Source organism: Enterococcus hulanensis (assembly GCF_005405485.1).
In the GTDB taxonomy this organism is placed as follows: Bacteria; Bacillota; Bacilli; order Lactobacillales; family Enterococcaceae; genus Enterococcus_A; species Enterococcus_A hulanensis.
In genome coordinates this window covers 115,344-230,686 of the sequence record NZ_BJED01000002.1, presented here as the reverse complement: position 1 = coordinate 230,686, position 115,343 = coordinate 115,344, and the positions used below count along the sequence as shown (strand labels likewise).

At 40.5% G+C, this 115,343-nt stretch carries 105 protein-coding genes, 1 pseudogene and 1 riboswitch (1 of these 107 only partly in view); of the genes and pseudogenes, 32 read left to right on the top strand and 74 right to left on the bottom strand.

Features of this window, described 5'->3' with window-relative positions; translation table 11 throughout:
* Positions 1 to 142 precede the first annotated feature (142 nt).
* The 7 genes from FFR60_RS03700 to FFR60_RS03670 form a co-directional block, all read right to left on the bottom strand.
* Positions 143 to 787, bottom strand: coding sequence for a DUF4097 family beta strand repeat-containing protein (locus FFR60_RS03700; RefSeq protein WP_137663071.1), 645 nt, complete (start codon positions 785 to 787; stop codon positions 143 to 145).
* Between the two features lie 15 nt (positions 788 to 802).
* On the bottom strand, positions 803 to 1,504 hold the full coding sequence (locus tag FFR60_RS03695; RefSeq protein WP_249354941.1) for an ABC transporter permease: 702 nt from the start codon (positions 1,502 to 1,504) through the stop codon (positions 803 to 805).
* A complete protein-coding gene (locus FFR60_RS03690) occupies positions 1,504 to 2,421 on the bottom strand; it encodes an ATP-binding cassette domain-containing protein (protein ID WP_137663069.1) in 918 nt (305 codons plus the stop codon). The genes FFR60_RS03695 and FFR60_RS03690 overlap by 1 nt, the downstream gene beginning before the upstream one ends.
* 292 nt (positions 2,422 to 2,713) lie before the next feature.
* Complete coding sequence (locus tag FFR60_RS03685) at positions 2,714 to 3,445, bottom strand: response regulator transcription factor (protein WP_137663068.1); 732 nt, start codon at positions 3,443 to 3,445, stop codon at positions 2,714 to 2,716.
* Positions 3,442 to 4,794, bottom strand: coding sequence for a sensor histidine kinase (locus FFR60_RS03680; RefSeq protein ID WP_137663067.1), 1,353 nt, complete (start codon positions 4,792 to 4,794; stop codon positions 3,442 to 3,444). Before FFR60_RS03680 ends, FFR60_RS03685 begins: the two co-directional genes overlap by 4 nt.
* 579 nt (positions 4,795 to 5,373) lie before the next feature.
* On the bottom strand, positions 5,374 to 7,143 hold the full coding sequence (locus FFR60_RS03675) for a hypothetical protein (RefSeq protein ID WP_249354940.1): 1,770 nt from the start codon (positions 7,141 to 7,143) through the stop codon (positions 5,374 to 5,376).
* 32 nt (positions 7,144 to 7,175) lie between these two features.
* The gene (locus FFR60_RS03670) at positions 7,176 to 7,712 is read right to left on the bottom strand and encodes a GNAT family N-acetyltransferase (protein ID WP_137663065.1); all 537 of its coding nucleotides are present in this window, start codon (positions 7,710 to 7,712) and stop codon (positions 7,176 to 7,178) included.
* Positions 7,713 to 8,139: 427 nt separating this feature from the next.
* Between FFR60_RS03670 and FFR60_RS03665 the strand changes: the two genes are divergently transcribed.
* A complete protein-coding gene (locus tag FFR60_RS03665; RefSeq protein WP_137663064.1) occupies positions 8,140 to 9,570 on the top strand; it encodes a basic amino acid/polyamine antiporter in 1,431 nt (476 codons plus the stop codon).
* A gap of 38 nt (positions 9,571 to 9,608) precedes the next feature.
* Here the strand turns inward: FFR60_RS03665 and menA (FFR60_RS03660) are convergent, their stop codons facing one another.
* From menA (FFR60_RS03660) to pplA, 4 genes are all read right to left on the bottom strand, one after another.
* The gene (gene menA, locus FFR60_RS03660) at positions 9,609 to 10,595 is read right to left on the bottom strand and encodes a 1,4-dihydroxy-2-naphthoate polyprenyltransferase (RefSeq protein ID WP_137663063.1); all 987 of its coding nucleotides are present in this window, start codon (positions 10,593 to 10,595) and stop codon (positions 9,609 to 9,611) included.
* Between the two features lie 77 nt (positions 10,596 to 10,672).
* Positions 10,673 to 11,623 carry a 1,4-dihydroxy-2-naphthoate polyprenyltransferase gene (gene menA, locus FFR60_RS03655; protein WP_137663062.1) on the bottom strand — a complete coding sequence of 317 codons (951 nt, stop codon included), beginning with the start codon at positions 11,621 to 11,623 and terminating at the stop codon, positions 10,673 to 10,675.
* Entirely contained in the window at positions 11,624 to 12,688 is a 1,065-nt protein-coding gene (locus FFR60_RS03650; protein WP_137663061.1) for an FAD:protein FMN transferase, read from the bottom strand.
* A gap of 168 nt (positions 12,689 to 12,856) precedes the next feature.
* Positions 12,857 to 13,756 (bottom strand): extracellular electron transfer flavoprotein PplA, encoded by a 900-nt coding sequence (gene pplA / locus FFR60_RS03645; protein ID WP_137663060.1) that lies wholly within the window; start codon positions 13,754 to 13,756, stop codon positions 12,857 to 12,859.
* Positions 13,757 to 14,011: 255 nt separating this feature from the next.
* Here pplA and FFR60_RS03640 point away from each other — a divergent pair, with 255 nt between their 5' ends.
* From FFR60_RS03640 to FFR60_RS03625, 4 genes are all read left to right on the top strand, one after another.
* The gene (locus tag FFR60_RS03640; RefSeq protein ID WP_137663059.1) at positions 14,012 to 15,967 is read left to right on the top strand and encodes an FAD-dependent oxidoreductase; all 1,956 of its coding nucleotides are present in this window, start codon (positions 14,012 to 14,014) and stop codon (positions 15,965 to 15,967) included.
* A 97-nt stretch (positions 15,968 to 16,064) separates the two neighbouring features.
* Positions 16,065 to 16,478, top strand: a complete 414-nt coding sequence (locus FFR60_RS03635) for a NusG domain II-containing protein (RefSeq protein ID WP_137663133.1) — start codon at positions 16,065 to 16,067, stop codon at positions 16,476 to 16,478.
* 11 nt (positions 16,479 to 16,489) lie between these two features.
* Positions 16,490 to 17,032 (top strand): Gx transporter family protein, encoded by a 543-nt coding sequence (locus FFR60_RS03630; RefSeq protein ID WP_137663058.1) that lies wholly within the window; start codon positions 16,490 to 16,492, stop codon positions 17,030 to 17,032.
* Positions 17,033 to 17,052: 20 nt separating this feature from the next.
* Positions 17,053 to 18,039 (top strand): polyprenyl synthetase family protein, encoded by a 987-nt coding sequence (locus tag FFR60_RS03625; protein ID WP_137663057.1) that lies wholly within the window; start codon positions 17,053 to 17,055, stop codon positions 18,037 to 18,039.
* Between the two features lie 44 nt (positions 18,040 to 18,083).
* On the opposite strand, the gene FFR60_RS03620 is transcribed toward FFR60_RS03625, so the two are convergent.
* The 5 genes from FFR60_RS03620 to FFR60_RS03600 all read right to left on the bottom strand — a co-directional run bounded on the left by FFR60_RS03620 (position 18,084) and on the right by FFR60_RS03600 (position 23,273).
* Positions 18,084 to 18,437, bottom strand: coding sequence for a DUF1634 domain-containing protein (locus FFR60_RS03620; protein WP_137663056.1), 354 nt, complete (start codon positions 18,435 to 18,437; stop codon positions 18,084 to 18,086).
* Positions 18,437 to 19,285 carry a sulfite exporter TauE/SafE family protein gene (locus FFR60_RS03615; RefSeq protein WP_137663055.1) on the bottom strand — a complete coding sequence of 283 codons (849 nt, stop codon included), beginning with the start codon at positions 19,283 to 19,285 and terminating at the stop codon, positions 18,437 to 18,439. Before FFR60_RS03615 ends, FFR60_RS03620 begins: the two co-directional genes overlap by 1 nt.
* Before the next feature lie 130 nt (positions 19,286 to 19,415).
* Entirely contained in the window at positions 19,416 to 20,990 is a 1,575-nt protein-coding gene (locus FFR60_RS03610; RefSeq protein ID WP_171004858.1) for a phosphatase PAP2/LCP family protein, read from the bottom strand.
* Between the two features lie 20 nt (positions 20,991 to 21,010).
* Positions 21,011 to 22,153, bottom strand: coding sequence for an FtsW/RodA/SpoVE family cell cycle protein (locus FFR60_RS03605; RefSeq protein ID WP_137663054.1), 1,143 nt, complete (start codon positions 22,151 to 22,153; stop codon positions 21,011 to 21,013).
* On the bottom strand, positions 22,125 to 23,273 hold the full coding sequence (locus FFR60_RS03600) for an FtsW/RodA/SpoVE family cell cycle protein (protein WP_137663053.1): 1,149 nt from the start codon (positions 23,271 to 23,273) through the stop codon (positions 22,125 to 22,127). The genes FFR60_RS03605 and FFR60_RS03600 overlap by 29 nt, the downstream gene beginning before the upstream one ends.
* 114 nt (positions 23,274 to 23,387) lie before the next feature.
* A riboswitch (M-box (ykoK) riboswitch) is annotated at positions 23,388 to 23,555 on the bottom strand.
* A 316-nt stretch (positions 23,556 to 23,871) separates the two neighbouring features.
* On the opposite strand from FFR60_RS03600, the gene FFR60_RS03595 reads away from it, so the two are divergent.
* The gene (locus tag FFR60_RS03595) at positions 23,872 to 26,064 is read left to right on the top strand and encodes a MucBP domain-containing protein (RefSeq protein WP_137663052.1); all 2,193 of its coding nucleotides are present in this window, start codon (positions 23,872 to 23,874) and stop codon (positions 26,062 to 26,064) included.
* 84 nt (positions 26,065 to 26,148) lie between these two features.
* Here FFR60_RS03595 and FFR60_RS03590 read toward each other — a convergent pair whose 3' ends face one another.
* Both FFR60_RS03590 and FFR60_RS03585 read right to left on the bottom strand, forming a co-directional pair.
* On the bottom strand, positions 26,149 to 26,844 hold the full coding sequence (locus FFR60_RS03590) for an alpha/beta hydrolase (RefSeq protein WP_137663051.1): 696 nt from the start codon (positions 26,842 to 26,844) through the stop codon (positions 26,149 to 26,151).
* Complete coding sequence (locus FFR60_RS03585) at positions 26,845 to 27,480, bottom strand: pentapeptide repeat-containing protein (RefSeq protein WP_137663050.1); 636 nt, start codon at positions 27,478 to 27,480, stop codon at positions 26,845 to 26,847.
* A gap of 149 nt (positions 27,481 to 27,629) precedes the next feature.
* Here FFR60_RS03585 and lepB point away from each other — a divergent pair, with 149 nt between their 5' ends.
* Positions 27,630 to 28,199, top strand: a complete 570-nt coding sequence (gene lepB / locus FFR60_RS03580; protein WP_137663049.1) for a signal peptidase I — start codon at positions 27,630 to 27,632, stop codon at positions 28,197 to 28,199.
* 60 nt (positions 28,200 to 28,259) lie between these two features.
* On the opposite strand, the gene FFR60_RS03575 is transcribed toward lepB, so the two are convergent.
* The 4 genes from FFR60_RS03575 to FFR60_RS03560 form a co-directional block, all read right to left on the bottom strand.
* Positions 28,260 to 28,679 carry a hypothetical protein gene (locus FFR60_RS03575; protein ID WP_088935242.1) on the bottom strand — a complete coding sequence of 140 codons (420 nt, stop codon included), beginning with the start codon at positions 28,677 to 28,679 and terminating at the stop codon, positions 28,260 to 28,262.
* 2 nt (positions 28,680 to 28,681) lie between these two features.
* The gene (locus FFR60_RS03570) at positions 28,682 to 29,980 is read right to left on the bottom strand and encodes a Y-family DNA polymerase (RefSeq protein ID WP_137663048.1); all 1,299 of its coding nucleotides are present in this window, start codon (positions 29,978 to 29,980) and stop codon (positions 28,682 to 28,684) included.
* 169 nt (positions 29,981 to 30,149) lie between these two features.
* Positions 30,150 to 31,094, bottom strand: coding sequence for a permease prefix domain 1-containing protein (locus FFR60_RS03565; protein WP_137663047.1), 945 nt, complete (start codon positions 31,092 to 31,094; stop codon positions 30,150 to 30,152).
* 3 nt (positions 31,095 to 31,097) lie between these two features.
* Entirely contained in the window at positions 31,098 to 31,424 is a 327-nt protein-coding gene (locus FFR60_RS03560) for a PadR family transcriptional regulator (protein ID WP_137663046.1), read from the bottom strand.
* A gap of 193 nt (positions 31,425 to 31,617) precedes the next feature.
* Between FFR60_RS03560 and FFR60_RS03555 the strand changes: the two genes are divergently transcribed.
* Positions 31,618 to 32,724, top strand: a complete 1,107-nt coding sequence (locus FFR60_RS03555; RefSeq protein ID WP_137663045.1) for an NAD(P)/FAD-dependent oxidoreductase — start codon at positions 31,618 to 31,620, stop codon at positions 32,722 to 32,724.
* Between the two features lie 18 nt (positions 32,725 to 32,742).
* On the opposite strand, the gene FFR60_RS03550 is transcribed toward FFR60_RS03555, so the two are convergent.
* The 3 genes from FFR60_RS03550 to FFR60_RS03540 all read right to left on the bottom strand — a co-directional run bounded on the left by FFR60_RS03550 (position 32,743) and on the right by FFR60_RS03540 (position 35,082).
* Positions 32,743 to 33,306, bottom strand: coding sequence for a YdeI/OmpD-associated family protein (locus tag FFR60_RS03550; RefSeq protein WP_137663044.1), 564 nt, complete (start codon positions 33,304 to 33,306; stop codon positions 32,743 to 32,745).
* A gap of 1 nt (position 33,307) precedes the next feature.
* Complete coding sequence (deoC, locus tag FFR60_RS03545) at positions 33,308 to 34,009, bottom strand: deoxyribose-phosphate aldolase (RefSeq protein WP_088935248.1); 702 nt, start codon at positions 34,007 to 34,009, stop codon at positions 33,308 to 33,310.
* A gap of 167 nt (positions 34,010 to 34,176) precedes the next feature.
* On the bottom strand, positions 34,177 to 35,082 hold the full coding sequence (locus FFR60_RS03540) for an AraC family transcriptional regulator (RefSeq protein ID WP_137663043.1): 906 nt from the start codon (positions 35,080 to 35,082) through the stop codon (positions 34,177 to 34,179).
* Between the two features lie 176 nt (positions 35,083 to 35,258).
* Between FFR60_RS03540 and FFR60_RS03535 the strand changes: the two genes are divergently transcribed.
* The 9 genes from FFR60_RS03535 (at position 35,259) to rarD (ending at position 41,613) form a co-directional block, all read left to right on the top strand.
* Positions 35,259 to 35,468, top strand: coding sequence for a hypothetical protein (locus FFR60_RS03535; RefSeq protein ID WP_137663042.1), 210 nt, complete (start codon positions 35,259 to 35,261; stop codon positions 35,466 to 35,468).
* A gap of 126 nt (positions 35,469 to 35,594) precedes the next feature.
* The gene (locus FFR60_RS03530; RefSeq protein ID WP_137663041.1) at positions 35,595 to 35,963 is read left to right on the top strand and encodes an iron chaperone; all 369 of its coding nucleotides are present in this window, start codon (positions 35,595 to 35,597) and stop codon (positions 35,961 to 35,963) included.
* Positions 35,964 to 36,211: 248 nt separating this feature from the next.
* Positions 36,212 to 37,255 carry an aldose epimerase family protein gene (locus tag FFR60_RS03525; RefSeq protein ID WP_137663040.1) on the top strand — a complete coding sequence of 348 codons (1,044 nt, stop codon included), beginning with the start codon at positions 36,212 to 36,214 and terminating at the stop codon, positions 37,253 to 37,255.
* The gene (locus FFR60_RS03520) at positions 37,245 to 38,414 is read left to right on the top strand and encodes a galactokinase (protein WP_137663039.1); all 1,170 of its coding nucleotides are present in this window, start codon (positions 37,245 to 37,247) and stop codon (positions 38,412 to 38,414) included. Before FFR60_RS03525 ends, FFR60_RS03520 begins: the two co-directional genes overlap by 11 nt.
* A 213-nt stretch (positions 38,415 to 38,627) precedes the next feature.
* Positions 38,628 to 39,035, top strand: a complete 408-nt coding sequence (locus FFR60_RS03515) for a hypothetical protein (RefSeq protein ID WP_137663038.1) — start codon at positions 38,628 to 38,630, stop codon at positions 39,033 to 39,035.
* A gap of 16 nt (positions 39,036 to 39,051) precedes the next feature.
* A complete protein-coding gene (locus FFR60_RS03510) occupies positions 39,052 to 39,234 on the top strand; it encodes a hypothetical protein (protein WP_137663037.1) in 183 nt (60 codons plus the stop codon).
* Positions 39,227 to 39,658, top strand: a complete 432-nt coding sequence (locus FFR60_RS03505; protein WP_137663036.1) for a GNAT family N-acetyltransferase — start codon at positions 39,227 to 39,229, stop codon at positions 39,656 to 39,658. The genes FFR60_RS03510 and FFR60_RS03505 overlap by 8 nt, the downstream gene beginning before the upstream one ends.
* 407 nt (positions 39,659 to 40,065) lie before the next feature.
* On the top strand, positions 40,066 to 40,584 hold the full coding sequence (locus FFR60_RS03500; RefSeq protein WP_088935258.1) for an HdeD family acid-resistance protein: 519 nt from the start codon (positions 40,066 to 40,068) through the stop codon (positions 40,582 to 40,584).
* A 138-nt stretch (positions 40,585 to 40,722) separates the two neighbouring features.
* Positions 40,723 to 41,613 (top strand): EamA family transporter RarD, encoded by an 891-nt coding sequence (rarD, locus tag FFR60_RS03495; RefSeq protein WP_137663035.1) that lies wholly within the window; start codon positions 40,723 to 40,725, stop codon positions 41,611 to 41,613.
* A gap of 62 nt (positions 41,614 to 41,675) precedes the next feature.
* Here rarD and FFR60_RS03490 read toward each other — a convergent pair whose 3' ends face one another.
* The 6 genes from FFR60_RS03490 to FFR60_RS03465 form a co-directional block, all read right to left on the bottom strand.
* Positions 41,676 to 42,575 (bottom strand): NAD(P)-dependent oxidoreductase, encoded by a 900-nt coding sequence (locus tag FFR60_RS03490; RefSeq protein WP_137663034.1) that lies wholly within the window; start codon positions 42,573 to 42,575, stop codon positions 41,676 to 41,678.
* 121 nt (positions 42,576 to 42,696) lie between these two features.
* On the bottom strand, positions 42,697 to 44,142 hold the full coding sequence (locus FFR60_RS03485) for a PTS mannitol transporter subunit IIBC (protein ID WP_137663033.1): 1,446 nt from the start codon (positions 44,140 to 44,142) through the stop codon (positions 42,697 to 42,699).
* Positions 44,143 to 44,155: 13 nt separating this feature from the next.
* Positions 44,156 to 44,587 carry a PTS sugar transporter subunit IIA gene (locus tag FFR60_RS03480; protein ID WP_137663032.1) on the bottom strand — a complete coding sequence of 144 codons (432 nt, stop codon included), beginning with the start codon at positions 44,585 to 44,587 and terminating at the stop codon, positions 44,156 to 44,158.
* A gap of 9 nt (positions 44,588 to 44,596) precedes the next feature.
* Positions 44,597 to 45,736: a mannitol-1-phosphate 5-dehydrogenase gene (locus FFR60_RS03475; protein ID WP_137663031.1), complete on the bottom strand. Its 1,140-nt coding sequence runs from the start codon at positions 45,734 to 45,736 to the stop codon at positions 44,597 to 44,599.
* 9 nt (positions 45,737 to 45,745) lie between these two features.
* Positions 45,746 to 46,303, bottom strand: a complete 558-nt coding sequence (hxlB, locus tag FFR60_RS03470) for a 6-phospho-3-hexuloisomerase (protein WP_088935264.1) — start codon at positions 46,301 to 46,303, stop codon at positions 45,746 to 45,748.
* A gap of 15 nt (positions 46,304 to 46,318) precedes the next feature.
* Complete coding sequence (locus FFR60_RS03465; protein WP_137663030.1) at positions 46,319 to 47,011, bottom strand: ribulose-phosphate 3-epimerase; 693 nt, start codon at positions 47,009 to 47,011, stop codon at positions 46,319 to 46,321.
* A gap of 243 nt (positions 47,012 to 47,254) precedes the next feature.
* On the opposite strand from FFR60_RS03465, the gene FFR60_RS03460 reads away from it, so the two are divergent.
* Entirely contained in the window at positions 47,255 to 48,004 is a 750-nt protein-coding gene (locus FFR60_RS03460) for a DeoR/GlpR family DNA-binding transcription regulator (RefSeq protein WP_088935266.1), read from the top strand.
* 83 nt (positions 48,005 to 48,087) lie between these two features.
* Here FFR60_RS03460 and dapF read toward each other — a convergent pair whose 3' ends face one another.
* From dapF to FFR60_RS03430, 6 genes are all read right to left on the bottom strand, one after another.
* Positions 48,088 to 48,918 (bottom strand): diaminopimelate epimerase, encoded by an 831-nt coding sequence (dapF, locus tag FFR60_RS03455; protein WP_137663029.1) that lies wholly within the window; start codon positions 48,916 to 48,918, stop codon positions 48,088 to 48,090.
* Positions 48,919 to 48,942: 24 nt separating this feature from the next.
* On the bottom strand, positions 48,943 to 50,241 hold the full coding sequence (gene lysA / locus FFR60_RS03450) for a diaminopimelate decarboxylase (protein WP_137663028.1): 1,299 nt from the start codon (positions 50,239 to 50,241) through the stop codon (positions 48,943 to 48,945).
* Between the two features lie 11 nt (positions 50,242 to 50,252).
* Positions 50,253 to 51,407, bottom strand: a complete 1,155-nt coding sequence (locus FFR60_RS03445; RefSeq protein ID WP_171004857.1) for a M20 metallopeptidase family protein — start codon at positions 51,405 to 51,407, stop codon at positions 50,253 to 50,255.
* Between the two features lie 225 nt (positions 51,408 to 51,632).
* Positions 51,633 to 52,340 (bottom strand): GntR family transcriptional regulator, encoded by a 708-nt coding sequence (locus FFR60_RS03440; RefSeq protein ID WP_088935270.1) that lies wholly within the window; start codon positions 52,338 to 52,340, stop codon positions 51,633 to 51,635.
* A 117-nt stretch (positions 52,341 to 52,457) separates the two neighbouring features.
* Positions 52,458 to 53,369 (bottom strand): DUF7916 family protein, encoded by a 912-nt coding sequence (locus FFR60_RS03435; protein WP_137663026.1) that lies wholly within the window; start codon positions 53,367 to 53,369, stop codon positions 52,458 to 52,460.
* Between the two features lie 21 nt (positions 53,370 to 53,390).
* Positions 53,391 to 54,698 carry a PTS sugar transporter subunit IIC gene (locus FFR60_RS03430; RefSeq protein WP_137663025.1) on the bottom strand — a complete coding sequence of 436 codons (1,308 nt, stop codon included), beginning with the start codon at positions 54,696 to 54,698 and terminating at the stop codon, positions 53,391 to 53,393.
* A 314-nt stretch (positions 54,699 to 55,012) separates the two neighbouring features.
* Between FFR60_RS03430 and FFR60_RS03425 the strand changes: the two genes are divergently transcribed.
* Positions 55,013 to 55,684: a CPBP family intramembrane glutamic endopeptidase gene (locus FFR60_RS03425; protein ID WP_137663024.1), complete on the top strand. Its 672-nt coding sequence runs from the start codon at positions 55,013 to 55,015 to the stop codon at positions 55,682 to 55,684.
* A 49-nt stretch (positions 55,685 to 55,733) separates the two neighbouring features.
* On the opposite strand, the gene gmuD is transcribed toward FFR60_RS03425, so the two are convergent.
* Positions 55,734 to 57,128 carry a 6-phospho-beta-glucosidase GmuD gene (gmuD, locus tag FFR60_RS03420; RefSeq protein ID WP_137663023.1) on the bottom strand — a complete coding sequence of 465 codons (1,395 nt, stop codon included), beginning with the start codon at positions 57,126 to 57,128 and terminating at the stop codon, positions 55,734 to 55,736.
* A gap of 187 nt (positions 57,129 to 57,315) precedes the next feature.
* Between gmuD and celB the strand changes: the two genes are divergently transcribed.
* Both celB and FFR60_RS03410 read left to right on the top strand, forming a co-directional pair.
* Positions 57,316 to 58,590: a PTS cellobiose transporter subunit IIC gene (gene celB / locus FFR60_RS03415; RefSeq protein WP_137663022.1), complete on the top strand. Its 1,275-nt coding sequence runs from the start codon at positions 57,316 to 57,318 to the stop codon at positions 58,588 to 58,590.
* 99 nt (positions 58,591 to 58,689) lie between these two features.
* Entirely contained in the window at positions 58,690 to 59,409 is a 720-nt protein-coding gene (locus FFR60_RS03410) for a GntR family transcriptional regulator (protein WP_137663131.1), read from the top strand.
* 42 nt (positions 59,410 to 59,451) lie between these two features.
* Here the strand turns inward: FFR60_RS03410 and FFR60_RS03405 are convergent, their stop codons facing one another.
* Genes FFR60_RS03405 through FFR60_RS03385 form a run of 5 tightly spaced genes read right to left on the bottom strand, consistent with a single transcriptional unit; the run spans position 59,452 to position 63,706 of the window.
* On the bottom strand, positions 59,452 to 60,807 hold the full coding sequence (locus tag FFR60_RS03405) for a sensor histidine kinase (RefSeq protein WP_137663021.1): 1,356 nt from the start codon (positions 60,805 to 60,807) through the stop codon (positions 59,452 to 59,454).
* On the bottom strand, positions 60,795 to 61,457 hold the full coding sequence (locus tag FFR60_RS03400) for a response regulator transcription factor (protein ID WP_137663020.1): 663 nt from the start codon (positions 61,455 to 61,457) through the stop codon (positions 60,795 to 60,797). The genes FFR60_RS03405 and FFR60_RS03400 overlap by 13 nt, the downstream gene beginning before the upstream one ends.
* 54 nt (positions 61,458 to 61,511) lie before the next feature.
* Positions 61,512 to 62,264, bottom strand: coding sequence for a lantibiotic immunity ABC transporter MutG family permease subunit (locus FFR60_RS03395; protein WP_137663019.1), 753 nt, complete (start codon positions 62,262 to 62,264; stop codon positions 61,512 to 61,514).
* Positions 62,251 to 62,991 (bottom strand): lantibiotic immunity ABC transporter MutE/EpiE family permease subunit, encoded by a 741-nt coding sequence (locus tag FFR60_RS03390; RefSeq protein ID WP_137663018.1) that lies wholly within the window; start codon positions 62,989 to 62,991, stop codon positions 62,251 to 62,253. Before FFR60_RS03390 ends, FFR60_RS03395 begins: the two co-directional genes overlap by 14 nt.
* A complete protein-coding gene (locus FFR60_RS03385; RefSeq protein ID WP_137663130.1) occupies positions 62,984 to 63,706 on the bottom strand; it encodes a lantibiotic protection ABC transporter ATP-binding protein in 723 nt (240 codons plus the stop codon). The genes FFR60_RS03390 and FFR60_RS03385 overlap by 8 nt, the downstream gene beginning before the upstream one ends.
* 215 nt (positions 63,707 to 63,921) lie before the next feature.
* Between FFR60_RS03385 and FFR60_RS03380 the strand changes: the two genes are divergently transcribed.
* Positions 63,922 to 65,553 (top strand): malolactic enzyme, encoded by a 1,632-nt coding sequence (locus FFR60_RS03380; protein WP_137663017.1) that lies wholly within the window; start codon positions 63,922 to 63,924, stop codon positions 65,551 to 65,553.
* Positions 65,554 to 65,686: 133 nt separating this feature from the next.
* Positions 65,687 to 67,009 carry a 2-hydroxycarboxylate transporter family protein gene (locus FFR60_RS03375; protein WP_137663016.1) on the top strand — a complete coding sequence of 441 codons (1,323 nt, stop codon included), beginning with the start codon at positions 65,687 to 65,689 and terminating at the stop codon, positions 67,007 to 67,009.
* Positions 67,010 to 67,125: 116 nt separating this feature from the next.
* On the opposite strand, the gene FFR60_RS03370 is transcribed toward FFR60_RS03375, so the two are convergent.
* From FFR60_RS03370 to FFR60_RS03335, 8 genes are all read right to left on the bottom strand, one after another.
* Entirely contained in the window at positions 67,126 to 68,661 is a 1,536-nt protein-coding gene (locus FFR60_RS03370) for an MFS transporter (RefSeq protein ID WP_137663015.1), read from the bottom strand.
* Between the two features lie 53 nt (positions 68,662 to 68,714).
* On the bottom strand, positions 68,715 to 69,248 hold the full coding sequence (locus FFR60_RS03365) for a PadR family transcriptional regulator (protein WP_137663014.1): 534 nt from the start codon (positions 69,246 to 69,248) through the stop codon (positions 68,715 to 68,717).
* A 210-nt stretch (positions 69,249 to 69,458) separates the two neighbouring features.
* Entirely contained in the window at positions 69,459 to 70,568 is a 1,110-nt protein-coding gene (locus FFR60_RS03360) for an ABC transporter ATP-binding protein (RefSeq protein WP_137663013.1), read from the bottom strand.
* 163 nt (positions 70,569 to 70,731) lie between these two features.
* Entirely contained in the window at positions 70,732 to 72,534 is a 1,803-nt protein-coding gene (locus FFR60_RS03355; protein WP_137663012.1) for a glycoside hydrolase family 2 protein, read from the bottom strand.
* Between the two features lie 19 nt (positions 72,535 to 72,553).
* Positions 72,554 to 72,964 (bottom strand): hypothetical protein, encoded by a 411-nt coding sequence (locus FFR60_RS03350; protein ID WP_137663011.1) that lies wholly within the window; start codon positions 72,962 to 72,964, stop codon positions 72,554 to 72,556.
* Between the two features lie 4 nt (positions 72,965 to 72,968).
* Positions 72,969 to 73,805, bottom strand: a complete 837-nt coding sequence (locus FFR60_RS03345) for a carbohydrate ABC transporter permease (protein WP_137663010.1) — start codon at positions 73,803 to 73,805, stop codon at positions 72,969 to 72,971.
* 13 nt (positions 73,806 to 73,818) lie between these two features.
* Complete coding sequence (locus tag FFR60_RS03340) at positions 73,819 to 74,685, bottom strand: carbohydrate ABC transporter permease (RefSeq protein ID WP_137663129.1); 867 nt, start codon at positions 74,683 to 74,685, stop codon at positions 73,819 to 73,821.
* 121 nt (positions 74,686 to 74,806) lie between these two features.
* Positions 74,807 to 76,084, bottom strand: coding sequence for an extracellular solute-binding protein (locus tag FFR60_RS03335; protein ID WP_137663009.1), 1,278 nt, complete (start codon positions 76,082 to 76,084; stop codon positions 74,807 to 74,809).
* 240 nt (positions 76,085 to 76,324) lie between these two features.
* On the opposite strand from FFR60_RS03335, the gene FFR60_RS03330 reads away from it, so the two are divergent.
* Positions 76,325 to 77,239 (top strand): ArsR/SmtB family transcription factor, encoded by a 915-nt coding sequence (locus tag FFR60_RS03330; RefSeq protein WP_137663008.1) that lies wholly within the window; start codon positions 76,325 to 76,327, stop codon positions 77,237 to 77,239.
* A gap of 48 nt (positions 77,240 to 77,287) precedes the next feature.
* On the opposite strand, the gene FFR60_RS03325 is transcribed toward FFR60_RS03330, so the two are convergent.
* From FFR60_RS03325 to FFR60_RS03285, 9 genes are all read right to left on the bottom strand, one after another.
* Positions 77,288 to 78,970, bottom strand: coding sequence for a metallophosphoesterase family protein (locus tag FFR60_RS03325; RefSeq protein ID WP_137663007.1), 1,683 nt, complete (start codon positions 78,968 to 78,970; stop codon positions 77,288 to 77,290).
* 485 nt (positions 78,971 to 79,455) lie between these two features.
* The gene (locus tag FFR60_RS03320; protein WP_137663006.1) at positions 79,456 to 82,188 is read right to left on the bottom strand and encodes a cation-translocating P-type ATPase; all 2,733 of its coding nucleotides are present in this window, start codon (positions 82,186 to 82,188) and stop codon (positions 79,456 to 79,458) included.
* Positions 82,189 to 82,277: 89 nt separating this feature from the next.
* A complete protein-coding gene (locus tag FFR60_RS03315; RefSeq protein WP_137663005.1) occupies positions 82,278 to 82,625 on the bottom strand; it encodes a VOC family protein in 348 nt (115 codons plus the stop codon).
* Positions 82,626 to 82,644: 19 nt separating this feature from the next.
* On the bottom strand, positions 82,645 to 83,928 hold the full coding sequence (locus FFR60_RS03310; protein ID WP_137663004.1) for an SLC13 family permease: 1,284 nt from the start codon (positions 83,926 to 83,928) through the stop codon (positions 82,645 to 82,647).
* A 139-nt stretch (positions 83,929 to 84,067) separates the two neighbouring features.
* On the bottom strand, positions 84,068 to 84,976 hold the full coding sequence (gene dapA / locus FFR60_RS03305; protein ID WP_137663003.1) for a 4-hydroxy-tetrahydrodipicolinate synthase: 909 nt from the start codon (positions 84,974 to 84,976) through the stop codon (positions 84,068 to 84,070).
* A gap of 72 nt (positions 84,977 to 85,048) precedes the next feature.
* Positions 85,049 to 86,221, bottom strand: coding sequence for a sialidase family protein (locus tag FFR60_RS03300; RefSeq protein ID WP_137663002.1), 1,173 nt, complete (start codon positions 86,219 to 86,221; stop codon positions 85,049 to 85,051).
* A 103-nt stretch (positions 86,222 to 86,324) separates the two neighbouring features.
* Positions 86,325 to 87,353: a 4-hydroxythreonine-4-phosphate dehydrogenase PdxA gene (gene pdxA, locus FFR60_RS03295; protein ID WP_171004856.1), complete on the bottom strand. Its 1,029-nt coding sequence runs from the start codon at positions 87,351 to 87,353 to the stop codon at positions 86,325 to 86,327.
* 70 nt (positions 87,354 to 87,423) lie between these two features.
* Complete coding sequence (locus FFR60_RS03290) at positions 87,424 to 88,581, bottom strand: iron-containing alcohol dehydrogenase (RefSeq protein ID WP_137663001.1); 1,158 nt, start codon at positions 88,579 to 88,581, stop codon at positions 87,424 to 87,426.
* A gap of 19 nt (positions 88,582 to 88,600) precedes the next feature.
* On the bottom strand, positions 88,601 to 89,836 hold the full coding sequence (locus FFR60_RS03285; RefSeq protein ID WP_137663000.1) for a four-carbon acid sugar kinase family protein: 1,236 nt from the start codon (positions 89,834 to 89,836) through the stop codon (positions 88,601 to 88,603).
* A 168-nt stretch (positions 89,837 to 90,004) separates the two neighbouring features.
* On the opposite strand from FFR60_RS03285, the gene FFR60_RS03280 reads away from it, so the two are divergent.
* On the top strand, positions 90,005 to 91,789 hold the full coding sequence (locus FFR60_RS03280) for a sigma-54-dependent Fis family transcriptional regulator (protein ID WP_137662999.1): 1,785 nt from the start codon (positions 90,005 to 90,007) through the stop codon (positions 91,787 to 91,789).
* A gap of 474 nt (positions 91,790 to 92,263) precedes the next feature.
* Here FFR60_RS03280 and FFR60_RS03275 read toward each other — a convergent pair whose 3' ends face one another.
* Complete coding sequence (locus FFR60_RS03275) at positions 92,264 to 92,602, bottom strand: hypothetical protein (protein ID WP_137662997.1); 339 nt, start codon at positions 92,600 to 92,602, stop codon at positions 92,264 to 92,266.
* A gap of 266 nt (positions 92,603 to 92,868) precedes the next feature.
* On the opposite strand from FFR60_RS03275, the gene FFR60_RS03270 reads away from it, so the two are divergent.
* Genes FFR60_RS03270 through FFR60_RS03255 form a run of 4 tightly spaced genes read left to right on the top strand, consistent with a single transcriptional unit; the run spans position 92,869 to position 96,580 of the window.
* Entirely contained in the window at positions 92,869 to 93,579 is a 711-nt protein-coding gene (locus tag FFR60_RS03270; RefSeq protein WP_171004855.1) for an ABC transporter ATP-binding protein, read from the top strand.
* Positions 93,580 to 93,594: 15 nt separating this feature from the next.
* Positions 93,595 to 94,377: an ABC transporter permease gene (locus FFR60_RS03265; protein WP_249354939.1), complete on the top strand. Its 783-nt coding sequence runs from the start codon at positions 93,595 to 93,597 to the stop codon at positions 94,375 to 94,377.
* Between the two features lie 41 nt (positions 94,378 to 94,418).
* On the top strand, positions 94,419 to 95,108 hold the full coding sequence (locus FFR60_RS03260; RefSeq protein ID WP_088935289.1) for a response regulator transcription factor: 690 nt from the start codon (positions 94,419 to 94,421) through the stop codon (positions 95,106 to 95,108).
* Positions 95,109 to 95,137: 29 nt separating this feature from the next.
* Positions 95,138 to 96,580 carry a sensor histidine kinase gene (locus tag FFR60_RS03255; protein WP_249354938.1) on the top strand — a complete coding sequence of 481 codons (1,443 nt, stop codon included), beginning with the start codon at positions 95,138 to 95,140 and terminating at the stop codon, positions 96,578 to 96,580.
* Positions 96,581 to 96,672: 92 nt separating this feature from the next.
* On the opposite strand, the gene FFR60_RS03250 is transcribed toward FFR60_RS03255, so the two are convergent.
* From FFR60_RS03250 to FFR60_RS23070, 7 genes and pseudogenes are all read right to left on the bottom strand, one after another.
* Positions 96,673 to 98,112: a 6-phospho-beta-glucosidase gene (locus tag FFR60_RS03250; RefSeq protein ID WP_137662995.1), complete on the bottom strand. Its 1,440-nt coding sequence runs from the start codon at positions 98,110 to 98,112 to the stop codon at positions 96,673 to 96,675.
* Positions 98,112 to 100,007 carry a beta-glucoside-specific PTS transporter subunit IIABC gene (locus FFR60_RS03245; protein WP_212741893.1) on the bottom strand — a complete coding sequence of 632 codons (1,896 nt, stop codon included), beginning with the start codon at positions 100,005 to 100,007 and terminating at the stop codon, positions 98,112 to 98,114. The genes FFR60_RS03250 and FFR60_RS03245 overlap by 1 nt, the downstream gene beginning before the upstream one ends.
* Positions 100,008 to 100,110: 103 nt before the next feature.
* Positions 100,111 to 100,950, bottom strand: a pseudogene (licT, locus tag FFR60_RS03240) (BglG family transcription antiterminator LicT).
* A gap of 328 nt (positions 100,951 to 101,278) precedes the next feature.
* The gene (locus FFR60_RS03235) at positions 101,279 to 102,715 is read right to left on the bottom strand and encodes a glycoside hydrolase family 1 protein (protein WP_137662994.1); all 1,437 of its coding nucleotides are present in this window, start codon (positions 102,713 to 102,715) and stop codon (positions 101,279 to 101,281) included.
* An 899-nt stretch (positions 102,716 to 103,614) separates the two neighbouring features.
* The gene (locus FFR60_RS03230) at positions 103,615 to 105,042 is read right to left on the bottom strand and encodes a 6-phospho-beta-glucosidase (protein ID WP_137662993.1); all 1,428 of its coding nucleotides are present in this window, start codon (positions 105,040 to 105,042) and stop codon (positions 103,615 to 103,617) included.
* Positions 105,043 to 105,062: 20 nt separating this feature from the next.
* A complete protein-coding gene (locus FFR60_RS03225) occupies positions 105,063 to 106,889 on the bottom strand; it encodes a beta-glucoside-specific PTS transporter subunit IIABC (protein ID WP_137662992.1) in 1,827 nt (608 codons plus the stop codon).
* A gap of 41 nt (positions 106,890 to 106,930) precedes the next feature.
* Positions 106,931 to 107,065, bottom strand: coding sequence for a hypothetical protein (locus FFR60_RS23070; RefSeq protein ID WP_277990545.1), 135 nt, complete (start codon positions 107,063 to 107,065; stop codon positions 106,931 to 106,933).
* A gap of 86 nt (positions 107,066 to 107,151) precedes the next feature.
* Here FFR60_RS23070 and FFR60_RS03220 point away from each other — a divergent pair, with 86 nt between their 5' ends.
* Together FFR60_RS03220 and FFR60_RS03215 are read left to right on the top strand one after the other, a co-directional pair.
* Entirely contained in the window at positions 107,152 to 108,051 is a 900-nt protein-coding gene (locus tag FFR60_RS03220; protein WP_137662991.1) for a MurR/RpiR family transcriptional regulator, read from the top strand.
* A gap of 141 nt (positions 108,052 to 108,192) precedes the next feature.
* Complete coding sequence (locus FFR60_RS03215) at positions 108,193 to 108,483, top strand: hypothetical protein (RefSeq protein WP_137662990.1); 291 nt, start codon at positions 108,193 to 108,195, stop codon at positions 108,481 to 108,483.
* 71 nt (positions 108,484 to 108,554) lie between these two features.
* Here FFR60_RS03215 and FFR60_RS03210 read toward each other — a convergent pair whose 3' ends face one another.
* From FFR60_RS03210 to FFR60_RS03185, 6 genes are all read right to left on the bottom strand, one after another.
* Complete coding sequence (locus tag FFR60_RS03210) at positions 108,555 to 108,938, bottom strand: winged helix-turn-helix transcriptional regulator (protein ID WP_137662989.1); 384 nt, start codon at positions 108,936 to 108,938, stop codon at positions 108,555 to 108,557.
* Positions 108,939 to 109,112: 174 nt separating this feature from the next.
* Positions 109,113 to 110,444, bottom strand: a complete 1,332-nt coding sequence (locus FFR60_RS03205; protein WP_088935300.1) for a PTS sugar transporter subunit IIC — start codon at positions 110,442 to 110,444, stop codon at positions 109,113 to 109,115.
* A gap of 10 nt (positions 110,445 to 110,454) precedes the next feature.
* Positions 110,455 to 111,846 (bottom strand): family 4 glycosyl hydrolase, encoded by a 1,392-nt coding sequence (locus FFR60_RS03200; protein ID WP_137662988.1) that lies wholly within the window; start codon positions 111,844 to 111,846, stop codon positions 110,455 to 110,457.
* 101 nt (positions 111,847 to 111,947) lie between these two features.
* Positions 111,948 to 112,604: a MurR/RpiR family transcriptional regulator gene (locus FFR60_RS03195; protein ID WP_137662987.1), complete on the bottom strand. Its 657-nt coding sequence runs from the start codon at positions 112,602 to 112,604 to the stop codon at positions 111,948 to 111,950.
* Positions 112,605 to 112,696: 92 nt separating this feature from the next.
* On the bottom strand, positions 112,697 to 113,224 hold the full coding sequence (locus FFR60_RS03190; RefSeq protein WP_137662986.1) for a GNAT family N-acetyltransferase: 528 nt from the start codon (positions 113,222 to 113,224) through the stop codon (positions 112,697 to 112,699).
* Positions 113,225 to 113,353: 129 nt separating this feature from the next.
* Positions 113,354 to 114,937 (bottom strand): NlpC/P60 family protein, encoded by a 1,584-nt coding sequence (locus tag FFR60_RS03185; protein WP_137662985.1) that lies wholly within the window; start codon positions 114,935 to 114,937, stop codon positions 113,354 to 113,356.
* A 244-nt stretch (positions 114,938 to 115,181) separates the two neighbouring features.
* Here FFR60_RS03185 and FFR60_RS03180 point away from each other — a divergent pair, with 244 nt between their 5' ends.
* A protein-coding gene (locus tag FFR60_RS03180; RefSeq protein ID WP_137662984.1) for a GIY-YIG nuclease family protein crosses the window boundary here: on the top strand, positions 115,182 to 115,343 show its beginning. It continues 804 nt past the right edge of the window; only the first 162 of its 966 coding nucleotides appear in the window; its start codon is at positions 115,182 to 115,184; its stop codon lies beyond the right edge, outside the window.

Below are 115,343 nucleotides of genomic sequence, written 5' to 3'. Positions count from 1 at the left end.
GAATTGGAAACTTGATTTTTCTATGTTCGGAATAAGATTTTGCTTCGATTTCTCATTAACCTAAGCATGAACGATTTCAGATAAACCTAATCCGCCTATTGAATCAATTTTTTCGATAATCCGCAATTTGAATTTAAGACAATTAGAAAATTGACAGTGCGCCTTTAGGACATATTAAATCTAACTGATTCTCTCCCTTACCAAATTTGTTTCTGCCTAGTTCATTATCGATCTCATTAGAGAAAGTTTTCAATTTAAGATTAGTTGGTTTGACTTTAAAGGATACATCAATGTCTCCAGTTCCAGTCTTAATTGTCGTTTTTTTACTTCCGATACTAGTGATCTTTTGTATATAGATATCTCCACTGTTGCTCATGATAGACAGATTCCTAAGCGGTAGTTCTTTTAACTGAATCTCACCAGACTGGGTCTCAACGTTTAAATTTTTCAAATATAAGACTGGTAACATAATCTTCATTTTTCTATTATTTTTAAAACTGAACCCGCCAAAAAAATCGCCTTCAGATTTTTTTTGTTCCACTTTTAAAGTACTATCTTTCATCGTTGCAGTAGCTGCATTATTTTTCCCTAATCCATCCGCAACCACCTCAATGTTTGTTCCATTCGATTGAACGAGTTGGACATCCCATTCCTTCGTATTAATATCTATTTGTTCTATTTTCTGGATCGGAAATTCTTCACTCGTTTCTTTCCGAAATGAATTATCCCAGATAATGTACCCTGCTAATAATAAAACTATTCCACCGATTAAATAAATTTTTTTCATATCTGCCTCTCCTTTCTAGAGAATATCTTGACTTTCTATGTGGCGAAAAGTGAAATATACAATGGTTAAGCCGACTAATGCTAAAATTCCTGGAATAACTAAAAGTTGCACCATATTTACTGTAGCTGCACCGTCTGAAACAGTCGCGTTCACTAAGAGGCCGATAATTACTCCCCAAGTAATAGTGGTCGAACTAGATTTTTTTTTCATTCCAAAATAAAGTGGGATAAGACTTAAGCAAGCTGTCATGATTGATATGGTAATAATTGTAGGGAACGTATTGATGACATCTCCCAGTTCCAATAGTTGTGGAAAAAGTTCCAGCTTTGGATTCACCATGAATGTCAGCAGGCTAATCACTATCGTTGAAAATAGAATGCTTACAAAACAAAATCCCATAATTAACATTAGCTTACTCTGGATGACGTTCTTTCGATTTACAGGATACGTAAATAATACTTGAAGTGTTTTATTCTTGTACTCATCTATCACCAGACGAGAGAGCAGTACGGCAGAAAAAATGACGAACACGACTCGAATAATGATATTAACAAAAGACATATAGCTATTAAAGTTAGTGAACATCAACTCCCCTTGATTTTGGGCCATCTTTGCCATAAATGCCGTGATCAAGAAGATCAACACTGTAGCAATAAGCGTCGTTTTAAAGTATTTGGATAAACGATTCTTTTTCCATTCAAGTTTCATCAGTTTCATTATGCTGATTCCCCGCCTTTGATTATATTCAAAAAGTATTCTTCCAATGTTTCTTGATGTTGCTCAATTTTCAAAATTTTTAGATTCGCTCTAACCAGTGATTGCATAACTGAAGACTGGTCAACTTCTGTATTTTTCAGATAAAGTGTCTTACCAACTTGCTTAATTTCAGGATTGCCAAACTGGTCTTCAAGTACCGCTATGGCTTTTTCCGGATTGTCAATTTCCAATACTAATTGACTGGTTCCGTTTGCTCTAATCTCCGATAACTGGACTTCTCTCAAGAGCTTTCCCTGATTAATAACTCCAATAGTGTCGGCAATACACTCAATCTCAGAAACGATGTGACTAGAAATCAGAATAGTCATCCCATGATTATTTTTTAGAAACAACAATAATTCTCGAATTTCTTTAATTCCAATTGGATCAAGTCCATTAATCGGTTCATCTAAAATCAAGATTTCTGGGTCTGTTAAGATGGCCCTAGCAATTCCTAATCTTTGGCGCATCCCAAGTGAAAACTCAGTTACAAGTTTTTTACCAACGGATTTGAGTCCAACAAGTTCTAAGACCTCTTCAATTCTTGTGTTGCTCATTCGATCATTATATTCACTATGCAGCTCTAGATTTTCTTTGGCTGTTAATTGATTATAAAAAACAGGCGTTTCGATAATATTTCCAATTTTTTTTAAATATTTGTATGATTTTTTTTGAATCAATTCTTTATTTATTCGAACTTCTCCTGCCGATGGTTTTACTAAATTTAATATCATTTTCATGATAGTCGTTTTCCCTGCGCCATTGGGTCCTAAAAACCCGTAAATCTCTCCCTTTTTAATATCCATATTGACTTTGGAGACAACCTCCTCATTCTTGTATAGTTTACTAACTTCGCTAATTTCAATCATCGTTGTCATATTTGCTCCCCCTATAGTCATTTCTTAAATCCATCTTATTCAAAAAAAAGAGGGAAAAGAATTCTATTTCATAAACGGATACTCAAATTGCTTGAAAGGTAAAAAAAAGACAATACACATCTGTGCATCATCCTTTTCATTTATATTTACACCTGTTTTTATCAGTAACTCAATAGTATAGCCCTTGTGATAATACGCCTGTCTATATCACGAAAACAATCGACTCGTTGCTTCAACTGAGAATCTTCTTACTAAAAAAAATGAACCAATAGAGCAACAAAGCTTTGCCGCTCTACTGATTCATTTTATTTAATAATTCTTTCATCGTCCTTCGTGAGACATTACATTCATCTTTATTCGGAAACATAATCAACCTATTAGTCCGATCAATAGAGACGATATTTGCCAAGTTTACTACAAACGCACGATGGCAACGAAACAAGCGAGTATCTATGTTTTCAAATTCACTCAATTCTCCATAAAATTCAGTAATTTTATTTTTGCTTACCAAACGTAATTTATGAGCAATTCCCGTAGTTTCGAAATAATAAATATCAGAATATGGTACTTGCAGATTTGTAAACTTATTCTTAAAAATCAAGGCATCATCACTAACACTTTTTTCAATCCTCATGTTTGCTAGTAAAAGGCACTCCCTGATTCTTTTGATGATTGTCTCTTCCTTTTGATCTTTTTCAATAAAATCTAACGCCGATACTTTGTATGCAAAAGTCAGCGGAGCCATTTCAGAATGAGTAGTAATAAAAACAATCGTTCCAAAAGGATCTTGCTTTCGAATTCGTTGGGCAACTTCCAACCCGGTTTTATCGTATTCAGCAATCTCTAAATCCAAAAAATACAAATTGTGAAGACTCGCGAGTGTTAAATTTTCTAATAAAACATCCGGTTTGGCAGTAACGATTAAATTTTTATAGGAGATTTTTTCCTCTTGAGAAATTCTTTCTATAGTCCGTTTTAAGTTTTGTTGTTGAAATAAATCATCCTCTAAAATAAATATGTTCATAAATCATTCCCCGCAATCTTAAGCACTTGAGAGAACACTTGCTGGTCACTACTGGTTTCTAGAAAAAGACTTGTATCGTTTTTTAGAATTTTTTGAACCGTATGCAAGCCTATACCGCGCCCTGTTCCTTTAGATGAGTAGCCCATGTCATTAATTTTCTTTATATCTATTAATTCAAGGATACTATTCTCAATAATAATAGTAACTGTCTTTTCTTCCTTAAACATCGCGATTCTAATCCAAGAATCGTTTATTTCTGAAGTTGCTTCAATTGCATTATCTAGCAAATTTGAGAGCACTCGAATTAGGTTTAATAAGTCTGTATTCACTTTATCGATCGGTTCTACTACTTCAACGTGGATATCAATTTTATTCTGTCTAGCAATCAGTAATTTGGCAGAGATCAAACTTTTTATCTCAGGGATTAGAATATTACTAAGTCGAGCAATCATGAAATGATTGGTTTGAAAAGTCTGTTTTGTTGGTTTAATGACAGACTCATATATCTCTTGAACTCTCTTTATATCTTGATTTTTAATTCCATCATCTAAACTAGTCAGTATATTGATATAATCATGCTTAAAATGATGAATCTCCTCATACAATGCTTCCACATGCTTTGTATACTCTTGCAATTGAAGTAACTGTTCATCTTTTAATATTTGGATTTCTTTTCTTTTTTGTCTTTGGAAATGTATATTTAGCAATAGCAGTGAAAAAACAACAACCAGAAACAAAATCAAAATTAGCAAATTACTCTGCCAACTGACTATTTCGGTCTGATTTCCAATCGTTAAAACCCTATATAAAAGTCCCATTACTGTAAATAAGATGATAACTAAAACAACGAGTGAGAAATCATTAATTTCCCTAAACGACTTTAAAGGATACTCTGGATATACTTGTTCTAACATTTTTATAATCAGATAATTGATAATAGATGGCATCATCGCAACTAAAAGATATAGCACCTCTATCGGAATAAAACTCATCAATGAAAACAAATATTCTAAGGGCGCCGCAACAATATATCCCAAAAATGAATTCATTAATAATGCATACAGCGCGTAAAAAACACTTATCAGTTGGAATCCCATTTCTTTAAAGTATCCGATCGCAATAAACAGTGCCAGAAAAAATAGAGCACCCCAAACCCCAAATGTTTTCCTGAATTCAAAAGTAAAAAAAAGCATACTTATCGGATAAATTACTAATTCGCTTTTTGAAAAAGAGTAACCGGAAACCATTTTAAATATCAGAAAGAAACTGATTACTTGAATTGAAATAATTAATGTATAGATTGGATTATCTCCTTTACATTTACCCCTATCTCCTAGGTAATAATACACGAAAACTACAAAATCAAAATTGGTATTATTCTTCTGCGCTATGAAGTAAGCTGCAATTACTATACTATCAATAAACTATAACAAGTGAAACACTCCACATAGAATCTTATAAAGTAGGAGTTTTTAAAGTAAATCCTTAACCTCTAGCTACTGCCATTTACTTCATGAAACGATTGTGTCGCTAGGCGCGAGTTCTTTCTTAATTATCGATATTAGCAGCTTATTGTCTTTATGATAAATTTTGAAAAAGGAGAACCTGCGAAAAAAATTCGCAGGTTCTCCTTTTTTGGTCTAGTTCTACAAAAAAAGTGCAAAAAAAAAAGATACTTATGAAGCAAAGTATCTTTTAAAAAATTTTCCCAGTTCTTATGGCGTAAATAGTTACGGAAATTAGAATGAACAACGCCAACATTTCTAGTAGAAAGTCGGTGGTTTTTACTTCGTTTTTCGAAGTGTTCCTCTCTCGTTTCATTGCGCTATTAGGGCCCTCCTTATCTTTTACAATGCAAGGATAGCAAACCATTGGTATAGCCGCGTAACAATTCCTAATGAATTTAATTAGAATACTATTAGCTGAATCTAATTTAAACTCACTTTATCTTCGAATAATTTGTTCTGTACGTTTCTGACAACCAGCGCCACGCCCAGCAATTCAATCACTTGGATCAACGGTACACCAGCACCTGTATAGAAAAACATGAACAAGCCCTTGCCATTTGGTGCCCAAGTCGCAAACCAAGATACCCCGAATAGATAGACCAGATAAGTCAGCAGCAGGCCAAGAAAAATAATCAAATAGTCCGCTAGAACTTTACGAGTCTTTTTATTTTTGATATAGCCCGCGGTGAAAATCACCATCGCGCCCAAACTAACCAGCAGGAGCACAGGTGAAACAATCCGATAGATCCAAATGATCGCTGTGATGATCCACACCGTCACTTTCGTCCGCTTCGACTCTGCCGCCATTCCTTTTTTAAGCGTAGAAACAGATTTGACATTCAGCAGATCGAGAACCACCTCAGCTGGTTGATCCGGCATAAAGATCGAACCGCCATAACTGGTCTGATAGCTTTTGTAAAGCGTTGTTTCTAAAATACCGGCACCCATGTAGCTGAAAACTTTCCCCATATCCTCAAGCTTCTTTCCATTACTCTGCTTTGATACGAAGAACATTTTTTTCTTTTTCAGCTCGCCAGACTTGAAGCTCTCCTCCAGCTCTTGGTTGATATTTTTAAAAATTTTTTCATTTGCAGCGCCGTCCTTATACAGACCTTCCTGCTTAAACATTTCCCGCAAGGCCCAGACAAACATATCGCCAGGCAGCTCATCGTTTTTGACTGGCCAAGCATCCGGCCAAATCGATTCATTCCAGATCCATTCGATCCCCTTGCGATATTTCGCAAAAGTCGGTGAGACCTTCTGCGCTTCGGCAAAGGTCTTTTTCGACACCCAGATCCCGCTGTTCTCAGCTACGGCTTCAGAATCATAACCGCTATTATCAATTTGAATCAAGTTTTCCGTTAATTTGGCAAAAGACGTTTTCGTCCGATCATTCGTCGTAAAGATGCCGTAGTGATTTTGATTCACCTTAGAGATCAGCAGCGATTCCCCCAGCGTAAAAATCAACGGCGCGATCAGCAGTAAAAGATTACCGACAAGCTTTTGCTTGTTCGCTGTCTTCAACAGCTGCCAAATACGATTGAGCCCTTCCTTCAACGATGAACCCAATGGCTGATCCTGTACGACGATCCCAAAAAACGTGCAAAAAGTCGCAACGATATAAAGCGGCAGCAGCCAAATCGAATCCTCCCGCAAATACCAGAAAAAAGGAAATGCGATCGTTACTAATATTGACCATGGAAGGCGTTTTTTCAGCGTCTCTTTTCTTCTTAAATAAAGCCCAAGAATGCCAGCTAAAACAAAAAGCACCGCCGCAAAAACCAGGCTATTCCGATAAACCCGCAGCGAAAAATCTGAGGTCAAGGTCGCAGGTGAATAGATCAAAAATAAGAAACCTAACCCGCTCAAATATTTATTTTTAATCACTGGCGCCAATGCTTTGACAATGGCAAAAGCCGCCCCAATATTGACTAAACATAAAAACAATGGATACGACAAGTGTGAAAAATGATTCACAAGCAAAAAGAAAGTGAAGGATAATCCTTTCGTCAGCGTCCCGGTCCCATATGTTCCCAGCCATTTCCCGTCCAAAATACTCAATGCCTGGTTAATAGAAAGTGCGTCATCATAGCCTGCCTGCATATAGATTTTGATCGGCATCGTTTCCGCGATCAACACTCGAAAAACGATCGCAAAGACAAAGACACCCAACATGACTCTCCCCATCATCGCCGGATTGCTCTTTATTCGTTTCTTTATGTTCATAGCTTAGAAAAAGGGATAAACGCAGGCAGCTTCCCTTTGGTCTCCGTCAAAAATTTCTGCAGCCAAATAACATCATGCCACCGCTCAAACTTATAGCCGATCTTTGGAAAGTTCGCGACCTCCTGATAGCCAAGTTTTTCATGGAATTTTATACTTCCTTGGTTCCCACCTGTTATACAAGCAGTTAAAATCGCGACGTTTTGCTTACTTAATGTCTCTTCCAACGCTTGATACAAGAGCTTTCCTGCACCATTCCCACGTTTTTCACGATCCACATAGACACTGACCTCCACTGACCAATCATAAGCGGCTCTGTCTTTGTAAGCATGCGCATAAGCATAGCCTAAAATCTCTCCGTTTTCCTCAGCAATATAATAAGGATATGTATGGAGCGTTTCTTGAATTCTCTCAGCGAAGTCCTTTTCACTCGGTACTTCATAATCAAAAGTAATTGTTGTTTCTGTGACATAAGGCGCGTAAATTGCGACTAACGCAGACGCATCCTTTGGTGTTGCTACTCGAATCTCAATCATCTTAGCCCCCCTCGTTGGTTCAATTTTATCACTCTGACAAATAAAAAAACACCCTCTCTAAAAAGGTTACACCCTAAATCTTAATATTTATTCTATTTTTTACATTCAAACGAATCATACTAGCTGACAGTTAAGAATGGTATTAATAACATACTATTTTTTCTTTTAGCAGCTTCTGCAACATTAGGTTTGTTGACTCGTTAAAAATGAAGCAAAAGAACGGCATCATTTGAATTAGATTATAATTAAATGGCACTTCTTTAAGTTAAGTCGATGGAGTTTCACTTCCCCCTTATGGTTATTTTTAAGTAAATATGCTTATATAGAAAGAGTGTTTCTTATTAAGCTTTCGTCTCATTAAGGGCTGGAGTATAAGAAGCACTTGCAGTAAAAAATGCTTTATTACTATAAACTGGGAGAATTATTTATGGAACAGAATCAAGTACCTGACAATCATACGAAGGAGATGAGCTTGTTAGGCTTAAGCATGATCGTGATCGGTTCAATGCTGGGAGGCGGCGTCTTTAATTTGCCTAGCAGCATTTCTCAATCTGCTGGTGTCGTTGCTTCATTATTAGCTTGGCTGATTACTGGCGTTGGCGTTTTCTTTATCGCGAAGGTTTTTCAAACTCTTTCAAAGGAAGAACCGGGGATTATCGGGGGAATCTATTATTATGCCAAAGACGGCTTTGGCGATTATGTCGGTTTCAACTCCGCTTGGGGCTATTGGCTTAGCAATATTATCGGCAATGTTTCTTTTGTCATTCTATTTTTGGATGCCCTAAGCAAATTTATTCCTTCGATCGGCGGTTCTGGCGGACAGATTGGTTTGTTTTTAGGCACCTTTATGATCTGGGGTGTGATTTTTTTAGTTGCTCGCGGGATTCGAACAGCCAGTCTATTAAATACCATCGCCACAAGTGCCAAGGTCGTTCCGATATTATTAGCGATTTTTCTTTTATTTATTCATTTTAAATACCGCACCTTCTCAATGGATGTTTTTGCCAAAAATATGATGATGAATGGCAAACAGCTTGGCAGTGTTCCGACGCAAATCCGTCATGCGATGCTGCAAACGATGTGGGTCTTCGTCGGGATCGAAGGGGCTGTCGTTTTATCAGGACGAGCAAAACGTGCCCGCGATGTCGGCCGCGCAACGTTGATCGGCTACTCTACGACACTGGCGATTTATGTCTTGATCGTAATGCTGAGCTTCGGTTCGCTGCCGCAGGAACAGCTGGCGAATTTACCAAGCCCTTCATTAAGCGGCGTCCTGCGTGCATCGACTGGCGCTTGGGCTGGCAGCATGATCAATATCGGTGTCATCATTTCTGTATTGGGCGCTTGGATATCCTGGACGATTTTGGCTGCCGAAATTTCTTTTGACGCCGCTCAGGATAAAATGTTTCCCGCCTTTTTAGGCAAAGCCAATAAACAAAATGCACCCGTGAACGCTTTAATTCTGAATGGTGTCATCATGCAGATCGTCTTTTTAATCTCGCGCTGGGCGATGGATGCCTTCCAAGCAGTGACCGATACCGCGACAACCATGGTTTTAGTTCCTTACGTTTTATCCGCCGCCTTCTTATGGCAGATCGCTAGAGGAAAAACGCACAAAGGACAGCAATTCTTGGCGATTGGCGGAATCGTCTACGGAATCTACATGCTCTATTCATCAGGTATCCTGAATCTGCTCTATTGCATCGGCATTTACGCATTAGGCTTCGTCTTCTGGTTGTGGAACAGCCATACATATCATCGCCCGGTCTTCGCGACCAAGCGTGATAAAATTTTATTTGCGATCGTCACCAGTTTAGGCGTACTCAGCTTGATCGTCTTTCTAATTCAATTAGGGTAAAAAAAAGGAGTCAGTGATCAAAACCACTGACTCCTTTTTTAGATAAACTGTAAAATCATCGTAACTAAAAGCCCTAACGCATAGCAGCTATTAAACACGATCAGATTTTCCACCGCCATCGGAAATGTTTTGTTCTTAATCTGCTCCTGCGTGAAAATCCTAGTCTGTGGAATCACTTTTAACAGACTGATAAAAGTCAGCAGGATCGGCCAGTGATAAATGCCGACGATCAGCCCAACCAGAATCACGCCGTAGCAGCTGTACATCAGAACATTGAATAATCTCACGCTCCACTTGCGCCCGATATAAAACGGCAAAGTATAGCGATGATTCTCAACATCCTGCTCCAAATCACTAATATTATTCGCCAACATGATATTTGCGATCGTCAGCACCAATGGCAACGCCGCCCAGATAACCGCCAACACAGCCATCGTATTACCTGTTAAAGCAAAACGATTAAAATCCAGTTCCAGATAAAACAACCGCTGATCGTAAGTATTCAAATAAATCGTGATGGCAAAAATTCCCAAACCTTCTGTTACGCCGCTAAAAATTTCGCCCAACGGCATCCTCGAAAGCGGGATCGGACCATACGTATAAAATACGCCAACAAAAAAGCACGCTGCCCCCATCGGTAAAAGTAGCCACCCAGTTTGGACCACCAATATCAAGCCTACGATTGCCGCAAAACCTACCAAACTAAAAATGAGCCGCTGGATCTGCTTTTCTGATAAATTTTCCCGACCGATAAGATTCTCTTCATATTTGTATTTTTCCGAATGGGCCTTGATAAAATCCATATAATTATTGATCGCCGTGATAGCTAAATCAAAGGCAAACATGCCGAAAAAGAAAAAAAGCGTCTTTCCCGGATGGAAGGAATGAAAATACGTATTCGTAAATAAAACAGCGATCACAAAAGGAAAGATTCCGGCAAACTTTGTGCGAATCTGCACGAGTTCAAAGAAATTTTCTTTCGTCATTTTATTTTGAGTCGCTTTTAGCCTCTTTGTATTGTCCATAATGACCCCTTAACTCATTTTTTTCCCGCAAATTCAACCACCACATAAAAGCTATGTGGCGGCATCGAAATTTTCACTTAATTAATAAATTGCCAAAGCAACGTAACCAACAGCCCCAATGCATAGCAGCCGTTAAAGGTCACTAAATTTTTGATCGACATCGCAAAGGTCTTGCTTTTGATCTGTTCCTTCGTAAAAATTTTCGTTTGCGGATACACTTTGACTAAACTTACAAAGGTCAACAGAATCGGCCATTGATAAATACCCGCGATCAGTCCAATCAAAATCGCCGCATAAGAACTATACATTAAAAAATTAAATAAGATCACGGCGTTTCTTTTCCCTAAATAAAACGGCAAGGTATATCGATGGTTCGCAATGTCCTGCTCCAGATCACAAATATTGTTCGCCAGCATGATGTTGGCGATCGTCGCGATCAAAGGTAAAGATGCCCACACAACAGCCAACGCCGCAGTCGTGCTTCCGGTAAGCGTAAAATGCTTCAAATCCAGCTCCATGAAAAAAAGCCTTTTATCATAGGTATTCAAATAAATCGTGATGGCAAAAATTCCCAGCCCCATCGTCACCCCGCTGAAGACTTCTCCTAAAGGCATACGGGACAGCGGAATTGGACCGAACGTATAAAACACGCCGATGAAACAGCAAGCACAGCCCATCACTAAAAGCAGCCACCCCGTTTGGACAGCTAAGGTGATCCCAACGATCGCCGCAAAGCCGATCAAGCCAAAAATAATCAGCACAACAGTCCGTTCAGACAGCTGATCTTTCCCGATAATATTTTCTTGATATTTGTATTCTTCAGAATGTGCTTTGCGAAAATCCATGTAATTATTGATCGCGGTCGTCGCCATATCAAAAGCAAGCATTCCAAAGAAGAAAAAGAGCGTCTTTCCCCAATGAAACGAATGGAAATAAGTATTAGTAAACAGGACTGCGATCAAAAATGGAAACAAGCTCGCTAATTTGGTGCGGATCTCCACTAAATCAAAAAAACTTTCTCTTGTCATCTATTTCATATCCTTATCGTTGCCCATCGTGTAACCAGCTTCCTTATTCAATTCAAAAACATCCTTCAAGCCGGAAGTGACATAGACCTTATCGTCTCGCGTTACAAAAATCGCCTCGGTATCCTTCAAGCCTTCTACATATTTCATGCCTTCTTTGACACCCATTGAAAAGACTGCAGTGGAAAGACCATCCCCGTCGATCGATTTTTTCGATACGATCGTCACACCAGCGATGTCATTATCAAAAGGATATCCTGTCTTAGGATTAAACAAGTGATGATAGGTTTTGCCGTCAGCTTCTAAATAGCGTTCATAGATTCCCGAGGTCACCAGCGACATATTACTTTCGGGAACGCTGCCTAGAATAACATTGCGGGCTTGGTTTGGATCTTGAATCCCAACCGTCCAATCTTCCTTTTGATCCCCCCGCGGACTGTGCCCTAGAACATAGACATTCCCGCCGAGGTCGATGATCGCAGTCGTTACATCATTTTCCTTCAAAACTTTGACCACTTCATCTGTGATATACCCTTTAGCGATCGCACCTAAATCCAGCTTCATGCCCTTTTCTTTCAAGTAGACCGTTTTATCCGTCTCATTAAACTCTACATCGTGATAATTAACCCGCTTCAAGGCTTGGTCGATCTCACTTTGTTCAGGTTTGCGAGCATCAGGGAATCCGATCCGCCACAATGAGGTGATCGAACCGATCGCCATGTCAAAACCGCCCTTAGAATCTTCACTGTATTTGTAGGCTTCCTTCAATAGATAGTACATATCGTCGGTTACTTTGACCGGTTTTATGCCAGCCTCTTGATTGATCTCATCGATCTCTGAACCTTCTTCGTTCACGGTGATTTTATCAGCTAATTCTTTCACTCGAGCAAAAGCCGGCTTTAATGCTGCTTTTTTGCCGTCATCATAGACCCGAATCTGGACATAAGTCCCCATCAAAAACTGTTTATCGTCATATGGTTTCTCATTTATCTTAGGCTGATCATTGCCGCATGCCGTCAAAGCAATGACGATCAATCCGAAAATCATCAATAATGCACGTTTCTTCACGTTCATACTTCCTTTATCTATTCAAGATTTTGTCACTTTATCATAGCGTGTTTAACCCATACTTTCAAAGTATTTTAGCGAATCCCTTCATATAGCAGTATGGATGATTCGCAAAAAAAGAGCTGGGGAACCCCCAGCTCTTCCAAGCTCCCCTAATTGATAAAGGAATTAATTTTTAGTTACGATATTGTCTACTTGGATCGCTGTCGTATTGCCTTTTTCAGCAGCATTCACTAATTGCGCAGCGTATGTTTGGAATACATGTGATGAATGAGTCGCACCAGTTACCACTTCAACTTCAGCAGGTGTGCCCTTTTCAACTAAACCTTTGTTCAGGTCTTCGATGTATTCTTTCGGACCGACGCCGCTTTTAGCTTTCATGTTCTTTTCGTAGTCAGCGTCATCTTTTTTAGATTTGCCATCTTTGTCGACCATGTCAAAATTCGATTCAGTGATTTTTCCGCCAGCAACCGTCATATTGAAGACTGTCCGGTAGCCGTTAGAGTAGTTCTTTTCTTCTAATGTATACGTGCCATCCTTCAATTCAGCGCCATTGTCGATTTCGATTGTTTTCGTATCGCCAGCTTGAGCTGCTTGAACCAACTGTTGTGAGTAATTTTTAAAGGCTTCACTTGAATGTGTTGCACCAGTAACCACTTCAACTGCATCTGGATTTTGCGTTTGTTCTAAAGATTTATTCAATGCTGGAATGTATTCTTTAGGACCCGTTTTCGTTTTTTCTTTCATGTTCTTTTCGTAATCGGCATCCTTTTGCTTGGACTTGCCGTCTTCATTTAAATAATCATAGTTAGATTTCGTGATTTTACCGTCTTTGACAGTCATGTCAAAAACTACGCGATAACCATTTGAATAGTTCTTTTCTTCAAGTTTGTAGGTGCCGTCTTTCAGATCACCGCCTGCTTCTTTTTCCGCTGGTTTTACGGCTTCAGAAGAGCTCGCTGAAGAACTTGATGCTGACTCTTTATCATTGTTTCCGCCACAAGCAGCCAATGCTAGTGTAGTAAACGCTACCACAGCAAATCCTGATACTATTTTTTTCATTTTCATGATTAAACTCCACCTTTTTCTTTTTTTGTGATTCATTAAACAAGAATCATTCTAAATCACTTATTTAAGTTTGTACATCATTTTTTATATTTATCCTATTTTTCTAATTAATTTATTAAAAAAGGCGCTTAATTAGTTTAACTTAATTCTAATAGACAAAAAAATAAACTAAATGTATAATGAATTCGATTGTTCAGGCATTATCAATTTATTATTATTGTGCAGTCATTATCATTTAGAAGGAGCGGATTATCAATGGCACAACAGAAGATTGTCGTTGTCGGTGCAGGTTATGCAGGTGTCGCAGCAACGAAATTCATGTCCAAAAAGTTAAAAAAAGACGACGTTGAGATCACGTTGATCGATCGTCACTCTTACCATACAATGATGACCGAATTACACGAAGTGGCTGGTGGACGCGTTGAACCAGAAGCGGTTCAATACGATTTACAGCGGTTATTTGCCCGCAGGAAAAATGTTTCACTAGTTACTGATACAGTCATCGGCATCGATAAAGAGAAAAAAATCGTCAAAACTAAACTAGGCAAGTACCCCTTTGATCAATTAATCATCGGTATGGGCGGCGAACCTAACGACTTCGGTACTCCCGGCGTCAAAGAACACGGCTTTACCTTATGGTCAATGGAAGACGCGATCAAAATTAGAAAGCACATCGAAGAAACTGTCGCAAAAGCAGCGCTTGAGCCTGATGAAGCGACTCGTCGTGCGATGTTGACCTTTGTTGTCTGTGGTTCAGGCTTTACTGGGATCGAAATGATCGGCGAATTAATGGAATGGAAAAAAGTTCTGGCAAAAGAGCATAAATTACGACCAGAAGAATTTACTTTGATGGTTGTGGAAGCCCTTCCGACGATTTTGAACATGCTTGATCGTAAAGACGCAGAAAAAGCCGAACGTTTTATGATGAAAAAAGGCATTCAATTGAAGAAAGGCGCACCGATCACTGAAGTTACAGCAGATCACATCGTCTTAAAAGATGGCTCACAGATCCCAACCAATACGTTGATTTGGACTGCTGGTGTCAAAGGAACGACAGATGCTGCTGATTTTGGCCTGGAAGCAGCACGCGGTCAACGGTTGTATGCGAATGAATATATGCAAGCTAAAGGCTATGAAGATAAAGATATTTATATCATTGGTGATTTGGTTCACTATGAGGAAAATGGCGATGGCCGTCCGACTCCGCAGATCGTTCAAGCGGCTGAACAAACCGGACACACAGCAGCGGCCAACATTGTAGCCAAGATCAAAAACACACCAAAACACGAATTCAAGAGTAACTATCAAGGTTTCATGGTTTCGATTGGCTCTAAATGGGGCGTTGCCAACTTGATGGATAAATTCCACATATCGGGTTTCTTGGCAATCGTCGTTAAACATTTAGTTAATTTGTTGTACTTCTTTACGATTCGTTCGGGCTATTACATGTTCCAATACATGATGCACGAGTTCTTCCATATCAAAAATGATCGCAATGTGACCCGCGGACATTCTTCTCGTTACGGAAATGTTCTTTGGAGCGTTCCATTACGTGTCTTCTACGGTTCAATGTGGTTAATTGAAGCCTCGAAAAAAGTAGTCGGTGACGGCAGCTATTTGAATCCAAGCTCTTGGTTCGGCAGCGGCTCATGGTTTACCGATAAAGTGGTCTTCCCTTTCCCTTGGCTGCAAGAACAAGTAACAACTGGTGCCTCAGCAGCCGGAGCACACGCGGCGGAAGCTACAACTGCGGCTACTGGTGCTGCTGGCGGAGCAACGGATGCAGCCGCTAATGCCGCAACACATTTTGGTCTTAGCTATGCTTTCGGTGAAAATCCAATGCCGGTCTTTGAAAAAATGCCCCACTGGTTCGCCAACATCATGGAATTCATGATGCCGAATCGAGATGTTGCCTTATTCATGCAAAAATTTATGACCTTCGTGGAAATCGGTATTGCGTTAGCCTTGATCTTCGGATTGTTTACTTGGTTAGCCAGTGCTGCGACAATCGGTCTGACCATTGTCTTCTGTCTATCAGGTATGTTCTATTGGGTCAACATCTGGTTTATCTTTGTTGCCTTTGCCTTAATGAATGGCTCTGGTCGCGCATTAGGTCTGGATCGCTGGGTCATTCCTTGGATCCAACGAACTGCCGGCAGATGGTGGTATGGAACACCGAGATCAATTTACGGAAAAAACAGTTCCAAGTAATTTGAGTAATATTGAAGGAAAGTTCTAAAGGGCTTGTATCCCTCTTTAGAACTTTCTTTATGTTATGATAAGAGAAAAAATGAAAGTGGTGTACACATTGAAACTGAAGGATTTTGCTAAAAATAGTTTACTTCGGCCTTGGGATGGCATTATCGTTGTGATCCTTATTTTGCTTTCCTTTGCTCCTGTCGTGGTCTTCAGTCTCAATCGTGTATCGAGTCCTACACAAGAGGCGGTCCTTTCGGTCGATGGAAAAGAACTCAAAACCTTTGACCTTTCGAATAAATCACAGACTTACACCTACCGTTATGAAGATAAAGACGGCGACTATAATCTGATCGAGGTCAAAGGAAATCGGATTCGGATCAAAGAAGCAGATTGCGGGGATCAAATCTGCGTGCGCCGCGGCTGGATCGATCAATCTGGCGAGACTATCGTCTGTCTGCCGCATAAATTAGTGATCGAAATCAAATCCTCAGACGGAGGGGAGCCCGGCAGTGTTATTTACTAACTGCCCTTACTATGAATAAAACACAAAAGCTGATTTACATAGCACTCCTAGTCGCACAAGGGGTAATCTTGGGCCTTATTGAGAATATGTTTCCGTCCCCTTTCGCCTTCGCGCCTGGAGCAAAGCTGGGACTCGCCAATTTAATTACGATCGTAGCGATTTTTACGATGCCTAAAAGAGACAGCTTCCGTTTGATTTGGATGCGTCTGATTTTAACGACCCTTTTAGGTGGGACTGTCTCGACTTTTTTATATAGTATGAGCGGCTCACTCTTGAGCTATTTTGGTATGCTTTTAGTAAAAAGCCTCGGACCTAAACGCGTCAGCATCATCGGCATCAGTGCCGCCGGCGGTTTTCTTCATAATGTCGGACAACTGCTGGTCGCAAGCTGGATTGCCCAGTCTTGGACCGTCATGCTCTATTTGCCGGTCATGTCCCTCTTGGGTATCCTTGCCGGGATCGTGATCGGGATTGCAGGAAATTATCTGCTGGTCCATGTCCGGGCGTTGAACAAATTTCAAGTAGATTATGAATTGTCTAAAAAAAATAAATAAGGATCAGGAGGGTTTCAAAAATGAAACTTCATCCCATGTGGCAAGAATACCCTGACCTTGCTAAACAGTTAACAACGACCCTTGAATTAATGGAAAGTGTCGTCAAATTAAAAAATAAAAAAGTAGAAGCAGCCGTACTGGATATGATCCAAGCAGGCGGCAAACTGTTGCGGCCGGCCTATCAGCTCCTATTTTCGCAATTCGGTCCCGATCAAGATGAAAAAAAAGCCACCTCGCTGGCGGCTTCTATCGAGATGCTTCACACAGCGACGCTGATTCATGATGATATCGTCGATGAATCAGCATTACGACGCGGACTGCCAACGATTCGTTCTGCCTTTGGGAATGATACCGCGGTGTATGCGGGGGATTATTTGTTCATTTGCTGTTTCAAGTTATTGTCCGATTACTCGACTTCTTTGAGAAGCCTGCAATTAAACTCCCGCAGCATGGAAAAAATCCTAGATGGTGAATTAGGCCAAATGGATGATCGCTACAAGCTTGATCAAACGGTCGCTGAATACGTGGAAAATATCTCAGGAAAAACCGCTGAGCTTTTTGCTTTAAGCTGTTCCGTTGGGGCTTTCGAGAGCGGCAATAGTGAGCGCTTCGCAAAAAAAGCTGGTACCATCGGATTAAATATCGGTATTGCCTTTCAAATTATGGATGATCTGCTGGATTATCAGGCAGATGCTGCGACATTGGGCAAGCCGGTCTTAGAAGATGTCCGGCAAGGCGTCTATTCGTTACCCTTGATCTATGCGCTGAATCAAGAAAAGGAACAATTGCGTCCCTACTTGGAAAAGAAAAAGCAAATGACCGATGAGGACACGCTTCAGGTTCAAAAGCTGGTGCAGCAATTAGGCGGTGTCGCTTACGCGCAACAGCTGGCTGCAGATTACACTGAAGAAGCGCTAAAAGATATTCGAAAATTACCAGACAACTTCTTTGGTACAAAGGAAACGCTTGAGCGCTTGACTAGTCAAATTTTAACGAGAAAAAGTTGAGATAAAATACTCCGACAGCACCTTGCTGATCGGAGTTTTCGCTTTTAATTTTCGACTAAACCAAAACTCATCCCAATCACTAAGATAATCAGCACGATAATGGTAATAACGACATATAAATAATCTTTTTCTTTCGCAAAAGCGAAAATCGAAACGACTACCCGCAAAACAGGCGTTAGTATCAAACAAAAAAGTCCCAACATGATGAAGGCTTCCCCATTTAATTGCAGCAAACCTTGGAAGATCAGAGGCAAACTATTCGGCACTTGCGTAGCAGTTGGTAAGAAAAACAATAATATCATTCCAAGCAAAATGATCCCAGCTGAAACAACTACACCGATTCGTAAAATATACCCGATGGAACGTTCGATTTTCAGCATTTCTTCTTTATTTTCCATTAGCTGATCACCCCAAATCCCCGCAGAACCATTTGGATTCCCATAAACAATAAAATCGGAATAAAGATCATTCGGATCACGATTGGTTTTAGCCGCGTCATGATTCGAGAACCGATCGTCGCACCGATTAAGACTCCTAAGGCTAACGGCGCTGCGATTTGCGGTAGAATCGCTCCGCTGAAAAAGTAAACCATCGCAGAAGCGGCCGCAGTTACTCCCATCATTAAATTACTGGTAGCACTCGAAGGCTTTAAGGGCATTTTCATGATAGTATCCATGGCGGTTACTTTGAAAACACCACTGCCGATCCCTAATAAGCCCGATGCAATTCCCGCGCCGAACATCATGGCAAAGCCGCCAGGGACTTTTTCAACCTGATAATCGATTTGCTTTTCCAGTACCTTATCATAGTAGGAGCCGTTCAGCTTTAATTTTTCCGCCAAAGAGTCGCCCGTCGATTCAGTAACTGGCTTATCCGATTTGCCCCGCAGCTTTTGAATCATATTCACGACTGAAAACAACAAAAAGCCGCCGAATAAAATAAATAAGAAACCGGTCGGTACCACACCTGAAAGCAAAGCCCCCACGATGGCGCCGATCGTTGTCGCGATCTCTAAAAACATCGCCACACGCAGGTTCAACATATCATCCTTCAAGTAAGCGATCGTCGCACCTGAACTTGTCGCGATCACGCAAACAATACTGGCTGCGATCGCATATTGGATATCCAATCCCATCACTAACGTCAAAAAAGGCGTTAAAATAATTCCGCCGCCGATCCCCAAGATCGACCCTAATATTCCGGCCAAGACACCGACTATAAGTAATAATCCTATTTGACTAAGCATAATTTCCCGCCTTTCTGCTGTTATTATAGCGCAACTTGATTTCAAAGCAGAAAATTTAGCCGGCGTATTAGATATTCCAATGAATCACTTTAGCAAAATGAATCATTCGGAAAGTCTTTCGTTGATGGCATTATTTATCTTCTATGTCTAATTGCTTATGCAAAAGTTCCTTCACACGATCCACTTCCTCCTGCGGAATTTTTTGATAAGATATCCCCTCTTCCCCTGTAACGCCGTCGCCGGTGAAGCCTTCGCCTTGAACCTGCTGGCTATCAATTTTTGTCAGACAGGAATGGTAGCCTGTCAAAATTTTCTGCATTTGATCAAAGGTTAGATCGGTCTTTCCATTTTCTCCAATGCCATCTAAAATTTTTTGATAGCTGAAAATACTTTTCGTTGAGAGTATTTTATTGATCAACAATTCCATTACCTCTCGCTGCCTTCCTTGGCGTCCATAGTCGCCTGTGGGATCTTCATAGCGCATGCGTGAATATTGCAGCGCCTCCCAGCCGTTCAAGTGTTGTTTTCCTTTGGGATAATCAATTCCCTCCGCCGAAAAAGCAAAGTCATTATCTACCGTGACACCGCCCACCGCATCGACTAGCGTCTGCAAGCCATCCATATTGACTGAGACATAATGATGAATCGGAATGTCTAAAAATTTTTCTACCGTATTCATGATCATCTCCGGTCCGCCGATGGAATGCGCATGATTGATCTTATCCTGATAGTCCGCTCCGACAATCTCTACAAAGGAATCTCGCGGAATACTTACTAAGGTCGTTTCTTTTGTTTGATTGTTTAAAGTGGCGACCATGATCGTATTCGCGCGAAAATCCGTTTTTCTTTTCGCATCATTTGCGATCCCTAAAATTAAAATACTCATCGGCTCAGTTGCTTCCGGTGATTTTAATTTTCCTGTCCGTTCGATGGGCGAATACATGGAATCCGCCATTTTTTGCGAGCTATGATAAAACTTTAGCGCAAAAACACTGGCGCCCGAAACAAGCACTACCAAAACTGCGATTGCACTCAATAATACTTTCTGCCAGGTTGAAAAGGCGGATTTTCTTGTTCGTGTTAAGCGCGGGCTGCTCTGCTGCAAATAAGGATAAAACAAGCCGGCAGTCCCAAAGGTTAGACCGGCACCAAGAAACAGTCCCGTCAGGATATCGCTAAAATAATGCACCCCTAAATAAAGTCGGCCGCCGGCAATCGTGATTCCTAACAAAATCAACACGAGCTTGAGGAATATCGGCTGCTTCTTCTCTCTGAAAAAATAAATCAAAAACAAGGAACAAATAAACGTCATGATCAGCAGTGAATGCCCGCTGGGAAAACTATAGGACGAGCGTGCAATATACTGTACTTGATCCGGCCGCGTTCGTTGAAGCAGCTGCTTCAACAAATATCCGACACCACTGGTCAAAAACAGATTTCCAAGACCCCAAACAGCCAACCCTTTATAATTGATCCGCAGCAGGAAAATCGCAAGAACACTAAAAATGACCAGCATCGGACCAATCGTTGCGAACGTTGCGGCCACGCCTGCAAAAACTGTTAAGTAAGGAATATCCGGTATTCGATGTTGGATAAAAAGATTATCCAGACTATTGAGCCACTGCGCGTCCATTGCCACCGCCGTAGTTAAAATGATTGCTAGCAACAACGCGCCTGCGCTGCTAAGAAAAAGCTTTTTTCGCATAATTATCTTCATCTCTCTTTTCATCTATTTTCTCTAAATCCCAGCATGATCCCAAGGCCCATACCCAGTACGATCAAGGACGTTCCGCCTTGACTCAAGATCGGCAAGGGAATTCCCGTTAAAGGCAGAATCCCGATCGCCGCGCCGATGTTTTCAAAAATTTGAAACAACAAACTGAAGACAAAAGCTGCCGCCAGATAGAGGTTCGCTTTGTTATTGGTTCTAATCGCAGCAGACAGGATTTGATAAAACAAATAGAAATACAGAAAAATCACCAGCGTCCCGCCGATAAAACCAAAGCTTTCACCGATCACCGTAAAGATCATGTCTGATTCGCGGACGGGAACATAGACCGAGGCCTGTTCTGCACCCCGCCCAAAAAGTCCGCCCGAGCCAATAGCATAAAGACTTTGGACCTGCTGATAGGCGATAGAGTCGCGATATTGAAAAGGATCGACCCAGGCCCGAACGCGATCTAATTGATACGTTTTAAAATGCAGCCAATAAAGCAGCTTGTTCCCCCACTCACTGAACACTAAAATTAATAACGTGCTGCCTAGCGCTGCACCTGCACCTGTAATTACAGCGAGGATTTTCCAGTGCACTCCAGAAATAACAAACAACGCCCCCAAGACAGCAATAAAAACCAAGCTCGTACCAAAATCCCGCTGCATAAACATCAGTAAGAATGTCGGCAAGCTGTATAATGCGATTTTTCCTATATAACGCAGATCGCTTCTCAAGGTTCGCTTCACGCATTGCATTTCATTAATCAGCGTTAAACGAACCATAAAAAGAATAAAACTCAGCTTCATCAATTCTGACGGCTGAAAGGAAAAACTACCGATACGCAGCCAGCGTTTCGTGTTGGTCACGAAGTACATAGCAGGATCATAGAACCAATACAATAGAGCCATCACGCCTAACGACAGAACATAAAAGACCGGAGCATATTTCAACAGATAGGAAGTTTTAATTCTGCTGACTAGTACCATTGCCGCCAGTGACACCAGACAAAAAAGAATCTGCTTCATCACCACCCGCTTCACGTCATCGCCATCTAATTCAGCGGCCAACGATTGCACGCCGATGCTGATCAAATAGAACAAGAAAATCGGCAAAAACAGAGAATAGTTAAATTCGTTGCTCAAACGTTTCATCATGTGTGCGATCCTCCGAAGAAAATTTTAGACAGATACCCAAAGCCATAGAAAGAATCAGATAGCTGGTTCCTCCGTAACTAATAAACGGCAGCGGCACTCCGGTCATAGGTATCAGACCTAAAATACTGGCGATATTGATACTTGTTTGAAGCAGCACTAAGGTTCCCACGCCAAAATAAATCAAACTGACCTGCTGACTCGTCTCCTTCGCCGCTAATACAAATAAACGAAGAGCAATCAGAAAAAGCAGCGCCAAGACAAGCAAACCGACGATCACACCTAATTCCTCCACTAAAATAGAATAAACAAAATCCGTTTCGGCAACCGGCAGATAGCCTTTTTTCGTAATACTATTGCCTAACCCCCTGCCAAAGAAGCCGCCATTATACAAGGCATAATACGAGTTGCTCATTTGAAATCCTTTGCCATACGGATCTAAAAAAGGATCTCTTACTAAGCGAATTCGATCATAGGTGTGGGCAAACAATTCAGGCAATAGCTGATGACTGCCTAGAAAAAGAATCACACCGCCTATCAAGGCAATTCCAACGATAAGCGTCAAAAAAATGAATACTGAAAGCTGATAAGGCAATTCAGCAGTCGTGATGATCACTAAAGCGATGCCCCAGATAATGATTGCGCCCGTTACCTTCGGCTGCAGCAAAATCATCAGACCGCTGAGTAAAACAAGGCCGCAGGGAATCCTCAGCTCGCGCCTCGTTCGCTTCACTCGGAAAAAATAAGCCAAATACAGGATCAACGCGACATTCGTCACCTCGGAAGGCTGAAACTGGATACCAAATAACGACACCCACCTTTGAGCACCATTGATACTGACCCCGCTTATTTTTACCAGCAGCAGACTGACCAGTCCCACCGCCAATAAACCTTTTGCCAAGGTGCCATTCTCCAAAACATCGCTTTTTACACGATAAATGACCGCGATCAGCAGCCAGCTAAGTCCCATAAAAATCGCCTGCTTGCTAAATAACGATAATGGATTTTCGCCTTCAGCCATTAAGCGATAAGAACTAGCGCTGAAAACAATTAAAAGACCGATTAGACTAGCGCCCAAATAAGGCAGCAATAATAGCCAATCGATCTTTTTTCTTTTCATCATATCCCTCTCTCCCTTCATCAAGTAATTGTTTGAGACGAGAGAGCCCACAGTAAATAACCAAAAAAGAGACACCAAACGTTAGCGAAAAAAACTAACAAGTCTGGTGTCTCACACAATCAATCTCATCGTCTGAGTTTTAGCACTAAACAACGTAAAGAATTACTCTTAGCTATTTTATGAAAAGCCTTAATCCGACAATTCCTATTTTACACATTGGCGTCTTTCGACGTTTCTGCGCAATAGCCTATGTTTGTTTAGGAGCCTCACCTAACAAGTTTACTTATATTTACTTTCACAAAGAATACTACTTTTTTTAGCAATAAATAGCAAAAGTTTCCAGTAAAATCTAGCTTATCTTTAGATTTGCTTATGAAATCCTTTACTAAAAATTTACTAGGAACAATAACCAACTTATGATAACGAGATTGAATAAATAGGCACCTATCTTCTTTTCGGCTGCCTTTTTTTGATGCAGATTTTTACAGCTATCGTAAACTGTTCAAATAACAAAGGTTATAGGATAAAACTTGAGCAATTTATTTATAAAACAAACGCTATTATTTATCTATTATAAAATGTTTATAAAGGAGTTACATAAATGAAGAAACTTATATATATATTAACTGCCAGTTCGATGATATTAGGTTCTGCCCTGAGCATTCCCCTTCAGAGTACAGCTGAAATCAGTGAAAACGACTCTGAAACGCTTCCTTCTACTAGTTCAATAAGCAGCACAAGCTCATCAGCAATAGAAGTAGCGTCAACTACCTCAAACAGCAGTGCTAGTTCAACTGAAATTTCAGCAGCAAATTCACAAGTAACAACAAGATCAACCTCAAACATGCCAGAGTCACGGGCAACGACAATAGAAAGTTGGCTGCCTGATCCTGTCTTGCAGCAACTTGTCGCTAAAGCAGTTGGAAAAACCAAAGATACTCTGACTCAAGAAGACATGCTGCGACTAACCAGCCTCTATATCCAAAGTACAGATAGTGCCGTCGCTAGCTTGAAAGGATTGGAACTAGCAACAAACCTAGACTCTTTCTACATGAACTCAAACAGCCAAATCAGTGATTTTTCTGTCTTAGCTGCCTTGCCTAATTTGAAACATGTCTATCTGATGGGGACCAATGTCAATGACGCCAATGTTCCAGATTTTGGTGCCAAAATCACTCGCTTGAACCTTTCTGGAAGCAGCGTCACGAACAACGTTTATGACAAGATCAAAAAAATGTCTAATTTGGAATCATTGAGCTTCGAATCTAATATGAATATCACAACCATTGAACCTTTAACAGTTTTGACAAAATTAAATGAATTGCGTGTCCAATTTTGCGGCATTACCGATTTTAAACCGATTAATCAAATGCCTGCTCTAACACAATTGGCAGCCTTTGGTCAAAACACTGGACGAAATGATCCTGCAACAGCTATCAATGCCAAAGAATTGAACTACGATGCCGACAAACAAACCATCTACATTCCCTTTTCGATCATGCCAAATCGAATGACCAATTATGATGGCTATGTACCGCCTTTTACTACTTCAAATAGTGCAAGTCAAACCTACTTTGATTTCAACGGTGTCCAGTTAGATAGCAGCCGCTTAGCAATAACAGAGGAAGGCATTACCGTTTCTGGCGTCACTCAAGAAGAGTTCGATCAGCTGCAAACCTTTAAGTATAATGCTCGCCTGAACAATCCGGCAGGCTCATACAATCAGCCTGAGAGGTTTTCGTTTTATGCTATTTCAGCGGGAACGTACCTGCATCAGTTCAATATTCAACACACCGTTGCTTCTCCGGGTTTGACGATTAAATACGTCGATGAAGACGGTGACCGAATTCACGAAAATCAGACGATCGAAGGAAATGTCGGAGATGCTTATGACACAACAGCAGAAAGTTATCTGCCGACCATTCCAGGTTACACCTTAGATGAGACTCAATTGCCGCAAAATGCAACGGGCAGCCTAACCGCTGATCCACTTACAGTGACATATATTTACAAACGAAACTTAGCCCTTTTGAATGCTCATGATTCTACGATCTATGTCGGAGAAAATTGGAAAGCAGAAGATAACTTTGATGGTGGAACAGATCCTAAAGGAAGTCCCATCACCTTTGAGGATGTTTCCGTTGACGGAAGCGTTGATACGGCTAAAGTGGGAAAATACGAAATCACTTATTCCTATGATCGCGTTCCTAATAGAATCTGGACAGGTGATCATGCCACAGCCAAAGCAACAGTGACCGTTATTGATAAAAAAGAAGCGAAGCCTGTAACCGTGACCTATGTGGACCCGACCGGAAAAGAAATCCACGAGAAAAACATCGTGAAAGGCGAACTAGGTGCCGCCTTTGATGTCTCGGGTAAAGAGTATCAACCAGCGATTAAAGGATACATTTTGGATGATAAACAACTGCCGAAAAATGCTAAAGGAACCTTTAGCGATCAAGTACAAACAGTCGTCTACGTTTATCAACCAGAAATGAAGCCAACAACCGATACAAGTGACTCGTCTTCATCAGATACAACCACAACGGACACTGTTTCCAGCAGTCTGCCGACAGATAAAAGCTCTGACTCAAGTAAAAATAGGGGGAAGGCTGCACCTGCCGGATCATCCAACAGCTATAATCGCCAAACAATCATAGCAAGAAATACATCCGCGAAATCATTACCAAAAACCGGCGAGACAAGAACATCGAGTTATCTACTTGCAGGCATTAGCGTTCTGATCTTTGCAATTGGCCTGCTGCTTTTCAGTCATAAAAAAGCAAAACAATAAAAAATCAGGCTTCATCCTCAATATTTGAGAACAAAACCTGATTTGCTTACTGAAGCACCCTAGTTAAATTTACTAGGATGCTTTTTATAGATTCCTGTCCAACCATTCTTGATAGACCTTAAGCTGTTCGGGTGTATGAAAAAAGTGCTCCCCTGCTTCAAAAAGCGTCAGTGATCTATTATCAGCCGCTGAGAACGCCTCGATGGTCGCTCTTGAGGTCAAATTATCTTTTCCGCCGTACAGAATTTTGGTTGGAATCTTCCATTTGATTGGGTGTGCAACCACGTAGGAATAGTAATCCCACTCCAATATTTTGAACGGAGTTTCGATTCGTTTTTCTCGCCGCAAATCCTCTGGTGTCAGCTGTGACCACCGCAGCATATTTTCGATCAATTCCCGCATATCGACGATCGGCGACAAGAAGAAGCTTTGATCAATCTCCCTGTTTTGACAGGCTAACATGCCAAAGTACGCTCCAATACTGCAACCGAATAATGAGATACTCTCCGCCTGCTGTTCTAATTCAACAAAAAGCTTATTGGCATCCGCCACGACATTTTGCGGATTTAAGGTATCCGCCTGTCCTTGGCGTTCCCCATGCTCCGGCAAATCAAAGCTCCAGACCTGATAGCCCTTTTTCGTGGCATCTTCGGCTAAAAGCTGGATCACAGTATCTTCTTTATGGGATTGATCTCCATGAAACGCTAGAATTACTTTTTTACTCGCTTCACCCCAGCACAAAACGGGAACTCCCTGAATCATTTTTCGCTTTAACTTCATTTAGCCCTCCACAATTTGCAAGCCTAACCCAGCCGCAATAATCAGCGCCTGATAAGAATCAACCTTCAAGCCCTTCAACTGCTCCATCGAAAAAGCAATCTTGCCAAAGTGATTGCCCGTAAAATCCAAACCGGCCAGCTTCGTCCGCATCCAGTTACTATTGTCCAACTCATTATTCGTCAAAAACAAATGCTTCCAAGTGACCTCAAAAAATTCACTGTCGGTCATTTGGCAATTCTCAAACGCGACATTTTTTAAATTCGTCGCACTAAACGAACCAAAATTAATCAGGCAATCCTTAAATTGACAATCCCGCAAATAGCTCTCCGCAAAATTGCAGCCTGTCAGCTTGCAATTTTCGAAGACAATCTGATGGAAGCTGCCGCCGATCCATTCAAGGTTGGAAAAATCGCAATTTTTAAAAACCACGTTACTGGCTTCAAAGCGAATCAGCTTCGTGCGCTGCATCGTGATTTTTTCCAAAATCGAACGGCGCAGCACCAGATTCTCACAGGTCAAATAGCTATAGTCGAATTCGATCCCATGAACATCTTCAACAACCGCCTCATCTTCTAAGTAAAAATCGTCGGTAAAATTTTTCGGTAAAATCGGTGATGCTGGATAATTTTTAATCATAATTCTACTCCTGTTTTCTTTCAATTGATGTTCTAAGTTTCCCATACATCCTAAGAATTCTCTAGTCCAAAACGACTTTTCTTGAAAAGAGAGGTTCAAATGTGCTTTTTATTTTGAAGAATGGTAAACTCTAGCAATGAGGTGACCCTATGAACAATAAAATAAAAGAATGGCTTCCAGTAGTCATAATCATAGTATTAATTATTCTTGCTCGCATGTTTGTTTTCTCTCCAGTAAAAGTCGAAGGCCATTCAATGGACCCGACGCTTCACGATAAGCAGCGTTTGATCACGTCCAAAATATCAAACCTAGGCCGACAAGACATCATCACTACCAAAGAGCCGGATAATCAAAATATCTATGTCGTAAAACGCATCATCGGCCTGCCAGGAGATCACGTAGTAATGAAAAACAATGTCTTAACGATCAACGGAAAAGAATACGATGAGCCCTACCTTGATGAATTCAAGGAAAAATTCAAAAAGGATAAACTATTCGAGGAATATTCCTACAACAAAGCATTTCAGGAACAAGCAGCCAACGCGACTAGCTTTACTACCGACTTTGATGTGACTGTTCCAAAAAATCAATATTTTGTTTTAGGCGATAATCGTTTGATCTCTAAAGACAGCCGTATTTTCGGCTTCGTTGACAAATCCTTGATCCAAGGAAAAGTGATCCTGCGTTTCTGGCCATTAAATGAATTTAAACTATTTTAAGCAGCTAAAAAAGTCACGGCGATCTCGCCGTGGCTTTTCATTTTATATTCGTAAAACCTGCTACTTCGTGATTTTTTCCGTCAGGATTTTCTTAGGGCCTAATATTTCGACATGGTGGATCTGTTCGATGGTCAGGTGGAGCGTCCCCCGATCTTCTTCGTCCAAATAAATCTGTTCCTCTCTTTGACCACTGATTTTCCCCACTAAATCGTCTGGATAGTTTCCTTCATTATCTAATGTTTCCAGTTGAATGGCGATTCGCTTATTTTTCAGATACGCCTGCTGCAATGTTTCCCCGATTTCCTCTAAGCTCATTTGTTCTTTTCCAACATTGATACGATTTCGTTCCTTTGATTCTTTACTTAGCACCGCGGTATGATCCGACAAGTAAAATCCGATCCACTTCATCATTCCGCGGTCTTGATAGGTTTGCTTGGCCTCCATAAAAAGCTGCTCTGCACTTTCATCGTCATAGATCATAATTAATCCATCCCTTCCATTCCGCCAGCATGGCCGCCAACCAAACCCGCTCTTTTGATCGCTGTCGCGCCTTCATTCAGCGAATGTGCGCGAACGATCGAAGTAAATTTATAACGGCTGCGAATTTGAGCAATCACTTCATCGATTTTTTCTTCTTTAATCGTTTGCTGCGGGTCCTCAAAAAGGTTTAATTGTAAACTTCCGGCAGCGCGCAGAGAAGAAACCGTAATCGAAATGTTCCGCACTTCGGAATTATCCCAATACTTCTCAAACAACGCAAAAGCTACCCGAGTCAGTTCTCGCGCTTGATGGGTGGGCGGAATCTTCAGCTGATGATGAAAACCGCCGCGTTTCCCGCTGCCAAAATAAGCATAAGCAATCCCTAAATGCAGTGTTCCGCCTAAAACATCCGCCTTACGCAGGCGTTGGGCGACCTGTTCGCAGATTTCAGCAATTACCGTTAGGATATCCGCCTTATGAGCGTAATTTTTCGGCAAAACCTGCGAATTGCCAATCGATTTCTCCTTCGTAGGATACAAGTCCTTTTGGGAAAGAACCGAACGATCGATTCCCCAGGCGTGCATGTAATGCTGCATCCCCATCACCCCAAAATGATTTTTTAAAACAAAGGGATCAGTATGAGCCAAATCCCCCATCGTTCTCAAGCCCATCATTTGATATCGGCGCTCCATCCGATTGCCGATTCCGCAAAAATCACTCAAGCGCAACGGCCAAATTTTCGCTGGAACATCCTGATAATGCCATTGCGCAAAAAGAGAGGTCTTTCTTTTGGCTTCGTTGTCCATCGCTATTTTCGCTAACAAGGGATTGTCCCCCATCCCTAATGATGTATAAATGCCGATTTTTTCAATAATTTCTTTTTGAATCATCCTGCCGACTTCCGCCGAACTATTGCCGAATAATTTCCAGCTGTGGGTCAAGTCTCCAAATTGTTCATCGATGCTATATGTATGAATGTCCTCTTCTGCCATATATGAACGAAAAATCTCCTGAATCCGCATGTGGTATTGAATGTACAAGGTCATCCGCGGCGGCACGATATGCAGATCTGGATGATTGGGAATTTCAAAGCCACGGCTGACATTGCTGATGCCCAGCTCTTTTTTCGCCATTGGACTAGCCGCTAAAACCAAGCCTGCATTCTCACGATCACCACTCATGACGACTAATAAGTCTTCCAACGGTTTCAAACCATGCTCGATACATTCCACACTGGCATAAAAACTTTTGGAATCCATACAAAAAACATCTCTGACCGGCTCTCCTTCATAAACGTTCATCAAAACTACCTCCTCGAACACAAACATATGTTCGCTTTTAGTTTAAGTTGATTCGGGATTTTTGTCAATCATTTGCTTATAAAGTTTCGGGGAGAAAAATGAAGCACAAAAAAGACGATCCAAGCATTCAATCGAATGCTTAAATCGTCTTTTATCCTCTAACTCTATGCTACTTTTTTACGAAAATGGCCTCCAATACACTGTAGAAAATCCCTGCCATTACAAAGATCATCCAGCTAAGGCCCCATGAGCGAGTTAAAAATGACCAGCCGAAATAAATCAACACGATAGTTGGCCAGTACACGCGCTCCAATAAATGTTTGGTGCGGGCAGATTCGCCATACTTTGCCTGCATCGCATTTGGTCCTAATTTATCCTCATCTGCGATAAAATATTTTTCTTTAATAAATTTGTCAAAGCTGCCATAGTTGATACTGCCATACATGATCAAAAAAACGCCAATCGCTAAAAAGAAAAACATGACCGGAATACCATATTCCGCGTAGGTAAACATTTGGAAAAAGAAAATCGGCGACACACTCAACACACATAAACAAATCCCAAACACTAAACTAACCTGAAAGCTTTTTTGATAGCCTTGCTTTAATTTTTGCGCTTCCTTATTCAAATCAACTGAGATATAACGATCATTTAATACCACATTGTTTTTAGAAAATTGCAGCCCATTATAAATGATGATCCCAACACTGATCGCTATGATGACGAAAAAGAGCAACAAGCCCATCATCTCAGCTCCGCGAATACTTAATCCAATCAATGCTCCCACCGCCAGCAAACAGCCGCTGACTCCGAGACTCAAGCCCTTTGTGTCCTTTTTTCGTTCGTTCAAGTATTGATACATCTCTTCTTCTTCGATACCATTCTCCGGTTCTCTTTCACGAGTCGCAAATTCCAATTCCTCCCGCAGCTCATCGACGGAACCGAATTCGCTGATCACCTGTCCAATCGCTTCGTGCTCGCTTTTTCCTTCATCTAATAATGCCAAATAATGATCTTCCATAATCGTCAAAATCTCTTGCTTTGCTCGTTGGACTTCTTTCGTATTTGGAAATTCGAGAAACAATGTCTCTACATAATTTTTGATCGTATCCATTTTTTACCCTTCTTTCATAAATCGGTTCACAACTCTTTTAGTCTGCTTCCATTCATCCCGCTTCTCTTCTAAGAAAATCAGGCCTTTGTCGGTTATCTGATAGTACGTTCGTTTCTTTCCATGAGTAACTTCCCCCGGATAAGAATGGATATAACCATTTTTCTCCAAGCGGTTGAAGGCGGAATAAAGTGTCGTTTCTTTAATAATATAGACTTCTTCACTCATATCCCGTATTTTTTGAGAAACCGCATAGCCATAGGAATCGCCATCCTTTAGTATGGACAAAATGATGACATCATTGTACCCGCGAATTCCATCGCTCGAAATCATTTTGCCACCTCCTGAAATTACTTCATCTGTCGTTGTAATCATTGTACGACAATTACTACGACAGGTAAAGTAAAATATATCAGATTTATTGAAAAATATTTTTTGTTATGGCAGAATCAACAGCAGGCAGACACACGTTCCGTTCTCTGCATCAAAAAGATCGGGCCTACGAATAAAAAAGGAAGTAACCTATATGCAAAAAATCGCTATTATTGGCGGCGGCATCATCGGCATGACGCTGGCAAATTATTTAGATCAAAAAAACTATCAAGTTACACTGTTTGACGAACCGACCGGGCAAGCAACGAGGGCCAGTGCCGGGATCATCTCCCCTTGGCTTTCCAAACGCCGCAACAAACAATGGTATCAGTTGGCAAAAGACGGCGCTGCCTTTTTTCCAAAGCTGATCCAAGGTTTCCAGCTAGATCAGACGATCTATCAGCAATCCGGCACATTGCTTTTACGTCCTGAAAAACAATTGGACGAACTTTTAGCCTTAGCCGAAGAACGAAAAAAAAGTGCCCCTGAAATCGGCACGATCGAACTGCTTTCAGGTGAACAAACCCAGCGAGCCTTGCCTTTGTTAAAACCCCTGCCTGCGCTTAAAATCAGCGGCGGCGGTCGTTTAGATGGAAAAGCTTACCTACGTCATATGCAAAAAAAAGCTGAAGAAAAAGGAATTCACTTTATCACTCAACACGTTCAACTGACAAATAACCACACTGTCTGCTTTGGGGAAAGTGAAGAAGAATTTGATCAGATCATTTTAACAGTTGGTCCTCATTTGAAAGAGCTGCTGGCTCCTTTAGGCTATCGAGTAGATCTGCGCCCGCAAAAAGGTCAGCTGTTAGTTTTCCAAACAGACTTCAAAACTAGCGGTGAGTTCCCTGTGGCTATGCTGGATGGCGAAGCAGATTTGATTCCATTTTTGGATGGGAAAATCTTACTAGGTGCGACCCACGAAAATGAAGCGGGCTGGGATTTGGACGAAACGCCGGCCGCGTTTGAGCAGCTGACGGACAGTGCCCGCAGCTTTTTGACTGAGCCAGAGAAATTGTTGGCGGCACCTGTTCACTATCGTGTTGGCACCCGAGCCTATACTTCAGATTTTGCACCATTTTTTGGTTCATTAAATGAACAGCTGCTGGTTGCTAGCGGCTTGGGCTCTTCTGGTCTGACGACTGGACCATATATCGGCTATCTTTTTGCGCAATACCTGAACACGGGAAAAACCGATTGGCAAGTTTACCAAAAAGAATTAGCAACTTATATTCAGCACGAAAAAACGCTGGAATCTTAATCTGATTCCAGCGTCTTTTTACATTGGTTTTAAGTTTTTCTCTAAACGCTCCGTCATCCAAGCCAACCGGCTGGCTCTGCCGGCATCGGTTTTTGCATCAAAGTAGGCGCGGGTATAGGTTTTCTTGACCGAAGGCGGCATATTTTCAAAATTCTTTGCGGCTTCCGCGTTTCCCTTCAACAGGCCCGCTACTTCTGCGATCTGTTCATCCGTAATAGCCGATGGACGAGTGGCATTTTCCCATTGTCCACTTTTCTTCGCTTCAGCGATTTTTTCACGTCCCAAATCTGTCATCAGGCCTTGTTCTTCCAGCTTCGCCACGATTTTTTTGTTTTTCTCCGACCATTTGCTGTTTTTACGTCGTGGAGCAAAATATTTAATGTAGGAATGCTCATCGACCTTTTTCATTACCCCGTCGATCCAGCCAAAGCATAAAGCCTCTTCTAGTGCTTCGCCGGCTTTTAAGGTCTTGACCTGTTTTGTTTTGCCAAATACAAGCCAGACACCTCCGCTAGTTGACGCATTTTCTGTGAGCCACGTCCGAAAATCTGCGCGTGTTTCAAAAAGTAAGTTTTCTTCCATATTACTTATCTAATCCTAAAACAACTGGTGTCGATTTGAAGCCGATGCCCATGCGGTCGATCCCCATATCGATCAACTCTAGGAAGTGCTCACGCGTCCGAATCCCACCGCTGCCTTTAATTTTGATTCGACCTTTGCATTGGTCCATCATGATTTGGATGACTTCATTTGTGGCCCCCTTGCCTTCATAGCCCGTGATAAAGCCCGTACTGGTCTTAACAAAATCTGCATTCGCCGCAATCGCACATTCACAGGCTTGACGAATTTGCTCTTCATTCAATGTATCCGTCTCAAAAATCACCTTCACGGCGGTTCCATGTGCATGACAAGCCTCAACAATTACGCGTAATTCCTTTGTGACTTCATCATATTTTCCACTGCGAATCCAGCCGAAATTGGCAACGATATCCAATTCGTAAATATCTTCTCGTTGACAATACGTCTCGGCTTGCAGCACCTTAGACGCAGTCGTACTTGTTCCAAACGGAAAATCACACACAACACAAATCTTGGTATCCGTATCTTTTGTCATCTCCGCTGCGATATCCAAAGAAGATGGATTGACACAGACCGTCGCACAATGATAATCGATCCCCTCTTGAATGTACTGACGAATTTCAGCCTCCGTAAAATCTGGTTTTAACACCGATTGATCAATATAAGCCCCTAATTCTTCAACAGTCATTTCACTTGCTTTTTTCATGGATAGTTCCCTCCCATTCAATTTTCATCTCGACTATCGTTTTTCTTGCGACCTCAAAAGTGATTATGTTCACAAAAAAATCAACACCCTAGATTTTGTGTAAAAATTTTCACTGCTTACTAATTTAAGTATAGGATACCTGCCACTTTTTGTAAACGCTCACTTGGCTAAGTGGCGCGGTTTACTACCGCTTGTTTTTCCAGCTGACTCTTCAATTCATTCAATGAAACATTTTTGAAATCTTCATTTTTCATCCGCTTGCGATAAGCGGTAGCCGTTTCTCCCGTCAGTTTTTTAAACATTCGGCTAAAAACAACTAAACTGTTAAAGCCTACCTGCTCGGCGATCGTTTCGACGGATTCGTCAGTCATAGACAGTAAAAAAGCGGCTCGGTTAATACGTACGCCTAAAAGATAATCTCTAATACTGATGTCCATATGATTCCGGAAGACCCGGGACAAGTGACTGCGATTAACAGCAAGCTGCTGCGCGATCCCTTCTACTGTTAAGTGCTCGGCATAATGCGCCTCGATATATTCCACCGTATCTACTGTCAGAGGCGAATAAATTTTTTGCTCGCCTAAGTGGACTTTTCCGCCATCCTCTAAAAGAGCCGCTAAAAAATGATACGTTTGTTCATTCAAATGCAGTTCATTTACGAATGTTTCCTCGGTAAAAGGAAGACAGGCCAAAATCGTATCGACATACTTTTGAATATCTGAAGATACCATCGTATATTGATCGTCCTTGAAATGTGAACGGCGAATGATCTCATCAGCCGCCGCCCCGCCAAACGAAAGCCAGCCATACATCCACGGCTCTTCCCCATCAGCCAAATAAAAGGTCGAATCCCCAGGTCGAATCAAGAACAGGTCCCCTTTTTTCAAATGATATTGCTGATTCTTGACCTGATAGGTTCCTTTTCCTTCCATAATAATATGTAAAATATAATTCTGACGAATCGCCGGACCGAAAGAATGGAAAGGCAAGGTCTTTGAGATCCCGCAAAAATCAAAATGAAGATCGGTTTTTAACTGGTGCTGTTCCTTTTTTAAAAAAATCGTCTGTTCCATCTCGTATTCCCTCCATCTGATTTCCCTTCTAAATTATACCGTATATTTCTTTTGAAACATTAACAATCCCATTTTTTTGGCGTAAATCGAAGCTATTGAGTAATCGGCCACTCATCATTTTATTCATGCTACTCTAAAAACAAAAAATAATTACAAAAAGGGAGAGGAAGGATCGTTTGAAAAAAAGTTTAAAGCAATTAATCCAAGCACTGCTAATCTGTTTGATCATCCCTAGTACCCTTTTATTACAAAAAAACAATCCCTATATCGACTATGATATTACTTATCGCAGTGTTTTTCGCTTACTGCTATTGATCAGTCTGTGTGTATTAGCGGTCTGGTCGTTAAAAGAACTGTGGCAGGTTTTACGAAATAAGAGAAGATAAAACATTTTTTCAAATAGCGACTAACATACTTCTTGGTCTTTTTCATTTAGCTGCTGGTATAATAGAAAGAAACAATTAGATGAGAATCATGCTTTTAAAAAAGAAAAAATGATAAGGAGCAAAACGATGGAAAATTTTGAGGATTACTTGAAGCAACTTGAAAATGACGAGCATCGAGCTAAATTACGGACCCTTTTCCAACAAATATTAACGGATTTCCCTGAACTAGCAACGCGAATTGCTTGGAACGAACCGATGTTTACCCATCACGATACTTTTATTATTGGCTTCAGTACCGCTAAAAACCACTTTTCCGTCTCACCTGAGGTCGCTTGTCTCAAAAAGTTTTTACCCGCTATCGAAAAAATTGGCTACGGGTATACAAACAATATCTTTCGGATAAAATGGAATGAAGCGATCGATTACGCCCTTATCAAGGACATGATTGCTTTTAATATTGAAGATAAAGCGGAATATACGAAGTTTTGGCGGTAATTTAATTTTAGAGTTAGAGCCAGTTGGACCAGCATACTTGTTGGTCCTTTTTTTCTTCTGAAGGCTAAAAAATGCAACAAAAAGTTAAATAGTCGTCACAGGAGGACGTTTAAAAGAAAGCGATTTCTTGCTAAATTAGGATCAAGGAATCTTTAAAAAAACTTCTAGTCCTTGTCACTTTGTCGATAAATCGATAAAATTACTGGGACACGAGGAATTCTCCACTACACAAAAAGAGAGGTTTTTATATGCAAATTACAGAAAAAGATTTTAACACAGGCTACCACTTGATCACCATCGAAAATGAAGCCGGTTTCCATTTGGCTGTTACTGATTTAGGGGCACGGATCGTCAGCTTGGGACGTGACAAGGAATTGGTTTTAGGCTTTGATTCTGCCGATGATTATTTAAAACAGGACCCGTTTATCGGTGCATCGATTGGTCGAACAGCTGGCCGAATCGAAAATGGCCGCTTTACATTGGATGGCAAGGACTATCAAGTATCGATTGATCCAGCAACGGGGCATTCCCTGCATGGCGGCAAACCTGGATTTGAAACCAAAAAATGGAGCTATACGATCGAAAATGGCAAGAATGAAGCTTCGGTCATTTTTACTACGAATAGCCCTGATGGCGAGCATGGCTTCCCAGGTAATCTGGAGATTGAAGTCCGCCACACCCTTACTCAAGAAAATGTTTGGCGGGTAACGACAAAAGGAATCAGCGATCAAACGACGCTGTTCAATCCAACCAATCATGTCTACTTTAATTTGATCGGCGACATTACCCAATCAATCGACGAACATAAGCTTTGGTTGAATAGTTCGGCTTTTGCTTCCCTTAGACCAGATACGATCCCGACTGGCGAAATAACAAATTCGGCAGGGACGGCTTTTGACTTCCAAACCGAAAAGCCAATGGCTGATGTATTCACCAGTGACTTTGAACAAAAAAATCAATGCAACGGTCTGGATCATCCCTTCTTCTTGAACGAGAGCAATTTACAGAAACCTGCAGCCAAATTGACTAGTCCCGATGGGAAAATCGAACTGACCGTCTTCACGGATTCATCCAGTGTGGTAATCTTCACCGCAAACTTTGGCGAGGATGGCCCAACTATGCGGGGAGAAAAACTAGCACATCATGGCGGCATTACTTTTGAAACCCAAATCGCTCCCGGTGCAGAACAATATCCAGAATTTGGTTCCATTACATTACCTGCAAATGAAACCTTCGAAACAATAACTGAATACAAAATAACTTTGAAAGAAGCGGATGAACATGGAAATTAAACGGGAACTAAACACCAAATTTGCTGAAATTTTTGGACCAAAGGAAACGACCCAATATTTTTCTCCTGGCCGGATTAATTTGATCGGTGAACACACGGACTACAATGGCGGTCACGTCTTCCCTGCTTCCATCACGTATGGAACCTATGGAGTCGCTGCTCCTCGTAAAGACAAAAAAGTATTGGTTTATTCAACAAACTTTGAAGACATTGGCGTGATTGAGTTTGATATCGATCAGCTGGATTACGACAAAAAGGACAACTGGGCCAACTATGCAAAAGGCATGGTCTTAAAATTAAAAGAAGCCGGTCACACGATCGATCACGGCTTTGAATTATTAGTCGAAGGAACGATTCCCAATGGTGCCGGACTTTCCAGCAGTGCCTCACTAGAATTATTGGTGGGCGTTGTCTTAGAGGACTTGTTCAGCCTGAAGACAGATCGACTTGAGTTAGTAAAAACAGGAAAAAAAGTCGAAAATGAATTTATCGGTGTAAACTCAGGAATCATGGACCAATTCGCAATTGGTTTCGGTGATGTTGATCAAGCGATCCTACTGGACACCAACACCTTAAAATATGAAATGGTGCCAGTCAAATTGGACGGTTACGCAATCGTTATCATGAATACCAATAAACGCCGCGAACTAGCTGATTCTAAATACAATGAACGCCGCAGCGAATGTGAAGAAGCTCTCGCTCGTCTGCAAAAACAATTAGACATCCAGTCACTAGGCGATCTTGATGAAGCCACCTTTGAAGCAAATATTACCTTGATCGATGACGATACCTTGATTCGTCGTGCTCGCCACGCAGTTACTGAAAATCAGCGAACGCTAGATGCCAAAGCCGAATTAGAAAAAGGCAATCTGGAAGCCTTTGGAAAACTGCTGAATGCTTCTCACCATTCTCTGCGCTACGATTATGAAGTAACCGGGATCGAACTAGACACCTTAGTCGATGCCGCGCAAGCTCAAGCAGGTGTCCTTGGTGCCCGCATGACTGGTGCCGGTTTTGGCGGCTGTGCTATCGCTTTAGTCAAAGAAGAAAATATCCCTGCCTTCAAAAACAATGTCTATGACGAATACATGAAAGTTGTCGGCTATGCCCCAGACTTTTATGTAGCGCATATCGGCAGCGGAACGACAAAGATCGGATAAACTTCCATATAAAAATAGTAATACCGCTGTCCAGCTTGGGATAGCGGTATTTTTATGAAGAAGGCTATGCTTCAACGATGAGTAAAATTTTATCAGTCCCCTACCTCCACTTATTTTGCTCAAAAAAATGCTTCACGTATTGTATCCTTTCACTTTTTCATACATAATAATAGTTAACATACTCATCTGCCATTTTTGTAAAGGAGCGATTCGATGTTTCATTTGATGTTGATACTACTTCCTTTGATTTTCATGGTCATTATTATTCCGATCATTTTATTTGGATTATTCTCCATTATTGTTAGTGTGTTTGGCGGAACAGCAGCCGCTATTCTGATTAAAAATAAGAAAGCCCGAAGTTTATGTTTTATTGGCTTCACTATTTTATCAATGACTGGCGCAATCATACTTTTTCCTTTCATTAGTATGTACACAAATATTCCCTTTGACTACTACCCATTATTTTTTAATATCCTTTTTGTTTCGATGGGAATTCTTTCCACCGTTGGAATTTTCCTGTCACATTCCATTCAGAATAAAATTGTTAGAGCATTAACTACTGCATTGTTCATTACCGTTATCATAATTGTAGTTTTCTTATTTATTATCCAAATAATTTAAAAAGGGGAATTTAAAAATGACAAAAAAACAATCTCGCCTAGAAAAGAAACGTTTCTATATACCACTCGCGATTCTACTGGGTCTTCTAGGATTCAGTCCAATGCTGGTCTCACTATTTGGTACCAAACAGGATGATAAACTGAACCCTGATTATTATTCAGATGCCGATGAATCCTTTTTCAAATCAAACGATGATTAAACTAATTGAAAACATCAATAACGCTGATTTGGAAACTGTCACTGAAATCTGGCTAACGAGCAACTTAGATGCTCATACGTTCATTGATAAAAGCTATTGGCATAAAAATTATTCTGTTGTTAAGGCTGCCCTTCCAAATGCGAAAATCTATGCCTATTATCATAATGATGTAATTGTCGGATTCCTCGGGATGATCGACACTTACATCGCAGGAATTTTTATTTTGAAAGAATTTCAATCGTTAGGGATCGGGACTCAATTACTCAATGAGGTGAAATCCGGCTACTCGAAGCTAACATTGAATGTCTATCAAAAAAATGAAAATGCCATCCGCTTTTATCTCAAGCATGGCTTCAAAATTCAAAAAGAAGAACTGGATCACGAAACAAATGAGCTTGAACTGTTTATGGAATGGTCTGCTTAATATCGAATTAATACTTCCCTGTATGAGATTGCATATCTTGTGCAGGGCTTTTTATTTTCCAGTGCTTCCCTTTTGACGCTGAACGGCTAAAAAGAATATACTCCTCTAAAGAAGTAACGAGGTGGTCCTAATGAACATGAAACATTTCAATAACAGGTATCTCTATTTAGCTATTGCCTATTTTTTTGTCTCACTTTTCTTCGCCTTTCAAGCTGGAACGATACTTAAATGGGCGAGCTTCTTTTTTCTGATCTCATTTGGTATCAATGCATTTAAGGCGATAAAAGATGCTCAAAATCACCATGATTGACCCTGACTTTGAAAAATGAGAACTGTTTTCATTAGCGATCGTTTTCTTTTCATATTTTTTCAGTAAGTGATACCCTTTTTTAAGGGAGGTGAAAAATATGGAAAGAAGATCAAATTTCAGTTTGCCTTATTTTTTAATGGGCATCATCTTTATTCTGGTTTCTTTAGTATCATTCAGAGATCCGCAAAGTAGTTTACTTGCCATTGTTTATGTATTTGCTATTTCAGCAATTCTAAAAGGAATCTTCGAATTATTCTTCAGACGGAAAATTCATGAATTTACAAATCAAAAATCAACTCTCTTAATCGTACTGGGGATCTTTGATTTATTGGTTGGTATTTTCTTCTTATTTAATATCTCTGCTGGTTTAGTAGCGTTGCCGTTTGTGTTTGCTGTCTGGTTCTTATTTGATTCCATCGTGGGATTGATGACGGCGGGTATCTACAGAATCGAAAGTACAGGTTATTACTGGTTTCATGTCGTCATTAATGTTATCGGAGTGATCTTAGGCTTCATGCTGCTGTTCAATCCGCTAACTTCAGCATTGACACTTGCTTTTTTAGTAGGCTTCTATTTTATGATGGCTGGCATCTCTTTGATCGCATACTCATTTTAAGAAAATTAATAGAGACGTTTTCGTCTCTATTTTTTTACGCAGATTTTGCTCGGAGCTTCGTCAAAATTATTTTTTCTGAAAAATCACCGAATCGTTTATGTTAAAATGATGAGACACTATTGATTCAAGGAGGTTCCAATGAAAAAAGATTCTGGGTTGGTTTATGGGTTTGGCGCGTATATTATTTGGGGCATCCTGCCGCTTTATTGGAAATTATTAGGCAATGTCGGATCGGTGGATATTTTATTTTACCGAATTATTTGGTCGCTGATTTTTATGACGATTTATTTGGTCGTCTTACGAAAGATCCCGACGTTTATTCGAGAGGTCAAAGAGCTTTTGAAAAGCAGACGCAACACACTGGCAATCATTGCCGCGGCAATTTTTGTTTCATTAAATTGGGGGACTTATATTTACACAGTGTCGATTGGACAGGTTCAACAAGCTAGTCTGGGGTATTACATCAACCCCTTATTGAATGTGCTGGCTGGTGCCATTTATTTGAAAGAACCGTTGTCTAGGCAAGCAAAAATCGCCAGCTTGTGTGCATTGACAGGCGTGGTCTTATTAACGATTCAAACGGGTGTTTTTCCGTTTAACTCACTTTTTTTGGCTGCTAGTTTCTGTTTGTACGGTCTAACTAAAAAACAGCTGCAGCTAAGTGCCGCGACCAGCATTACCTTGGAAACGCTGATCATTGCGCCATTGGCGTTGATTTATTTGTTTTTCCTTTCACCGGTAGGCTTTATGAATTATTCATTGAACACCAATTTGTTGCTGATGGGTGCCGGGATCGTCACCGCGATTCCGTTACTATTGTTTGCGACCGCGGTGAAAAAATTGTCCTACATCACGATCGGTTTTTTACAATATGTCAATCCCACCATCATGCTGGCAATGGCGATCTTTTTATTCCACGAACCTTATGCTTTGCCGCAATTCATCGCCTTCGCCTTTATTTGGCTGGGTATTTTGATTTTTATTCTCGGAAATTTTATCCAATCACGAAAAAAAGGGCTTCGCTTGTAAAAGCGGACCCTTTTTGTATGCTTTAAAAAAAGACCCAAGCAATCACGCTTGGATCAATCAAACTAGTTGTTCTTTTGGAAATCCGCAATATTTTCGATGACTTTTTGTGCCAAACGCACTTTTGCCATCGAAGTCAGTCCTGCATTGGTTTTACCGGCGAAAACATTGGGCAAGCCAAGCACTTCTTCGCCTAAACCTGCTTCCGTGTCACTGAAGGCATAATTACCCGGCTGAGCCAGCCAATTTTTTAGCGCGGATACTTCGTGAGATGGTGCGATCGATACATTCATCAGAATTTTTCCGTTGCCGAATGTTTGGAACGCCGCTTCATCTAGCAAAACAACATTTTTATTCAGGCAAGTAATCAGAATATCCACCTTGCTTAACAGTTCATCCAAAGATAAATAGTCCATGTCTAATTCTTTTTCAATCTCAGGTTTGCGGGTCCGGCTGTAGTAATTGACATCCATCCCGAAAAAATTCATCGTCCGAGCCAATAGACTGCCGACCGTTCCCATGCCAACGATACCGACTTTGACATCGGTCAATTCCATCGGTTCATCCTTCCACATCGCCGGTCCGCGCCCTTGCAGCAGGCGAACCAATTCACTGATAGCATATTCTTTTACACCTTCATCGCCGTAATCTCGCACGCCAGTCACGACAATTCCCTTTTTCTCCGCGTGAAGAATATCTACATTCGCATTTTCCGGCGCATACAAGCTGGCACAGATACCAATGTAACGAATGTTCGGACACGCATCCAATACTTCCTTATCAATAAAGCTCGTAAAACTTAACATCACACAATCGGCATCCCCGATCCGGTCAATGATTACTGATGAATCAGTTGGAATATCGTCATAAAAGATTGTTTCCTCCGCCAACTCTTTCAGTTTCTCGTCCCACTCAGGTAATAGTTTGGTCGGCTCGATCGCCACCATTTTCTTAAATTTTTTCATGTCAGCCTCCTAGTTAATCATACTCACTTCATGATACGTCCTACAAATTTTCACGTCAACGAAATCCAATTGTTAATTTTTTTAGACAAAAACACCGGTGAGCTTTTCACCGGTGTCAAATTTACTCTTTTGTTTTCGCCTCAACGATCTCATTCACTAATTCATCGATCGCTGGATCTTGTAAATAATTTTTCAGTGTAACGATTTTCATTTTCGGATGAGCATTGCGGGTTCGTTCTTCTAAGTCTTGATGAACGACGACCATATCGCTGTCCTTCGGTACATCTTCGATTCGATAATTTTTAACTTCAATATCAGTAATGCCTGCTTTTTGTAATTTTTTCTTGAAGGTCGTAGCACCCATCGCACTGCTGCCCATTCCAGCATCGCAAGCGAATGAAACTTTGTTTAAGTTGGCCACAACGGCATTAACTGCCTGTCCGCTGTCCTTATTCAATAACTCTTTTCCTTCTGATTTCATGGATTTTGACTTTTGTACAGATTCTTCAAAGCTGTCATCGTCATCTACGGTCTTGTCTGCTTTCAAAATCACGGCCGTCACTAAAAATGAAACAGCAGTTGCGATAACTACACCTGCAATCACACCAAAGAAATTTCCGCGAGGAGTCAAGGCTAAGTATGAAAAGATCGAGCCAGGACTTGGTCCCGCAACTAAACCGACATTAAGTAATTGGAAGGTCAGCGTTCCCGCCATTCCCCCTGCGATCATTGACAAAATCGTAATCGGTTTCATCAATACGTAAGGGAAATACATTTCGTGAATACCGCCAAAGAAGTGGATAATGATGGCACCTGGCGCCGTCCGTTTGGCTGCTTTTTTTCCAAAGAAAGAATACGCTAATAGTAAACCTAAACCAGGTCCAGGGTTTGAAGCTACCATGAAGTAAATAGATTTGCCGGCTTCTAGCGTTTGCTGCATCCCTAGCGGATAATACACACCTTGGTCAATCACATTATTTAAGAACAGGACTTTCGCCGGTTCATTGACCAAAGAAAGTAAAGGTAAGAACCCCGTCGAAACTAATGCTTCAATCGCATTTGTCACCAATTGATTCGCTGATTGGATCGTTGGTCCAACAATTAAATAAGACAAGCACATTAAGATAAAGCCGATAATACCGATTGAAAAATTATTGACCACCATCTCAAAACCAGCAGGAATCTTTCCGTCTAAAAAGTTATCCGTTTTTTTCATGACCCAGCCGCCTAGCGGTCCCATGATCATGGCACCCATGAACATCGGGATATCTGCACCAATGATCAACCCAATGGTTCCGATCGTTCCTAAAACGGCACCCCGTTGTCCGCCGATCATGCGACCGCCAGTATAAGCTAACAATAATGGCAACAAGTAACTGACTGTTGGTCCGACTAACTCATTCAGTGATTCATTTGGAAACCAGCCAGTTGGAATGAATAATGCCGTCGCAATCCCCCAAGCAATAAACGCACCAATGTTCGGCAACACCATATTCGTTAAGAATCCGCCAAAGGCTTGAACTCTCGCACGCATCGATACCTGTTTTCCCTCATTCGTTACATCCATTTCCTTCTCTCCTTTACTCCTTGATCAAATCCAACAACGCTTGCTCTGTCTCAACATCAAATAATTTCTGATATAATTCCTCATCACTCAACACTTCACCTAAACTCGCAATCAGCTCTAAATGTCCGTCTGGCGAATCCGATGAAAGCGTAAATAAAACTTTTACTGGCTCTTCTCCCGGAAACATCACAGGCTCCTCCAAATGTAGAAAAGTCATCCCAACGCCCTTGCTGCCATATTCAGGACGTGCATGGGGCATCGCAACTTGCGGCAATAAAATAATATAATTGCCATTGTCTAAGACATTTTGGATCATCGCTTCAACATATGTTTCTTCTACAATGCCTTGCGCCAAAAGCGGCTGTGCGCCCAAACGAATGGCGTCCTGCCAAGAGTCAATCGAATCGATAAATTTTGTATTTCCTGTTAATTGTTCTTTTAACATCTGTACCTCCTATACCAGTGATTGATAAGCCGCAACCACTTCTGCAAGCAACGCACCAGCTAAATTAGAAATATTTTTAATCGTCGTTTCCAAGCCCTCTGTTTCAATCATCGCAGATATTTTTTCTGCCTCGCTGTCAGCAGCGTTCCGATAAAGATAACCTGCCGCAATAATCTTCACACCTGCTTCATGCGGTAAATCAGAGGCAGCTAATTTTACAACTGGTGCCACTAAGCGATCATTCGGTCCTAATTTTCTGATCGGGGAACCGCCGACACGGCTGATTTCATCCGAAAGCTTTTGATTTCCCTGCCGCTTTAACGTTTTTTTGATAAAAATTTTTAAATCTTCTCGGTCAAACTGGTATTCCTGCACGAAATACTCCAGATTCTCCGCTAAAAATTGCTTGACCAAATCCAAAATTCTCTGATCTTGGATCGCGGCTTGGATCGTCTTATAGCCATGCAGAGCACCTAAATAGGCGATTGCCGCATGTGCTGCGTTAACGATATACAGCTTACGTTCGATATAGGGCTGCATTTCATCAATCAAGACGACTTTTTTTAGTTCAAATGGTGTGGCCGGATCAAATTGCCGACGGTTAATTACCCATTCATAATAAGGTTCAACTACCGCGATCGCTTTGCCATCGACGATTTTCCCGAGAGATTGCCGATCAATCGCTGTGTTTACAAAATAGGCAAGTTGATCAAATTCCACCTTCTCTTCATCAGATAACAGCGCATAAACTTCCTTTTTCAGAATATCGCTGGCATTGATCACATTTTCGTTAGCCAAAATATTGATACTACGCTTTTGTTGAAGCCGTTTGTTTAACCCTTTCGCAATCGCTGGTGCGATCTTTGCTAAATTATTCGCACCAACCGACGTAGTTAAAATATCTGCATCAGCAATCGCCGCAATCACTTTTTCTGTTTCAGTGATACTATTTAAAGCGGTGACCCGATCAATAAAATCCGTCGTCGCATTTTCATCGATAATCTCAATCGAATAGCCGCCAGCTTGATTCAGTTGTTGAATCAGCTCAGCATTAGTATCAACAAAGCAAAGGTCAAAACCATTTTGCCGTAAAATCTGTCCAATAAACCCTCGACCGATATTCCCGGCACCAAAATGTACTGCTTTCATTTTCTTCACCTACTCCAAATTCGCATGATACTGCCACAAGCTATGCATATCGATCTCTTTTTCCTCCACCATCATCAGAGCAATACTGTCTCCTAATAATAGTAGACATTGTTCAAATAAACTCGTCATTGGCTGAACAGAAGGAATTTCTCCCGGCAGAGCCAACTTCGTTTGAACCGGTATCCGAATAAAAAGATCCGTATGTTCCTTCATTGAACTGTTCGCGTTCGATCCGATATGTGCCACTGTTGCAGCAAAACTCTTCGCCTTTTTCGCAATGGCTAGCGGAAAAGAACTTTCACCGCTGCCTGATCCGACAATCAACAAGTCGTTTTCAGTGATCGCTGGCTCGGTGATTTGACCGACTACGACCGTTTGCACGCCTAAATGTGCCAAACGCTTCGCAATTCCTTCTAAAGAAAGCAGTACACGACCGACACCGACAAAGAAAACTCGTTCAGCCTTTTCGATTTCCGCAACTAGCTGCTCCACATCTTCCACTGCAATACTATCTAAAGTCGCCGCAATTTCATTGACGATTTTTTTTTCTACACTCTTAAACCCCAACGTTTTCCCTCCTTATCAAACTAAAGCCGCTTTGTTTACTGCTTCAGACAATAACTGACGATTTTCTGCTAATGTATTTCCTGAAATAAACAGACTCGTACTTCCCAATACTAAGTTTGTTGCACCAGCATCTAATAAATCAGGAATCGTCGCCAGTGATACTCGCCCATCAACTTGGATATCTGTTGTTAAGCCTAGGTCGTCAACCAATTGCCGCAAATCAGTAATTTTTTTCAATGCATAAGGAATTTGCTTTTCTGCTTTATTCGTCGCAAATCCCGGGTTGATCAGCATTAAGCATACTCGATCAATCTCTGGTAAAACGTAGTTTAAAACATTTAAAGGGGTTGCCGGATTCAAGGCCACACCAACTTTCGTCCCCGCATTCTTGATCATTTGAATGTAGCGGTCAACATGCAGGCTAGTCTCGTGATGGAAAGTAATTCCTTCAACACCAATATTCAGCATCTCGCCGATAAAAAATTCATTGTCCTTCGACATAATATGCACATCGAAATTCATCGAAGTGATTTCCCGCATTCGTTTGATCGTTTCGATTCCTAATGGCATGCTTGGGCTAAATGAGCCATCGATAACATCGATATGCAGAGTGTCCATGCCGATCGCTTCTAAATCATTGATACTTTTTTCTAAATTCACCAAATCTCCACACATGATGGATGGCGATAAAATGATTTGCTTCTCCATAAGCGTCCTCCTACTTTCAATACGCCGATTTTATCCGGAAAAATCAGCGAGTTCGAATGCCGTACATCCTTCATTTACAAGTTCATTGTAATCGCTTAACAAACACAAGTCAATACAAACGCGCAAATTATTTAATTTTATCTGCATGTTTTTGCGCGTTTATCCGATTAAACTCAAATAAAATTGACACAAAAGCGCATACATGGCATGATAAACAGGAAGAAATAAGAAGGAGTGCGCAACATGCTGAAAGAGGAACGACATCAAAAAATTGTAGATTTATTAAATATTGAACAAAAGGTTATCGCCAGCGACTTGAGTCAGCGCTTTAACGTTTCTGAGGATACGATTCGGCGGGATTTAAAGGAATTGGATGGGCAAGGTCTTTTAAAAAGAGTTCACAGCGGCGCCTTACGTGTAGGACCGCCGATCACTGATTTTAATTATCGGGAAACTGTGGCTAGTGATCGAAAAAAAGAGCTGGCTCATAAAGCGCTGCCCTTTTTAAAAGAAGATTCCGTTATTATCATCGATGGCAGTACGACTAACTTAGCGTTAGCAAAAGTAATTCCGCAAGATTTTCGGGCAACGATCATTACCAACAGTCCGCCGATCGCCATGGAGCTAGCTCAGCACCCTAACCTTGAGATCATCAACATCGGCGGCGTCTTTTATAAGCAATCCATGATCAACATTGGCGTCCAAGCATTCAAGCAGCTGCAAAATATTCGAGCAGATCTCTATATTATGGGCATCTACAATCTTGATTTGGATGCCGGAACGAGCGTACCAACCACGCAAGAATCAGAAATTAAACGCGAAATGGTCCGCGTCTCTACTGAAGTTTTGGGAATGATCACCAACGATAAATTCGGGACCATCAGTAATCACATCGTGGGTCCTGTAGATGATCTGACCTATTTGATCTCAGAGGAAATCCCGGATAAGGTTCGTAAAGAATACAACAAACAAAAAATTGTCTTGATTGATTAAAAAAAGCCGAACGGTCATATCCTATCGTATTCGATAGAACTATGACCGTTCGGTTTCTTTTTGTTAAATATTAAAACTTGCGATTATACTGCTAAGTCTTCATCTAAAATCGTGCCCTCAACGACGATATTCGTATCGCCAATCAAGTACAGTTCATCATTTACTACGTTCACCTGAAGCTGCCCGCCCAAAACTTCAATCACCACTGGATTATTCTTAACTAACCCTTTTTTTGTCAGCGCATAGGCTGTCGAACCAGTTCCAGTTCCGCAGGCTAAAGTAAAATCTTCAACGCCTCGCTCATAGGTACGTTCCACAACGGTTTGATCAGGCAGAATATCATAAAAGTTCACATTCGCTCCTTTTTCAAACGCAGGATGATTCCGCAGCTTTCTGGCAAAATCAAAAATCGTTTCTAATTCAGTCATAGCCAGATCAGGCACATGAACGACTAAATGAGGAATTCCCGGATCGCCTAACTCGACGTAATCCACTGTAACCCCTTTTCCATCGACTTGAATCTGCTTATCTGCTTCAAAAACTGTCGGCGAGTTTAGCTGCACACGGTACGTTCGGGTATCTAAACGTTCTGCTGGTACATCCCCGGCAATCGTCTCAATCATCATTTTTTCCTTTGCGATCCCTGTTTCATAGGCCCAACGCGCCACACAGCGAGCACCGTTTCCACACATTTCTGCTTCGGAACCGTCCGCATTGAAAAAGCGCGCATAAAAATCTCCGTCACCACGAGCCGCTTCAATCGCGATCAAGGTGTCTGCTCCGACTGAAATCCGTCGTGTACAAACACGGGCCGAAAATTTTGTTAATTGCTCACTAGAAAAATTCAGCTGCTGATTGTCGATTAAAATAAAATCATTTCCAGCGCCTTGCATTTTGTAAAAGGGTACCTTCATACTCTAGCCTCATTTCAGGAGTTTCTATTTCAAAAAGCTTGGAATTTCTTCATTTTGAATAATTTGATCCAAGGTTTGTCTTTTTACAATAATCTCCGCTTGCCCCGCTTTTGTCAAAACAACTGCCGGGATAGCCAGTTTATTATAATTGCTGGCCATTGAATAGCCATACGCTCCCGTTGAAAACGTCGCGAAAATATCGCCCGCTTCAACAGTCGGCAGCTCGATATCCTTCACTAAAATATCGGTACTTTCGCAGGCTTTCCCCGAAACTGTCACTTTTTCAACTGCCATATCTTCGGCTTTATTCGCTAAAATACCTGTATATTCCGCTTCATATAGTCCCGGACGAATATTATCCGTCATCCCGCCATCGATACTGACATATTTCCGCAAACCGGGAAGTTCCTTGATTGCTCCGATTTTGTGCAGGCTGATCCCTGCTTCGGCAACAATACTGCGACCCGGTTCGATCACAACAGCAGGCTGCGGGAAATCTTCTTTTTTACAAAAATCCAGAACTTTTTTCATCATCGGATCTGTGAAGTAACTAAATGGTTTCGGCTGATCTGCATCCGTGTAACGAACACCAAAGCCGCCGCCGAAATTCAACTCTTTGATCGTATAGTCAAAGCGTTCCCTCACCATTTTAACCAAATCCAAAGCAATCTCCGCCGCCGCAAGATGCGAGTGATTATCAAATAATTGACTGCCGACATGGAAATGGAAGCCTAAGAAATTCACTTCTGGTGTGTTGATCGCATTTTGAATTTGCGGGAATAGAATATCCTCATCAATCGGAATGCCGAATTTTGAATCTTTTTGTCCCGTCGAAATAAACGAATGGGTCTGAACATTCACTTCCGGTGTAATTCGGAACAGGATGTCCACTACTTTTTGTTTTTCTTTAGCGATTGCTGAGATCAGATCGACTTCCTGCAGGCTATCAACGATAATCCGGCCAACGCCATAATCGATCGCCATTTCCAATTCTTCAATCGATTTATTATTGCCGTTCATTTCAATATGTTCAGCTGGAAAGTTTCCTTTGATCGCCGTATACAGTTCGCCGTCAGAAACGACATCTAAAGAAAATCCTTGCTGCTGAATAATTTTTAACATTGCTAAAGTCGAAAAAGCTTTACTGGCAAAGGCCACCCGTACATTTTCATACTTCTCAACAAAATCCCGCTGCAATTCTTGGCACTTCTCTTCTATTAATGTTTGGGAAAAAACATATAATGGTGTGCCAAATTTTTCTGCTAATTCGACAGTGTCGCAGCCATCCCACATCAAATGTCCATTTTTAGTTTCAAATTCCATTGTAAGCCCCCTTAATTATCATTCAATCCAGCGATCAAGTTCACAAAAGTCTGAATCCCTAAAAGCAGATTCACTTCATCAAATTTCATCTTTCCGCTATGGAGCGGATAAGTATAGCCCTTTTCCTCATCGCGAATTCCCAAAAAGAAAAACATACCGGGGATTTCCTGCTGGTACATCGAGAAATCTTCCGCGATCAAATATGGCGGTGTTTCTACATAATAATCCGCCGCGACCTTTTCCAGCGTTTCGACCATTTTCGGATCATTGTCTACCACTCGATACATATGATTGAAATCAACCACTGCTTCACAGCCGTAACCTTTGGCGATTTCTCCTGCTAATAATTCTGTCCGACGAACGACCTCATCATAAACCTTGTCATCAAAAGCCCGCATCGTTCCGTGTAAAACGACTTCCTTAGCCACGATATTCATCGCTTCGCCGCCATGGATCGTGCCAAAGGTCAAAACCACATTATCCAATGGACCAATATTTCTTGCTAAAATACTGTTTAAGCCAGAGATCACTCCGCCAGCCGCAACGATCGCGTCTTCTCCTAGTTGAGGCTGCGCCCCATGAGTGCTGACACCTTTAATCGTGATCGTTACCTCCGCATTACGCGCCATCATCGGTCCCGGACGGCAAGAAATTTTCCCAGCCGGCAAATCAGGAAAAACATGCAGGCCGACGATTTCTTCCACGCCTAATTTTTGTAAAATGCCTGTTTTCATAATTAATTCAGCCCCGCCCGGTCCTTCTTCTGCCGGTTGGAAAACAAAAACAAGCGTTCCTTGAATTTTTCCAGGATATTTGTGCAAATATGCAATGAAACCCAATAACGTCGCCATATGTCCATCATGCCCGCAAGCATGCATCTTGCCCGGTGTTTTGGAAGCAAACTCATAACCAGTTTGTTCTTCCACTGGCAAAGCATCGATATCTGACCGAAAAGCCAACGTCTTTCCAGGTTTTTCTCCTCGCAAGACCGCGATCGTACCTGTTTCAATCACTTCATAAGTCTCAGTAACACCAAAGGATGCCAGCTTGTTTCGAATATATGCGGCAGTTTGTTTTTCTTCCAAGCCTAATTCAGGTATTTGGTGCAATTCGCGGCGCATCGTAGTGACTAATTCTTCTAATTCTTTGACTTGTGGATCGATCATCGTCTCACTCATTTCCATAAATATTCTTAGAATAAATGTTCTTTAGATTAAAAATCTATTGATAGTTTCTCATATTATAGTATAGATTGCCTTTCTGGTCATTAATTTGTTTCGCAAATTTTCAGTATACAAAAAGAAAAATACGCCTATTGAATTCAATAGACGTATTTCTCATTAAACTGTTCTTGTTTCTTCTATTATAAGTTATCTAATTACGTCGGCATTTCACTCAGAACTCTTGGCACTTGAAAAGAGTGATATTTTTTGAAAATGCAAAACTGCTTCCCCTAAGTTTACGATCTGACCATTTGAAAGATACGTTTTCTCTTTTACTACTAATGCAGGGTCGTTTTCTGCTAATCCCAATAATTCAGCATCTTCTTTTGCCAGATAATCCGCACAGATTTTACGGTCAGCAAAGCCGATCTGTAATTTTAGATTTTGCGTTAAATAATCATAAATCGATGCTTCCGCAATTTCTCGTCCCAGATAAGGAACCACTTCTTGACGATAATAGGATTGTTCCACTCGAACGGGCTCATTATTCACATAGCGAATCCGTCTTAAATAATATAATGCTTCTCCCACATCGCAGTTAAGCTCCGAAGCTAATCTTTGATCTGCTTCGATCAACTCCAACTTCAAAATTTTGATTTTACTAGTTTCTGACTGCTGTTCACTAGAAAAACCTTTGATTAAATTTAAATTGGTACTTTCATCGAAATTTACTGGTCGCAAATAAATACCGCTCCCCTGTACTTTATACACATATCCTTCATCCGTCAGTAAATTGATTGCGCTTCGAATTGTATTTCTACTTGTATCAAAATGTTCGCTCAATTCTTTCTCTGTTGGCAATTTTCCTTGCCCACTATATTTTCCGTCGACTATTTCTTTGATCAATTCAGTAGAAATCTCATGATACTTCGCCATATAAAAACACCTCTGCTAAATAGTAGCCCTTTTCATTCATTCTGACACATTGTCTTTACTATTATGACAGAAAAGCATTTTTACTACCAGTTTACTTTGAACAGGATTTTTTAATGTCTAGCGGTTGATTGAACGAGCCATCATTGAAATCGTGTGTCGCGCACCACGAAGCGCCTTACTCATAGCAAGGATATTTTCGACAGGCGCAATACCTGAATAGCCGGCATCTCCTATGTGCTGGATGTCCACACCGCAGATTTTGTTTTGGATCGCGATTTGTCGCACCGTTTCTTCATCGGCACTTTCTTGACTGGTTCCAATAGCTGTCATAATAAGTGCTCCCGCTTGATGAACAGCCTTCACAGCGGCTTTTAAATCATCGCTGTCAAAGCCAGGCACCGTTCCCACAGCAGGAACCAAGATGATATCCGCCCCACTTTCAACAAAAGATTGAATCGCTTGGAAATCTGCTACTGGTTCATCAACGCCGGCTCCATGCATTTTCCCTGCAATCACCAATCCGTTATAATGTTCCTTCGCTCGTTTGATTGCCTGATTGATCTGCTTATTGGTCACACCTGTTCCGGGGTTTCCAGTTAAACAAATATAGTCAAAGCCTAGTTTCTCAGCTTGTTTCAGTGTTTCTTCATTCGCTTGACGACCTAAAGGAATCGTTAATTTATTCTCTGCCATTTTCGCATCCTGATCCACCGGCTCCAAGTTCACACCGATCGGACGTCCAACCAGCTTTCTTAATTTATGGATCAGTTCTTCTTCTGTTTCATCAGCGGATAATTCCAATCCTTCGATTTTCAAATTCAAGACATCCACACCATTTAGTAAAATCAAATCTGCACCAAAGGCCCGCGCTACTTCTGCATTGGTGATATCTCCTACCAACGACTCTCTTACAGCTACATTTTCAGAGACGATCGTTCTTCCTTCACTTGCTTTGATACTTTGCTTTAATTCTGCTGCTGACATTGCTAATAAATCTGATGCATTCGCGCTAATTAATCGTTTTACCATTTTTTAGATTCCTCACATTTTCTAGTTATTTGATGTTCCACTTTCAGCTAATACATTTTGACGCTCAACGGTTTGATAGAAGGGATAATAGATCAAGATATCCAAAATTATCAACACTACCTGCAATATAGCGCCGCTCATATGACCGCCCGTTGCAAGAAAACCGCTGATAACCGGCGGCATCGTCCAAGGAACAGCGATTCCGACCGTTCTCGCGACTAACCCGGAAGACATAGTAAAGTAGGTGACCAGTGCATTGACCATTGGCGCTAAGATAAACGGAATAATCAGACTGATGTTCAATACTACTGGAAGCCCATACATAGCTGGTTCATTAATATTAAATATACCAGGAGTCAATGTCAATGGAGCCATTGTTTTGGTTAATTGACTCGATTTTTTCTTGAGAGCAATAATCGTAATAACAATCACCAACCCGATCGTGGCACCGCCACCGCCCATATAGACAAAATTATCAATAAATGGCTGAGTGATGATGTGCGGCAATTCTGCTGTCCGATCCGCTTGATAAATCAACCGATTGGCATCAGTATTCATTAGCCAAATAGGTGAAATAATACTATTTACAACGTTCCCGCCATGAATCCCAGTAAACCAAAAAGCACTGTTTAAGAAAATCGAAATGACTGTCCCGCCGATCGTTGCTCCTAGCAACCCTAACGGACCGCCAAAAATCTTCAACAGCAGATCATGAATATTTCCGATCCCAGTTGCATCTAATAATGCAAAGATGACTAACCAAAGAGTGATGATAGCCGCACCAGGAATTAATGCACTAAAGCTTTTTGAGACTGCCGGCGGCACAGAATCCGGAAGCGTGATCTGAATATTATGATTGATAAACCAAGCGAAGATCAACGCAGTGATAATACCTAAAACGATTGCTACGAACAATCCCCGACTGCCCATATAAGCAACTGGAATCCCTTCCACAGGCTCCTCTCCACCAGAAAAAATATTCGGTGTCGCTACCAAAAAAGAAGACAGGGCAATTACACCAGCAGAGGTTCCATCAACATCATGCTGACTGGCTAAACTCTGCGCGATCCCAAAACTCGCAACCAATCCCATAATTCCAAAGCTGCCATTTGTCCCTTTGTTCAAATAATCAATAATACCGGTTTTTCCTAGCCAATCGATCCACGCATCAATCGGAAAATTTCCGATGATCAAAAATAATGAACCGATAATAATCAATGGCATACTCAATGTGATCCCATTCCGAATGGCGATCAATACCCGATTCGCTCCCAACTTTGATGCGATCGGCAAAAGCTTCTTCTCCAAAAACAAATTAAACTTATTCATTTTCTACACCTCTTTTTCTTAAAATTTAGAAATATGCATCGTGCTGAAACAAAAATCCCTATATTCTTTCACCTTAGATTCATACACCTCTTTCTATATTTGTTGGTACCAATTTAAATAGATGGTATCATATTGATAAAACGTTTACAACGGCTTTCTTATAAAAGAACATTTGCAAATTTCTATTAATTAAACGTTTCTATATAATTGTTCGCTCAAATAAAAAACACACTTCCGACCAATTTCCCCCTCGATTTTTTCTTTTAAGATATAATTGATCTGCTATACTTAAAGTAAAATTATGGAGGGTTACGATGATCGCTCAACCTGAAACATATACTAAAAAACAGGCAGTTAGCGCCCTATTTCTTTTCTTGATTGTTTTTTTCTTAGCCTTTTCTCAAGGTCTCTTTGTCATGAGTGATCTTCCCTTATCCCTCGTTAGAAGTTCCAATTACCTTTTTCCTATTTTAGATATCGCTGCTTTAATCATTTTCTTAGGCGTTTTTAAAGAGAAAGCAGAAAGTATCGGTATCCACCTCAAAAATCTTAAACAGAGCATGCTTTGGGGTTTTCTTTTTCTCGGTGTACAATTAATCTTCTACGCCAGTATTTCTTATCTGTTCAATGATGTCAGCAAAGTCATGCTAGGATCGATAAATTTGCCGATGGTGCTCTTATTTTTTAATAGTGCTCTAGCTGAGGAAATGATTTATCGCGGCTATATCGAAACACGCCTACAAGGGTTAGTCCAAAATAGGCATCTATGTTCAATCATTACTGCTATTTTATTTGTCCTCATTCACTATCCCCTCAAATGGATGAGCGGCCAGCAGCTTAACGCACTGTCATTCCCACATATTTTGTTGCTGCTATCTTTGCATGTTACTTGTTCTTTAACTTATAAAAAATCCAACTGCTTGTGGGGAGCCGTCTGCCTACATCTCCTTTATAATTTGGGGAATTCACTGATTATTTTTATTTGACGCAAAAAAAACGACGAAAACACATCTATCGTGTTTTCGTCGTTTTTTCTTAATCAATAAAGCCGTTGTTCTCAGCTACTGTTTTAAACCAGTGTCCGGATTTTTTAATCGTCCGCTTGCCTTCATTTTTGATATCCACCGAAATAAACCCATAACGATTTTTATAAGCATTGGTCCATGACCAATTATCCATACAGGTCCACATATGATAACCTAAACAATTCGTTCCTTCCTGAATCGCTTGATGCACATATTTCAAATGCTCGGTGACAAACTCAATGCGATAATCATCATCGATTTGTCCATCTTCATTGATATAGCGCTCCTCACCTTCGACGCCCATCCCATTTTCTGAGATAAAGCAGCGGATGTTGCCATAATCTTCCCGCACATTCGTCAAGATATCGTAAATCCCTTTTTCATAGATTTCCCATCCTCGATAAGGATTGATCTTTTTATCAGGCATATCATAATAATCGAAATAATCATCCGGCATTGGTCCATGACTTGGATCGATCGGTGTCTCTTTGGCTTTGATCCGGCGTGGCTGATAATAATTGATCCCCAATAGATCAACCGTATTATTTTTAATTATTGCCAGATCGCCCTCCTGAATCTCAGGAACAATATCCAGCTCTTTTATCACTGTCATCAACTCTTCAGGAAATTCCCCCTTCACCGCCGGATCTAAAAAGGAACGATTAAAGAAGGCATCCGCCATCTGAGCAGCTTTGACATCTTCAGGATTATTTTCATCTCGCGGATAGCTTGGCGTTAAATTTAAAATGATCCCGATCTCTCCATCCAAATCCATCTCATGATAGCTTTGTATTGCTTTTGCGCTGGCTAAATTTTCGTGATACCCCACCGCTACGGCTTCTTCCATAATGACATGATTCGGATAATGGAATTGATAGAGATACCCGCCTTCTACGGGCACGATCGGTTCGTTATGAGTGAACCATTTTTTTACTCGATCGCCAAACAACTCAAAACAGGTTTTAGCATAGGTAACGTAAGCATCCACAGTTTCACGATTGGTCCAGCCGCCTTTTTCCTGCAACGCTAAAGGCATATCGAAATGATAGAGGTTAAAAAATGGTTCGATGCCATTTGCGAGCAGCTCATCAATGTAATGATTGTAAAAATCAACCGCTGCTTGATTAACTGTCCCTGTTCCATTAGGAATCAAGCGACTCCATTGGATCGACGTGCGAAATGAATTATGACCGATCTGCTTCATCAACTGAACATCTTCTTGATATTTTTCATACACCCGAGAAGTTTTATCCGGACCTACTTGATCAAAAAATTTTTCCGGTTCTAATTCATACCAATAATCCCAAATATTCTCACCTTTGCCATCGCCGGTAAATCTGCCCTCGGTCTGTGGACCGCTAGCTGAAGAACCCCACCAAAAATCCTTTGGAAATGTATACTTCATCTCATTTTCCTCCTAATTCGTTTTCAAACTTTTGCCTTTCAAAAAACTGACCACCTATCTTCTACGACTATCATAAACAAATTAGAAATAAAAATCAATCATATTTTAAACTATGACTAGACATGTAAACAGAATCGTGCTAAATTATAGCTGTAATCGATTACAAAAAAATCTAGAGGTGAAGAAAATGAATGGGTTTATGGATAAACTGGCGGAGAAAATCATGCCGCTAGCAAATAAGTTAGGGCAAAATCGCTACTTGACTGTACTTAGAGATGCCTTTATGTTGTCATTTCCACTTACGATGTTTGGATCAATCGTTGTCGTGATTAATAATTTACCTTTTTTCAATGATGCCACCAAAGGGATCTTAGGTGACCTTTTTGGTAACGGACAAAATGCTACGATGAGCATCATGTCTGTCTTCGTTACATTCGGGATCGGCTATTATTTATCAGAATCTTATGAAGTAGAAGGTATTTTTGGCGGTGCGGTCTCCTTTGCGAGTTTCTTGATCCTAACGCCTTTTGCAATGACGCTGGAAAACGGAGAAAAAATCAGCGGTATCTTATCATTAGATCGACTTGGTGCAAAAGGAATGTTTATTGGAATGATCGCTGCATTTCTTGCAGCAGAAATTTATTGCCGTGTGACTAAGCGAGGCTGGCAGATCAAAATGCCCGACGGTGTTCCGCCGGCAGTCACAAAATCTTTTGCGGCCTTGATTCCGGCAGTCCTGACATTGACTGTTTTCTTAATCGTAAATGCAATTATGACCGGTGTCTTCCATGCGAATCTCCACGATGTCATCTATGAGGTCATTCAAAAACCTTTGACTGGTCTTGGCAGCAGTTTACCTGCTACTTTATTAGCTCTTTTCTTAGTCCAATTTTTATGGTTCTTTGGTCTTCACGGACAGATCATTGTCAATTCTGTAATGGACCCGATTTGGAATACCTTGATGCTGGACAACTTGGAAGCTTATAAGGCTGGCAATCCATTGCCCCACATTATTTCCAAACCATTTATGGAGACCTTCACTGTTGGCTTGGGCGGTTCTGGTATGACTCTAGCCGTTGTGATCCTGATGGCATTTGTCCTGAAGAAGAAACAATACCGCGATGTTGGTCGTTTGGCTTTGGCTCCTGGAATTTTTAATGTGAATGAACCAGCTATTTTCGGATTACCGATCGTATTGAATGCGACTATTTTGATTCCATGGGTATTGGCGCCTTTAGTTGTTACGACAATTAATTATTTAGTCATGGCTGCCGGTATTGTGCCTCCTCCAACTGGTGTCTCCGTTCCATGGACCGTGCCGATCGTGGCTAGTGGTATTTTAGCAACGAATTCTTGGTTGGGCGGAGCGTTACAGATACTCGATTTCATTATCGTCGGCTTTATTTGGTATCCATTCTTACGAATACTTGATCGCCAACCAAGTTATGACATCGAACAATAAACCTGAATAGTTAAGACAAATCCAAAAAGTTTGTCTTAACTTTTTTTATTCATTGTATAGACATTTAAACTTAGCTATAATCATATTGAGGTGATGATGTTGCCAAAATACGAAGAAATCGCAAATACGCTACGAAATCGGATCAAAAGCGAGACTTATCCAGCGGGCTCTCTGCTTCCGAAGCAAATCGAATTAGTCAAAGAATTTTCAGTTAGCCGTATGACTATCCAAAAAGCATTAGAAATCTTGACCTTAGAAGGACTGCTGGCTTCGAAAAAAGGCGTTGGAACGACTGTTTTGCACCATCCTTTTTTAACGAAGGATACTTCTTTTCTATCCTACTACGAAGGTCTAAGTGCAGAAATGGAAAAAGCCAATCGAAAACTAGAAAGTCAGGTCATCGAGTTCAACGTTGAGTTTCCAGATGCTTCTATTCAAGAAAAGCTGCACATTTCGGAAGAGAAGCCTGTCTATAAAATCATTCGTTTGCGAATTTTAGATGATCAGCCTTTTATCCTAGAGCATACATATATGCCGATTCAGGCTGTGCCAAACCTGAAAAAAGAGATTATTGAATCCTCGATTTACCAGTATATAAAAAAAGAATTGGGTATTAAGATCACTGGCGCTTACCGAACAATTCGCGCGGATAAAAGTTCTGAATATGATCAAAAATATCTTGACTGTGCCGTTGATGATCCAGTTTTGGAGATTCGCCAAATCGCTTATCAGCAAAATGGCGATCCGATTGAATATTCTCGCAGCCGCAACCGCTTTGATGTTCGAGACTATTCTTTTCTTGATATGAAAGGTAATTAAATACGCCAAAAAAGCCTATTTTCTTGAAATAGGCTTTTTTGTTTAGTCATTAATTGTAAGAGTTAACGTTACCTTACCGCCAACCGCTGTATTCTCTAACTTTAATTGTCCCTCATGATAATTGGCTACCTGCTCCACTATTGATAGGCCAATACCATAATTATTATTGATTGTTCGACTCTGATCCTGTTGCCAAAACATTTCCTTAGCATGCTTCAACGCCTCCGGTGAAAATCCAGGACCAGTGTCTTCAAAAATGAACGCTAACTTTTGTTTTTGCTTTTCAATAGTAATTTTTACACTTCCTGATGCCGTGTAAGAAATTGCGTTATTCCCAATATTTACTAGCGCTCGTGTCAGCAGGACTGGAGCAGCCATAATTGTAGTTAGATCGTGCTTGTGTTGAATATCTAACTCGATCCCTTTTTGTTTTGCTAAAGAAAGCAGTATCTTACTCAAATCATCCATGATAGCTTCGATAGCAACCGGTACCTTCTCCTCTTGAACAACATCGAAATTCGAAATTTGCTGCAGCAGATGTAGGTATTCTTTCGTCTTCATTCCTGAATCATGAATATGCTGAATTAGTTGTCTCTGCTCAGCATCTAACTCCTCTTCAAGTAAAAGCTCTGCGTTTCCATTAATTACCGTCAAAGGTGTATTGATATCATGAGTTAGGGCAGCGATCTCTTTTTTACGCTGCTGCTGGGTTTCCCATTGCTGGACTAACGATTCCTTCAATGCCCCTCTCATTTCTTCCATTGATTGCAGGACATGATCAAATTCTATGATGCCTGTGGCGGCATTGATTGCTGTATCAAGATTCTTTTGTGTGATCTGCTGGCTGGCCTGTTCAACCAAAATCAATTTGGCTTTTATTTGTTTGCTAGCTCTTCTGACATATAGTACAAAAAAGAGTATTAGCACAAATGCTGTTCCAATAATAAAAAGAACTTCAAAATTTGGAAAAATAGCTCTCAATCGTGCATTGGTAAACTGTGCTTTGTATTGCCATAAAAATAATGCATAGCTTCCATCTGAAAAAGAGAGAAAAGATCCTGTCGAATAGGACTCATTTTTATTTTTATAGCGCTTGACTGCATCCTCCAGTGATTCTTCTGACAATGAAGTGTTTTTCACATCGCCATTTTTGGTAAAATAGATATAGTCATAAAAATTAGGTTTCAGCTTATCTGGAAATGACGGACGCTCTTTAAGCTGCGCCATTTCGTTTCGCGCCTCTGTTTCTCCCGCATTTGCCGGAGCAATTTTTTCTGTAGAGATCAAAAGTTGAAATACTAGCAGCATCAATAATAGAATGGCTAGAACTCCCGAAAAAGCCAACAATAAAATATGGGTCACATACCTTGTTAAACCAATTGTTTTTATTTTCGCCATCGATAACCAATCCCCCAGACCGTCTCGATCGGATCTTCCTGATAATCTTTTAATTTTGCCCGAATATTTTTGATATGTTCAACGATCACACTGTCATCTGAATTCCCGGCATAGCCGAAAACTGCCTCATATAATTGCGCCTTGGAAAATACTTGACCTGCCGCTTCCAATAAATGCGCACAAATAAGATATTCAGACTTTGTTAATGAAATTTCGCCTGAATCATGAAATAGTTTCTTTCCTGCCAGATCCAAGGAAAAATTTCCGATTCGCAAAACATGCGTATGTCCTCGCGACTCTCGCCGCAAATGGGCCGAAACCCGTGCCCGCAACTCCGAAACAGAAAAGGGTTTGCGAATATAATCATCGCCGCCAATGCCCAGGCCATGAATCAACGCACTCTCCCCAGTTTTAGCCGTAACAAAAAGAATCGGACAATCAACTAAATCGCGCATTCTTTGACAGTATTCAAATCCGTCCTCTTCCGGCATCATCACGTCTAATAAAATCAAATCAGCGAACTTAGCTTTTTCAGCAGTTACTGCTTTTGTACTCGTAAAGGTTTCTACCTGATGTCCTTCACGCAGCAAAGCCGTTTTGATAAATGCTAAGATTTTTTCATCATCATCAATTGCGAAAATCGTCGCCATCTGCTCACCTCACTTTTCCCATCATACGTCTTAATCGTTTAAACAACAAGCTCGTCAAGCGTCATTTTTGCGCCCTTCCCATTGATAAAACCAAAGAAAAAGAAAGAGGAACATTAGTAAGGATAAAAGGATCAGCGCCGCTCCTCCAAACTGAATACTCATTAACGCGGTGGTGCCATTCGTTGTGAAATAACGCGTTATCAAGGGAACCAAACGAATCCCCCAAGAACAAGGAAAGAAAAACCAAATCGTCTCACCAAGCCCTGTCAGCAGTAAAGCACAGAGTAAAAGCTCGACTGTCGCAATCGAAAAATTGATATTTCGACCAAAACAAAGACCTAACCATAAATGAAAAAGATACTGAAAAAGCGAACAACACCAAACTACCCCCACAAGTAAAAAAATCAGCGAAGCGGGCAACGAATAATCTGAGAAAAATTGAGAAAGAATCAAATGATAGCCTACTCCGACAAATAAGCAGGAAAATAGACCAGGCAATATCAACAATAAAATTTTTGCCGTCAGAGCAATCGGTTTTGACGGGGCATTTAATAGAAAGAAACCGCTGCCTGCTTCAATTTCTTGATCAGAAATAATCGTAGTCAGCCATGCCGCAATTATCGGATAGATTAATGTCAGCACTTGAAAGAAATTGATCGTTAGCCCATTCGCTGGATACTTCGTTAATAGCTGATAGCCTAGAAAAATACTTATCCCCAGCGCTGGAATGATTAAATGCAATAAAAAGAACGAGCTCCTGCTCCCCTTCAAAATGTCGGCCTGCAAAGTACGTCTAAGCTGCTTCATGATAATATCCTCCACTGCTAAACCACTTGGTCGTTAAATAATAACTCCCGATAAATAGGATAATCGTGAAGATCACTCCCGGCACAATAACATTCGTATCATATAACGGACTCCCCGCTTCTAGCGGAACACCATTCGGATTGACGCCAATAATCGGAGCCATCAATCTTGGCGCGATGGCAAATGGCAGATACCACAGATCACCGCCAGCAATTGTTTGACTTGAGCAGAAGAAATTTAAAAAAATAATACTTAAAAAGGTAACGACCGAATGAAACCGATCAGCCAGAAACAAGCCCAAAGGTATTTGCCATACCCAAGTCACTGTTAAGATAATTCCAGCTGCGATCCCTCGCCAAATTGGATATTGTGCAGAAAATATTAGTCCAGAAAGCGTGGTGAGCCCAAAAACCAACCCATTCCCGAAGACTAAATAAAGCACTCCTGTCCAGATCTTCCCCTGCCAAATTTTGACTGGCGAAATCGGTAAAACATTAACATTAAAAAAAGATAGCCGCTTATCTGAATCAATCAGATTATTACAAATCAAGCCAACCACCATCGGCAGCAACAGCATATACCACCAGTTATAAGCCCCGATCTGTGTGAATTGCCCGCCCATCAAAAAAATCGCCATCAAACTCACCAAAAGCGGAAAGAGAACAATGCCTTTTCTTCCAAAACTGCGCTTGCCCTTCAGCAATTCTGCTCGAATAATTCTACCCATAATGCGCATCCTCCCCTAGCTGTTTTTCTCTTGCAACGTCCATAAAGAGTTTTTCTAGTGCTGCGCTATTTTCCGGCAGCTCCCCTTGATAGCCAAGTTGCCCATTAGCAATGATCCCAATCGTGTCCACCGTATTTTCTACCTCCGATAATATATGACTGGAAAGAATGACCGATATTCCTTGTGCAGGCAACGACCGGATTAATTCTCGCAAAGCCTGAATCCCTAGAGGGTCCAAGCCATTCGTTGGTTCATCCAAAATCAATAATTTAGGCTGATTCAATAGCGCTAAGGCAAGACCTAAGCGCTGCTTCATCCCCATTGAAAATTGCCGCGCCTTTTTCTTACCTGTGTTCTGTAAACCAACCAACGCTAAAACCTCTTCTATTCTTGATTCCGCTAAACCTAAAACAGTCGTCCGCACGAGCAAATTCTCCTGCGCGGTCAAATTTCCATAAAGCGGCGGACTTTCAATCAAAGCACCAATCTCAGCTAAATCTTTGCGCTGCCAAGGCTGACCTTTATAAATAATCTCTCCTTCTGAAGGTTTAATAAGTCCTGCGATCATCTTCAATGTCGTTGATTTCCCAGCACCATTAGCGCCTAAAAGACCATACACTTCATTTTCAGGAATTTCCAAAGACAAATTATTCACAGCCTTTTGCTTATAATAGGTTTTCGTCAAGTTTTTAGTGGTAATAATCATTTCTTTCATCATTCATTCCCCCTCGTTCTATCTTTAGTATGGAAAACAAATATAAGGAAACTATAAGGAAGGTTGAAATTAAAAAATTGGACGATCACAAAAGAATTTCTCGCTCTCTATCAAATCACTCATATAAATAAAATTTATCGTTACCCAAGGTTTTGACTATAAACCTTTCCTCCTTTTATACTTCGCTAGCAATCAAAATTTAGGAGGATTTATTTATGCTTACTGGTTTAAACCTATTGAATAATCCCTTTTTAAACAAAGGGACTGCTTTTACAAAAGAAGAACGTGCAAAATACGGCATCACAGGAATGCTTCCCAGCACTGTTCAAACACTGGAACAACAATCTGTTCAAGCTTATGGTCAATATCTAAGCAAACCATCTGATTTAGAAAAACGGATTTTCTTAATGAACGTGTTCAACACCAACCGGACATTGTTCTACAAATTAATGGGTCAGCACCTCGTTGAATTCATGCCAATCGTTTATGATCCAGTAGTTGCCGATTCGATCGAACAATACAATGAAATCTTTGTTGAACCGCAAGATGCTGCTTTTCTATCAATCGATGATCCAGCAAGCATCAAAGACAGCTTGAAAAACGCTGCGGATGGTCGCGACATTCGTTTGATCGTTGTTACTGACGCAGAAGGAATTTTAGGAATGGGCGACTGGGGTGTCAACGGTGTCGATATCGCCATCGGTAAATTAATGGTTTACACTGCCGCTGCTGGTATCAACCCTGCTCAAGTATTACCTGTATCGATCGACGCTGGTACAAATAACGAAGAATTATTAAACAACCCGCTTTACTTAGGTAACCGTCATGCCCGTGTCGAAGGCGACACTTACTATGACTTTATCGATCAATTTGTTGAAGCTGCTACAGAGCTTTTCCCTGAACTATTATTACACTGGGAAGACTTCGGACGTGGCAATGCCGCAAATATTTTAGAAAAATATCAAGACAAGATCACGACCTTCAATGATGACATCCAAGGAACTGGTATCGTCGTACTTGCCGGTGTTCTAGGTGGATTAAATATTTCGGGAGAAGCATTAAAAGACCAAACGATTTTAACCTTTGGTGCTGGAACTGCGGGTGTTGGTATCGCTAATATCCTATTAAAAGAAATGGTTCGTCAAGGAACTCCTGAAGAAGAAGCCCGCAAACACTTCTATCAAGTCGACAAACAAGGATTATTATTTGAAGATACAGAAGGATTAACTCCTGGACAAATTCCGTTTGCCAGAAAACGTGCTGAATTCACTAACAGCGCTGAACTAACAAACTTAGAAGCTGTGGTAAAAGAGATCCATCCAACAATTATGATCGGAACGTCTACTCAACCAGGTGCTTTCAGTGAAGCAATCATTAAAGACATGGCTGCACACACAGCTCGTCCAATTATTATGCCTTTATCAAATCCAACAAAACTAGCTGAAGCAACAGCAAAAGATTTGATCGAATGGACAGATGGCAAAGCATTGATCGGAACAGGAATTCCTGCCGACGACGTTGAATACCAAGGTGTAACTTATCAAATCGGGCAAGCCAACAATGCATTAATGTACCCTGGTCTAGGTTTAGGTCTGATCGCTTCAACTTCAACTCGCGTAAATGATGAAATTATTTCTCAAGCGAGCCGTGCGCTAGGCGGAATCGTCGATGTAACAAAACCAGGTGCATCCATCCTGCCCCCAGTAGCAAAAATCACTGAGTTCTCTCAAATTATCGCTGAAACTGTCGCAAAATCAGTTGTCGATCAAAAACTGAACCGTGAAGAAATCACTGATGTCAAAGCCGCTGTTGAAGCTGCAAAATGGCTGCCTGAATACAAAGACTAACGTTCAACCATTCATCCCTCTCTCAATGACTGGTTCATTAAATAAAAACAACTCTCTTATTTGCGGGAGTAGAGTATCATCTACTCCCTCTTTGCTTCAATCATCGCTTTATTAAAGAAAGGATCTTTTTAAAATGTCACAAAAAGAAACAACAACTGCGCTGCCAGTTGAAGAAAAAAAGACCGGTTTTTGGTCAACAAAAATTTCCGGCGTTAGCTTGCCAATCTATTTGATCATGGTCGTTGTGTTGATCGTGGCGATGGCTTTAGGCAAATTGCCAACAAATATGATCGGACCAATCGCGATCCTAGTTATTTTCGGGAACTTATTCCATTTTATCGGCAACAAAATCCCAATCGTCAAAAGCTACCTAGGCGGCGGATCGGTCTTTGCGATCTTTGCCTCTGCTGCGATTGCGACTTTTGGCATCTTGCCTGATGCAGTTGTTAAATCAACTGAAAATTTTGTCACCAACATGGGCTTCTTAGATTTTTATATCGCTGCCTTGATCACAGGTAGTATCTTAGGAATGAACCGTAAATTATTGATGAAGGCCTCTGTTCGTTTTATTCCTGTTGCTCTTATTTCTATGGTAGTTTCTTTCTTTGCTGTTGGACTTGTGGGGATGCTGATCGGTAACGGTTTTGCTAACTCGGTATTATACATCTCATTACCGGCTATGGCTGGCGGTGTTGGGGCCGGAGCTGTTCCGCTATCAACCATTTACGCGCATGTTTTAGGGACAGATGCCTCATCGATTATCTCCCGCTTAATTCCTGCAACAGCGATGACCAATGTTTTAGCAATTATTGGTGCTGCTCTAGTATCTCGCGCTGGTCAATCATTACCTAAATTAAACGGTAACGGGAAATTGATGGAAAAAGGCGATCTTGGTGATGGCAAACCTCGTGAAGTAAAACCGGATATTGCTCAGCTTGGTGTTGGCTTGATGGTGGCCTTGACGTTCTTCATTTTAGGTCAAATCTGCAACTTCTTCGTTCCAAAAATTCATGCGTATGCCTTCATGATCATCATCGTAGTTATTTGTAAAATTACGAATATCCTGCCTGAATACTATGAAGATGCAGCGATCATGTTCAATAATTTGATCGTTAAAAACCTAACTGCCGCTGTTCTTGCCGGTATCGGTATTGCTTTGTTGAACTTGAATGTTTTAGCCTCTGCTTTAACCTGGCAATTCGTTGTTTTATGCTTAACAAGTGTGGTTGTCATTTCACTTGTTTCTGGATTCGTCGGCCGTCTCTTCGGTCTATATCCAATCGAATCAACCATTACCGCTGGATTATGTAATAACTCAATGGGCGGAACGGGGAATGTTGCTGTATTATCTGCCGCTAACAGAATGGAATTGATTGCTTTTGCTCAAATGGGCAACCGTTTAGGCGGCGCGATCGTCCTAATCATCTCTGGCTTCTTGATGCAGCTGTTTTCATAAAATAAAACCGAGGACACAGATTACTTTCTCTTTTACGAAAGTATCTGTGCCCCCGGTTTTTTTCATTTTTTAATAAGAACAAGATCAGACACGGCAGTCGATAATTCAGCTGAAATTTATTCTATTACCTCTTTGCTTTCACGCATAAAGATCGCTGCGCCGATCGCACCAATCACAACAATTGCTCCAGCAACATAACAGATTTGGATCAAGCCTTTGTCGAAGGCATTAACGACGACCTTTTGCAGCTCGTGGGCAAACGGCGCCTTGCTTAACGCATCAGAAAACGCGATTTGATGACCGGAAAATGGTCCCGCTGTAATCAAGCCGTTGGTTAATTTTTCAGGCAAATGCATTGAGGAGGCATGTTGGTTTACCACATCTGCATAACGATTTGCTTCGACTAATCCTAAAATCACGACACCAAAACTTGTTCCAAATTGCCGAAAAACATTCAATAGACCTGATGCCATCCCCATCTCTTCAGGTGCGACACCTTCCAATCCGGCTGAGTTCAATACCGGATTCACGATTCCGTTGGCAATCCCGATCATAACAAGCGTTGGCCATAATTGCGCGTAGCCCATCGTCGGAGATAATTGACCGATCAAGAAGATAAAACCAGCCCCGCTGACTAATAAGCCAGCTACGATCATCCATTTTTTCGAGAATTTATTCCCAAGAATTCCTACGACCGGACCTAAAATCAACGACCAAACAGATAATGCCAATTGACGAATCCCCGTATCAAAGGCTGACCAGCCAATATAGTTTTGCATCAATACGGTTAAATAGGTATTGAAGGCATAGATTCCTGAACCTAATGCAAACGCGACTAAAACGGACCCGATAAAATTGATATTCTTGAACATCTTTAAATTCATCATTGGATTTTCAACTTTCGCTTCAACGAAGATAAACAAGGCTAAAAATACAACAGCTAAAACTAACCAGCCGCCAACCTTTGGATCTGTCCATGCCAAATTAATATGGGTTTCTTTTTGGATCAAACCATAAATCGCGCTGAATAATGCAGCAGCGGATAAAATCATCCCGATAAAATCGATTTTCTGATCTTTCCCATAACTTGGCGTTTCATTGACAAAACGAATCGTCATCAAAACGGCAATAATACCGATTGGTAAATTGATAAAAAAGATCGATTCCCAACCAAAAGCATCCACTAACAGACCGCCAACTAATGGACCTGAAGCAGAAGATAAACCAATCACTGAGCCTAAAATACCCAAGGCCAGTCCGCGCTGTTTGCCATCAAAGTTCGATGCGACCAATGCCATTGATAAAGACATCATCCCTGCACCGCCGATGGCTTGAATGCCGCGGCCAATATCTAAAATTAATAATGAAGGTGCAAAACCGTTTACCACAGAAGCAATTACAAATAAGATCAAGCTGGCCAAGAAGACTTTCTTGCGACCATACATGTCACCCATTTTTGATACGATCAATAATGTGACCGCAAAAACTAACGTATAAGCATTCAAAACCCATTGCAATTGAGTAAAAGGCTCATTAAAAGCCTTTTGCATAGTCGGCAACGCTACGTTTACCACTGTAACGTCCAACAATCCCATGAAGACGCCTAAAGACATCGCAACTAATGAGAACCATTTTTTTAAAGAATTTTCCATAAACTATTCGCACTCCTACTATCTATAACTATCAATCTGCTGATCGCAACCAGTTATTTCCGATCAGCGATTTGTTTCTTGATCCAGCTTAATTTTGTTTTAGCGATTTGGATATCCAGCTCATACGCCTCGCCCAAAATCCGAAAGCGTTCTGCATTTTCTGGAAAACGCGCCTGATGGTCCGCCATATCCTCTTGCGCCTTTTGATAAAATTCCAAATCCTTTTCGATAAACAACCGAAATTCCTCTAAAATGTCCAATTGTTCAATGAGGGTGACGCTGTCTAACGAACGCAATTTGAAATGAATCATGTCATTGCGCTTCGCATCCGAAGGTATTTTTTCTTTCATTAATTCAATAAAACGATCAACGCCTTTTGTGGTAATATGCCACAACTTCATCTTGCGCCCTTCTTCATGCATCATCGAAGTGACAAGTCCCTCTTTTTCTAACCTTTCTAATGAAGGATACAGCACACCGCTGGAAACTTTACGCATCGGCTGCAAAGCCGACCCAACGATTTTTTGCAGCTTATAACCAGTTTTATCCCCACTGATCAATGACCCTAAAAGCAATAAATCATACATGATGTCCTCCCCTCCGACAAAACTGCATAAGTCTTTTAGATATATTGACTTGCTAATTATAGGTCTTTTAGATAGGTTGTCAAGAAAGAACACTTCGTAATAAAAAAACTCCATTGGATAAAATAAGCGGCTGTTCTGCACCTATTCTTCCCAATGAAGTTTTTTTGTTTAAAATTATTTTGACTTCTATAAAAGTCATTTTCCTGCTTATTACACTAAAGAAATGACTTCTTCACTTTCTAGATCGAAAAAGTGTGCCTTACTGATATTAAAAGCTAGTTCAACGATTGCGCCAGGTTCATGGAAATCACGCGCATCAACACGGGAGATAAATTCAGTATCACCAGTTTTAGTATACAGCATCGTTTCCGCACCCAATAATTCCGAAACCATGACATTTGCTTTAACAGTCGAATCAATTGCCGCCTCAATAGCGATCGGCTCGGTATGGATGTCTTCCGGACGAATGCCAAAAATCACCTCTTTCCCTTCGTAGCCTTTTTCTACTAAAACTTTGTTCTTACCTTCTGGCACACGTAACCGTAAATCTTTTCCATCAGTAATATACCCCTGCTCTAATCTTACTGGGAAGAAATTCATCGCCGGCGAACCAATAAACCCTGCAACGAATTTATTTTTCGGCGAATTATAAACCTCCTGCGGTGTCCCAATCTGCTGGATAAACCCGTCCTTCATAATCACAATGCGATCCGCCATCGTCATTGCTTCTGTTTGGTCATGCGTTACATAGATTGTTGTCGTATTTAATCGACGATGCAGTTTGGCGATCTCCGCACGCATCGCCACTCGAAGCTTTGCATCCAAGTTAGATAAGGGTTCGTCCATTAAGAATACTCTTGCATCACGAACAATTGCGCGGCCCAGCGCAACCCGTTGGCGTTGTCCTCCTGAGAGTCCAGAAGGTTTGCTTTGTAGATATTCAGTTAAACCTAGTATTTCAGCCGCATTTTCTACTCGATCTTTTATTTCAGCTTTTTCAAATTTTCTCAATTTTAAACCGAACGCCATATTATCAAAGACTGTCATATGAGGATACAGCGCGTAGTTTTGGAAAACCATCGCAATATCCCGATCTTTTGGTGCAACATCATTCATTAGGGTGTCGCCAATTTTGAATTCACCTTCAGAAATATCTTCCAATCCAGCGACCATCCGTAATGTCGTTGATTTCCCACAACCAGAAGGACCAACAAAAACAATAAACTCACGATCCTTAATCTGTAAATTAAAGTCTGTGACAGTATAATTTTCATTGCCTTCGTATTTTTTATAAATGTGATTTAACTCTAATTCAACCATTTTCCATCTCCCGTTTCTTTTTGGTTTCTGGCGTTCTCTACGCTTATCTTATTTGTTTACTGATTTATTTTCTTCAAGACATGACCAAAAAGAAAACATCTTTTCGCTTCCAGAAATTTCTCTCAAGAGTATCAGCGTAGAATCCATCAAAACAAAAACCTTCCTAATTGCTAGAACTGTCCAAAACCATCAAGTGATAGAGTCCGTTGATTTCAGCCAGCTTCTTCAAATCGCATTTCGGTTCGCGCTCATATGTCAACAGTCCATTAATTTCTTGTTCAACATCACTTAACTGTGTATAGCAAAAGCCCCAAAGACTTTGTGATGCAAAAACAGCTTCCATTACTCGGCGATACTCGCGTAAAAATTCTTCTTCGTTTTCCGCTGAGGTATAGCCCCAGCCAGGTTGACCAGAAACGTCAAAACCGATGCCGCCAAATTCCGTTAATAAAATCGGCTGGTTTTGATATGAAAAACCGTTAGCAAAGATCGGCCATGGAGTGGAACGTCTGGTAATCAGTTTTTCAACCGTTGACAAACTGTCTTTGAAATAAAGGTATTTTTCTTTCTCTTCTTCTTCCCCATGTGCGTAATTATGAATCGCGACGATATCGGTATCGGTCAATGCCCACCCGTCATTAGAAATTACCAAGCGAGTGCGATCCAACGATTTGATGTAATGGTACATTGTTTGAGTATAGTGCTGCTGCTGGCGGTCGAAAGAAATATTCGGCACTCCCCAGCTTTCGTTCACTGGTACCCAAGTAATAATCGACGGATGATTATAATCACGACGGATAATATCAGACCATTCTCTTACTAAACGTTCCGCTGAATCATGATTGTAAACAGCTGGCGCCGCACATTCACCCCATACAATAAAACCAAGCTGGTCTGCCCAATAAAGGAAGCGCGGATCTTCTACTTTTTGATGTTTACGGCAACCGTTAAAACCCATTTCCTTCGCTAACTCGATATCCTTGATAAAATCCGCATCAGTTGGGGCCGTCAATAAACCGCTCGGCCAATAGCCCTGATCCAAAACTAATTTCTGGTAATAAGGCTTATTGTTTAAAAAGACCATTCCATCTTCTGTGTGTACTTTACGCAATCCAAAATAGCTGGATACTTTGTCTTCCGTCTGTCCCTCTGTGATCAGGCGGAATGTTACGTCAAATAAATTCGGTTTTTCTGGCGTCCAAGTCCATCCTTCACTGTGATAGTTTGTTCGGAAAATATGATTTTGAATCAGTTCTACGTCAAAAATATTTCTTTTTGACACAACATCAACCGTTCCAGATGCGATTGGAATTTCTCCATAGCTAATCTCATAATTTAGTGAAGCTTTCGGATGAACCGCAGGAAATTCCACATCAAATGAAACTTTTCCTTCATCAAACAACGGAGTGATCCGAACATCCTTGATATAATTCATAGGAACGATCTCTAGCCAAACCGTTTGCCAAATACCGGTAGAGTTCGTGTACCAGATTCCCCGAGATTTATCCTCCCAAAACTGTTTGCCGCGAGGAATCGTTTCATCGTAATGGCTATCAAATGCTCGAACACTGACTTCTTGTGTTGCATCTTCGTTCAACTGATCCGTAATATCAATTGAAAAGCTAGTATTCCCACCAATATGGTGACAGACGTGCTGCGCATTGACATAAACATCTGCTTCATAATCTACCGCACCAAAATGAAGAATCACTCGTTCGTTCGTTGCTGGTTGAATCGCAAACGAACGCTTATACCAAACGATGTCATGAGGTGTCCGATCATTGATCCCGCTCAACTCCGATTGATAAACAAACGGTACATTGATTGTGCTATCCAGCTGCTTATTGGCAAACCACTTTTCATGCTTTCCTTGATTATCGTCATCAAAGGAAAATTGCCATTCACCATTTAAATTCAACCAAAAATCCCTTACAAATTGCGGACGTGGATATTCATTTCTATTCATTCTCTACTCCTAATCTTGCTCAACCAGTCTGACTGTTTAAGCGTATACTTTTATTTTTTGCCAGCAAGATCACTGCCGCCGACATTCCTAAAATTAAACTAATCACATCAAAAATCATGTAAGAAAAAAACGCTTGGATCAGTAGAACAACACCAATTGAGGTAATTACCTGATCGTCTTTAATGTATTTTTGACTAGCAATCAAATTGAACAATCCCAAACCAATCAACAAAGTGCCAAAACCACAAACAAACAAAAAAGCATTACCAAATAGTGCGTTCATTCCATGATATTGAGTGCTGAAGCTGCTGCTATTATTCTGAGCAAAAAATTCTTGATAGATCCCATAGAACATAATCGTGATGAGGCCATCTATTATTTGCCAAATGCCCATTATCTTTATCAATGTTCGTTCTTTTTTTCGACTCATGTTCTTATCCTTTCACTCCGGCTGAAAGCGACATTGACTGCAAGAAATATTTCTGTGCAAAAAGATATAGGATGAACGTCGGAATAATCGCGATCAAGGCTCCCGCCATCAACAAACCAGGTTTGACATCATACATCCCCTGCAGCAATTGTAGTCCTGCTGTGATCGGCATCCGCTCAACATCATTGAAGACGATTGACGGCCACAAGAAATCATTCCAAGAACCTGTAAAGGAGAACAATGCAACAACTAATAAAACTGGCTTAATTAACGGCAGAATAATTTTAGTGAAGATAGTAAATTCTCCTGCCCCGTCAATTTGTGCCGCTTCATCAAAGTCCTTTGGTATGTTGTCCATAAACTGCCTTACCAAAAAGATATTGAAAACACCTGCTGCACCCGGCACAATCATCGCCATTGGTGTATTCACCCAGCCAAAAATATCGACGATCTTATATAATGGAATCAAATTTACCACTGATGGAAACATCATCGTTACTAATAAAAAGGAGAACAATAGATTTTTTCCCTTAAAATTCAAACGGCTGTATGCAAAAGCTGAAAAAGAAACGACAAATAGTACCAATAGTGTATGAACAACTGCAATAAACATCGAGTTCAAGAACCATCTCAGTAACGGTGCGCTGGTATTATTGACTAGCAGGTTTGAATAATTGCTCAATACCCATTCTGCTGGCATGATTTTAAAACCGCTAGTCATAATTTCTCCATGAGATTTAAAGGATGTGAAAAAGCCATAGAGCAATGGCAGTATCCAGATAATTGCCATGATAAATAAAAATAGAAAAGCAACGATTTTTGTAACTGGTTTTTTCTTCATTTTACTTTTCCTCCTAATCCTTATTTCTCAACAAAACAAATTGCACAGCAGAGACAACCATAATACATAAACCTAAAATCACTGCTAAAGCCGAAGACATCCCAGCGATCGACTGCCCAGACCCAAAGGCATTTTGCTGAATATACATCAAAAGCACTCGCGTCGAATCATTCGGCCCGCCTTTTGTTACCATCAACGGCTGACCATAAACATTGAATTGGGAAATAGTCGTCATCACAACGGTATATAATATCTGGCCTTTGATAGCAGGCAATGTAATCTTGAAAAATTTCTGAATTGAAGTCGCGCCATCAATATCGGCCGCCTCATAAAAGTCCTTCGATATTCCATTCAGTGCTGCTTGGTAAATGATCATATTTCCGCCGATTACCCACCAAACCGTTACTACGACTAGAGTGATCCAAGCATAGGGTTGAATTCCTACCCAAGGAATATCCGTTCCTAACAAATGATTGATCGGTCCAAAGCTGACGTTGAACATCATTGTCCAAAGAATCGCTACTGCCGAGATTGCAAACAATGATGGTAAATAAAACAGTGATTGAAAAACTTTCCAAAATTTTGGCTTAGCGTTCAATGCAGCAGCCAACAATAATGGAACGATAATACAAAATGGTACGGTGAAGATAACGAATAATACGGTGTTCTTAAGACCGATTCGCAGCTGCTCATAAAAAATCGAATCTTGATTAAATAGTATTTCTTGATAATTGGACAGTCCTACAAATTCTGGAGTACCGACAAGATCCCAATCAGTAAAGGAAACGATCACCCCGAAAATCGAAGGAATTAGAAAGAAGATAAAAAAGATAATTAGGTGCGGGGCTAAAAATAACCAAGGTTTTATTGCTACCTTCATCGGCTTTTTTCCCTTAGCCTTTTCGGCAACTGACATCATAGTGAGTTCATCCTTTCATATTACGAAAGAAAAAGCGTGGTCTCGGTTTAAAGACCGTCTCTACCTTGACCACGACTTTTTCTTATTTATTGGTTTTGTCTTTTGCGATTTTTTCCTTCACTTCTTTTTCCATTCCAGAGGTAAAATCTTTGATTGATTTTTTACCAAAAACGGTATCAAAACCATTTGTTTCCAGATATTCTGAAACATATCCGTTGTATTTGTATTCAAAAATCGTCAATGTTTCCCGTTCTTTCGGATCATTGATATAAAGTGATTGCGGCATTTTTTGATATTCTTCATTTTCTATAATGTCTAACGATGCAGGGTTTTGTCCTGCTTTAGCCCATTCCAGCGAATTTGTCCGCAACCAATCAATGAACTCCATGATTCCCTGAGTTTTTTCGTCTATACGTTCATCGTTTTTAAACATCACAAATTGATGAGAAGAAGACCAGTTGACCGCTTTGCTTAAATCATCTGATACTTGCGGTGAATTCGTGAAGCCCCAGTCAAATTCTGCCTCATTAACTGTATTTTGAGCCCAGATTCCTTCAGGTAAGAAGATTGATTTACCAGATACGAAAATTTGTGTGGCATCTTCTCCGTCTTTATTTGTGATTCCAGATTCATAAAGATCACGCCATATACCGATTGAATCTTTTGAAGCTGGTGTATCTAAAGTTGGATCCACACCATTTTCGGATAGTTGACCGCCGTTTTGCTTCAATAGTGAAAGGAAATTTGGTTTCACCCACGTTACCCCAATCGCAGCAATTTTATCTGCTTTTGCTTTTTTACCCGCTTCTTTAATTTCATCAAAGGTCACAATATTGTCATCTAATGCAGTCGGACAATATTTTTTTACAAGCTCTTTATTGTAATAGGTCCCCCAAGAATGAATATCTAGTGGTAAGCCGTAGCGCTCACCATCGAGTTCACCCATATCCCATGCTGCTTCTACATAGTTTTCGCCTTTTATGTCTGAATAATCTCCTAGCACATCATCATAAGTGATCAACATATCGCTGTCTTTGTATTGTTGGATTCGTTCTGCATGTACAATATTTAAGTCAGGAATATTCTTGCCGGAACTAACAACGGTCGGAATTTTTTTATACATATCGATTTCTTTCATCGCAACATTCTTAACTTTATATTCTGGATTGGTATCATTGTATTCGTTGATCATTTTCTTGATGTTTTCACTATCCGCACCAGTAAATGGATTCCAAAAAACAATTTCCTTTTTGTTTTTCGCTGAAGAGCTGCTGGAAGACCCTCCCCCGCCACATCCTGCAAGCATACCTAAACACACACCTGCGACGATTACTAAACTTGCTAACTTTGATACTTTCATTCGTCATCCTCCTTTTTTACTAATAAGTTAATTTTCTTTATATATTCGATAAAATACAATTAACCTATTTGTCAATCACTAAATATTTTTTTGTTCTGAAATGAAAATACCACGGAGGGAAAGCGCTGTCAACGCTATATTATATAACTATATCAAATAAAACATTTTAGTTAAACCAAATATATGGTATACTAATTTAGCGAACAATCAATTTAACTTTTTAGTTAAAAGGAGGTTATTATGGAACTTGATTTGAGTACTTATTCATTACCTGTTCTTGAAGCACTCGCGAGCAAGACCAGAATCAATATTTTATTGTTTATCGGAAATAATAAAAAAAGTATCGGAGAGATCGCTCAAAACCTAAAACTTAGCAACGCGATCGTGACCAGACATGTACAGCAGATGGAAGACGCAGGATTGTTAGGCTCTGAAAGAGGAATTGGTACTAATCGCAACAAAAAACTTGTTTATCTAAAAGTCGATAATATTCATCTCTCGTTTCCTGAAAAAGTTTATCAAGAATACAAATCCTACCAAACAAATCTGCGTTTGGGACATTTCACCGACTTCCATGTAGAACCAACATGCGGACTAGCTACACCAAAAGACATCGTTGGATTAACCGACGAACCAAAATATTTTATGGATGAAAAACGTGTGGATGCGGCTTTACTGTGGTTTAATAATGGATTTGTCGAGTACAAGATTCCTAATATGCTCCAAAAAGATGAAGTTCCAGAAATGTTGGAACTCAGCTTTGAAATTGCTTCGGAATTTCCTGTTTCAAATAACGTTTGGCCGAGTGATGTTTCTATCTTTATCAATGATAAAAGGGTGGCAGTTTATACGATCCCTGGAAATTATTCTGACACTAGAGGTCGATATACTCCGCTTTGGTGGGGAGACGAGTTCAGTCAATATGGTTTATTGAAGCACCTTCGAGTAAATAAATTAGATACTGGTATTGATGGTCAGCCCTATTCTGAAGTTTCCATTGATGAATTAAACCTACACGAGCAGGAATTCATTAAATTACGCTTTGAAATTGAGACTGACGCGAAAAACAAAGGCGGCCTAACCTTATTTGGCAAAGGATTTGGCAACCACGATCAAGATATAAAGATCAACCTTTACTATCGAGAGAAGAAATGACGATCTATAAATAGAAAAGCGCAGAAACGAAATTCGTTTCTGCGCTTTTTAATCTTGCAACAAACTCATCAATTCAAATCCGGTATTAACCTTCGAATAAATCGAACAAACCACAAATAATCGTTTTCCAGCAAATTCTGTTTTTTTGAATCGTCTTGAGGAGGCCGGTATATGGTGATGCCCATGGATCGCCCCGATGATCGTATATTTTTCAAACAGCTTTTCTATTTTCGGTTCTTCACAAATATAGTCTTTGTTATAGGCCTCGCTTGTCTCTGGCAACAAACTCAATTCATTGAACAATGGTGCATGAGAAACAATCACAGTAGGGATCTCCGTGTCCTCGCCTAATAGTTTTTCTAACGATTTCAAAATATATTGCTGCTGCGCATTTTTTCGTTTTACTAATGCTACTGGGATCGTAAGCCCAATATAACGAATGCCTTCATGAATCAGGCTGGCATTATTCAGCAAACTCATTTTAGGAAAACGAGCAGCAAGCTCTGTTTTAACTACCTCATAAAACGGATGATCTCCCGTTGGTAATAAATACCAAGCCTCATCTGGATCTTGCAGTAATTCTTTGAACCATTCATAGTTGAAAAATGGCCGCCATTTATCCCACTGCTCGTCTGTTCGGTCGGTTGTTTCTGGCAAAATATCGACTAACTCGTGCCCGCCAATGACATAAACGCCTGCGATTTCTTCATCACGAACATGCGAATCTGAGACATCCCCCGCTAAAATATTAAAATGGCGATTAAGAAATGGTAATTTCCCATCTTTTGCATGAATATCAGAAACTACATTGATCAGATTGCGATTTTCAGCAGAATGAACATTTTTGAAATATTTTTCTGCCTCGTCTGGATGAACGCTGTGAGCGATATAATTTTCTCGCAGCCGCGACAGCTCCTCACCGTATTCCGAGCGCAACAACGGTTGGGTATTTACAATTGCAGAGTCAGCGGCAACCAGCGCATTTTCGATCCCCGATTTCACTTCTTGCGGCAATAAGGATAAAGCAGAATCAATATCAGAATGAATCGTTAGACCTTGTTCGATTAGCTGCTGGTCCTGTCCCGCTGATTCTAACAACTGGACTTCCTTTCCATCGATCATCAGTGGTAATGAATTCGCAAGCTGAACAACAAAGTTCAAATACTCAGAAAGATATCCGGCAATCCCGGTTTTAACATTCTCACTAAACAGAAATTTACCGGCAAGGTTGGCTGACAACGGACCCGTTTCATCATGCTGCATCAGACGTCCGGCAACTTGAATTTCCAATAGCGGATTTTGCATGATCGCATTATAAGCCTGCTTCACCTCAAATGATTGTTCATCGACTCGATTGCCTGTTACTTGAAAGATGCTTAACGTTAAATATTTCTCAACGGTCGTCTGATGTAACTCGATATAGCGTCGGATCTCTTCTGGATGAAGCAAGTACTGAATTGCGGCTCGCTGAATATAGTTCCGAGCGGTATCATAAGGAATCGCCGAATAAACAAGATCGCCTTTTGAGGAGATCGCCATCGAATGATTTCTCGTATTGTAAGTCAATTGAAAGTAATTATTTTTAAAAACAGTCTTATTGACTGGACGCCGCTTATTTTCTGGATAAAGCTCGATCCGCTCAGCCAAAGCCTGCGGCAATGCAGTTTTCATCGGTAAAGAAAGGTCTTGCCTGCTTACCATCAAATCTTTTTCATTTTTCTTCGATTTCATCAAAGCACCTCTATTTTAAAGAGAATTCGCCTTCTCTTTACGTACATTTATATAATATGTTCATTATAGCGTTTATCCTTGTTTTGAGCCTAATAAATTTCAAATTCAAGAGAAATTTTTAGCAAACAGCTCTTCGATTTATTAAAAAAAGAAATAACAAGCAACATGTACTATTAATTATTTCACTTTGCTATAAATAATTGACGAGCAGGATTTTGCTTTCAATGTTAGCATAGCAGCAGAAAGGGATGGGATATTTATGGAACTAGTCATCGGAAATGAGATTACAGCATTTAATTGCTACGGAGAAAAAGTAACCGGCATCATTGAGCAGATCTATGTCAATACAATAATAGTCGGAACAAATACGATGAAATATGTATGTCCTATAAAACAACTTACTGAATAGCAAAAGGCAACGTACGGATTGATGTACGTTGCCTTTTTTGCTTAATAAGAGTTTGTTTAACCGAGTAAAATCACTCCTACTCAATCACAGCTTCTTCAACTTTCTCACTGGAAAGTTTTCGTTGGACAAACTTAACGATTTCAACAATCGGGATAATCGAGAAGGATGCTCCAGTAACTACTCCCCATTGCGTGCCGTTTAGCGATGCTACTCGGAAAATATCGTTGAGTCCTGGAACGAGAATGATCACACCCATTAAGGCAAAAGAAAGCAGGATTGCCCAATTGAAGGTTTTATTACGGAAAGGACCCACTTTGAAAATAGACTGTTTTACCGACTTCACATTGAAGGCGTGAAATAGCTGCATAAAGCCAAGCGTAGCAAAACACATAGTGAGTGCATCTGCGTGTTGCAAATTGTACAGCGCTTGAGCCGAAAGTTCCGGCATGTTCAGTGCTGTATGCGCTGGGTTTTGAATGGCGAACCAGTAAACAAATAGTGTAAGCCCGCCTTCTAATATCCCCTGATAAATGATACTGCTGAAAACACCGCCGGAAAATAGATTCGAGCTTCGTCCTCTCGGCTTATGGCTCATTAAATCTTTTTCGGCCGGTTCCATTCCTAAAGCGATCGCCGGAAAAGTATCCGTAACCAAATTGATCCATAATAAATGAATCGGCAGCAGTGTATCCCAAGCAAACAATGTCGCGATGAACAACGTCAACACTTCTCCTAAATTCGCTGCTAATAGATATTGAACTGTTTTTTGAATATTAGAGAAAACTTTTCGCCCTTCCTCAACCGCTACAACGATCGTAGCAAAATTATCATCTGCCAAAACCATATCGGAAGCACCTTTAGATACTTCTGTCCCAGTGATTCCCATACCGATACCGATATCGGCTTGTTTTAACGACGGCGCGTCATTGACACCGTCGCCAGTCATCGCTACTACTTTTCCTTCTTGCTGCCAAGCTTTTACGATTCGAACTTTATGCTCAGGCGACACACGGGCATAGACAGAGTAGTTATAAACCTGCTTCGCAAATTCTGCATCACTCATCTCGTTTAGTTCTGCACCTGTTAAGACAGCGTTGGAATTACCAGCATGGATGATCCCCAAACGAACCGCGATTGCTTCAGCAGTATCTTTGTGGTCACCCGTAATCATAATTGGCCGTATCCCCGCTTCTTTAGCCATTCTTACTGCTTCGGCCGCTTCTTTTCGTTCCGGATCGATCATTCCAACTAAACCAGCAAAGCAAAGGTCCGTTTCAAGTACCTCTGAGGTTAATTCTTGCGGCAGTTCCTCCATGTATTTGAAGCCCATTGCCAGTACTCGCAACGCTTGCTTAGCCATATCCGCATTGTTAAATAAGATTTCATTCCTTTGTTTCTCATTCATCAACACTTCTTGTCCATCCACATAAACACGAGTTGTTCGTTGAATCAGTACATCTGGCGCTCCTTTTACTGCGACTAAATATTTCCCATTAGCAAGTTGATGCACTGTGCTCATCAGTTTTCGGTCCGAATCAAAAGGCAGTTCTCCCACACGCGGTTCTTTTTCCAAACAGCTTTTTATATTAAATTTCTGATCGATCCCAAATTGGACCAATGCTGTTTCTGTCGGATCACCGATCAAGGTCCCATCTTGAGCAATTTTTGTATCGTTCGCATAATTCATGATCTTTAACGATAGATTTTCAGTGCCAATCACAGATTTAGCTGATTTTTGCTGGAAATCATCATACAATTTTTCAACAGTCATTTGATTTAGAGTCAACGTTCCGGTTTTATCAGAAGCGATAATATCTGTACTTCCTAGTGTTTCGACTGCCGGCAATTTACGAATAACCGAATTGCGCTTGGCCATCACTTGCGTTCCTAATGCTAAAATAATCGTGACAATCGCTGGTAGTCCCTCAGGAATAGCAGCTACCGCTAATGAAATAGACGTCAGCAGCATATCGACAAAAGAAGTGCCATTGATCAACGTTCCAACAATAAACATAATTACCGCAATTGCTATAATGGCCATTGTCAAAAACTTGCCTAGATCATTCAGATTATTCTTCAGCGGAGTTTCTGTTTCATCCGCTTGGGCTAACATATCCGCGATTTTTCCCACTTCTGTACTCATTCCAGTGTTCACGACCACGCCTTTACCGCGACCATATGTAACATTGCTATTTGAAAAAGCCATGTTGACGCGATCACCGATACCAATATCTCCTGCTGGCAAGACCATCGTTGTCTTTTCCACTGGCACGGATTCTCCTGTTAAGGCCGCCTCTTCAATTTTTAATGATGCTGCCTCCAGTAATCGTATATCTGCTGGGACGACATCTCCCGCCTCCAACAACACGATATCTCCTGGCACCAGTTCATCACTTTTGATGGATAAAGTGTGTCCATCTCTTAAAACATTGGCGTTCGGCGTCGACATTTGTTTTAATGCCTCAATGGCTTGTTCAGCCTTCGCTTCTTGAAAGACACCCATCAGCGCATTAATGATTACTACTAATAGAATAATGACCGAATCGACAATTTCATGTGAGACAACAGCCGAAATGATCGCAGCTGCTAGTAACACTAAAATCATAAAATCTTTAAATTGCTCCACAAATTTCATGAATAAGCTTTTCTTTTTTCCTTCAGCTAATTCATTTTTCCCATATTCTGTCAGACGCTTTTGCGCCTCACTCCCGCTCAATCCCTCAACCGAGGAGTGCAAATTAGTTAAGACGACCTCTGAAGGCTCCGCATAAAAATCAGTCGTACTTTGTTTTTTATTCAACTCTGTCATATGATCCTCCCGTTTTTTCTTAAAAAAGAAGACTTGCGTATAATTTATATCAAATACACAAGTCTTACTATTCAATCCCACACCGAATATTATTTTCTCAAAATATGGATCGCAAAGCCGCCAAATTCTCCAGCTAAATAAATATTTTTTAATTTGCCTTCCTCATCGTAAGCAGCTGTATCCAGATTGAAATCCAGACCTTTTCCCTTGAGCTCCTCCACCGCATTTTCTAAATCTGGTGTTCTCATAGCGATATGTCCATTTTTCCCTAAAAAAGGACTTCTCATACATTCAAAATAATCTCCGGCAAATTCTGATTTTTGTCCGTGACGCGCTGTTAAATTAAAAATACTACTTAACAGAGCAGCCAGCTCCTCTGCTTCCTTTGTATTTTCTGTATTTATTCCAATATGTTCTAACTCAAACTTGTTTGTCATTGTCGCACCTCTTTCTTTTTTACATAGGGAACATGATTAATGATCCAACGGTCAAAGCAATCAATCGAATAAAATACTGAGGTATCGTAAATATCCAAAATTCTTTCGCTGAATATTTTCCGTACCCTAAAATCATGGCAGGCATCCCATCAATAGGAAGAAAGTGTCCACACCAGCCGGAAATTACGATCGCACAAGCGGCTGCTGTAGGATCTAGACCAAGATTTGAACAGACGGCAATAGCCAACGGTGTAAACACATACACTGTCCCAATTGTCGATCCTGTTAACGTAGCAAGCAGGCTGGTTAAAATACAGAAAGCAAAAATCATCAAGAACGGATTGATATTTGTTCCCAACATGCCGGCTACTGTTTCACCGACTAAGTTTGTTAGTCCGGTACTTCCCAAAGCATCTGCCACACCAATAACACCCGCTGACATTAAAATGATCGGCGCACTGATTGCATCGCGAATTTCTTTAAAGTCCAGTACCTTAGTAACTAAAATCACTGCTACCGACAGACCGGCCATCGCATAACCGGCATCGCCTATTCTGCTTTGCAGCAACATCCCTACCACCGCAAAGACAAAGGCGCCATAGGTCACATTCTGTTTCCATTTCGGCAATAAAGAAGCGGTTTCATTTACAACTGAGTCCGTTTCTTCTTCATCCTCATCTTTGATGGGGTGATCCGGCAAGAATTTATATTGAATGACACAGTTCAGTAAAAAGCCAAGTGATAAGAATAAATTGACAATAGCAAATTTAAAAACGGAAACATTTATTGCCTGTCCTGCGGCTCCAAGAACAGCCGTCACGATTCCAAACTGCAACGCGGTATTAAACGGAATCAGTGGATGATTCGCAGCAAACCCGGCAGTCATAATTACTTTTGAAGGGGGCAATTTTTTACTGTAAGGCAGAGTAGAAAGCAAACCAATCGTCAACACGTAATAGGCAGTCGAACCTGTCCCGAACATGCTGCAACCCAGCATAACAACTAAAATAATCAGCATGTATGATTTAAAGCCGCCTTTATTCGCCATAGAGAACATAGCTCTTTTGAACACGACAATAAAATTGGTTTTCTGTAATGCTGCAATAATAGCCATAAACTCAGCTAACATTATGATGGTCGAATTTGAAAACCCGGCAAAAGCACCCTTAATATCAGTAATTCCAAATATAACTAACAAAATACAAGCAAATAATGGTGGTGCACCAAATGGTAGTTTTTCAATCATTATTAAAACAATCATTAGTGCTGTGATTGCCAAAGCAATAATCATTTGAATAGTCATAGTATCCTCCTATGCTTTTTTTAGATCGCTAACAAGCAGATAGGAGAATATAGTCTTCATATAAAAAGACTATATTCTGTTCTCCGCAGCAAGTCATAATTTCGCATTTCTCAAAAAATCGTTCCCTAGTTTATCCCAATTACTTCATGCCCTTAGCTTTATTTTCCTCTAAAACTTTTTTGATTGCTTCGATTCCTTCTTCAGGGATTTGATTAAATGGTGCACGACAAGAACCTACATTGTGTCCTAATAAACGAGTCGCAGTTTTCACGATCGTATTAGGATTGCCGTATTTAAAGCAAGCTCTGAAGCTTTGAATGCTCTCATTAGCTTTTTTCGCTTCCTCGATTTTTCCTTCAACGAACAAATCGTAGATAGAAGCCATCGTTTGAGGATACACATTCGCACAACCGGCGATACCGCCCGTTCCGCCAGCTAAGAGCGTCCAAATAATCAATTGGTCATTACCGGACAAGGTATAAAATTTCCCGTTTTGTTTCTTTTTGCCTGCATCGATATAGCCTAGAATATTCGCAAAATTCCCGCTAGAATCTTTGGCTCCAATAATATTTTCAATTTCTGCTAAACGTCCTACTGTTGCAGGAGCGATCGCATTGCCTGTCCGTGCCGGAATATTATATAAAACAATCGGCATATCCACCGCTTCAGCGACTGTTTTATAGTGTGTGTAAAGTTCCTCCTGACTCGCTGCAGCGAAACTTGGTGTGATCAGCGAAAGAACATCTGCACCTGCGGCTTGAGCCATCTTGCTTTGTTCAATCGTTTCTTTAGTAGAGAGTGTTCCAGTCCCTGCATAAATCGGAACTCGTCCATTACACTGGTCTACTACTGTTTCAAGAACTGATTTTTTTTCCTCAGCAGTCAGAATGTAGCCCTCGCCATTGGTTCCAAATGGAAAAATACCATGGATGCCATTTTCGATCATACGCTCAACTTGTGCACGAAGCTCTTCTAAGTTAATACTTTCATCCTCATTCATTGGGGTTAAGATCGGAGTAATGATCCCTTTCAATTCTGTTTGTTTCATTCAACTCGCTCCTTTAGATTTTTTTATTTTTTCGTTAAGCTGCTAAGAATGCGTTAACATTTTGCTGATTAGCTATTTATCGACGCCTTCGCCAGAGGTTGGATTATACAACCCTTCTGCTTCTCGCTTTTTACCAAACAGCTCTTCGACAGTGAAACGGGTATATTTTACACAAAGTCGATTCTTATAAGCGTAAACTAAGTGCAAAACACCTTTACTGTCTTGATAAAGCGTTGGATACTCATGCTGAGAATTATTGGTTTTATTCTCACTGCCGATGTATCCTTCAGCTGGTTCAAGAATACGACCGATTGGCCAAGTTTTTCCAAAATCCTCTGACACTGAAACCACTACTGGATTCCGCAATCCCGGCCATGTAACCTTGCCGAATTCTGCATTATTTGCGGCGTTCATATTATACGCTAAGGCAATCTCTCCCGACTCCAACTTGATAGCACTGATACTTGCATTATTATTGGGTAAAACAGTAGCGATAGGAACACTCCAGTTATCACCAAAGTCATAAGATTCACTTAGATAAACATGATCCGCAAAACGGCTGCGCATAAATGCGACCAGGTGCCCATCCGCTACTTCTACAACATTTGCGTGAACTCTGCCATTACTCTCAGGCATTCGGACGGCCTTCCATGTTTTACCTTGATCATCAGACAATTGAAATTCCGTCGGGTCATTAGTTAATCCGTCTGGCGAATCTTCACACAGCCATGTACTAAATAACCAGCGTCCATTACTCAAAACTTGAATAGCTTGTCGAGAGAATGTTCCTTCATTAGCAAATAATACTTCTGGTTCTCCCCATGTCATCCCTTCGTCACTCGATTTTTGAACCATGATGATCGAGGTGAACTGCATATTATCTTTGCCTTCTTGACGACTTAATTGCGAAGTATAGATCAGCCAGATTTCTCCATCCGGCGCCCTAAAGAAAGCGGGGTTTTGCTCGCTGCGATCTTCCCCTTTAGATACAGTTACTGGCACTGACCAAACTTGAGCTTCTGGATCTAACTTAGATACAACAATCGAAATATCTCCACTGCCTTCAAAGCTGCCGGCAAACCAAGCACATAATAGTCCGCCATCTTTGGTTTCAATCAAGGCTGGTGCATGGGCAGTTTGGTTTCCACCAGTTGGTATTAGTCCAAAATCTACATTTAAAAATTCATCCCGATACACTACACCATTTGGTTCGGATGTTCTTACACGTGGTAAGTCTGTATTCATTTTTTATCCTCCTTATTATGTTTCATTAAGCAATCGATCCAAAAATATTGTCATATGACTATTTAAACTAAAATATTAGTTTATTACTTGCTGTATTTCTTCTTTAAGAATTTTCGGCTAAGCGAATGGCATAATCAATAGCATTTTCAAGGCTCAATTCACTAGCAGTCCATTTACCCGCTTGGTCAAAGGCTGTGCCATGATCGACAGAAGTTCGAATGATCGGCAGATTCAGTGTGATATTCACTCCCTTAACTGCCTCCCAACTAGCCGTTTTTTGATCGTACACAAAGCCTAATAATTTTAGCGGAATGTGGCCTTGATCGTGGTACATGGCAACAACAATGTCATACATACCGCCATTGGCTTTAGAAAAAACCGTATCGGCTGGAAGTGAACCATAAGCATTTATTCCTTCCGCTTTTGCTGCTTCGACAGCTGGATTAATCTCTTTGATTTCTTCTTGACCAAATAATCCATTTTCACCGCAATGTGGATTTAGCCCTGCTACAGCAATCCGTGGATTCTTAATGCCTAAATTTTTACAGGCGGTGTCCGCGATTCGAATAACATCCAGCACTCTTTCTTTAGTTGCACGATCACAGGCTTCCCGCAAAGAAACATGGGTTGAAACATGAACTACTCGCAAGTTTCCATCAGCCAGCATCATCGTGTACTTGTCTGTATCAGTTAAATCAGCATAAATTTCAGTGTGTCCAGCATAGTGATGTCCCGCAGCATTCAAGGCTTCCTTGTTTAAAGGATTGGTAACCGTTGCATCGATTTCTTTTGCTAGAGCTAATTCAATTACTTTTTTGACATATTGAAACGCAGCATTCCCGCCGACCTTCGAAACTTCTCCGATTGGCAGTTCATCCAGATCAACGGCCTTTAAATCAATCAGGTCAATCACACCCAATGTATATTTTCCCTCACTTGGATGTTCGATCGGGTTCACTGATAGTCCTAGCTCCGGATGTTTTGCTAAATAGTAATCCAACACACTTTTATCACCCACCAGAAGCGGTTTACAATTATCGTACAATTCTGGTTTTTGAAATGCTTTTAGTGAAATTTCTGGGCCAATCCCAGCTGGGTCTCCCATTGTAATACCAATAATTTTTTTCATCATTCGAAACTCCTTCTATTAAATAAGGATTGATTTTAACCATTTATTTGTAATTGCCTTCTTGAGTTAGTTCTTACAGAATTTCCAAATAAATTTTTCTTGCATCCTCTGGCGTTACTTCTCGCTTATTATTAACCAGCAATCGAGTAACCTCCATACCAGCAGCCACTAAACCATCTAAATCTTCTTCAGGTACGTCGAATTCTTTTAGACTGGTCGGAATTTCCAAAACTTTGACGATTTTTTCCAATTGATTCAGCATATATTCTGATTTATTATCAACTGATAAATCTTTATCGCCAGTTTTGACAACACGATCATAAGCAACAGCTAACAAATCTTTGATCGCCGGCTGATTGAATTTCATCACTGGAGTCAACAGCATTGCGTTAGAAACACCGTGTGCAATGTGGTATTTTCCTCCTAATGGATACGAAAGTGCATGGACCGCTGTTGTTCCAGAAGAAGTAATAGCTACTCCGGCATAAAATGAACCTAAAAGCATCCGGCTTTTTGCTGCTAACGCTTCTGAATTGGTGCACGCTTCAATAATATTATTCATAATCAAATCCAGCGCTTCTAATGCAAAGGTATTGCTGATCGGATTCGCTTTGGCTGAAGTAAAACACTCAATCGCATGACATAATGCGTCTACTCCGGTTGCAGCAGCTATTGGCTTAGGTAATTTTTTGATCATCCGGCTATCTAAAATTACATAATCAGCGATCATTTCTGGATTCACGATTCCGATTTTTAATTCTTTTTCTGGTACACCAACGATACTGTTAGGTGTTGCTTCAGAACCTGTACCGGCCGTAGTCGGAATCATCAAACTGGTGATTTGTTTCTTCGCTAGCAATGGATCATCCAGCAAATCTTTGACAGTATATTCATCTGTAGCTAGTATTGATGCCAACTTGGCTACATCCATCACACTGCCGCCACCGATAGCAATGATAAAATCTGCTTGCTCCTGTTTGAACTCATCAACCATCGCCTGTGCCTCATGGTAGTTTGGTTCTGCAGGAATATCCGAAATAATCGTATAATCCACACCCGCCTGTTCGATTAGCGCCTTAGGTAAATCTACTAATCCTGCACCTAGAATTCCCTTGTCGGTGAAAATCACAATCTTTCGAATATCTTTTGCGATAATTTCAGCTAGCTGTTCAATAGCATGTTCCCCAGCGATAATGTTCTTCGGCATTTTTAAACTGTAATCTACAAGCATTTTTCTTCCTCCATTGTTTTTATTCTGTTAAAAAACTGATTTCTTCAAAAAGCTGTTCATTTCCAAAACCACCTGATTTAGTAATGACTTGAATCTCCTGTTCCTGCCACTCAATCGAGGAAAGCACTACTCCCGCGCTGATTTCAGCGATTGGTTTTATCTGGGTGATTCCTAATACACTCATTGACTGAAATAAAGTATCCCCTCCAGTAAATAGAAAGGTATTCTCAGAGTTTTTCGACCAAATCGCTTGGGTGAGTTCGCCTAATGATCGTCCAATCTTGAAACGAAAATCTGAACTTGCCGCTCCACGCTCTTGAACGTGCTGCTTAATCCCTAAGCTGGTTTCCTCACTCAGTGTTTCAAAAATGACCAATGATTGTTCTGCCATTAAGGATAAATAGTTTTCTACTTCTTTTTTACCTTCTGATCCGATCCAATAATTTGGTCGCAGCAGCTGATGAGGTTTTAGCGAAATTCTAGGATAATTTTGCTGCTCCACATAATCGACTTGTCTTCTGGTAATAGGATTGACGCTTCCGCAAATCACTACCAGCGGTCCCTTTAACGAAAATGAATCTGGTTCAATTTTAGGAAATAATTTCTCAGCTAAGACCTTCGCAAATCCAGCACAGCCGATCGAAATCGCTAATAAATTTGCTTGTTCCAGCATTTCTGCCTGCTTTTCTAGATCCTCATTCGTTTTAGCGTCAAATACTAAGATCCCATTACGAATTTCCGGAAGTGTTTCTTCTATTAAATATCCTTCAATATCCGCTTCTGCTTTTAATCTTCGCAGCACATTGCTTTCAATCACAGGTTCGTATGGATCTTCCGCAAAGATACTTTGAGAAACGAGAACTTGATCTATGTAAAGATCACCATTAACCAGCACACGATTCATTTCAGGATAAGCTGGCAAAAATGGGATCGCTGGTTCTTGGCTAGCATCTAACACAGCCTTGATCTCAGCACTAATATTTCCGCGCAGCGCAGAATCTACTTTTTTATAGATAAAAGGTATTTCAGCTTTTTTAGCGCTTACAATTATTGCATGAATTAATTTGTACGCTTCTTTCGAACTTAAATAGCGGCTTTCCGTATCAATCACTAAAACATTGATCGCTTCATCAACTTCGCTAAAATTTATTGTTGTATCGGTTGAGACTATCGTTGAAATCCCTCGCTTAGAAAATTGAACACCTGTATCAAGGGCTCCCGTAAAATCGTCTGCAATAACTAGTAGCTTTATCATCCGTTCACCACCTTTGATTTCATGGTTTCATTTTAGCTTGCATTCCTGTTCTTGGATATTCAATTGGGAATTTTTTCGTTTCTTTTTGAAACATTTTGTGATTATAGATACTTTTTTAAAATCAAATAGGATAAAATAGTTACAATATGAAACACAAGGAGGAAGCAAATGACCACAAAAGTTAAAATTTTAGGTATTGCTCCATACGACGAACTGAACAATTCAATGAATATTGTCAGTAAACAGTTCCCAGATGTGGAATCTGATATTTACACTGCCGATTTGAAGGAAGGTCAAAAAGTTGCCGCAGAGCTTTTTCATAATAACTATGACGCTGTCATTTCTCGTGGCGGAACAGCTGATTTGATCCGCCAAGTGGTCCCTATTCCCGTTATTGATGTATCTATTTCTATTTACGATATTCTTGGGACTATTCGATTAGCGAAAAATTATACTGATAATTTTGCTATCGTCGGATATGCCAGTATCACTGAAGCAGCCCATTTACTTTGTGATATTTTAGGCTACAACATAAAAATCATCACATTAGATGAAACAACTGATGCTAGCGTGACCTTAGATATTTTAGTAGAGGAAAACTATGAAATGATTCTTTGCGATGCCATCACTAACCGCTTGGCATTAACTAAAACAATCAATACCATTCTGATCACTTCTGGATTTGAAAGTGTAAAGCACGCGTATCAAGAAGCACTGACTATCGCGAAACAATTAAAACGCGTCATTCATGAAAAGACAGTATTAGAAGAAAGCATTAAACAGCAAAAACAAGATTTTGCTGTTTTTGACGCAATGTTTCAGGTTTATTTTTCTAATATCGATCCAAATTTATCCAACTCGATCGCCAAGTTTTTAAGCACAAAAAAAGATATGACAGACGAAAATCAATACTATCATACCTTTAAAAACAAGGTTTATATGCTTATTGTCAAAAGAATAAGTGTCGACGACTTGGTTTATTACGGCTGCAGCCTAAAAGTTTCAACACCGCCAATCATTAATAATCGTTTTGGAATTTTCTATCAGAAACGAATGGAAGTTGAGGAGATTTTTACTACAAAACTCTTATTTACCCAATTTATCCAAGAAGAGACGAAACGAGAATTGCAGCAGGTCAATAATTTTTACAACTCCATCATAGTTGTAGGTGAATCAGGAACAGCCAAATCCAGTATTGCGTATCAAGCTTTTTTGAATCAAGAAATCCACAACAATCAATTAATTTCCATTGACGCAAAATTGATGAACGAGAAGATGTGGAAATTTCTTGTCAATCCTACAAACGGTCCATTAGTTGACCAAAATAATACCCTGCTGTTCCAAAATATCGAACAGCTCTCGGTACGAGATGCCGAACAACTAATCACAATTGTAAAGAACACCAAGCTCTTACAGAGAAATAACTTGTTGTTCACTTATAATACAAATAATGCCCGAGAAGAAAAAATCTATAATCGTTTACTCTTCGAACTGAACTGTGCCAGTATCTATGCACCGCCTATCAAAGAGCGAAAGCATGAACTGAACGTAATCACTACCCTGTTGCTAAATAAAATGAATATTGAATGTAATAAAGAAGTCATTGGTTTTGACCCAAATGCTTTGAAAGAATTTTTAACCTTTGATTGGCCGGGAAATTTCAATCAGCTGCAATCAGCCATCAAGGAATTGGTGATCAATGCAACGACTCATTATATTTCCGAACATCAGGTCATTCAGCTCTTGAAAAAGGAACGCTTGATCCAAAATTTCTCGAATAGTCATCTTGGAAGCATTAATCTGCAAACGAAAGTCGAGAAACCAACCCTTTTTGATTACTCAAAGGAAATTATCTTGAGTGTGTTAGAACAAAACAATGGGAACCAAACGAAAACCGCCGAACAACTTGGAATTAGCCGAACCACACTTTGGCGATATTTGAAAGAGGATTAGGGATTTTAGCAACTATCTGCTAGATAGAAAGCACATGTACTTCTGATTTTTCCCTAGATTTTTACAATCTCTAAAAAAATGGAATATTTTATCTGCCCATTTATCTTTTATACTATAAGTAGCAATGAAATACGCTAAGGAATCAGGTGATCATTTTGGAAAAATATGTGTATGCTGCTATGTTAACCTTTTGCATTTTTCTGAAACTCACGTCAATCATTAGTCTTTCGTTCTTTTTATTGATTTTTGGGATTGTGGCCGGGATTCTTGCTGGTCGCGTATTTCTTTTCCATCGATACGACCTATTTTTGCCGGTTGTTAAAGCCAGTATTCTTAGTGAAAACGGAAAAGTCTTGGTTTTATGCACTAGTATCGTTATCTATCTCGTCGCTTTGTCCTTCATTGCTATCGGATCGTGGCTCTGCTTGATATAGTTTCAAACATTATAGTACTCGAAAAGAGGAAGACTGATGATCAGTCTTCCTCTTTTTTTGACTTTGCTAAATGATTGGTTGTTTCGACTACAATGACGTTTTCTTCAGGTAGACATAATTCTTTTATCAACAACTTTCTCATTTCCTCTTTTGTTAAGCTGGATTTCCCCTTGAAAACTCCCTCACCATATCTTTCCCATGCTGCCGCTTTTTTGATTCGGGGATGTTGAATGATGTTCGGCACGGGAGTCGCTTTTAGCGAGACGATTAGATCATATTCTATACTCTCTGCCTCAGTCTTTCTGCTGGAATATTTGATCACTGAATAAATCAAAAGAACACTTAGAATTAGGCCAATAACAAGTAATAAGCTGCCCATTTTTTCACCTCACCTTTATTTGGTAAAAATTATTCACTGCCCGACTGAGTTTGGTTCGCATCTATCAACGGATTACTATTAAAGTCTCTTATTTTAAATCATTTTTATCACTTTAATTATACCAAAAAGTAATAACGTTCACTTATTTATCTTCTACAAATGATCAATCTGCTTATTTCAATTGTAAGGTTACTTTAAGGTTAAGAACAGTTCCATGCAAGCTTGCCTGCCTATACTGAATCTATAAAGAAATGGAGGGAAAAATCATGACAAGAACGATCTTAGAAATCAGAGATCTGCGAAAAAGTTATGGACACAACAATATTTTGAACGGGATTGATCTGCAGCTGCTGCCAGGGAAAATCACTGGCCTGCTTGGACGAAATGGTGCCGGTAAGACCACCTTAATGAAATGTGTTTTAGGTTTAACCGCAAATTATCATGGAAAAGTCGTCTTTAACGGTAAAAATTTAAGTACAACGGATACACAAACAAGAATGAAAATCGGTTCGCTGGTAGATGTTCAGTTTTATGAGGATTTAACTGCCTATGATAATCTGATGCTTTCTATTCGATTAATCGACTCGCTTCCTAAAAAAGAGCGCAAACAGCTCATTCAGGAAAGTTTAGAATTTGTCGAACTAAGCAACGCCGCCAAGAAAAAGGTCAAAAACTTTTCTTTTGGAATGAAGCAGCGGCTGGCTTTGGCATTATCGTTGATTACGAAGCCCGAACTGCTGATTTTGGATGAACCTTTTGTCGGCCTCGATCCGATTGGTGTAGAAGAAGTAAAAGATCTGCTGCGGAAGCTTTGCCGCGAGCGCGGTACAGCTATTCTCTTTTCCAGTCATCAAATGCAGGAAGTTTGCGACCTGACTGATAATATTTTGGTCTTGAGCAAGGGAGTGATCAGCTATTCTGATCAAAATAGACATTTTGAAAACCAGCAGGCTCAATTAATCGAGCTGATGAAATAAAAAAAGGAGTGAACAATGATGGAAATATGGACGATTTATAAAATGGAAATTATCAAAACATTAAAAAGAAGAACTAGTCTGATTCTGCTGATTCCGGCAATTTTAGTTATTGTCATGTCTTTTGGAGTCTCGACTGGCGCTTTGACCTTCACTGGTGATGCGCTGTCTAGCAATGGAAAATTAGCCTGTCTTGATTTTGTAACCACGATCTGGGCTTTTTTCAACACATTAGGTATTTGGGGGATTTTATTAATTTTGGTTACAGCAGTGCAATTTTCCGGCGAAATCACTAGCGGACAAATCAAAATGACGCTCTTGCGAATCGGTAAAAGAGGTCCGATTATTGTAGCGAAATTCTGCGCGCTGCTAACGACTACTTTTGGTGCGTTTGTTCTGTTTACCTTGAGCGCGGGCGCCGGTTATTATCTTTTTGTTGCGGACTCTACGATGGGAAATGGCAGCTTTACTTCATCAATGATTGATTTGCCGAATATGCTGGCGATGATTGGCTTTATTTTTCTTCATCTCGCCTTATTCATGGCAGTGACGTTGCTTGCTGGTCTGTTTCTATCACCTTTTATTGCCTTTATCATTTCACTAGTCAGTTTGTTTGCCCTCAATTACTTGATCACTACGAATGCAGTCGATCTTCTGAAGTATTCTGCATTATCAGCGAGTAATCATTTGCTTGCAGGTCAAACTGCGGAATGGGTTCCGGCCTTGCTATCTTCTCTCGTGATTATTGCCTGCATTCTGACTTTGACATCGCTGTTTTTCAAAAGAATGGATATAAAATAGCTTTATTGAAGGTATAATAGAGATTAAAAGGGGTGTGTTTGATGGGGTTCTCGATTTTAGTGGCAGATGATGAACAAGGGATCATTGATTTTGTTACTTTATATTTGGAAAAAGATGGGTATAAGGTGTTCACCGCTTCCGACGGCGAAGAGGCGTGGACTTGTGTTCAACAGGAAAAAATTGATCTGGCTATTTTAGATATTATGATGCCAAAAATGGATGGGTATCAATTGGTCAAAAAAATTCGCGCAGAAAAAAATATGCCGATCATCTTTTTGACCGCAAAAGATGCCGGAGCAGATAAAGTGTTAGGGCTCGGTATTGGTGCCGATGATTATGTGACCAAACCGTTTGATCCTTTGGAATTAGTTGCTCGTGTCAGCGCTCAGCTTCGCCGCTTTTACTCTTTAGGTGCACAAGAAGCTGCCGAACCAAACACACTCACACTCCATGATCTAATTCTCGACCTTGATCAATGTATCTTGTTCAAGGAAAACCAGCAGATCAATTTAACGTCAATCGAATTTAAAATCCTGCGTTTACTGATGGGAACCCCAGGACGTGTTTTTACTAAAAAACAAATCTACGAGGCCGTTTGGGAGGATACTTATATCGTCGATGACAATAATATCATGGTCTACATCAGCCGCCTTAGAGAAAAATTAGGAACCAGAGAGGAGGAATCTTATATCCAAACGATCCGCGGATTAGGATATAAGCTAGTGCCATGAGTAAGAAACCCAAAACATTAGGACGTTTTTTGACAAAAAAGTATCTGACGACCTCTCTTCTATTGTTGGTATTAAGTTCTTTCTTTGTTTTGATTGCTCAATTTTTTTCCTTTGGAACGAATAATGTTGTAAAAGAATTTTGTGCAGAGACCATCGTACGGTCTGATTATAAAAAAATTGATATTTCTGCCTTGAAGGATGTCAATGGCTGGTTAGAAATCCTCGATGAAAATAACAACGTCATTTATACAAAAGGAACGGTCGCAGAAAAAACTACCCATTACACGCAAAAACAATTATTGGAAATGGATGCCCTTCAGGCCGTACTTAATCAAAGAATTTACAAGTTGGGCCCTCTTTCCCTTTCAGTGAATGATCCAAAAAGTCAATACATGGCAACTTTTGCTCCATTTAAGAGTTCAAATGGGCGTGAGTATGTTTGTATTACCAAAATGCCTAAAAATAGTATTCGAGGAAATTTTGGTCCGGTCTTTTCCAGCCTTCTTTCAGCAACTGCTCTCTCAGGTTTTAAACAAATCGTTCTTTTGCTCATCCCCATACTGCTGATTTTCATTTATTGTCTACGGCGCTACTCAAAATCAGTTAAGGAGCATCTCGTCGCACCAAATACCGTTCTGATCGATGGTTTGCGAACGATCAAGAATGGCGAGTATTCCAAGAAAATCCATCTGAATGCGGAATACGAATATGTCGAGATTGAAGACTCCTTCAATCATATGGCAAAGCAATTGGCAGAAGCGGAACAACAACGAATCTCTTATGAAAAGGAACGGCAATTACTCTTTGCCAACATGGCTCATGATCTGCGCACACCGATCACCACCATTCAAGGCTCCGCCAAAGCAGTAGCAGACGGCTTAGTTGGTGACGATAAACTAGATCAGACGATGAAAACCATCATCGCGAAAACGGATCATATGAATGAGCTGGTCAATCGATTATTGATTTTCTCAAAACTAGAAAGCCCTGATTATCAACTCCATCGTCAAAATTTAGATTTGTCAGAATTAATTCGCCAAATCTTATTGGAACAGCTTGAACCAGCAGAAAAAAATGACATTGCATTGACTTTTGACCTGCCGGAAACTCCTTTAGAAATTTCTGGCGATCCCGTTGAACTGCGTCGTGTTTTTGATAATTTGATTAGCAATGGTATTCAGCACAATCCAGCAGAGACAACTGTGCACATTCAACTTTACCCACTAGAAAATCAAGTGATTTTTGAGATCAAAGACAATGGAACCGCCATTCCAAAGGAACTGCAAGAACAACTATTTGAACCCTTTGTCAGCGGAGACAGCTCCCGTTCCACTCAAAACGGCAGCGGACTTGGCCTCGCCATCAGTAAGAAAATCGTGGAAAAACATGGCGGAAGGATTTCTTTTGTGGAGTTGAATGAACACGAGATGATGTTTCAAGTGGCGCTGTGGCGGCAACAAAAAAACGCCTAAACACTATGTTTAGACGTTTGGAATTTTGTATAAAAAATTTAAAGACGGAAAGGCGTTCATCGCTTTCCGTCTTCATTTTTATCTCCAAGAACCTATTCAAACAAAGAAGCACCATTAGTGGCAATAACCCTGCTGTACCAGTCAAATGATTTTTTCCTATATCGTTTCAGTGTTCCTGAACCATCATCGTTTTTATCCACGTAAATATAGCCATAGCGTTTGCTCATTTGACCTGTTGAAGCGCTGACTAGATCCACACAGCCCCAAGAAGTGTAGCCGATCAAGCGAACGCCGTCTTTTGTGATCGCATCATGCATGGCTAACATGTGTTTTTGCAAATAATCAATTCGATAATCATCGTTTACTTTTCCATCGACAAGCTCATCCTTTGTTCCCAGACCATTTTCAACAATAAACAACGGCTTTTCATAACGTTCATACAACGCATTTAGGGTAATCCTTAATCCTAATGGATCAATTTGCCAGCCCCATGGACTGATCTCTAAATGAGGATTTCTCAAGGTTGGGATCACATTACCAGCCGTTTTCTCTCCAGCTTCTGGATCAGCACTGGTTAATCGAGACGCATAATAACTAAACGAGATGAAATCAACCGTATTTTCTTGAAGCAGCTCTTCATCACCTGGCAGCATATCAATGGTAATGCCTAAATTATCAAGTTTTTGTTTCGTGTAGTCTGGGTAATGACCACGTACTTGGACATCACTGAAAAAGAACGTTGCGCGATTTTTCTCTAGCGCATCAAAAACATCTCTTGGATCAGATGAATACGGATAAAACTGACCAGCCGCCAGCATACAGCCAATTTGATAATCAGAATCGATTTCTTTGGCTAATTTTGTCGCTAAAGCTGAGGCAATCAATTCATGATGGGCTACTTGATATTTTACCTTTTCCTGATCTTCATCAGGACGGAACATAATTCCAGCCCCCATAAACGGCATATGCAAAAGCATATTGATTTCGTTGAAGGTGATCCAATACCTCACTTTTCCTTTAAAGGTTTCAAACAAAACTCGGCAATATCTCAAATAAGCATCAATGACTTTACGATCACGCCAAGAACCATATTTTTCAATCAAATGCAGCGGCATATCAAAATGGCAAATCGTGATTAATGGTTCAATCCCATTATCTACTAACTTTCGAACGATTTGTTTATAAAAATCCAACCCTTCTTGATTAGGTGTCTCTTCTTCCCCTGTTGGAAAAATACGACTCCAAGAAATGGAAAAACGATAGACCTTAAAGCCCATTTCAATCATATAATCAATGTCTTCTTCCCAATGATGGTAAAAATCCACAGCTTCTCTTCCTGGATAAAGACAATCATTTGGCAAATCTCGATAGTGGAACTTGCCTTCCATCACTTCACGGCGGTTTTCGCCCGCTGGAATCACATCTACCAAAGCCTTCCCTTTACCGCCTTTATTATAGCCGCCTTCATATTGGTTGGCGGCGGTTGCTCCACCCCATAGAAAATTATTAGGGAAACACTTTTTCGTACTCATTATTTCCCCACCTCTAATAATAATTTACCAGCGAGAATATCTTGTTTGGGTGCAGTTTTAATTGTAGAAAAACCATCAAAATTAGTCATAATGATCGGCGTGGTTGTTTCATAACCTTCATCAATAATCATCTCTAAGTCAGCTTTTAGCAATGGATCACCTTTTTTCACTCGATCTCCGCTCGCGACGAATACTTCAAACGGTTTGCCACCCATTTTTACTGTATCTAATCCAACATGAATCAATAGCTCTGCCCCATTATCTGATTTAAGCCCAATTGCGTGTTTCGTTTCAAAGACCATTTCGACAGTGCCATCTACAGGAGAGACAAATAAACCGTTCTCAGGAATAATGCCGCACCCTTTACCAATCGCTTCACTAGAAAAAGCGGCATCTTTAATCTCTGTCAAAGGAATCACCTTACCATCTGCTGGAGAAAAAATGCTGATACTGTTCGCCGGATTACTTTCCGTATATTGATCGTCTAGCAATGTGTCCAATTCTTCAATCGTGTCTTTTTCGATATTTTTTTCTTTATACAATACGAAAGAAACAACGAAAGCTACCGCAAAGGCGATCGCAGCTCCTAAACAAGCAAAAATCAGATTGCGGAAGCCGTCTTCACCAATGTACACAGGTAAAGTCATCAAACCGGGAGAACCAGACGCGTATCTTTTAACTCCAAATAGTCCGATAAACAGGCCACCCACAGCACCGCCGATCATAGATGAATATAAAGGTGTTTTGAAGCGCATATTAATCCCGAATAACGCCGGTTCTGTGATGCCGCAAACTGCTGTGATTCCGGCGGATACTGCTAATTCCTTAATCGCTCGATCCTTTGTTTTCAATCCGACTGCTAAAGAAGCACCGCCTTGAGCAATATTTGAAGCCAAATTCCCTGGTCCAATCATCGCATCATAACCAACAGTCATGATATTATTTGCACCAATTGGAATAATTCCGTAATGAGTACCTGTTAAAACTAATAACGGGAATACTCCGCCAATAACCATTGGTACTAACCAGCCTACATGTAAATCAAGGAACGTAATACCTGCCGCGATCCCATTACCAATGATATAGCCAACAGGCCCTAACACAACTAAACTCACAATTCCTGTTACTAAGATCGTTATCAGAGGAACCGTGAAGAATTTAATCATTTTGGGTGAATAGCGGTCAGCATATTTTTCAATATAAGACATGAACCAAACCGATAAAATAATCGGTACGACCGATGAACCATAAGTAGCGTTGTAGATCGGTAAAAAGCCTAAACTCAATGCTTCGCCGCTTTCAATTGACGCAGCGACCATCGAAACAAAATTCGGATGAAGTAAAATCCCGCCAACCATCATCGCTAAGTAAGGGTTGCTGCCAAATTTTTTCGCTGCGGAGTTCGCCAGTAAAATCGGTAAGAAATAAAAGCCCGCATCTGCCATGAAATTGATGATCTGATAAGCTTGAGCAGTATTATCCACCCAATGAAACGCAACTAAAAGTGCTAGAACCGCTTTAATCATCCCTGATGCAGTAATTGCTGGTAAAATCGGTGTAAAAATACTGGAAATCGTATCTAAAAAACGAGCCCCAATACTCTTCTTTTCATCAGATTCATTACTGTCGTTGTTTTTTTCCAACTGATTACCGAGCAAACTCATGATTTCGTTGTATACATGTCGAACCTCGCTGCCGATAATTACTTGATATTGACCGCCGCCGACGGTCACGCCTACAACGCCAATCATTTGTTCAATAGCTGATCGATCAGCCTTTTTGTTATCCTTCAAATTGAAGCGCAAACGAGTTGCACAATGAGTCAGGTTGCTAACATTCTCTTTTCCACCAACGTGGTGAATGATTTCTTCCGCTATTTTTTTATAATCCATCATTTTTCCTCCTGTAAAAAATCAACCATTTAAAAAAGAAAATACCTAAACAAACTCGCGAAAAACTGCGAGTTTGCTTAGGTATAGCCCTCAATCGGTAACAATCCTAATCTTGATTGGTTATTCTTTTTATGTGTATGGTTAGATAAATCAATTCATCTTCGTCCAACGGTCTGTTAAAAATACTTTGAACATAATTACTAATTTTCATTGCACAAGCATATTCCTTTTTGTACTGCTCCTTGATTTTCATCATGAATTAAATCGTTTCAGAGTCATTTAAGCGCGCACCGCTGAAAAGTCGTTGAATGAAAAATTTCAAATGAGTCACAAATCGTTCATAGTTCAACGAGTATTCATCAATCTCAACATTAAAATGATACTTAACGATATTCAAAATGTTCTGAATGATCTCGGCCATCTCAGATACTTGACCAATTTCATCCATATCAAGGTTGGCATTGACAATATGCAAAGCAATAAAACCTGCTTCATCTTCCGGCAAAGTCACACCAAGCCTATTTTGAATAATGGACAATGCTTCTTTTCCTATCAGAAATTCATGATTATAGAATCGTTTGATTTCCCATAGTAAAGCATTCTTGATTTCCATTCCCTCTGATTTTCGTTGAATCGCATAGTGGATGTGATCCGTCAATGTCAGGAAAAGATTTTCGCTTAGTTTTTTTCCAAGCGAGACTTTTGCAAAACTGATGATCTCATTGGCAACTTGAATATGTTCTAATGGAATGTCTTCCAATAATCGAATCAACTTATTCTCGTTCCACTCTTTGGTAACAACGTATTTCTTTTCGATGTTTGCTGAAGGAATGCTGTCTCCAATCTTCTTTTTGAAGCCAATGCCTTTGCCCATGATAATCATCTCATTATTTGACGCATCTGATGAAATGACTATATTGTTGTTTATTATCTTTTTAATAAACATCTCAGGCTCCCTACATTTATCCAATATATTGAATCTAAATTAAGTATAGCCCGCTATTTAAAGCGGTAACAATCTCCAACTGAGCATAGCATCACTTTTTTTGAATGTCAATAGACTTTAGAATTTTGCCTGATTTATCTTTTTATAAAGTTTGAACGTTATTTTAAAAGTCAAGAAGCTGAAACTAGTTTCTTTTTTAAGGAACTATTACTTGATAAAAAGTGCCTTTTGCTTAAATCTTGATTATTGAGATTGAAATGTATGTAAGGAATAAAAATAACAAAAAATGCGGATTACTTTTATCAAAAAATAATCCGCAGTCGATAATTTAATTCAGTTTTTCCCCATTCGTTTCGATCACTTTCTTATACCAATCAAACGATGCTTTTTTCGAGCGATCCAAGGTTCCATTACCTTCATCATCAAGATCTACATAAATGAAGCCGTAACGTTTACTCATTTCACCCGTCGAAGCACTCACTAGATCAATACAGCCCCAAGGTGTGTATCCCATCAAATCGACACCGTCATCTACAGCTTTCTTCATGGCTTCAATGTGTTCCCGCAAATAATCGATCCGATAGTTATCTTCAATCGTGCCATCTGGTTGAACTTCGTCAATTGCGCCTAGTCCGTTTTCCACAATAAATAACGGTGCTTGATAACGCCCATATAACTCGTTCATCGCAATGCGCAAACCTTCAGGATCAATTTGCCAGCCCCACTCACTAGCTTTCAGGAATGGATTTTTCACTCCGCCCAGTAAGTTGCCGGATACGCCTTCAGTCTCTTCAGAAGTCTCGTCCACGACCATGGACATATAGTAGCTGAAACCAATATAATCCACTGGATAAGCTTTTAAGATTTCTAAGTCTTCCTCAGTAATTTCAAGTTCGTTTTGATTGACACCAAACTTATTGTATAAACGTTTCGTATAAGCCGGGTACTCGCCGCGCACCTGCACATCGGTACAGAAAAAATTGAATTCTTGGTTTTGGACTAGGTTCGCCGCTTGATTGATTGGGTTTGAATCGATACTGTACGTTGTCGCGTAAATGATCATACAGCCAATTTGCAGATCAGGATCGATGTCGTGAGCGATTTTCACTGCTAGGCTGCTTGCGACAAACTGATTGTGCCAAGCTTGGAAGACATTTTGCATCTCGCCACCGCCATTGGAGATTACCATTCCTTGGCTTAGCGCCGGAAAATGGAAAGCGGAGTTGATTTCATTGAAGGTCATCCAATACTTCACTTTTTTTCCATAGCGAGTTAAGACTGTTTTAGCAAAGCGTTCATAAAACGTGATCAGTTGACGGTTTTTCCAGCCGCCATATTCTTTTGCCAGATGCAGCGGCATTTCATAATGAGAGATCGTGATAACTGGTTCGATATTATATTTTAAACATTCGTCGATCAAGTCATCGTAAAATTTCAACCCTGCTTCATTAGGCTGCTGCTCATCGCCCTTAGGAAAAATCCGACTCCACGCAATGGAAAAACGATAACATTTGAAACCCATTTCCGCAAACAAGGCAATGTCTTCGCGAAAACGGTCGTAATGGTCGATTCCGCGATGATTAGGATAGACGTATTTTTCCTCATCAATTTCCCAATCAAATTCAGGTGAACCGATCACTTGAAACCGCTGCTTGCCGCCCGGCATAGTATCCGCCACAGATAAGCCTTTCCCATCTGCCTGATAGGCCCCTTCTAATTGATTCGCAGCAGTCGCGCCGCCCCATAAAAAATCTTTTTTAAACATGAAAAATCTCCCTTCTTTTTTAACAAAAGCTAGTTCATCTCAACTAGCAGCCACAAGATAAAACCTGTTGAGATAAACTGAAATCACCACATAATACACTCGAGAATTTTGAAAAAAACTGCGAAAAGTTGGACTGACAGCTAATTCGATCTGAGGAAATCATTTTCCGAAAAACGCGGAAAATGAGTTTTATTCTCATCACGCATACGATCACACTAAACAGCATATTCCTAATTACGAAGATAACCAAGTTTTTCTTTAGACAATATATACTGCAAAAAGTGCGACTCGCAACTAATTCGTTTTGAAGAATGAACTTTTTATAAAACGAAAAAGTTCGTTTTATTCTCATCACGTATATCATCCAACTAAACAACCTGTCTCGATAAACTGTACTCAAAACTAATTAGACTCTTACAATTTGATGAACTGCGGGAAGTTGGACTGACAGCTAACTCGATCTGAGGAAATCATTTTCCGAAAAACGCGGAAAATGAGTTTTATTCTCATCACGCATATCATCCAACTAAACAACCTGTCTCGATAAACTGTACTCAAAACTAATTAGACTCTCACAATTTAATGAACTGCGAAAAGTTGGACTGACAAAAAAGACCAAACCAAAATAAGACTGATTGTCTTATTACGGTTTAGCCTGCTTTACCAGTCACTATCCTTTTGCAAAATTATAACAATAAAAACGTTTCCACGCAAATGACGCTATTCGAAAAAAGTGAGATTTAAAACTAAATAACTTATCGCTGTGTAGCAAGTTTTCATAATTTGAAAGGTTCTCAAAAATCGAAATGAATTTCTGCTTTCCCACTCTCATCGACTGTGCTGATTTCATAAAACATTATACCTCTGCAGAGACAGCTCCGATTTCAGTGTGAAAAATTTTAAATCAACGTTTCCGCATTGGTTTGAATGACACTTTTATACCATTCGAAACTTTTTTTCTTATAGCGTTGTTTCGTGCCTTGCCCAAAATCATCTTGGTCAACATAAATGAAGCCATAGCGTTTCTTCATTTCTCCTGTTCCGGCACTGACAATATCGATCGGTCCCCAAGACGTATAGCCTAGAACATCGACACCATCTTCATCCATCGCTTGTTTCATCGCCTTAATATGATTTTTCAGATAAGCGATTCGATAATCATCGACAATGGCTTCTTTGTTGGATACATCATCAAAGGCCCCTAAACCGTTTTCGACGATCATGATTGGTTTTCGATAACGATAATAAAGCTCATTCAACGCATAACGCAGACCAGTCGGATCATTTTGCCAACCCCAATCAGAAGCAGTCAAATAAGGATTATCAACCACATTGGCGCTTGATTTATAAGAAGATGCTTGATCCTGTAATACCCGAGAACTCACCGTATTGGACATGTAATAGCTGATAGAAATATAATCGACAGTCCCATTTTTCAAGGTTTGCAGCTCTTCCTCAGAAAGATCGATCACGATTTTTTCACGTTCCCATAAACGTTTTGTATAATTTGGGACCTCTCCATGCACATGAACATCCAAGTAAAAGTAGCGGCTGCGCATCTCTTGCTGAGCCAACAGGACATCTTCAGGGTGGCTAGAAAATGGGTAGACGGGAATAAATGCCAGCATACAGCCGATTTCAAAATCTGAACAAATCTTTTTTCCAATCTCGACTACTTTAGCACTGGCAATCAACTGGTTCATTGAGGCTTGATACATGACTTGCTGTTTATTTTCGTCTGCTTGGTATTGAAGACCGCCAGTCACAAAGCTGAAAAATTCGTCTTCAGGATTAAACATATTGTTGATTTCATTAAAAGTCATCCAGTATTTGACTTTACTTTTGTAGTGTTCAAAAACGACTTCTGCAAAACGAACAAAACAATCGATCACCTTTTTACTGCGCCAGCCGCCATAAGCTTCGACTAAATGATAAGGCATCTCAAAATGCGATAAGGTAATAATCGGTGCCATTCCTTTTTCAATTAAGCTGTCAAACAGATCATCATAAAATTGTAAGCCCGCTTCATTGGGAACCGCCTCATCCCCATTAGGAAAAATTCTAGTCCAAGCAATCGACGTTCTAAAACCATTAAAGCCCATTTCTTCAAACAACTTTAGATCCTCTTGATACGTGTTATAAAAATCAATCCCAAAATGATTGGGATAATTTTTTCCTGCGATGATACCCTTGGTGATTTCTCTTTTTTTCTTGTGATTCCCTGAAGTCAGAACATCCGCCACACTGATACCCTTACCATCTGTCTGCCATTCGCCTTCAGCCTGATGGGCGGCGATAGCGCCGCCCCATAAAAAGTTTTCTCTCATTTCGCTTCCTCGTTTCTTCCTTATAAAGTCAATGTGGCAATTTCTGAGCCTTCGTTAATTGATTGGTTAAAGGAACTAAGATTTGCCACATTTTTGTAGCTTTCACGATTCGTGAAGACCACTATGACCGTTGGATCTAGCCCCGCTTTTTTAATTATTTCAGGATCAAAGTCGATCAATAGATCCCCTTGTTTTATTTGATCTCCTTCAGAAACATGTTTCACAAATCCTTTGCCCTTCATAGAAACCGTATCAATTCCGATATGGATCAAAACTTCGAACCCTTGGCTATTTCTGATTCCTAGTGCGTGTCCAGTTGGAAAGACCATCGTGATCTCACCCTCGATTGGTGCGACAATTTTCCCGCTGGTTGGGCTTACCGCAAACCCCTCACCCATAGCACCAGACGAAAAGGTCTCATCAGCAACTTTTTCTAATGGAAGCAGCTCGCCTGCCACAGGAGAAATAATATTCGCCTCATTAGTTACCGCAATTGTGTCCTCTGCTTCAAATTCTTTCACACCGCCAAAGAAATAGGTCAGCACACAAGCCAGTACCAACGAGAAGAAATAACTGAAGGCGTAAGCAGCAAAGCCTTTGCCGAAATAAGCTGGGAAAGTAACAAAACTTAACGTTCCAAAAATGGTTGATCTTGAACCCGCAGCACCGATAATCGCTCCGCCAACTGCCCCGCTGATAACTCCCATGATGAAAGGTTTCTTTAACCGCAGATTCACGCCATAGATGGCCGGTTCTGTTACCCCGAATAGTCCCGTGATAAATGCCGAAAATGATAATGATTTAAATTGTTTGTCTCTGCTTCGCAAAAATACGCCCAACGCAGCACCGGCTTGCGCAACTACCGCTGGTGTACACATCGCCATCAACGTATCCGAACCCAGATTGGCAATATTATTGATCATGATTGGAATAAATGCCCAGTGTAATCCGAAGATGACAAAAACTTGCCAAAGGGCACCGATGATAATCCCTGAAATGATCGGACTCAGTTTGTAAATCAATAGATAGCCATCCGCTAAAGCATTTCCGACATACGTCGCGATTGGCCCAACTACGATCAAGGTCAGCAGAACCATGATGACTAAACAGATCATCGGAGCAATAAAGGTTTGGATACTTTCATGCAGGAAACGTTTTACAAACGGTTCAACCTTGGAAAGAATCCAGACAGAGAACAAAATCGGGATTACAGAACTGCTGTAATTCGCAAGAATAACTGGAATTCCGAAGAAATTAACCGCTTGTCCACTATTGAGTGCTTCCACGATCGTCGGATGCAGCAAGGCTCCCGCAAGCACCACCGCTAAAAACTGATCAGTTTTGAATTTTCTAGCTGCGGAAATCGCTAAAATGATTGGTAAAAAGTAAAACAAGCTGTCCGCCGCCGCACTTAAAATCAAATAAGCACCAGAGTCTGGTTGAAGCCCTACAAATGTAGCGAGTAAAATAATACCTTTTAATAAACCAGATCCAGCTAATAAACCAAATGCTGGCGCAAATGTTCCGGATAATAGATCGATCAAACGATTCAAAGGGCTGATTTTGTTTTGACTTTTTCCAGCAGCTGCCGTCTCAGTCGATATGTTCAGATCTTGGGTCATTACATTATAAAGATCCTTTACCTTATTACCAATGACCACTTGAAACTGCCCGCCGCTTTCTACCACGCTGATCACGCCTTTAAGCGTTTCGACTTTTTTCTTGTCGGCTTTCTTCGGGTCATTTAAAATAAAACGTAATCGCGTAGCACAGTGATAAAATTCTTGAATATTTTCTTCTCCACCGATATTGTCCAAAATGCTTTTCCCTAAAACGTTATAGTCCATTTCGTACACTCCCTCTTTAAATTACTAAAAAGAAATTTCATTTAAATCTCAGCGCTTTCATTTCCTTTTGGTATCTTCATTTTAGGGTGAAACCAACGGATTACAATCAAATCTCTCCAGCCTGTAACAGGATTCGCTTTTTTCTGATCATTCACTTTGATTTTTGCAAATTTCATTTCAAAACCAGCTAAAAAATTTACTTGGACAGTGTGAATCGCTCTTGATACACTAAGGATAAGAAAAAAAGACTCGAGGGGATTCTATGCCATTACACGAAAAAATGGAGACTTTTCCCTTCTCGAATTCCGAGAAGAAAGTAATTGCCTATATGCTGGAAGAAAAAGCCCGAATCAAAAAGGAAACAATAAAAGAAATCGCAGCCAAAAATTACACCGCGCCCTCCACCTTGATACGAATCGCAAAAAAATTAAATTTTTCTGGCTGGAATGATTTTCGCGATGCTTTTTTGGATGAAGTCAGCTATTTGAATGAACATTTCAAGGATGTTGACGCCAACTTTCCTTTTGTCGAAAAAGACGATTTTTCTTCAATTGCGAGTAAACTGATGCACTTGAACAATGAAGCCGTTCAGGATACGAATCATTTGATCGATCAAAATGACCTCTATCAGGCAGTAAAGCTACTTGAAAAATCTCAAGAGATTTATATTTTTGCCACCAGCGGCAACCTGCTGATTGCTCAAGATTTCCAAGTGAAGATGTCGCGCATCAAAAAGAGGGTCACAATCTGTACAACGGAGGGTGAACAATTATTCGCAGCGTCTAATTTACGAAAAGATGCCTGTGCCATTGTGATCTCATACAGCGGAGAAACCAACTCCGTAATAAAATTGGCAGAGATTCTATACCTCAATCACGTTCCGATCATTTCTATCACTAGTATCGGAGAAAGCTCTCTTGGTAAATTCGCAGATATCAAATTGCGAATCTCGACTCGCGAAAAGCTGTACTCCAAGATTGCCAATTTTGCGGTCAATGCGTCAATTTGTTACTTATTAGATGTTTTATATGGTTGTTTTTTCTCGTTGGATTATCAAAAAAATCTGAATTACAAGTTAATGGTCGCTGATATGGTCGAATCCAACCGGACCTCCACCTCGGATATCATTGACGAAAAAAGGCAACGAATCACTGATGACTAATTGAACCCTTTATTTACCTAAACTATCAAAAAGAAAAGCAGCTTATTAATTTATTAGATTATTTACGACAGAAAGTGTCTCTGATATTCTGAGTGTACCTTAGCGCGAGGGTTTGAATAAAGATATCTAGGAGGAACGATTATGTCAGTAAAAGCTTATTTAGAGATCACTCTTTTTATCAAGGAAGAAAAACGCCCAGCCGCAGTGAAGGTTTTCACCGATTATCGGGGACCCTTTTTAGAGGAAATTGACGGTGCACGTACAAAAGATTTACTGGTACGAGACGAAGATGTCCAAGTCTTGCACGGCTTTGACAGCACGGAAAAGGCACAAGCTTACTTAGAAACAGAATTATTCACTAAAGACGTGGTGGCGGGATTGCAGCCGCTATGGTTCAAGGACCCAGAAATTAAAGTTTACGGTGTTGCCTAATTATTGATCGAAACACAAACGGCTAATCAGCTTTTCTATTTTTGATAGAAGCTAATTAGCCGTTTATTTGTTTAGGAAACATGATGATAATCGCATTTTTGACATTGCATCAAGGCTTTTTCGTTGTCTACTTTGTGATATGCCCCTGACCACTCGCAAATATGCTGGAAGATCGGAACAACGGACTGGCCTTTTTCTGTGAGCGAATACTCGACTCTCGGAGGAATCTCGTTGTACTGTTTGCGTTGGATAATATCGTTTGAAAGCAGTTCTTTAAGTGCCGAAGCCAAAACCGCATCCGTGATATCGGTCATCTCTTTTTTCAGCGTATTGTAGCGCAAGACTTCCTTTTCAGCTAACACACAAATAATCCGCGATTTCCACTTGCCGCCAAAAATATCTAAACCGTATTCCAACGGACAACGAATCTCCTTTTCCAACTTTGGTTCATACATCTTGTTCCCTCCTATACCGCACTTTAAATTAGCCACAGTATAACAACCATTACTCTGATTCGCAATGTTACTATGGAAATCATTAGTGACTATTCTTTTAATTAGTCCCAAGTTGATCCAACGAAAAAAGAGACCAGCTGTCAACTGATCTCTCATAGGGGTGGATAAATCTATCTATGCACTCACACTCGCGGATTGTTTTTCTACACTTAGGGTTTCCTCAGGTTCTTCCAACTCTTGTTCATCAGCAAGATATTGGCGGTCCAAGGTTTTGATAAATGGATAGTAGATACAACCGGAAAGTATGGATACAACAATTTGTAACATGCCGCCTTTCCAACTGCTGGTCATTAACCAGCCGCCGATGAAGACGGGCGTTGTCCAAGGGATCGTGACCCCTGTTGGATAAGGTACTAATCCGCTTGACATGGCTAACCACGATACCAAGATCGAAACAAGCGGTGCCAATACAAATGGGATCAGCATCATTGGATTCAAAACGATCGGCAAACCGAATATGACCGGCTCATTCACATTGAAAAATCCAGGCAGCATCGATAATTTTCCTAGATCCTTTAACCGCTGCGAGCGACATTTGAACGCCATCAATAAGGTCAATGGAAAGGTTAAGCCGGTTCCGCCTAAATAAATGAAGAAATTCGCATAATCCATTGTTCCAATAAACGGTCGAACAAGACTTGCCCCTTGTTTAAAAATTTCCAAATTCTCAAATTGCGCCGCATACCATAATGGGTCCATCACCGCTCCTACTACGGCGGTCCCATGGATACCGAAAAACCAGAAAAAGGTATTGAAGAAGGACGCAATCGTAGTTCCAACCAAAGTTGAGCCGACTCCTACTAAGGGCTTTTGCACAATATCGATCAAAAAATTGGTAAAGGTTCCATACGGCGACGCTTCAAATGCCAAACGAACGATCAAAAAAATCGGAATAATTATCGCGGCCGGAATAATCGCCGAAAATTGATTGGAAACAAAATCCGGCACCCCCTTCGGCATTTTGATCCGAATATTGTGTTTGAGTAAAAATGCATAAAGCTCGCCGCAGATCACCGCCGTAATGATCGCCATAAAAAGTCCGCGGGCTTCAAAATCGGAAGCACTAAAGCCGCCGTCTTTTGTCTGTACCAGCAGGACAAAGAACGAACAGATCGAGATGACGATCGCCGGAGTTGCGTTGACATGGTTCTGCTCGCAAAGTGAATTTGTGACACCAACGATCGCCAACAACGACATCAAGCCAATCGTCGACGGAACCACGATATCCCACGCCCATTTAGTCCAGATATCACCCAAAGTATTGACCATGAACTCTTGAAAAATCGGAACGGGGAAATCGGCGATAATAATACAGACTGACCCAAAAATCAGAATCGGCAAGGTCGCCATCAGCCCATGACTTAAAGCAGTCAAATATTTATTACTCGCCAATTTATTGGCAAAGGGCGTTAAGGATTTATCAATTAAATTTGTGAAAGCTTCCATTGTAATCCTCCTAACTGAATGTTGGGAAATACTGTCCGTTCGCCTCGATGTATTCGTCTAAGATCGTCTTCGCTAAGTCCGTATCAACAACTGTGCGATTAGCCACTAAAGCCTGCAGACATTTTTGATAAGAACCTTCCAGTGTTGCCTCCACCGTTAATTTTTCATACGCATATTGTGATTCTAATAGGCCTTTTTCAAAGGTTCCCACTGGACCATAGGCCAGCGGTTGTGCTCCGTATGAACCTACCCGACAAGCAACTTCCAACATCATACCCTCTTCCAAGTTTGGAATGACACCCTCATTTTTCACCATTAATAAGAAAATATCATGCTTGTTATATGCCAAGCTCTCAGCCAGTTCGATAATATAGGTGGCATGTGCATCGTTATTGGCAACCGAGGCTTTTTCATTTTCATTATCAGCATTCTCGCCATAACGCAGGTCTAAATCATGTTTGGTGCCCTTCATTTTGCCCAGCTTGACGATTTCACGACAATAAGCAAACACATTCTTTTTCCGATTATCCATCACATAATTGGCACGGGTATAATTTGGATCGCTATGCTCCACCATTTCCTGCGGGTATAGATAATACTGCATGTAGGTATTCGGTAATGAGTAAGGATAATCCTTGACCATTTTTTCGAGATGATTGAAGGTGAAATTCCAATAATCATCATTTTTAGCGGTAAATCCAAGTTTGTCGCTGGCGTTTCCTGACAATAATTCCTGCAATATTGTCGGCAGAACATCTTCCCCAGTTTCTTTGTCATACATCGCCGTAAACCAGCCAAAGTGATTCAAGCCAAAGTAGCGCGGTTCAACATCCTGACGTTTTTTATCAGCCAATGGACAGAACACATCCATAATATCGATCGGCATATCACAAATATTGATGATGCGGTGGTCATCTGGGAACAACAGCTTACACGCTTCGGCTACGATCGCTGCCGGATTGGAATAATTTAAGATCCACGTATCTGGCGAATAGCTGCGAATATCCTCGATCAATTCTTTCATTGCCAAAACACTGCGAATGCCGTAAGCAAAGCCGCCAGGTCCACACGTTTCCTGACCGATCACTCCATACTTCAATGGAATCTTTTCATCTTGCTCCCGCATCTTTAGGCCGCCTGCGCGAATTTGGACAAAAGCAAAGTCCATATCTTTGAAGGCGGTCGCTTTATCCGTCGTATAAACATATTCTTCTAATTCTGGATAATACTCACGGAATAAAACTTCACCATATTGACCGATCGGCTCTTGGCGCTTTTCATCATTGTCGTACAGTACGATTTTTTTCACCGGAAATGTTTCCTTCACTAAACACATCAATTCCATCATGTCGGGCGTGTAGGTACTTCCGCCGCCCACAAATACTACATTAAACTTTTTCATCTGACTCCATCCTTCCTGTTTGTATCAATGTTTTCTTGGATCTGAACTCACTATACAACAGCAGGAAGGATTAAATTTTTTTAGACCAGTTATAATTGTAACTACTTATCCAGCTCCAGCAGGACGTACTCAAATAGAGCTAAACACTTGCTATCGAACAAGTCAGGGGCATTCGGTTCGCGTTCAGCATTGATAACTTGAGTATATGTTACATGTGTACCAATTGTACTTTTTTCTGCTGCAGTGAGGAGAACCGAAACAGAAACATTGGATTTGACCTTCTTGGCGATTTCTAAAACATCCTCCGTTTCTCCGCTTTTACTGATAAAAATCACTAAGTATTCTTGATAAGGAATCGTCATATCAATCGGCGACCCGCTGTTAACAAACAAACCCAGCTTCGAAAGCTTCTTTTGCAGGTAGTCCGCCACGATTGCCGAATAGCCAATCCCGAAAACAAAGATAATTTTATCTGAAAATTGCTTAATTAGTGCTGCCAGCTTTTGAACCTCCTCAGTATCAAACATGACAATCTCTGCATTATTAGGTGTCTTGCCTAAGCGTTGTTTATATTTATTGACGTAAATCATTTCACTGAACCCGGAATAGCCGATTTTTTTGGCTAATTTTACAATGTAAGTTGTCGAAACATAATTTTCTTCGGCTACTTTCGTCAGCTTCGGCAATTCCCCTTGCTCAATCGCTTTCATTATTTTCTTGTAGATTTTATGTTCAGTATGATTCAATTGATAGACCATCACACTCACCTCTTTTTGATTTTATTATAGCATTTAAGCAAATTCGAAAATTAGCGAACAAAAAAGCTGATGAGAAAACTTCTCCTCATCAACTAATTGATCGTTGTTAATTTTAATAGATACGACGGATGCTCTAGCCCTGTCGGCTCATAATAACTCTTCGACTGAAATTGAAAACCGAGTTTTTTTAATAATTTCTCCGAAGCCTGATTCTCCGGATGATGGCCGGCAAATAAAGCCGTTAAATCTGTTTGGGTTGCCGCATAATTGATTACACCTTTCGCTGCCTCTTCGGCAAAGCCTTTTCCCCACGCTGACGGCACTAAGTGAAAGCCCAGCTCGGCTATCCGATTTTCTAGATCATAAGTATGCAAGCCGCAGCAACCGACAAACTCTTCAGTCTCCTTTAGAAAAAGCGGCCAATATTGAAAACCAAAAGCCTTTTGACTTTCAATTTCTAATGCTAATCGCTGAAGCACTTGTCTTTTTGACAATTGCCCATCTTTGGTAATAAAGTGCGTGACTTTTTCATCGCCCCATAGCTTTTCCGCCAGATCTTTATCTTCTTCTGTCCAATTAGAAAAAAATAAACGATCGGTTTCTAGTTGCTTTTTTCTCACGATTCCTCCCCCTCAATTAAAAATGTCTTTTCCTAATTTTAACGAACATTATTTCTACCATGCAATAAAAAAATACCCAAGCAGACTAAATGTTTCAAAGTCTCCTTGGATATTATTTTTAAGTTAATTTTAGTATACGCGGACACCGAAGTCTGGTGCGTAATATTGAGTTGAACCGTATTTCACGTTTTCACCTGGTTGCGGTGCGTGAATGTATTGGTCGCCCCCTGCTGAGATCGCTACGTGGTAGCTTGATCCTTGGTCGCCCCAGAATAATAGATCGCCTTGCTGTGCTTGGTTGACATCGATTTGTGTACCTGACGATTCTTGTGCAACCGTCCAAACACCGATATCTTGTCCAGTTACTTGTTTGTAAACATATTGAGTAAGACCAGAACAGTCAAAGCCGCTAGTATCTTTTCCACCCCATACATATGGTGTGCCGATATATTTTTCAGCTTCGTTAACGATTTGTTCTCCCCGAGAAGCTTCAGTCGTTTGAGTTGTTTGATCAGTAGTCGTTTGCTGTGTTTGGTCTTGCTGTGTTGTTTGTTGTTGAGTCTGATCTTGCTGTGTTTGCTGCTCTTGTTCAGGTTGTTTTTCCGGTGTTGTTACTTGTGTTTCCGGAGCAGGTGTTTGAATCGCTTGCTCTTCTTGAGCAGGTGCCTGTTCTTCCTGAACGGTTGGAGCTGTTTGATCATTTTGAACTACATCTGGAGTCACCACTTGTGTTTCTGGTACTGGTGTTACATCCTGCGTTGCAGTATCAGCTACAGTCTGATCAACCACTGGTGTCGTATCAACAGTTGTTGCTGGAGTAACAGGAGTCACTTCTTCAGCTGGTGCTTCGGTTACGGCGCCGTTGCCAACAACTACATTTTGGCCAGCATAGATGTTATTTTCAATGATGTTGTTCCAATCAGTAAATTCTTGAACACCAATCTCAAATTGATTCGTGATAGAATTAACCGTGTCACCAGATTGAACAGTATATTCTGTTGGCTGTGCTGGTGTTTCAACAGCTGGTTGTGCTACTGGCGGTGTCACTGGTTCAGTTGCATCGTAGCTAGTTAAATCGTTCTCTTGAATGGTTGAAACTAATTTTTGAACGTAGTCTTGATCACCATTGAAGCGGCCTTCCAATGCAGCAGCTGCTGTTTGGTAGTCTTTGGCGTTACTGCGCCAAGTTCCGCTAAAGTAGTTTTCATTGCCGTCGCGAGAAGTTGTCTTAATGATTTCAATATAGTCTTGGATTGCTTCTTTATAAGAACCATATTGTTTCATTTCTTTCTTTTCAGTTTGGCCGGTTTCTGCGTTCTTCTTGTCTAACATTGCAGATTTGCCTTGATATTGACCTTCTAAACCAAATAGATTGTAATAAGGCGCTTGCGCGTAATCGGTTTGGCCCCAATCACTTTCAATGATAGCTTGTGCAATCATAATTGAAGCGTAAAGGTCATGTTTTTCAGCTAACGGTTTGATTTCATTTGAAATCTCATTGATAAAAGCTTTCTTATCAACATTTGATGTAGTTGCAGTCGTTTTGCCTTCAACAGCCTCTACCTCATGTGTGTTTAGCAGTGGTGCCGCTACCGAGACCGCCACTAAGGCTGTACCTACCACAGCCGACCCTTTTTTTAGATAGCGATAGTTAGGGGTCTTCTGTCGTTTTTGTTGACGCAGTTCACGTCGGGTTAAAACTTTATTTGACATTTAACATCTCTCCATTCTCTCTCTCATTGCTTTCTTAACGTAATTAATTATAACACAATAGAAATGGCAGGTCATTGTTAAAGAACTGCATTTCTTGATATTTTAGATTATTTTTTCAGAGAATAGACCAAAAACACCTACTTTTCAATTATTTTCAAAAATCTAAAAAAATTGATTCTGGAACAGTCCTTTTAAAAGTTGTTTAAAAATCTTTTTTGTCGAATCAAACAAATGAGGTGCTCATATGCTAAAAGAGAAAATTAAGAATCTGCCAAAAACCCCTGGAATCTATAAGATGAAAAACAGTCGCGGGGAGATTATCTACGTTGGAAAGGCCAAAAATTTGAAGCAGCGGGTCGGTTCCTACTTTATTCAAAACAAGCAGCATTCACGTAAAGTTCAAGAG

Bases quoted from the DNA above. Each gene is read 5' to 3' on its own strand.
- FFR60_RS03700 (WP_137663071.1), bottom strand. From the start codon at position 787: ATGAAAAAAATTTATTTAATCGGTGGAATAGTTTTATTATTAGCAGGG.
- FFR60_RS03695 (WP_249354941.1), bottom strand. From the start codon at position 1,504: ATGAAACTGATGAAACTTGAATGGAAAAAGAATCGTTTATCCAAATAC.
- FFR60_RS03690 (WP_137663069.1), bottom strand. From the start codon at position 2,421: ATGACAACGATGATTGAAATTAGCGAAGTTAGTAAACTATACAAGAAT.
- FFR60_RS03685 (WP_137663068.1), bottom strand. From the start codon at position 3,445: ATGAACATATTTATTTTAGAGGATGATTTATTTCAACAACAAAACTTA.
- FFR60_RS03675 (WP_249354940.1), bottom strand. From the start codon at position 7,143: ATGATGGGGAGAGTCATGTTGGGTGTCTTTGTCTTTGCGATCGTTTTT.
- FFR60_RS03670 (WP_137663065.1), bottom strand. From the start codon at position 7,712: ATGATTGAGATTCGAGTAGCAACACCAAAGGATGCGTCTGCGTTAGTC.
- FFR60_RS03665 (WP_137663064.1), top strand. From the start codon at position 8,140: ATGGAACAGAATCAAGTACCTGACAATCATACGAAGGAGATGAGCTTG.
- menA (WP_137663063.1), bottom strand. From the start codon at position 10,595: ATGGACAATACAAAGAGGCTAAAAGCGACTCAAAATAAAATGACGAAA.
- menA (WP_137663062.1), bottom strand. From the start codon at position 11,623: ATGACAAGAGAAAGTTTTTTTGATTTAGTGGAGATCCGCACCAAATTA.
- pplA (WP_137663060.1), bottom strand. From the start codon at position 13,756: ATGAAAATGAAAAAAATAGTATCAGGATTTGCTGTGGTAGCGTTTACT.
- FFR60_RS03640 (WP_137663059.1), top strand. From the start codon at position 14,012: ATGGCACAACAGAAGATTGTCGTTGTCGGTGCAGGTTATGCAGGTGTC.
- FFR60_RS03630 (WP_137663058.1), top strand. From the start codon at position 16,490: ATGAATAAAACACAAAAGCTGATTTACATAGCACTCCTAGTCGCACAA.
- FFR60_RS03625 (WP_137663057.1), top strand. From the start codon at position 17,053: ATGAAACTTCATCCCATGTGGCAAGAATACCCTGACCTTGCTAAACAG.
- FFR60_RS03620 (WP_137663056.1), bottom strand. From the start codon at position 18,437: ATGGAAAATAAAGAAGAAATGCTGAAAATCGAACGTTCCATCGGGTAT.
- FFR60_RS03615 (WP_137663055.1), bottom strand. From the start codon at position 19,285: ATGCTTAGTCAAATAGGATTATTACTTATAGTCGGTGTCTTGGCCGGA.
- FFR60_RS03610 (WP_171004858.1), bottom strand. From the start codon at position 20,990: ATGCGAAAAAAGCTTTTTCTTAGCAGCGCAGGCGCGTTGTTGCTAGCA.
- FFR60_RS03605 (WP_137663054.1), bottom strand. From the start codon at position 22,153: ATGATGAAACGTTTGAGCAACGAATTTAACTATTCTCTGTTTTTGCCG.
- FFR60_RS03600 (WP_137663053.1), bottom strand. From the start codon at position 23,273: ATGATGAAAAGAAAAAAGATCGATTGGCTATTATTGCTGCCTTATTTG.
- FFR60_RS03595 (WP_137663052.1), top strand. From the start codon at position 23,872: ATGAAGAAACTTATATATATATTAACTGCCAGTTCGATGATATTAGGT.
- FFR60_RS03590 (WP_137663051.1), bottom strand. From the start codon at position 26,844: ATGAAGTTAAAGCGAAAAATGATTCAGGGAGTTCCCGTTTTGTGCTGG.
- FFR60_RS03585 (WP_137663050.1), bottom strand. From the start codon at position 27,480: ATGATTAAAAATTATCCAGCATCACCGATTTTACCGAAAAATTTTACC.
- lepB (WP_137663049.1), top strand. From the start codon at position 27,630: ATGAACAATAAAATAAAAGAATGGCTTCCAGTAGTCATAATCATAGTA.
- FFR60_RS03575 (WP_088935242.1), bottom strand. From the start codon at position 28,679: ATGATCTATGACGATGAAAGTGCAGAGCAGCTTTTTATGGAGGCCAAG.
- FFR60_RS03570 (WP_137663048.1), bottom strand. From the start codon at position 29,980: ATGAACGTTTATGAAGGAGAGCCGGTCAGAGATGTTTTTTGTATGGAT.
- FFR60_RS03565 (WP_137663047.1), bottom strand. From the start codon at position 31,094: ATGGATACGATCAAAAATTATGTAGAGACATTGTTTCTCGAATTTCCA.
- FFR60_RS03560 (WP_137663046.1), bottom strand. From the start codon at position 31,424: ATGATTTCGAGCGATGGAATTCGCGGGTACAATGATGTCATCATTTTG.
- FFR60_RS03555 (WP_137663045.1), top strand. From the start codon at position 31,618: ATGCAAAAAATCGCTATTATTGGCGGCGGCATCATCGGCATGACGCTG.
- FFR60_RS03550 (WP_137663044.1), bottom strand. From the start codon at position 33,306: ATGGAAGAAAACTTACTTTTTGAAACACGCGCAGATTTTCGGACGTGG.
- deoC (WP_088935248.1), bottom strand. From the start codon at position 34,009: ATGAAAAAAGCAAGTGAAATGACTGTTGAAGAATTAGGGGCTTATATT.
- FFR60_RS03540 (WP_137663043.1), bottom strand. From the start codon at position 35,082: ATGGAACAGACGATTTTTTTAAAAAAGGAACAGCACCAGTTAAAAACC.
- FFR60_RS03530 (WP_137663041.1), top strand. From the start codon at position 35,595: ATGGAAAATTTTGAGGATTACTTGAAGCAACTTGAAAATGACGAGCAT.
- FFR60_RS03525 (WP_137663040.1), top strand. From the start codon at position 36,212: ATGCAAATTACAGAAAAAGATTTTAACACAGGCTACCACTTGATCACC.
- FFR60_RS03520 (WP_137663039.1), top strand. From the start codon at position 37,245: ATGGAAATTAAACGGGAACTAAACACCAAATTTGCTGAAATTTTTGGA.
- FFR60_RS03515 (WP_137663038.1), top strand. From the start codon at position 38,628: ATGTTTCATTTGATGTTGATACTACTTCCTTTGATTTTCATGGTCATT.
- FFR60_RS03510 (WP_137663037.1), top strand. From the start codon at position 39,052: ATGACAAAAAAACAATCTCGCCTAGAAAAGAAACGTTTCTATATACCA.
- FFR60_RS03505 (WP_137663036.1), top strand. From the start codon at position 39,227: ATGATTAAACTAATTGAAAACATCAATAACGCTGATTTGGAAACTGTC.
- FFR60_RS03500 (WP_088935258.1), top strand. From the start codon at position 40,066: ATGGAAAGAAGATCAAATTTCAGTTTGCCTTATTTTTTAATGGGCATC.
- rarD (WP_137663035.1), top strand. From the start codon at position 40,723: ATGAAAAAAGATTCTGGGTTGGTTTATGGGTTTGGCGCGTATATTATT.
- FFR60_RS03490 (WP_137663034.1), bottom strand. From the start codon at position 42,575: ATGAAAAAATTTAAGAAAATGGTGGCGATCGAGCCGACCAAACTATTA.
- FFR60_RS03485 (WP_137663033.1), bottom strand. From the start codon at position 44,142: ATGGATGTAACGAATGAGGGAAAACAGGTATCGATGCGTGCGAGAGTT.
- FFR60_RS03480 (WP_137663032.1), bottom strand. From the start codon at position 44,587: ATGTTAAAAGAACAATTAACAGGAAATACAAAATTTATCGATTCGATT.
- FFR60_RS03475 (WP_137663031.1), bottom strand. From the start codon at position 45,736: ATGAAAGCAGTACATTTTGGTGCCGGGAATATCGGTCGAGGGTTTATT.
- FFR60_RS03465 (WP_137663030.1), bottom strand. From the start codon at position 47,011: ATGGAGAAGCAAATCATTTTATCGCCATCCATCATGTGTGGAGATTTG.
- FFR60_RS03460 (WP_088935266.1), top strand. From the start codon at position 47,255: ATGCTGAAAGAGGAACGACATCAAAAAATTGTAGATTTATTAAATATT.
- dapF (WP_137663029.1), bottom strand. From the start codon at position 48,918: ATGAAGGTACCCTTTTACAAAATGCAAGGCGCTGGAAATGATTTTATT.
- lysA (WP_137663028.1), bottom strand. From the start codon at position 50,241: ATGGAATTTGAAACTAAAAATGGACATTTGATGTGGGATGGCTGCGAC.
- FFR60_RS03445 (WP_171004857.1), bottom strand. From the start codon at position 51,407: ATGATCGATCCACAAGTCAAAGAATTAGAAGAATTAGTCACTACGATG.
- FFR60_RS03440 (WP_088935270.1), bottom strand. From the start codon at position 52,340: ATGGCGAAGTATCATGAGATTTCTACTGAATTGATCAAAGAAATAGTC.
- FFR60_RS03435 (WP_137663026.1), bottom strand. From the start codon at position 53,369: ATGGTAAAACGATTAATTAGCGCGAATGCATCAGATTTATTAGCAATG.
- FFR60_RS03430 (WP_137663025.1), bottom strand. From the start codon at position 54,698: ATGAATAAGTTTAATTTGTTTTTGGAGAAGAAGCTTTTGCCGATCGCA.
- FFR60_RS03425 (WP_137663024.1), top strand. From the start codon at position 55,013: ATGATCGCTCAACCTGAAACATATACTAAAAAACAGGCAGTTAGCGCC.
- gmuD (WP_137663023.1), bottom strand. From the start codon at position 57,128: ATGAAGTATACATTTCCAAAGGATTTTTGGTGGGGTTCTTCAGCTAGC.
- celB (WP_137663022.1), top strand. From the start codon at position 57,316: ATGAATGGGTTTATGGATAAACTGGCGGAGAAAATCATGCCGCTAGCA.
- FFR60_RS03405 (WP_137663021.1), bottom strand. From the start codon at position 60,807: ATGGCGAAAATAAAAACAATTGGTTTAACAAGGTATGTGACCCATATT.
- FFR60_RS03400 (WP_137663020.1), bottom strand. From the start codon at position 61,457: ATGGCGACGATTTTCGCAATTGATGATGATGAAAAAATCTTAGCATTT.
- FFR60_RS03395 (WP_137663019.1), bottom strand. From the start codon at position 62,264: ATGAAGCAGCTTAGACGTACTTTGCAGGCCGACATTTTGAAGGGGAGC.
- FFR60_RS03390 (WP_137663018.1), bottom strand. From the start codon at position 62,991: ATGGGTAGAATTATTCGAGCAGAATTGCTGAAGGGCAAGCGCAGTTTT.
- FFR60_RS03385 (WP_137663130.1), bottom strand. From the start codon at position 63,706: ATGAAAGAAATGATTATTACCACTAAAAACTTGACGAAAACCTATTAT.
- FFR60_RS03380 (WP_137663017.1), top strand. From the start codon at position 63,922: ATGCTTACTGGTTTAAACCTATTGAATAATCCCTTTTTAAACAAAGGG.
- FFR60_RS03375 (WP_137663016.1), top strand. From the start codon at position 65,687: ATGTCACAAAAAGAAACAACAACTGCGCTGCCAGTTGAAGAAAAAAAG.
- FFR60_RS03370 (WP_137663015.1), bottom strand. From the start codon at position 68,661: ATGGAAAATTCTTTAAAAAAATGGTTCTCATTAGTTGCGATGTCTTTA.
- FFR60_RS03365 (WP_137663014.1), bottom strand. From the start codon at position 69,248: ATGTATGATTTATTGCTTTTAGGGTCATTGATCAGTGGGGATAAAACT.
- FFR60_RS03360 (WP_137663013.1), bottom strand. From the start codon at position 70,568: ATGGTTGAATTAGAGTTAAATCACATTTATAAAAAATACGAAGGCAAT.
- FFR60_RS03355 (WP_137663012.1), bottom strand. From the start codon at position 72,534: ATGAATAGAAATGAATATCCACGTCCGCAATTTGTAAGGGATTTTTGG.
- FFR60_RS03350 (WP_137663011.1), bottom strand. From the start codon at position 72,964: ATGAGTCGAAAAAAAGAACGAACATTGATAAAGATAATGGGCATTTGG.
- FFR60_RS03345 (WP_137663010.1), bottom strand. From the start codon at position 73,805: ATGAAGAAAAAACCAGTTACAAAAATCGTTGCTTTTCTATTTTTATTT.
- FFR60_RS03340 (WP_137663129.1), bottom strand. From the start codon at position 74,685: ATGAAGGTAGCAATAAAACCTTGGTTATTTTTAGCCCCGCACCTAATT.
- FFR60_RS03335 (WP_137663009.1), bottom strand. From the start codon at position 76,084: ATGAAAGTATCAAAGTTAGCAAGTTTAGTAATCGTCGCAGGTGTGTGT.
- FFR60_RS03330 (WP_137663008.1), top strand. From the start codon at position 76,325: ATGGAACTTGATTTGAGTACTTATTCATTACCTGTTCTTGAAGCACTC.
- FFR60_RS03325 (WP_137663007.1), bottom strand. From the start codon at position 78,970: ATGAAATCGAAGAAAAATGAAAAAGATTTGATGGTAAGCAGGCAAGAC.
- FFR60_RS03320 (WP_137663006.1), bottom strand. From the start codon at position 82,188: ATGACAGAGTTGAATAAAAAACAAAGTACGACTGATTTTTATGCGGAG.
- FFR60_RS03315 (WP_137663005.1), bottom strand. From the start codon at position 82,625: ATGACAAACAAGTTTGAGTTAGAACATATTGGAATAAATACAGAAAAT.
- FFR60_RS03310 (WP_137663004.1), bottom strand. From the start codon at position 83,928: ATGACTATTCAAATGATTATTGCTTTGGCAATCACAGCACTAATGATT.
- dapA (WP_137663003.1), bottom strand. From the start codon at position 84,976: ATGAAACAAACAGAATTGAAAGGGATCATTACTCCGATCTTAACCCCA.
- FFR60_RS03300 (WP_137663002.1), bottom strand. From the start codon at position 86,221: ATGAATACAGACTTACCACGTGTAAGAACATCCGAACCAAATGGTGTA.
- pdxA (WP_171004856.1), bottom strand. From the start codon at position 87,353: ATGATGAAAAAAATTATTGGTATTACAATGGGAGACCCAGCTGGGATT.
- FFR60_RS03290 (WP_137663001.1), bottom strand. From the start codon at position 88,581: ATGCTTGTAGATTACAGTTTAAAAATGCCGAAGAACATTATCGCTGGG.
- FFR60_RS03285 (WP_137663000.1), bottom strand. From the start codon at position 89,836: ATGATAAAGCTACTAGTTATTGCAGACGATTTTACGGGAGCCCTTGAT.
- FFR60_RS03280 (WP_137662999.1), top strand. From the start codon at position 90,005: ATGACCACAAAAGTTAAAATTTTAGGTATTGCTCCATACGACGAACTG.
- FFR60_RS03275 (WP_137662997.1), bottom strand. From the start codon at position 92,602: ATGGGCAGCTTATTACTTGTTATTGGCCTAATTCTAAGTGTTCTTTTG.
- FFR60_RS03270 (WP_171004855.1), top strand. From the start codon at position 92,869: ATGACAAGAACGATCTTAGAAATCAGAGATCTGCGAAAAAGTTATGGA.
- FFR60_RS03265 (WP_249354939.1), top strand. From the start codon at position 93,595: ATGATGGAAATATGGACGATTTATAAAATGGAAATTATCAAAACATTA.
- FFR60_RS03260 (WP_088935289.1), top strand. From the start codon at position 94,419: ATGGGGTTCTCGATTTTAGTGGCAGATGATGAACAAGGGATCATTGAT.
- FFR60_RS03250 (WP_137662995.1), bottom strand. From the start codon at position 98,112: ATGAGTACGAAAAAGTGTTTCCCTAATAATTTTCTATGGGGTGGAGCA.
- FFR60_RS03245 (WP_212741893.1), bottom strand. From the start codon at position 100,007: ATGATGGATTATAAAAAAATAGCGGAAGAAATCATTCACCACGTTGGT.
- FFR60_RS03235 (WP_137662994.1), bottom strand. From the start codon at position 102,715: ATGTTTAAAAAAGATTTTTTATGGGGCGGCGCGACTGCTGCGAATCAA.
- FFR60_RS03230 (WP_137662993.1), bottom strand. From the start codon at position 105,042: ATGAGAGAAAACTTTTTATGGGGCGGCGCTATCGCCGCCCATCAGGCT.
- FFR60_RS03225 (WP_137662992.1), bottom strand. From the start codon at position 106,889: ATGGACTATAACGTTTTAGGGAAAAGCATTTTGGACAATATCGGTGGA.
- FFR60_RS23070 (WP_277990545.1), bottom strand. From the start codon at position 107,065: ATGAAATTTGCAAAAATCAAAGTGAATGATCAGAAAAAAGCGAATCCT.
- FFR60_RS03220 (WP_137662991.1), top strand. From the start codon at position 107,152: ATGCCATTACACGAAAAAATGGAGACTTTTCCCTTCTCGAATTCCGAG.
- FFR60_RS03215 (WP_137662990.1), top strand. From the start codon at position 108,193: ATGTCAGTAAAAGCTTATTTAGAGATCACTCTTTTTATCAAGGAAGAA.
- FFR60_RS03210 (WP_137662989.1), bottom strand. From the start codon at position 108,938: ATGTATGAACCAAAGTTGGAAAAGGAGATTCGTTGTCCGTTGGAATAC.
- FFR60_RS03205 (WP_088935300.1), bottom strand. From the start codon at position 110,444: ATGGAAGCTTTCACAAATTTAATTGATAAATCCTTAACGCCCTTTGCC.
- FFR60_RS03200 (WP_137662988.1), bottom strand. From the start codon at position 111,846: ATGAAAAAGTTTAATGTAGTATTTGTGGGCGGCGGAAGTACCTACACG.
- FFR60_RS03195 (WP_137662987.1), bottom strand. From the start codon at position 112,604: ATGGTCTATCAATTGAATCATACTGAACATAAAATCTACAAGAAAATA.
- FFR60_RS03185 (WP_137662985.1), bottom strand. From the start codon at position 114,937: ATGTCAAATAAAGTTTTAACCCGACGTGAACTGCGTCAACAAAAACGA.